Genomic DNA, 92289 nt, shown 5'->3' on the forward strand with positions numbered 1-92289 from the left:
CAGTCATGTCGGAATAAGACCGACCGTCCACTGCGTCCTCGCTGTGTAATTGCCTGCAAGCATCACGGCAGAACCGCGACCTCACAGGTCTTTTTCAAAGGAACCTCATCCACCGAAATGGACGGGGTATCAACTTTTTGGCGTTGATTTTTGGCACGCTGTTGAGTTCTCAAGGAACGGACGCTTCCTTTGTTCCTGTTTCCAGGCCCTCCGGGCGCTTCCTTCGTTTCCAACTCTACCAGATCATTTCCGTTGTCGTTTCCGACTCTGGATTTGAATTCGGTGACCGTTGGGGGTCTTTGCCTTTCGGCGCTCCACCACATTAGCGCTTATCCCGTGCGGCTCATAATCGGCCGTTCGGAATCGAATTCGGACATGCCGAATAAGACCCCGCCAGGGGTAAGTCGTAGGTGGTTGGTTGGCCGCTCTGGGGGTCTGCTGATAGCAGTGCCCCGTTCAAGCGGCTCGGGCTACGTTAGGCGTCCGCCGGCGCCGAGTCAAGTTGGGCGGCGGCGTGGCGCGTGGGGCCGGTACGGGCTCACCGTCGGGTCGTGGGTGATCCAGTAGCGGTATGGGTGGGCCGCGCCGGCGCCGCCCACCCCGGTGCGCGGGCCGCTGCTCCGCTGGTCCGGCGACACGGGAGCGCCGGTCAGCAGGGACAAGGGGGACCCCGGGTCGGCGCAGAGGTCCGTGCCGTCCAGGGAGCGGTCCACGGCCAGGGCGGTGGCCAGGCGGGCCGGGCCTTTGGCTAGTTCCCGGTCGTTTCTGGCTGAAATCCGGCGTTTGCGGGCTTGGTCGGCGCCCACGGTGATCTCTCCGGCCCGGAGCAGGACTCCGCTCGCGTGGCCCGGCGGGCCGCAGACCAGGTTGAGGCTGAACCACATGCCGTAGATGAAGTAGACGTACGCGTGTCCGGGTGGACCGAACATCGACTCGTTGCGCGCCGTCCGGCCGCGGTAGGCGTGGGAGCCCGGGTCGGCTTCCCCCTCGTACGCCTCCACCTCCGTGATGCGCAGTTCCATGGGGCCGTCCGGGGTGCGGCGGACCAGGGTGCGGCCGAGGAGGTCCGGGGCCACGGTGAGGACCGGGCGGTCGAAGAAGGACCGGGGCAGGGGCGTACGGTCGGGGCGCGCGCTCATCCAGTCGAGCGTAGTGGACTGCGTACTCCTGCAACCGGGGCCTAAGGTTCCGCGTTTGTAGAGGTAGGTAGAGGTGGTACCGCGCGCCGTGGCGCGCGTCTTGCCGCGCAGGATTCTTTCGAGCACGTCGTAGTCGTAGTCGTATAGGGGAGTCAGAGCATGGGGTTCAGGAAGCTGTTCGCGAGCCTGGGTGCCGGTGGTGCTTCGGTCGACACCGTCATCACCGAGCCGAACGTCGTCCCGGGCGGGATCGTCCAGGGCGAGGTGCGGATCCAGGGCGGGTCCGTGGAGCAGCAGATCGAGGGGCTGTCCGTCGGGCTCCAGGCGCGGGTGGAGGTGGAGGGCAACGACCAGGAGTACAAGCAGGACGTGGTCTTCACCAAGCAGCGCCTCGGTGGTGCCTTCCAGGTGCAGGCGGGCGCCCTGCACGTGGTGCCGTTCGGTCTGGAGATCCCCTGGGAGACGCCGATCACCCACTTCGGGGGGCGTCAGCTGCACGGGATGAACATCGGGGTCAGCACGGAGCTGGAGATCGCGCGCGCGGTGGACGCCGGCGACCTCGACGCGATCAACGTGCACCCGGTGCCGGCGCAGCAGGCGATCCTCGACGCCTTCGCGCAGCTGGGCTTCACCTTCCGCAGCGCGGACATGGAGCGCGGGCACATCCGGGGGACGCGGCAGACGCTGCCGTTCTACCAGGAGATCGAGTTCCTGCCGCCGTCGCAGTACCGGGGGCTGAACCAGGTCGAGCTGACCTTCGTCTCCGACGGGCGCGAGATGGACGTCGTCCTGGAGATGGACAAGAAGCCGGGTCTGTTCAGCGAGGGCAGCGACACCTTCCGCTGCTTCCAGGTGGGGCTGCAGTCCTACCAGGGCACCGACTGGGCGGCCTACCTGAACCAGTGGATCTCCTCGGTGGGTTCGCAGCGCAACTGGCTCTGAGGGGCGAGCCAGCCCCTAGGCTCGGTGCCGGTACAGGTACCGGTCAGCGTCGACTCGATCCAGTAGGAGGTTCCGCAGTGGCCGAGCAGAACAGGGCGCCGCTCCCCCACGATTTCCATCCGGCGGTGCACGCGTTCACCGTGACCAGTGCGGACCTGGAGCCCGGGGCCGATCTGGGGTCCGACCAGGTGCTGTCCGGTGGGAACGTGTCTCCGCACCTGCGGTGGGAGGGGTTCCCCGAGGGGACGAAGAGCTTCGCCGTGACCTGCTTCGACCCGGATGCCCCGACGGGCAGCGGGTTCTGGCACTGGGTGCTCTTCGATCTGCCGGTCTCGGTCACCGAGCTGCCGGCCGGGGCGGGCAGCGGGAAGTTCGAGGGGCTGCCCGCCGGGGCCGTGCACGTGCGCAACGACTACGGCACCCAGGACTTCGGCGGGGCGGCTCCCCCGGCCGGGGAGCGGCACCGTTACGTGTTCACCGTGTACGCGGTGGACCAGGAGAAGCTCGGTCCCGGTGCGGACGTCTCGCCGGCCGTCGTCGGGTTCAATCTGCGGTTCCACACCTTGGGGCGCGCGCAGCTCGTCGGTGAGTACGAGGCTCCCGCGAGCTGAGCATTCCTGACTCCGTTCTCCGGGTGTTTGCCCGGTCCTGGTCTAAAGACGGCCGGGACCGGGCATTTTTATTGCGTTGTCCCGCGTGGCGCGCGCGACCAGAGTGGTTGCGGGCCTTGCCGCCAGGGTGGTCGCGGGCCTGCACACGGGAGGTGGGCGAGATGCGGGACACGCTGGTGCTGAACGCGAGCTTCGAGCCGCTGTCGACGGTGACGATGAACCGGGCTGTGGTGCTGGTGCTCCAGGACAAGGCCGTGGTCGAACAGGCGCATCCCGAGTTCCGTGTGCGCGCGGCCACGATGGAGCTGCCGCTGCCACGGGTGATCAGACTCTGCAGGTACGTCCGGGTGCCCTTCCGGAGACATGCTCCCTGGTCACGGAGGGGGGTGCTGATCCGGGACCAACACCGGTGCGCCTACTGCGGGAAGCGTGCGACGACCGTGGACCACGTGCTTCCGCGGGCGCAGGGCGGTGGGGACACCTGGCTGAACACGGTGGCCTCCTGCTCCGAGGACAACCACCGCAAGGCGGCCCGGACTCCGGAGGAGGCGGGGATGCCGCTCCTCCGGAAGCCCTTCGTACCCTCGCCGGCCGACGCGATGCTGCTCGCGCTGGGGGTGGGCGGGCGGGACGCGCTGCCGGAGTGGCTCGAGCGTTCCGCGTAGGGCGGTCGGTGATCGCGTAGGGCGGGATCGTCCCGCCGGATAGACGGCTGCGCTGGGCGGCGTACGTTTTCTACGTCGCTCAGCGGAGCAGCAGCTGGACGATCGCGATGATCCCTACGGTCACGATGACCGCGCGCAGCACGGTCGGCGGCAGGCGGCGGCCCACCTTGGCGCCGAGCTGGCCGCCGATGGTGGAACCGACGGCGATGAGCAGGACGGCCGTCCAGTCGAACTCGGCGACGAAGAGGAAGAAGACGGCCGCGATGCCGTTCACCATCGCCGCGACGACGTTCTTCACCGCGTTGATCCGCTGGAGGTCCTCGCGGAGCAGCAGGCCCATCAGGCCGAGGTAGAGCACGCCCTGGGCGGCGCCGAAGTAGCCCCCGTACGCGCTGGAGAGCAGCATGCCCGACAGCAGCAGCGGGCCGCCGTCGGGATGGCTCGTGTCGCCTCCGGCCGCCTCCTGGCGCCTGCGCAGGGCGGCGGCGAGCCGGGGCTGGAAGACGACGAGCACGAGGGCCAGGCCGATCAGGACGGGCACGATCGTGTCGAAGGAGTCCGAGGGCAGGGTGAGGAGCAGGATCGCGCCGGCGAGTCCGCCGACGAGGGAGACGGCGCCGAGCCGGATGATGCGGGCGCGCTGGCCCTGGAGCTCCTTGCGGTAGCCGATGGCTCCGCTGATGGAACCCGGTACGAGACCCAGGGTGTTGGACACGTTGGCCGTGACGGGCGGCAGGCCGGTGGCCAGGAGCACCGGGAAGGTGATCAGGGTGCCGGAACCGACGATGGTGTTGATGGTGCCGGCGCCGATGCCGGCCGCGAAGACCGCGAGTGATTCCCAGATGGACATGGGAGGGGTCGTCCCCTTTGCATGAGTGAGTCGCCTCCCCGCCGTGAAGGTCGGGGGGCCTCACTGATCATGCCGGAGGGGACGCCCCGTTCAGTCGATGGGGGGCTGCTCGCGGCGTTCCGCGGCGTCCTTGTCGCGGGCGGCGGGGATCCCGCCGCTGCCGCCGCCGTCCTTCGCACCGTCCCTGCCCGCGGGCTGCGGGTTGAAGCCGGAGGCCGCGCCCATCGGGCCGAAGTTGCCCATCGCTCCGGAGAGGCCCTTGAGGGCGTCGCCGATCTCGCTCGGGACGATCCAGAGCTTGTTGGCATCGCCCTCGGCGAGCTTCGGGAGCATCTGGAGGTACTGGTAGGCGAGCAGCTTCTGGTCGGCGTCGCCGGCGTGGATGGACTCGAAGACCGTACGGATGGCCTGGGCCTCGCCCTCGGCGCGCAGGGCCGCGGCCTTGGCGTCACCCTCGGCGCGCAGGATGGAGGACTGCTTCTCGCCCTCGGCGCGCAGGATCTCGGACTGCCGGACACCTTCGGCCTGCAGGATCGCGGCGCGCTTGTCGCGGTCGGCGCGCATCTGCTTCTCCATCGAGTCCTGGATGGAGGTCGGCGGCTCGATGGCCTTCAGCTCGACGCGGTTGACGCGGATGCCCCACTTGCCGGTGGCCTCGTCGAGGACTCCGCGCAGGGCCGCGTTGATCTCCTCGCGGGAGGTCAGGGTCCGCTCCAGGTCCATGCCGCCGATGATGTTGCGCAGCGTGGTGACGGTGAGCTGCTCGATGGCCTGGATGTAGCTGGCCACTTCGTACGTCGCGGCGCGGGCGTCGGTCACCTGGTAGTAGATGACGGTGTCGATGTTGACGACCAGGTTGTCCTGGGTGATGACGGGCTGCGGCGGGAAGGGGACGACCTGCTCGCGGAGGTCGATCCGGTTGCGGATCGAGTCGATGAACGGGACGACGATGTTGAGGCCCGCGTTGAGGGTGCGGGTGTAGCGCCCGAACCGTTCGACGATGGCGGCGCTGGCCTGCGGGATCACCTGGATCGTCTTGACCAGTGCGATGAAGACCAGAACCACCAGAATGATCAGAACGATGATGATCGGTTGCATGCGGTTCCCCGTGCCCTTCCGGCTGTCTGTGCTGCCCCGTTCAGCGGAGTCTCGCAGACCCCGGGGCCGCGGGTCGGCTGCTTGCCCACATGTGGCCTGCACACAAGGGAGTTGCTCACGTGCTGGTCCGTCACATGACCCGTCCCATGATCCCTCACATGACGACGGCGGTCGCCCCGTCGATCTCCACGACGTCGACGGACTGGCCCGGTTCGAAGGTGATGTCGGCGTCCAGGGAGCGCGCCGACCAGATCTCGCCGGCGAGCTTGATCCTGCCCCCGCCGCCCGCGTCCACGCGTTCCAGGACGAGGGCGCTGCGGCCCTTCAACGCGTCGATTCCGCTGCGGTGTTGGGGTTTTTGGCTGCGATGTCGGGCGGCGATCGGGCGGACGACCGCGAGGAGTGCGACCGACACGGCCACGAAGACCAGGATCTGGACGACCAGTCCCCCTCCGAGGGCCGCCGTGACGGCGGCCGCCACCGCTCCCGCCGCGAACATGCCGAATTCGGGCATCGCGGTCAGGACGAGGGGTATGCCCAGTCCGACCGCGCCGATGAGCCACCACACCCACGCGTCGATGTCCACATGGTCATGGTAGGTCGGGTGGGCGCGGTCCGGACAGGGTGCGGGAGGCCCGGCCGGCGTGCGGGACCCCGCTGACGACGGGGCCCCGTACGCCAACTACCGCAGGGGCAGGCCCTGGGCGGTCCAGCGGTCGCTGTCGTTGCGCTCGACGACGAGCGGCAGGCCGAAGCAGAGCGAGAGGTTGCGGGAGGTCAGTTCGAGGTCGACGGGTCCGGCCGCGACCACCTTGCCCTGACGGATCATCAGGACGTGGGTGAAGCCGGGGGCGATCTCCTCGACATGGTGCGTGACCATGATCATCGACGGGGCGAGCGGATCGCGGGCGAGCCGGCCGAGGCGCCGTACGAGGTCCTCGCGGCCGCCGAGGTCGAGCCCGGCGGCGGGCTCGTCGAGCAGCAGCAGCTCGGGGTCGGTCATCAGCGCGCGGGCGATCAGGGTGCGCTTGCGCTCGCCCTCGGAGAGGGTGCCGAACTTCCGGTCGAGGTAGGGCGTCATGCCGAGGCGGTCGAGGAAGGCGCGGGCGCGCTGCTCGTCGATCTCCTCGTACTCCTCCTGCCAGGTGGCCGTCATGCCGTACGCGGCGGTGAGGACGGTCTCCAGGACGGTCTGGCGCCTGGGCAGCTTGTCCGCCATCGCGATGCCGGCCATGCCGATGCGCGGGCGCAGCTCGAAGACGTCGACCTTGCCGAGGGTGCTGCCGAGGATGGTGGCGGAACCCTTGGTGGGGAAGAGGTAGCTGGAGGCGAGGTTCAGCAGCGTGGTCTTGCCGGCGCCGTTGGGGCCGAGGATCACCCAGCGCTCCCCCTCCTTGACCGACCAGGAGACCTGGTCCACCAGAGCCCGGCCCTCGCGGACCACGGATACGTCCACCAGCTCCAGAACATCGCTCATGAGCGTGTTGTCTCCCCTTGCAGTCTCGGTACGTCTGTGCGCCGCCCCGTCCGTGGGCGCAGCCCCAGGGGAAAACCTACGCCACTCGGGGAGGGGTCCGGGCGCGGGCCCGGGTCCAGGGGGCCGTCCGTAAAGTGGGGGGATGCTTTTCGAACCGCGTTCAGGGCGGCTGGCCGCCTGGGGGAACGCTCTGCTGGCCGGTCTCGTCTCGCCCGACGAGGCCGTGTTGTCGATCGTGGGCGAGGACTCGGTGCACCGGGTGGAGGGGCTGCCCGGGGAATCCGGCCCGGTGGGTCTGACCCTGGCGCTGGGCCGGCTGCGGGTGCTGGGGGTGACCGGGCTGCGGATCGCGCTCCCGGCGCCCGGGCATCCGCTGGGGCTGAGCGGGCCGCCGGAGTTCAACGCGAGGGCGCTGGACGCGGAGGAGGCGGTCGTCGCGGTGGGGGCGGCGCTCGGGCTGGTGCCGGAGGTGCGCGAGGTCGGGCCCGCGGGTGATGTGCACGTGTCGGTGACCTGGCACTGCCTGCCGGTACGGGAGGCCCCGCCGGCGGACGTGCCGTCGCTCGGTGAGGCGGAACGGGAGCTGGCGGAGGCGCTGCGCGAGGCCACGGTGGTGCTGACCCGGCTGGACGTGGCGGGATCCGGGCCGGTCGCGGATGCGGCGCTGTCCGCGTACCGGGCGCGGACGGAAGCCGGACGGGACGCGCTGGCGCCGGGGTATCCGGCGCGGGCGGTACGGGTCCTGTCGCTGGCCCAGCGGGTGGACCTGATGGTCTCGCTGGCGACCGAGCGGGGGCACGGCGCGGCGGTGGCCGCCTCGGAGATGGCGGCTCGGGCGGAGGCGCTGCGGCCGGTGGAGCGGGTCGCCCGGCGGGCGCTGGTCGCGGCGTACAACTCGGCCGTCGAGGAGCGGCTGCGCTAGGCCGCCTCTTTCGGATCTTGCCGCTGTGGAGGCAGGGGATCCGGTGCGGCACCGCCGCGTGAGCGTCCCCGGCTGCGCCGGCCTCCGGCCGTGGGCTCAGCCCTGGGCGGCACCGCTGCGCGGGAAGGCGTGCTTGGCTCACGTGCCGCGTCGGGGAATGGCTCGGCCCCGCTTCCCAGGGAGAGGGGGGAAGCGGGGCCGGGGCGCAGGGCCGCTGCGCGGGGGCCCGGCTGCCCCGCCGGACGGAGTCCGGCGCAGCGGTGCGAAGCCTGCGGAGCAGTGCGAGTACCGCGGTGAAGAAGGGTGCGGGCTAGTTGTTCACGCCCGTGTTGCCGAAGGCGCCGTTCAGCAGGCCGATCACGTTGACCGAGTTGCCCACGACGTTCGCGGGGATGTGCACGGGGGCCTGGACCTGGTTCCCCGCGGCCACGCCGGGCGAGTTCAGGGCCTCGCCCTGCGCCGACGCACCGCCGTGCGCCGACGAGACACCGGCGCCGGCGGCCAGGAGGCCGCCCGCGATCATGGTGACGGCGGTGGCCTTCTTGAAGTTCTTCACGTTCTCGTCCTCCAGTACGTCTGCCGCGGCCAGCCGCCGCGGCACGTCATGAAGAACGCTCATCAGACGAACGGGATGCGCCATGTGGGCTACGTACACCCGACCGTATGAATCACGGCGCGATGCCGTGTCTGACCGCCCACAGCGCCGCCTGCGTACGGTCCGCGAGGTCCAGCTTCATCAGGATGTTCGATACGTGCGTCTTGACCGTCTTCTCCGACAGGACCAGCGCGCGGGCGATCTCCCGGTTCGAGCGCCCGTCCGCTATGTGCTGCAGCACCTCGCGCTCGCGGTCCGTCAGGTTGCCGCCGCGGCCGGCTGACGGGCCGGAGCCCTCCTCGGCGAGCAGGGCTCCGGCGACCTCCGGCTGGAGGAGGACGTGGCCCGCGTACACCGAGCGGATGGCCGCGGCCAAGGCGTCGGGGTCGATGTCCTTGTACACGTAACCGGCCGCGCCCGCGCGCAGGGCCGGGACCACCGTGCGCTGCTCGGTGAAGCTGGTGACGATCAGCACGCGCGCCGGGTTCGCCAGCGTGCGCAGCCTGCGCAGGGCCTCGATGCCGTCGGTGCCCGGCATCTTGATGTCCATCAGGATGACGTCGGGGCGCAGTTCCTCGGCGCGGTCGATGCCCTCGTCGCCGTCGGCGGCCTCGCCGACGACCTCGATGTCGTCCTGGACCTCCAGGAAGGTGCGCAGGCCCCGACGGACCACCTGGTGGTCGTCGACCAGCAGTACTTTGATGCGGCTGCCGCCGCGACCGTCTCGGCCGTTGCGGCCCGGCGTCTCAGCCACCGGGTACCTCCAGTTCGATCGTGGTGCCGGTGCCGGGCTCGGACCGTACGGTGAGCCGGCCGCCGACTCCGGCGGCCCGGTCCCGCATGGAGACCAGGCCGAGGTGCCGGCCCGCCCGGCGGACGGTGGGAGGGGAGAAGCCGGAACCGTCGTCGGTCACCCGGAGCAGAGCCCCTCCGGTCTCGCGGCGGGTCAGGGTGACCTCGATCCGCTCGCCCGCCGAGTGGCGCAGGGCGTTGTGCAGGGCCTCCTGGGCCACGCGCAGGACCGCCTCCTCCTGGGCCGCGGGCAGGGCCCGCACGCCGTCGCAGGTGAAGGAGACGTGCGCGGTGTGGGCCCGGTCCAGGACCCGGACCTGGTTGCGGAGGGTCGCGATCAGGCCGTCCTCGTCCAGGGCGGCGGGGCGGAGCTCGGTGACGGCCTCGCGCAGTTCGTCGGCGGCCTCGGCCGCGAGGACGGCGACCTGCTGGAGCTCGTCCTTGGCGCGGGCCGGGTCGCGGTCCACCAGGGCGGCGGCGGCCTGCGCGGTGAGACGGAGGGAGAAGAGCTTCTGGCTGACCGCGTCGTGCAGCTCGTGGGCCAGGCGGGAGCGCTCCTCGGCGATGGTCAGCTCGCGGCTGCGCTCGTAGAGGCGGGCGTTGGTGAGGGCGATCGCCGCGTGCTGGGCAAGCAGGGAGAGGAGCTCCTCGTCCTCGTCGGTGAAGCCGCTTCCGCCGCCCGGGACGCTTCGCTTGTTCGCGAGGAAGAGCGCGCCGAGGGTCTCCTCGCCGTCCCGGATGGGCATGCCCAGGAAGTCGGACATGTCGGGGTGGGCGGAGGGCCAGCCCTCGAAGCGCGGGTCCTCGCGTACGTCGGCCAGCCGCTCGGGGCCGTCCTCGTGGAGCATCGCGGCGAGGATGCCGTGCTGGCGGGGCAGCGGGCCGATCGCGCGCCACTGTTCCTCGCTGATGCCGTCCACGACGAACTGGGCGAAGCCGCCGTGGTCGTCCGGGACGCCCAGCGCCGCGTACTCGGCGTCGAGCAGTTCGCGGGCCGAGGCGACGATCGTGCGCAGCACGTCGCGGACTTCCAGCCGGCGGCTCATGGCGAGCAGTGCGGTGCTCACGGCGGCCAGGCCGCCCCCGCGGGGGCCTCGGGGTCCGCAGTGCATGGCCTCGCGCGAGTTCATGGCCTCACCGTACTCGCGGCGCCGGCCGGGCGGATCGGGCCCTGGGCGTAGGCCTCGGCAGGGGCTTGGCGTAGGGCTCGGCCTAGGCCGAAGGGACCTGCAGGGGTACCGCCCGCGGCCGAGGCGGCGGGGGTGGCCGGGTTCCTACGTTGGGGGCATCTGCCGGGCGGTTCGGAAGGCGAGGGTGCGGTCATGTCTGTGGCGATGGTGACGGGGGCGTCGAGGGGACTGGGGCGGGCGGTGGCCGGGGAGCTGGCGGCCCGGGGCTGGGACCTGGTGCTGAGCGCACGGGGCGCGGGCCCCCTCGAGGAGGCCGGGGAGGCCCTGCGGGCCGCGGGGGCGCGGGTCTCGGTGGTGGCCGGGGACGTGTCCTCGGCGGCGCACCGGGCGGAGCTGGTGGCGGCGGCGCGGGCGCTGGGCGGGCTGGACCTGCTGGTGAACAACGCGGGCGTGCTGGGCGCGGAGCCGCTGGTGGCGCTGGCGGTGCACCCGCTCGAGGGGCTGCGCGAGGCGTTCGAGGTGAACGTGGTGGCCCCGCTGGGGCTGGTCCAGGAGTCGCTGCCGCTGCTGCGGGCGTCGGCCGCCGGGGCGGTGCTGAACATCAGCTCGGACGCGGCGGTGGTGCCGTACCGGACCTGGGGCGGCTACGGGGCGACCAAGGCGGCGGGGGACCTGATGTCGGCGGTCCTGGCGGTGGAGGAGCCGGGGCTGCGCGTGTGGTGGGCGGATCCGGGCTCGATGCGGACGCGGATGATGGCGGCGGCCGAGCCCGGGGAGGACCTGGCGGGGCTGCCGACTCCGCGGGAGGTGGCTCCGGTGCTGCTGACCCTGCTGACGGCGCCCGCGCCCAGCGGGCGGTACACGGCCGAGGAGCTCGCCGGGGCGCGGGAGCGGCACGAAGACGTGGAGGGCCACGCCGGGGCGGAAGGCCACGCCGGGGCGGAAGGCCATTCCGGGGCGGAAGACGCCCTCGGGGCGGACGGCGCCTCCGCGGTGGATGGGGTGCAGCGGTGAGCGCGGAGCAGGGGCTACGGGAAAAGGGACTGTATATAAGGGACATTCCGCCGGGTCTTGCGGCCCGGGTTCCCGCCGAGCAGCGGGGGCCGGGCCGGGGGCGGGACTCGGTGCGGCTGCTGGTCTCGCAGGGCGCCTCCGAGGTGTCCCTGCGCGCCTTCCGGGAACTGCCGGGGCTGCTGCGCGCCGGGGACGTGCTGGTGGTGAACACCTCGGTGACGCTGGCGGCCGCCGTGGACGGGCGGCTCGGCGGCGAGGAGCTCGTCGTGCACTTCTCCACGCACGGGGACGACGGCCGCTGGGCGGTGGAGCTGCGCGGCCGGGACCGGTTCGCACGGGGGACGACCGGGCCCCGGGCCGGCGGGCCCGCCGAGGGTGTCGTGGAGCTGCCGGGCGGGTGGCGCCTCGTACTGGAGGAGCCGCTGGTTCCGGGGGCGGACAGGCTGTGGTGGGCGCGGCCGGCGCCGCCCGGGGGGCGTCCGGAGGAGGTGCCGGCGCTGCTGGGCTCGTACGGGCGGCCGATCCGGTACGCCTATACGGAGCGGGACCAGCCGCTGTCGGCGTACCAGACGGTCTTCGCGGTGCCCCGGGCCGACGGGGCGGGTTCGGCGGAGATGCCGAGCGCGGGCCGGCCCTTCACGGCGGAGCTGGTGGCGGAGCTGGTGCGCCGGGGGGTGCTGTTCGCCCCGCTGACCCTGCACACGGGGGTGGCCTCCCAGGAGGCGCACGAGCCGCCCTACCCGGAGCGGTACGAGGTGCCCGCGGTCACGGCCCGGCTGGTGAACGCGGCGAAGGCGGCGGGCGGGCGGGTGATCGGGGTGGGGACCACGGCGGTGCGGGCGCTGGAGTCGGCCGTCGGCGGGGACGGGGCGGTGCGGGCCGCCGGGGGCTGGACCGGCCTGGTCGTGACGCCGGAGCGCGGGGTGCGGGTGGTGGACGGGCTGCTGACCGGGCTGCACGAGCCCGAGGCCTCGCACCTGCTGATGCTGGAGGCGGTGGCCGGACGGGAGGCCGTACTGCGCGGGTACGCCTCAGCCGTAGCGAACCTGTGCCTTTGGCATGAGTTCGGGGACGTTCATCTGCTACTCAAGGATGACAACGGTCACTGAGTGGATTGCTGACGCAACGGTTGGTGAGATTGATACGTGCCCGATGTGAGCCCGCACATAGGACGCACATCACTTACGAAGCTCCCTAGTGGACACGTAAGGACACTGTTAGCGCTGGTCTCGCATGTACCGGGCCCCGAATTCGGAGCCCGGTCGGGGGCCCTGATCCACTAAGCGGGATCGTACGTCACACCTTTGCCACAGGATTTTGCCACCGCTAAGAATTGCTCTCGCCGCACAGCGCCGCGGATCTCGGATCCGGCAGGCGCTTTCCTGCGGCCCCCGCTATTCGAAGAGGTTGCTACTCATGACCGAGACCACCACTCCCGGCCACAGTCGTCGTCTGACGAAGGCCCACAAGCTTTCCGTCGCCGGTGTAGCCACCCTGGGCGCCGCGGCCCTGGCCTTCTCCCTCGTGCCGGCCAACGCCGCCGAGACGCAGACGGTCGTCGCCGCTGCCCCGGTCGCCTGGTCCAAGGTGGTCGACGGCGCGCAGACGCAGGCCGTGCAGCAGCACCTCACCGTTCAGCAGGTCGTCGCGGACCAGCAGGCCAAGGTCGCGAAGGACGCCAAGGCCGCCCAGGCCGCCAAGGACGCGGCCGCGAAGGCCAAGGCCGAGGCGGACGCGAAGAAGGACCGCGAGCAGAAGGCGGCCGCCAGCCGTTCCGCGACCCGCACGCCGGTCTTCGCGAACAACCTGGACGGCTGGATCAAGGAAGCCCTCTTCATCATGAAGCGGGAGGGCATTCCGGGCACCTACGCCGGGATCCACAAGAACATCATGCGCGAGTCCAGCGGTAACCCGATGGCGATCAACAACTGGGACATCAACGCCCAGAACGGCATCCCCAGCAAGGGTCTGCTCCAGGTCATCGCCCCGACCTTCAAGGCGTACCACGTCAAGGGCACCAAGTTCGACCTGTACGACCCGGTCGCCAACATCGTCGCGGCCTGCAACTACGCGGCCGACCGCTACGGCTCCATGGACAACGTCAACAGCGCCTACTAGGCCGCTGGCGTCCTCCCAGCCCCCCATGCGCCTCAGGGCGGCCCCGGTGTTCCGGAGCCGCCCTGAGGCGTTCGTGCGTGTTCGATCGCGCGCCAGCCCGTCGGCTTACTTGCCCGCGCGCATGACCTCGGGCTCGTGGCGGCGCAGCAGACGCTGGACGGCGAAGCCGCACGCGACGCCGAGGAGCAGCAGGATCGTGATGTTCAGGCCCCACTGGCCGGCCGTGGCGTCCCAGAGCGGGTCGGTGTTGGTCGGGTTCTCCGCGTCCCACGGCGGCATGAGCACGCCGAGGTTCAGCGTGGTGCCGGCGGCGGCGATCGCCCAGCGCGACGGCATCAGCCAGGCGAACTGCTCCAGGCCCGGAGAGTCGTAGACCTGGAAGAGGATGCCGGTGAACACGACCTGGACGATCGCGAACATGACGAGCAGCGGCATGGTCTTCTCGGCGGTCTTCACCAGCGAGGAGATCACCAGGCCGAACATCATGGACGTGAAGCCGAGCGCGATGACCGAGAGGCAGATCTCCACGGCCGGCGGCATCAGCAGACCCTCGGCGGGCAGGTCGCGCGGGTAGAAGCCGATCGCGCAGATGATCACGCCCTGGATGGCCGTGATGAACCCGAGGACGATCACCTTCGAGGCGAGGTACGCCGACCGGGACAGACCGGTCGCGCGCTCGCGCTCGTAGATCACACGTTCCTTGATCAGCTCGCGGACCGAGTTCGCGGCGCCCGAGAAGCACATGCCGACCGCGAGGATCAGCATGATCGTGCCGGCGTCGCCGTTGAAGCGGGACGGGGCCACGGGCGGCGCGAGTCCGAACTTCGCGGGGATGACGACGGAGACCACGCCGAGGACCGCCGGGAGGATCAGCATCAGCCCGATGAAGCCCTTGTCGGACGCGATGACCGACATGTAGCGGCGCATCAGCGTCCAGAGCTGGGAGCCCCAGCCCTGCGGCTTCGGCGGCCGGGTCTGCTGCACGGCGGGCTGCACCGACTGCGGGGCGACCGCGTCGATGTCGGCGGCGTAGAGCTGGTAGTGCTGCGAGCCCTTCCAGCGGCCGGCCCAGTCGTAGTCGCGGTAGCTCTCGAAGGCGGAGAACACATCGGCCCAGGTGGAATAGCCGAAGAAGTTCAGTGCCTCGTCCGGCGGGCCGAAGTACGCGACCGAACCGCCCGGGGCCATGACCAGCAGCTTGTCGCAGATGGCCAGCTCGGCGACCGAGTGCGTGACGACGAGGACCGTGCGGCCGTCGTCGGCGAGGCCGCGCAGCAGCTGCATGACGTCGCGGTCCATGCCCGGGTCGAGGCCCGAGGTGGGCTCGTCCAGGAAGATCAGCGAGGGCTTGGTGAGCAGCTCCAGCGCCACGGACACGCGCTTGCGCTGACCACCCGAGAGCGCGGTGATCTTCTTGTCCTTGTGGATGTCGAGCTTGAGCTCGCGCAGCACCTCGTCGATGCGGGCCGCGCGCTCGGACTCGGTGGTGTCCGCCGGGAAGCGCAGCTTGGCCGCGTACTTCAGAGCGGTGCGGACCCGCAGCTCCTTGTGCAGGATGTCGTCCTGCGGGACCAGGCCGATGCGCTGGCGGAGCTCCGCGAACTGCTTGTACAGGTTGCGGTTGTCGTACAGGACGTCGCCCTGGTTGGCCGGACGGTAGCCGGTCAGTGCCTTGAGCAGCGTCGACTTGCCGGAGCCGGAGGGGCCGATGACGCCGATCAGCGACTTCTCCGGGACGCCGAAGGTGACGTCCTTGAGGATCTGCTTGCCGCCGTCGACCGTGACCGTGAGGTGGCGGGCCGAGAAGGAGACGTCACCGGTGTCGACGAACTCCTCGAGGCGGTCGCCGACGATCCGGAAGGTCGAGTGGCCGACGCCGACGATGTCGTTCGGGCCGAGCAGTGCGGTGCCCGACTTCGCCAGCGGCTGGCCGTTGACGTAGGTGCCGTTGTGGCTGCCGAGGTCGCGGATCTCGAAGCGGCCGCCCGGCATCGAGTGGAACTCGGCGTGGTGGCGGGAGACCTGGAGGTCGGAGACCACCAGCTCGTTCTCCAGCGCACGGCCGATGCGCATGACGTGGCCCAGCGCGAGCTGGTGGAACGTCGTCGGGCTGCGGTGGTCGCCGTAGCCCGGGGTACCGCCGCCACCCTGCTGCTGGGGCGGCTGGTGCGGCTGGGCCTGCTGCTGCGGGAACGGCTGGGCCTGGTGCGGCTGCTGGGCCTGCTGCTGCGGGAACGGCGGAGCCTGCTGCGCCTGCTGTTCCCAGGCCCGCGGCTGCGCCTGCGGCGCCTGCGGCTGCTGCGCGTACGCCTGGGCGGCCGCCGGCTGCGGCGCCGGGGCGGCCGCGCCCGCGACGGGGTTCAGCCTCGGCCCGTCGGTGGCGTTGCCCAGGTGCACCGGCGTGCCGGGTACGAGTTCGGCCTGCTGGACCCGCGCCCCGCGCACGTACGTGCCGTTGGTGCTGCCGTGGTCCTCGATTCCCCAACCTCGCCCGTTCCAGGCGATGGTGGCGTGCCGCCACGACACCCGGGCGTCATCGATCACCACATCTCCCTGGGGATCGCGCCCCAGCGAGTACGACCTGGACGGATCGAGCGTCCAGGTCCTTCCATTCAATTCCAGTACGAGTTCCGGCACTCCAGCCCCACTTAAGTCCCCCGAGAATCCCCCATGACGTCAGGGAGTCTAGGGATGGCGAACATCCGGGGGAACTATTTCAGGCGCACGGCCACAAGGGGAATCCGGCCCCGCCGGGGGTCTCCGAAAGGACGGACGGAGGGGGCCGAAAGACACCCGGAGAGTGCGATAAGGGACTTCTCACCCGCGTGCGGGCCGGGCCGCGCCCCCGGATCAGGACAGGTCCGCCCGGCAGGACGTCCCTGACAGCCGCAACGGCCGGTTTCGGCGTACGCTCGCCGGTCCCGACAGAATGGTTATCGGACAATGGACGTCCGCTCCCCCACGCCCCCGCTCCACCCCCCAGGACTGCAATGACGCGTACAGACCACGCCGCGCGGACCGAGACCGAGCGACCCCCGCCGCTCGGCCCCCGGAGCTCCGCCCTCAGGGCCCGCCGGGCGCTGCGGCAGGGCCCGGGTGCCGCGCTGGTCTGGCTGCTGCCCGCGCTGGCCACCCTCGGCGCCGGCCTGTACCGGATCAGCACCCCGGTGCTGTGGCACGACGAGCTGGCCACCCTCACGGTGGTCCGCCGTCCCGTGGGCGCGCTGCTGGCCATGCTGCAGAACGTGGACGCCGTGCACGGCGCCTACTACCTGCTGCTGCACTACTGGATCGGTCTCTTCGGCGACTCCCCCGCGATGCTCCGGCTCCCCACCGTGCTGGCGATGGCCGCCGCGGCGGCCTGCGCGGCGCTCGCCGGCAAGCGGATGTTCGGTGCGCGCGCCGGACTGACCGGCGGCCTCCTCTTCGCGCTGATCCCGTCCGTCACCCGGTACGCGCAGGAGGCCCGGTCGTACGCCTTCGTGGTGCTGGTCGCGGCAGCGGCGCTGCTCCTGCTGCTGCGCGCCCTGGAGCGGCCCGGCCCGCTGCGCTGGCTCTGCTACGGGGCCTCGGTGGCGGCCGCCGGCTACTTCCACCTGGTGTCGCTGGTCTTCCTCGGCGCCCACGCGGTCGGCGTCGCCCTGCACTGGTGGAAGGAGCGGAGCCAGTGGCGGATCCCCGTCGGCTTCGTCCTGGCCGCCGGACTGGGCGTGGCCTGCACCTACCCCCTGATCGCCCTGGGCGAGGGGCAGGCCGGCCGGCAGATCGGGTGGATAGCCAAGCCGCGGCTGAGCGACCTGGCGGGGGTCTGGCCGCAGATCTTCTCCAGCACCGCGATGGCGGCCGTGCTGTTCCTGGCCGCCGCGCTCGCCTGGGGCAGCGACCGCAGGCGGTCGGTGCTCTTCGGCACGGTCTCGGCGCTGCTGCCGGTCCTCGCGCTGTGGGCGATCTCGCAGCGGGCCGGCGTCTCCTACTTCATGCCGAAGTACCTGTTCTTCGTACTGCCCGCGTGGGCGGTGCTGGCCGGCGCCGGCCTCGCGCTGGTCCGGGTGCGCGGGATGGTGGCGGCGCTGCTGGCGGTGGTGGTGATGGTCACCCCGGACCACGTGGCCGTGCACGGGCCGCTCTCGCACGGCGCGTACACCTACCCCGAGCCGGTGACCTGGTTCACGCCGCTGGACTACCGGGCGGCGGCGGAGATCGTCGCCGCGGGCTACGAGCCGGGCGACGCGGCGGCGTACGGGCAGCAGCAGTTCTCCCCGTGGTGGGGCGTGGACACCGGTGTCGCGTACTACCTGCCGTCGCACATCCACCTGCGGGACGTGCTCACGGGCCAGAGCGGCCAACAGCTCAACGACCTGTGGCCGACCCTGTCCACCGACCCCGCCGCGACGCTGGACGCCGTCGCGCCCCCACGGATCTGGCTGGTCTCCAAGGACGACGGCGGAGACCCCTTCTCGACCCTGCCGCCCCCCTACGCCAAGGTCCTCCAGGACCGGTACGTGCAGAAGAGCTACCGGCAGGTCCCGGGCATTTCCGTCGCCCTGCTCGTGCACCGGTGACATCCGGTCCCGGAGGGTGGGACGGGGGTCCTGAGCCGGGGGCGGGGAAGATACGGTGAGGGCACCATGAGCGCTTCGCAGACCTCCGACGTCCCCACCCTCCTCGTCAAGATCTTCGGCAAGGACCGTCCCGGGATCACCGCCGGGCTGTTCGACACCCTCGCCGCCTACTCCGTCGACGTCGTCGACATCGAGCAGGTCGTCACCCGGGGCCGCATCGTCCTGTGCGCCCTCGTCACCCACCCGACGGCCGGCACGGAGGGCGAGCTGCGGGCCACCGTCCACAGCTGGGCCGAGTCCCTCAAACTGCAGGCCGAGATCCTCTCCGGCACCGGTGACAACCGGCCGCGCGGAAGTGGCCGTTCGCACGTCACCGTGCTCGGGCATCCGCTCACCGCCGAGTCCACGGCCGCCATCGCCGCGCGGATCACCTCGACCGGCGGCAACATCGACCGCATCTTCCGGCTCGCGAAGTATCCGGTGACGGCCGTGGAGTTCGCCGTCTCCGGCACCCCGACCGAGCCGCTGCGCACGGCGCTGGCCACCGCCGCCGCGCAGATCGGCGTCGACGTGGCCGTGGTCTCGGCCGGGCTGCACCGGCGGGCCCAGCGCCTCGTCGTCATGGACGTGGACTCGACCCTGATCCAGGACGAGGTCATCGAGCTCTTCGCCGCGCACGCCGGCTGTGAGGCCGAGGTCGCCGAGGTGACCGAGCGGGCCATGCGCGGGGAGCTGGACTTCGAGCAGTCCCTGCACGCCCGGGTCGCGCTGCTGGCGGGGCTGGACGCCTCCGTGGTGGACAAGGTCCGCTCCGAGGTGCGCCTCACTCCGGGTGCCCGGACCCTGATCCGTACGCTCAAGCGCCTCGGGTACCAGGTGGGTGTCGTGTCCGGCGGGTTCACGCAGGTGACGGACGATCTGCGGGAGCGGCTCGGGCTGGACTTCGCCTCCGCCAACACCCTGGAGATCGTCGACGGAAAGCTGACGGGCAAGGTCACCGGAGAGATCGTGGACCGGGCCGGCAAGGCCCGGCTGCTGCGCCGCTTCGCCGCGGAGGCCGGCGTACCGCTGGCCCAGACGGTGGCCATCGGCGACGGTGCCAACGACCTGGACATGCTGAACGCCGCCGGGCTGGGCGTGGCCTTCTGTGCCAAGCCGGTGGTCCGTCAGGCCGCGCACACCGCGGTGAACGTGCCCTTCCTGGACGCGGTGCTCTACCTGCTCGGGATCACCCGCGAAGAGGTTGAGGCCGCCGACCTGGCGTGACGACGACGTCCGGCTTCCTACGAGGCGGCGGGCCCCGGCACTTCCACAGTGCCGGGGCCCGCCGCGTCGGCGTGGCCGGTGTGGGTCGGTGCGGTCGGCGGGGTGAGCGTGTCAGCCGTGCGGGGTCCAGAAGTCCAGCAGGGTGCCCACTCCGTGTTCCACGGACTTCCACGAGCCGGTGAAGGAGACGACGGCGATCCCCGAGGTCGGGAAGCCGCTGCGGTTCATCCGGGCGAGCACATCGCCCTGCGCGCTCCCGGCGAGGGCGTCGGCCAGGGCGTGCATGCCGGGGTTGTGGCCGATGACGAGGAGGTTCTTGACCTCGTCGGAGGTCTCGTTGACCAGGGCGATGAGCTCGCCCAGCGAGGCCTCGTAGAGCCGTTCCTCGTACGTGGTCTTCGGCCGGTGCGGCAGCTCTTGGACGGCCAGCTTCCAGGTCTCCCTGGTCCGGGCCGCACTGGAGCAGAGGGCCAGGTCGAAGGTGATGCCGGTCTGGGCCAGCTTCTGGCCCGCGGCCGGGGCGTCGTGACGGCCGCGCTCCGCCAGGGGGCGGTCGTGGTCCGTGCCGTCCGACCATTCGGCCTTGGCGTGCCGGAGGAGGACGATCCTGCGGGGTGTGTCGGCGCTCATGGCTCCCAGCTTCGCATGAATCGAGCCACGGGGCGCAGGGTGTTGAGAGGGTCCCCCCGCAGGTGTGGCGGGTGTGGGGCGCACCCCGGCGCGCGGCCGCGCGGGCGGGCTCCCCATGGCTGGCGCCTCGTCAGCCGACGGCGCTCAGCAGCCGTTCGGTGACGTGGACGAGCACGGAGCCTTCGCCGGAGGCCGCGTGTGCCTGGCCGGATCCGGCGAGGAGTATGAGCAGGAGGCCGAAGCCGAGGGCGGGCAGTGCGAGCCCCCACCAGGGCAGCCGGGCCTCGGCCCCGGCGGCACGGGGAGGGGACGGGTGGCGGGGGGCCGGGCCCGTGGGGGCCAGGTGCGTGGGGGCCGACATGGCCGCCTCCGTGGGTGCGTCGGACGGGCTCGCTCTTGCTCTTCGAATCTAAGGATTCGAGCAGGCGGTTCCCATCCGGGACGCACCCCAGATGTCCCTGAGCCTGACCCCCTAGGGGTTGGGGGGTTAACCCCACCCCCACGGCGCTCCTACGGGGAGGCGAGGGTCGCGATGACGGCGATGACCACGGTCACCAGGAGCATCGCGCCCAGCACGAGGCCGAGCTTGCGGTGGCCGTTCTGGGGGTTCGGTTCAAGTACGGGCGACATGCCGATCAGTCTCGCATGCCGCATTCGTCCTCGATCGTGCGGTCCCGGCCCGCGAGGATCCCGAGCACGATCTGCGGGACGAGCAGACCGGCCATCAGGGCGAGGGGCAGGTCCCAGCCGCCGCTGTGCTGGTAGAGGACGCCGACGACGAGCGGTCCGGGGATGGAGATGAGGTACCCGGTGCTCTGGGCGAAGGCGGAGAGCTTGACCACGCCGGCCGGGGACTTGGCGCGCAGCCCGATCATCGTGATGACCAGCGGGAAGGCGCAGTTGGAGACGCCGAGCATCAGGACCCAGGCCCAAGCCCCGGCGGCGGGGGCGAAGTAGAGCCCGAGGTAGCCGGCGAGGCCGAAGAGGCCGAGGACGACCGCGATGGGCCCCTGGTTCTTCATCCGGCCCGCCAGGCCGGGGATGATGAAGGCCAGCGGGACGCCCATGACCATGGTGACGGCGAGCAGGATGCCCGCGGTGGAGGCGGAGACCCCGGCGTCGCGGAAGATCTGCGGGAGCCAGCCCATGGTGATGTACGCGCCCGTGGCCTGGAGTCCGAAGTAGCAGGCGAGGGCCCACGCGGTGCGGCTGCGCACGACGCCGGGTCCGGCGTCGGGGCGGGCGGCCGGTACGCCGGCGGCCGCGGCCTTCTCCTTGCGGGCCGCCGCGGCGATGGCCAGCCAGGGCACGACGGCGGCCAGGGCGAGGAAGGCCCAGATCAGCAGGCCGGTGCGCCAGCTGCCGCCGAGGGCCCGGGTCATCGGGACGGTCGCGGCGGCTGCGAGCGAGGTGCCGGCGGCCAGGGCCATGGAGTAGAGCCCCGTCATGGTGCCGACCCGGTCGGGGAACCAGCGCTTGACGATGACCGGCAGCAGCACGTTGGTCAGCGCTATGCCCGCCAGGGTCAGGGCGCTGGCCGCGAGGAATCCGGCGGCGTTGGTCGCGAAGGGCCGGATCAGCAGGCCCGCGGCGACGGCGGCCATGCCCGCGCAGACGACGGCGGCCGGGCCGAAGCGGCGGGAGAGCCGGGGCGCGGTGACGCCGAAGACGGCGAAGCAGAGGGCGGGGACGGAGGTGATGAGTCCGGCGACGGTCCCGCTCATGCCGAGGCCCTCGCGGGTCTCCTCGAACAGGGCGCCGAGGCTGGTGATGGCGGGCCGCAGGTTGAGGGCGGCCAGCACGATGCCGACGAGGAGCACGGGTCCGAGCCACGCCGGCTGCGGGGCGGCGGGGGCGGGAAGGGGCTGCGGGGATGCCGTGCGCGCGGCCGGGAGCCGGTTCAGGGTCTGGACTTCTTCGTCGGACATCCAACCATCATAGAATCATGGGATGATTGGTTGTCCACCCCGCGGCCGTATCGTGACCCCCGCCACCATCGCGCCCGCCCCGAGAGGAACCCCGACCGCATGCCGCTGACCTCGCCCCGGCGATCCGCCCTCGTCGACCAGGTGATCGCCCAGCTCAGGAACCAGATCACCACCGGCGAATGGCCCGTGGGCTCCCGCATCCCGACCGAGCCGGAGCTCGTGGAGCTGATGGGAGTCGCCCGCAACACGGTCCGGGAGGCCGTCCGGGCCCTCGCGCACAACGGCCTCCTCGACATCCGTCAGGGCTCGGGGACGTACGTCATCGCCACCAGCGAGCTGGCCGGGGTCATGCACCGCCGCTTCGCCGGCGCCGATCCCCGGCACATCGCGGAGCTGCGCTCGACGCTGGAGTCCTCGGCGGCCCGTCTCGCGGCGGAGCGGCGGACCGCGCGGGACCTCGTACAGCTGGACGCGCTGCTGGCGCGCCGCGAGGAAGCGTGGCGGGGCGGGGACGCGGAGCCGTTCATCGCGGCGGACGTGGCCCTGCACATGGCGGTGGTGGCGGCCTCGCACAACGAGGTGCTGATCGAGCTGTACGCGGACCTCGGCGACCTGGTGGCCGACTGGCTGCGCACCGACGTGGGGACGGAGCTCGATCCCGCCTCGCACCTGGACCACGAGCGGCTGATCGAGGCGATCCGGCGGGGCGACGGGGACGCCGCGGCCTCGGAGGCGGCCGGCTACCCGTTCGTCTGCCTGGCCAAGGAGGGGCGGCGGCCCACGGGGGTCACTGCCGCTGGTGGCTGACCCAGGCGGAGCGGACTTCCTTCCAGCAGCGGCCGGAGAGCTCCACCCGGCCGGCCGGTCCGACGGCCACGGCGGCGCCGTCCCCGTCCACGTCCCACCAGCGGTCGCACTCCACGTGCAGGCGGACCAGGTCGGTCTGGGGGTAGCCGTTGTGGCAGAACGCCACCACCTGGGAGCCGTTGATCTCGGTGTCGCAGTCGGCCCCGAAGAGCTCCTTGGCGGGCTTCGCGGGCTGCACGGGCGGTTCGGCGGGGATCTGGGCCGGATCGACCACGGCCGGAGCCTGTACGTCCGTACCGGGCCCGGGAGCCTGGAGGTCGGTACCGGGCATCGGGGCCGGCCCCTCGTCTCCCGCGACGGCTCCCGGGAGCAGGAATCCGGTCAGGACCACCGAGGTGACCAGCAGGGATACCGCTCGGCTCCGCCTCGCGCGCACTCCCGTACCTCCTCCCCGCAGGAGCCGGGAAGATCCCGACGGGCCCAGTTTGCAGGGAAATGTCCTGATATTCGACTCGGGAAGATCCGGTCCGGGGGCGGACATCTGATCGAGTCACCCCGTACGGTCCCCACCCCGCACACCGAAACGGCGGCGGCCGCGCCTCCCGGAAGGGAAGACGCGGCCGCCGCCGTACGGATGGAACGGGCCGCCCGGATCGGGATCGGGCGGAACGCGGAGCGCGCGAAGGTCAGGCACCCACGGCGTGCAGACCGCCGTCGACGTGGATGATCTCGCCGGTGGTCTTGGGGAACCAGTCCGACAGCAGGGCGACGACGCCCTTGGCGGCCGGCTCCGGGTCCGCCATGTCCCAGTCCATCGGGGAGCGCTGGTCCCAGATGTCCGCCAGGCCGGAGAAGCCCGGGATGGACTTCGCGGCCATCGAGCCGATCGGGCCCGCCGAGATCAGGTTGCAGCGGATCTTCTCCTTGCCCAGGTCACGGGCGAGGTAGCGGCTGGTGGCCTCCAGGGCGGCCTTGGCCGGGCCCATCCAGTCGTACTGCGGCCACGCGTACTGCGCGTCGAAGGTGAGGCCGACGACCGCGGCGCCCTCGTTCTCCGGGAAGAGCGGCTTGCAGGCCATGGTCAGCGACTTCAGCGAGAACGCCGAGACGTGCATGGCGGTGGCGACCGACTCGAACGGGGTGTTCAGGAAGTTGCCGCCCAGCGCGTCCTGCGGCGCGAAGCCGATGGAGTGGACGACGCCGTCGAGGCCGCCGAGCTCCGCGCGGACGAGCTCCTCCACGCGGGCCAGGTGCTCGTCGTTGGTGACGTCGAGCTCGATCACCTTCGCGGGCTTGGGCAGCTTCTTGGCGATGCGCTCGGTCAGCGTCGGGCGCGGGAACGCCGTGAGGATGACCTCGGCGCCCTGCTCCTGAGCCAGCTTGGCGACGTGGAAGGCGATGGACGACTCCATCAGCACCCCGGAGACGAGGATGCGCTTGCCGTCGAGAATTCCGCTCATGGTGATCAGTGACCCATGCCCAATCCGCCGTCAACGGGAATGACGGCACCAGTGATGTACGCGGCGTTGTCGGACGCCAGGAAGCTGACCGCGGCCGCGATCTCCTCGGGCTGCGCGTAGCGGCCCAGGGGCACCTGGCCGACGATGCCGGCCCGCTGCTCGTCCGTGAGCACCTTCGTCATGTCGGTGTCCACGAAGCCGGGCGCGACGACGTTGAAGGTGATGTTGCGGGAGCCCAGCTCGCGGGCGAGGGAACGGGCGAAGCCGACCAGCGCCGCCTTGGAGGCGGCGTAGTTGGCCTGACCGGCCGAGCCGAGGAGGCCGACGACCGAGGAGATCAGGACGACGCGGCCCTTCTTGGCACGGAGCATGCCGCGGTTCGCGCGCTTGACCACCCGGAAGGTGCCGGTGAGGTTGGTGTCGACCACCGAGGCGAAATCGTCCTCGGACATACGCATCAGCAGCGTGTCCTTGGTGATGCCGGCGTTGGCCACCAGGACCTCGACCGCGCCGTGCGCGTCCTCGACCTGCTTGTAGGCCTGGTCGACCTGGTCGGAGTCCGTGATGTCGCAGCGGACCGCCAGCACGCCCAGGGCCGTGAGCTCCGCGGGGGGCTCGCCCGACCGGTACGTGATCGCGACCTTGTCCCCCGCTTCCGCGAAGGCTCGGGCGATGGCGAGGCCGATGCCCCGGTTACCTCCGGTGACGAGAACCGAGCGGCTCAACGGATCACCCTTTCGACTAGCGGTCTGAATACCAAAAACCTATAGGTCAAGTACCCCTTCCGGAGAATCCGGCTCCGACAGGGCCTCGGTACGCGCTCTGTCGAGTCCCTACAGAAAGATGTAGGCACCGCGAGCCCCGGCGCGACATGATCGTGCCAGCTGCCCCAACCCCCCGGGAGGACCTCCGTGCCCCATTCCATCGACGCGGCCTTCACCGCGCTGCCCTTGCGGGCGCTCGCCGACGCGGCGCTCGCGCGGGCGCGCGCGCTGGGCGCCGATCACGCCGATTTCAGGCTGGAACGCATCCGCAGTGCCTCCTGGCGGCTGCGCGACGCCAAGCCCTCCGGCGGTTCCGACACCACGGACCTCGGCTACGCGGTCCGCGTGGTGCACGGAGGCAGCTGGGGGTTCGCCTCCGGTGTGGACCTGACCATGGACGCCGCCGCCAAGGTGGCCTCGCAGGCCGTGGCCATGGCGAAGCTCTCCGCCCAGATCATCAAGGCGGCCGGATCGGACGAGCGGGTCGAGCTCGCCGCCGAGCCGGTGCACGCCGACAAGACCTGGATCTCCGCCTACGACGTGAACCCCTTCGAGGTGCCGGACACGGAGAAGGCCGCGCTGCTCGCCGACTTCAGCGCGCGTCTCCTGGCGGCCGACGGGGTGGCCCACGTGGACGCCTCGCTGCTCGCGGTCCACGAGAACAAGTTCTACGCCGACACCGCGGGCACCTCCACCACCCAGCAGCGGGTCCGCATCCACCCGCAGCTCACCGCCGTCGCCGTGAACGCCTCCACGGGCGAGTTCGACTCGATGCGCACCATCGCCCCGCCGGCCGGGCGCGGCTGGGAGTACCTGACGGGCACCGGCTGGGACTGGAACTCCGAACTGGAGGCGATCCCCGGGCTGCTCGCCGAGAAGATGCGGGCGCCGAGCGTCGAGGCCGGTCGCTACGACCTGGTCGTGGACCCCTCGAACCTGTGGCTCACCATCCACGAGTCCATCGGCCACGCCACCGAGTTGGACCGGGCGCTGGGCTACGAGGCCGCGTACGCCGGGACCTCCTTCGCCACCTTCGACCAGCTGGGCAAGCTCGCCTACGGCTCCCCGATCATGAACGTGACGGGCGACCGGACCGCCGAGCACGGGCTGGCGACCATCGGGTACGACGACGAGGGCGTCGAGGCCCAGAGCTGGGACCTGGTCAAGGACGGCACCCTGGCCGGCTACCAGACGGACCGGCGGATCGCGAAGCTGACCGGCCTGGGCCGCTCCAACGGCTGCGCCTACGCCGACTCCCCCGGGCACGTGCCCGTCCAGCGCATGGCGAACGTCTCGCTCCAGCCGGATCCGGGCGGACTCTCCACCGAGGACCTGATCGGCGGGGTGGAACGCGGGATCTACGTGGTCGGCGACCGCTCCTGGTCCATCGACATGCAGCGCTACAACTTCCAGTTCACCGGGCAGCGCTTCTTCCGCATCGAGAACGGGAAGCTCGCCGGGCAGCTGCGCGACGTCGCGTACCAGGCCACGACCACGGAGTTCTGGGGCTCGATGGAGAAGGTCGGCGGTCCGCAGACCTACGTCCTGGGCGGCGCCTTCAACTGCGGCAAGGCCCAGCCGGGCCAGGTCGCGGCGGTCTCGCACGGCTGCCCGTCCGCCCTGTTCCGCGACGTGAACATCCTGAACACCACGCAGGAGGCCGGGCGATGAGCTCGTCGATTCGTACCACCAAGCCCCACGAGATCGTCGAGCGCGCGCTGGAGCTGTCCACCGCGGACGGCTGCGTCGTCATCGCCGACGAGGAGTCCAGCGCGAACCTGCGCTGGGCGGGCAACGCCCTGACCACCAACGGGGTCACCCGCGGCCGGACCCTCACGGTCATCGCGACCGTCGACGGCAAGGAGGGCACGGCCTCGGGGGTCGTCTCGCGCTCCGCCGTCACGGCCGCGGAACTGGAGCCGCTGGTCCGGGCCGCCGAGGCGGCCGCCCGCGGCGCCGGACCGGCGGAGGACGCCCGGCCGCTGGTCACCGGCACCCCGTCCTCGCCGGACTTCGCCGACGCCCCCGCCGAGACCTCCTCGGCGGTGTTCGCGGACTTCGCCCCGGCCCTCGGCGAGGCCTTCGCCCGGGCCCGCGCGGGCGGCCGCGAGCTGTACGGGTTCGCCAACCACGAGCTGGTCTCCACCTACGTGGGCACCTCTACGGGGCTGCGCCTGCGGCACGACCAGCCCAACGGCACCCTGGAGCTCAACGCGAAGTCCCCGGACCGCCAGCGCTCCGCCTGGGCCGGCCGGGCGACGCGGGACTTCAAGGACGTGGACCCGACCGCGCTGGACGCGGAGCTGGCCGTCCGGCTCGGCTGGGCGGAGCGGAAGATCGACCTGCCGGCCGGACGGTACGAGACGCTGCTGCCGCCCACGGCCGTGGCCGACCTGGTGATCTACCAGATGTGGTCGGCGGCGGCCCGGGACGCGGTGGAGGGCCGGACGGTCTTCTCCAAGCCCGGCGGCGGCACCCGGCTCGGCGAGCGGCTCTCCCCGCTGCCGCTGAACCTGCGCAGCGACCCGAACGCGCCGGGCCTGGAGTCCGCGCCGTTCGTGATCGCGCACAGCTCAGGGGACGACGCCTCCGTCTTCGACAACGGCCTGCCGGTCCCGGCGACCGAGTGGATCAAGGACGGCGAGCTGGCCCGGCTGACCACGACCCGGCACACGGCGGAACTGACCGGGCTGCCGGTCGCCCCGTCGTTCGGGAACCTGATCCTGGACGCCGGCGGGGAGAAGTCGCTGGAGGAGATGGTCGCCGCCACCGAGCGCGGGTTGCTGCTGACCTGCCTCTGGTACATCCGCGAGGTGGACCCGGCGACGCTGCTGCTCACCGGGCTGACCCGGGACGGCGTCTACCTGGTGGAGGACGGCCAGGTCGTCGGCGAGGTCAACAACTTCCGGTTCAACGAGTCCCCCGTGGACCTGCTGTCGCGGGCCTCGGAGGCCGGCCGGACCGAGAAGACCCTGCCGCGCGAATGGAACGACTGGTTCACCAGGACGGCGATGCCGGCGCTGCGCATCCCGGACTTCAACATGAGCTCGGTCAGCAAGGGAGTCTGATCAACGGCGTCCGACCAACGGGATGGATCAACAAAGCGTGAGAGGTGCGGGCCTTCCCCGCCTAGACTGGCGGGGAAACCCTCAGCTTTCCGTTTCACCTCGTTTCACCTCGTTGCATCTCGTTCAAGGAGACCCAGAACCGTGACGGACATCGTCGACGAACTGAAGTGGCGCGGGCTGTTCGCCCAGTCCACCGATGAAGAAGCGCTGCGCAAGGCCTTCGCGGACGGTCCCGTCACGTTCTATTGCGGCTTCGACCCGACGGCGGCCTCGCTGCACGTGGGTCACCTGGTGCAGGTCCTCACCGTGCGCCGGCTCCAGCAGGCGGGCCACCGTCCGCTGGCGCTGGTCGGCGGGGCCACCGGGCAGATCGGCGACCCGCGCCCGACCGCCGAGCGCACCCTGAACGACCCGGAGACCGTCGCGAACTGGGTGACGCGCCTGCGCACCCAGATCGAGCCGTTCCTGTCCTTCGAGGGCGAGAACGCGGCGCTCATGGTCAACAACCTGGACTGGACGGCGGGCCTGTCCGCCATCGAGTTCCTCCGGGACATCGGCAAGCACTTCCGCGTGAACAAGATGCTGACGAAGGACTCGGTCGCCAAGCGGCTGGAGTCCGACCAGGGCATCAGCTACACGGAGTTCAGCTACCAGCTGCTCCAGGGCATGGACTTCCTGGAGCTGTACCGCCGCCACGGCTGCGTGCTCCAGCAGGGCGGGTCCGACCAGTGGGGCAACCTGACGGCCGGTCTCGACCTGATCCACCGGGTGGAGCCGGACGCGCACGTCCACGCCATCGCGACCCCGCTGATGGTCAAGGCGGACGGCACCAAGTTCGGCAAGTCCGAGAGCGGCGCCGTCTGGCTCGACCCGGAGATGACCACCCCGTACGCGTTCTACCAGTTCTGGCTGAACGTGGACGACCGTGACGTCTCCACCTACATGCGCATCCTGTCCTTCCAGACCCGGGAAGAGCTGGAGGCGCTGGAGGCGCAGACCGCCGAGCGGCCGCAGGCGCGTGCCGCCCAGCGGGCGCTGGCGGAGGAGCTGACCACGCTGGTGCACGGCGCCGATCAGTGCGCCGCCGTGATCGCGGCGTCCAAGGCGCTGTTCGGCCAGGGCGAGCTGGCGGACCTGGACGAGGCCACGCTGGCCGCGGCCCTGTCCGAGCTGCCGCACGCGAAGGTGGCGGAGCCGGGCCTGGTCGTCGATCTGCTGGCGGAGACCGGACTGGTCGCGAGCAAGTCGGCCGCCCGCCGGACCGTCAAGGAGGGCGGCGCCTACGTGAACAACGTGAAGGTCGCCTCCGAGGACGCGGTCCCCGCCAAGGAGGACCTGCTGCACGGGCGCTGGCTGGTGCTGCGCCGCGGCAAGAAGAACCTGGCGGCCGTCGAGGTAACCGGCTAGTCGCCGGCTCGACGGTACGACGCAGGGGCCGGTCCGGACGTATCGTCCGGGCCAGCCCCTGCGTCGTGCTCCGCCACGAAGTGGGCGGGAGCCCTCAGGTCATCTGCCTCTTGTTGCCGCGCAGCGAGCTGTAGATCAGATCGCCGAGCCCGACCACCACGACGGCGCCGGCGAGCTGCAGCAGGTGCCGGATCCAGTCGACGCCGCGCGTTTCGTTGACGCCGATCCACGTGGCCACGGCGTTGCCGAGGACGGCGCCGATGATGCCGAAGATGGTGGTCAGCCAAAGGGGCTGGTGCTGCTTGCCCGGCAGGATCGCCCGGGCAATCAGTCCCAGTACAAAGCCGACGATGATCGCCCACAACCAACCCATGTCGAGCCTCCTCCTGGCGCGTTGTGCGCATGTGGGCCCAGTCTCGACCCGTCCGGCCTACTGCGCATTTCGGGCACCTCCATTCGGGGGACACCCCCTCTGCCCGTCGGCGGGCACGCGGCGTACCGTGGAGGCGTCCGGGCCGGGGAGTGCCCGGCGATCGATCGGGTGGTGGGTTGTGGAGCGGACGAAGCGGAACGGGTCCGAGGTCTTCCGGATCACGGGCGCGCGGATGAGCCTCGCCGAGGACGTAAGGGGCCGCCAGCGCCGGTACGTGATCTCGATGCTGATCCGCACCCTGTCGGTCATCGCGACCATCGTGTTGTGGAACGTGCAGCGGCCCGTGGCCGTCGTGACGCTCGTCGCGGGGGCGCTGCTGCCGTACATCGCGGTGGTCATCGCCAACGCGGGGCGCGAATCGACGCCCTCCCTGCCGTCCCACTTCGTTCCGGCACCCGTACACCCCGCGTTGGGTGACGGAAACCTCAAGAAAAGCTCAGATCAATCATGAAGTTCCAGTGCACCGCACCGGGTCCTGCGTGACATACTGCCTACGCGCTCCGCATCCCCCGTCGGAGCGACGGACCGACGCCGGGCAGCTCCCCCCGTGGCTGCTCGGCGTCGCCATTCCGTCTTAGGGTTGAGCCGTGACTCCCCTAGACGCACTCATGAACGACTCTTCCGCCGCGGACGCGCCCACCTGTTCCGCCAAGGCCTGCCGCGAGGCGGCCGTCTGGGTCCTGGCGTGGAACAACCCGAAGCTGCACACCCCCGAGCGCCGCAAGACCTGGCTGGCGTGCGAGGAGCACCGCGAGCACCTGTCCCAGTTCCTGGGGGTCCGCGGTTTCCTCAAGGACGTCGTGAAGCTCGACGCGTGGGAAGCGCCCGAGGGCTCGCAGCGGCCGTAGCCACCGCGAGCCCTCGGGTTCGCTCGAGACCGCCGGGGCGGTGCGGGGATCAGCCGCCGATCGCCGACATCGGGCGGTCGGGCTGCAGGAAGGTCGGGTCGTCGAGGCCGGACCCGGCCTTCTTGCCCCACATCGCCACCTTCCACAGGCGGCCGATCTCCTCGTCCGGGGCGCCCGAGCGCAGGGCGGCGCGCAGGTCGGACTCCTCGGTGGCGAAGAGGCACGTACGGATCTGGCCGTCGGCCGTGAGGCGCGTACGGTCGCAGGCTCCGCAGAAGGGGCGGGTGACCGAGGCGATGACGCCGACGGTGGCCGGGCCGCCGTCGACGACCCAGCGCTCGGCCGGGGCGGAGCCGCGCTCCTCGGAACCCTCCTCGGTGAGGGTGAAGCGGGTGCGCAGGGATTCCAGGATGTCGCCGGCGGTGATCATGCCGTCGCGCTTCCAGCCGTGCTGGGCGTCGAGCGGCATCTGCTCGATGAAGCGGAGCTCGTACTCGTTCTCGACGGCCCAGGCCAGCAGGTCGGGGGCCTCGTCGTCGTTGAGTCCGGGCATCAGCACGGCGTTGACCTTGACGGGGGTGAGGCCGGCGTCGCGGGCGGCCGCCATGCCCTCGATGACGTCCTTGTGGCGGTCGCGCCGGGTCAGGGTCTTGAAGACCTCGGGCCGCAGGGTGTCCAGGGAAACGTTCACCCGGTCCAGGCCGGCGGCCTTGAGGGCCTGTGCGGTGCGCTTGAGGCCGATGCCGTTGGTGGTCAGCGACATCTTGGGGCGGGGCTCCAGGGCCGCGCACTGCTCGACGATCCCGACGAGGCCGGGGCGGAGCAGCGGTTCGCCGCCGGTGAAGCGGACTTCCTTGATGCCGAGCTGGGTGACCGCGATGCGGATCAGGCGGACGATCTCGTCGTCACTGAGCAGATCCGATTTGCCGAGCCACTGCAGACCCTCCTCGGGCATGCAGTAGGTGCAGCGCAGATTGCACCGGTCGGTGAGTGAGACGCGCAGGTCAGTGGCTACGCGGCCGTAGGTGTCGAGAAGCACTGTAAGCCCCCTCCCCTGTCCGGTTTATAGAGGTTTGCGCCGTGATGGATGAGAGTACGAGCGCTATCAACGAGCCTACGCGACACGCATGACTTGTAGGGGTGCCCGAATGAACGAGACGGGACGTGGCCGTGTCGTAGGGAAATACGACACGGCCACGCTGGGTGTTCGTACTGATTCACTGAGGCGCAGCGTGTCAGTGCGCGCCGGTTCCGGTCAGTGAGCGGACTTCGAGCTCGGCGAACTTCTGCGGGTCGGCCTTCTCCTTGGACAGGACGGTCCCCAGCCAGCCCAGCAGGAAGCCGAGCGGGATGGAGATGATGCCGGGGTTCTCCAGGGGGAACCAGTAGAAGTCGGCGCCCTTGAACATCGAGGTGGGCTTGCCGGAGACGACCGGCGAGAAGAGCACCAGGACGACCGAGGAGATCAGGCCTCCGTAGATCGACCACAGCGCGCCCTGGGTGGTGAAGCGCTTCCAGAAGAGGCTGTAGAGGATCGTCGGCAGGTTGGCGGAGGCGGCGACCGCGAAGGCGAGGGCGACGAGGCCGGCCACGTTGAGGTCGCGGGCCAGGGCGCCGAGACCGATGGCGACCGCTCCGATGACCACGGTGGACCAGCGGGCCGCCCGTACCTCTTCCTTCTCCGTGGCCTTGCCCTTGCGGATCACGTTCACGTAGATGTCGTGCGCGAAGGACGAGGAGGAGGCCAGCGTCAGGCCCGCGACGACCGCGAGGATCGTGGCGAAGGCCACCGCCGAGATCACGGCGAGCAGGACGGCTCCGCCGGTGGATCCCGAGCCGCCGCCGATCTCCTGGGCGAGCAGCGGGGCCGCGGTGGTGCCGGCCTTGTTGGAGGCGATGATGTCGGCCCGCTTGAGCAGGGCCGCGGCGCCGAAGCCGAGGACGATCGTCATCAGGTAGAAGGAGCCGATGATGCCGATGGCCCAGTTCACGGACTTACGGGCGGCCTTGGCCGTGGGGACCGTGTAGAAGCGGATCAGGATGTGCGGCAGGCCGGCGGTGCCCAGGACCAGGGCGAGGCCCAGCGAGAGGAAGTCCAGCTTCGAGAGCGAGTCCTTGCCGTACTTCAGGCCCGGCTCCAGGAACTTCACGCCCTGGCCGCTGTTGTCGGCGGCCTTGCCCAGCAGGTCGGAGATGTTGAAGTTGAACTTCCACAGCACCAGGAAGGTGATCAGCAGGGTGCCCGCGATGAGCAGCACGGCCTTGATCATCTGGACCCAGGTGGTGCCCTTCATCCCGCCGATGGTGACGTAGAGGATCATCAGGACGCCGACCAGCGAGACGATCACGACCTTGCCGAAGTCGCTGGTGATGCCGAGGAGCAGCGAGACGAGCACGCCGGCGCCGGCCATCTGGGCGAGCAGGTAGAAGATCGAGACCACGATGGTGGAGGTGCCGGCGGCGGTGCGCACGGGGCGCTGGCGCATCCGGTACGCGAGCACGTCGCCCATCGTGTAGCGGCCGGAGTTGCGCAGCGGCTCGGCGACCAGGAGCAGGGCCACCAGCCAGGCGACGAGGAAGCCGATCGAGTAGAGGAAGCCGTCGTAGCCGAAGAGCGCGATGGCTCCGGCGATGCCGAGGAAGGACGCGGCGGACATGTAGTCGCCGGAGATGGCCAGGCCGTTCTGGAATCCGGTGAACTGGCGGCCGCCCGCGTAGAAGTCGGCGGCGTCCTTGGTCTGGCGTCCGGCCCAGATGGTGATGGCCAGGGTGGCGATGACGAACGCCCCGAACAGGGTGATGATCAGCGGTCGGTGCTCGGAGGCGCCGGCGGCGGTGGTCGTACCCGCCGTGGCCGCGCCGGCGACCGCCACGTAGAGCGGGGCGCTCATTCGCCGGCCTCCATCCTTGCCTTGATGGCCGAGGCCTTGGGGTCGAGCTGGGTCGCCGCGTGGCGCGAGTACAGCCAGGCGATGAGGAAGGTCGTCGCGAACTGGCCGAGGCCCAGCACGAGGGCGACGTTGATGTTGCCGAAGAGCTTCGTCCCCATGAAGTCGCCCGCGTAGTTGGAGAGCAGGACGTAGAGCAGGTACCAGGCGATGAACGCCACGGTGAGCGGGAAGGCGAAGGAGCGGTGGGCGCGGCGCAGTTCGGCGAACTCCGCGCTCTGCTGGACGCGTACGAACTCTTCGGCCGTGGGGGCCGCGGGGCTCGCCGGCGGCGTTCCCGCGCTGCCCGGGGGCGGCGCTGCTTCGGTGGTCACGGGGGACTCTCCTTGTGACGCGGGGGCGGTGGGGACAGCGGGGACGGCGGACAAAACAACCTCCGTGTGGGGACGGTGGTGCCGATCCCCCTGTCAACGGCACGGCCGGCGCGTCGGGGCGGTTCAACACCTGTTTGTTTCTTTGGGAACTGATTCCTCGAACTGATTCCTCGAACTAATGGCGCGAAGTCGAACGTCGGCACTAGGTTCACGTGACATGAACCCGTCGGGCGCGACCGCGCCCGCACGGCTTTTTCACGATGATGTGGAGAACCCATGGCTCATCTGGGAACCGGTAACCGGCGGCGCGCTCTCGCCGTTCCGGTCGGCCTGGCGCTCACGGCCTCGCTCGCCTTCCTGCCCTCGGTCGCGGCCTCCGCCGCTCCGCTCGGCATCACGGCTGACGCCTCGGCCACCGCCACGCCCGACACCTCCGGCCCCAAGCTGTCCTACGTGGCCAACTTGACCTCGTACGGAAGCGTGAAGCAGGCGAAGAAGTCGATCGAACGTGCCGGTGGCACCGTGGTGATCGCATATGAGCAGATCGGAGTGGTCGTAGCCCACTCGCAGAACCCGGACTTCGCCAAGCAGCTGCGCGGCCAGCGGAGCCTGTTCGCCTCGGTCGGCGCCACCCGCGTCGCCCCCCTGTCGGTCGTGCAGACCGACGAGGAGGGGTCGACGCAGCGCCTCAGCGACGCGGACGCCGCCAAGGCCTCCGCGCAGGCCGAGCCCGGACAGGAGCCCCTGGAGTCCAACCAGTGGGACCTGCGCGCGATCAAGGCCGACCAGGCTCACAAGATCAACGATGGCAGCCGGAACGTGACGGTGGGCGTCATCGACACGGGTGTCGACGACACTCACCCGGATCTCGCCCCGAACTTCTCCAAGGGCCAGTCCGCCAACTGTGTCGGCGGCGTCGCCGACACCACCGAGGGCGCCTGGCGCCCGTACGCCGACGGCAGCGACCACGGCACCCACGTGGCGGGCACCATCGCGGCCCCGCGCAACGGGGTCGGCATCAGCGGTGTCGCGCCCGGCGTGCAGGTGGCCGCGATCAAGGTGAGCGAGCCGGCGACCAGCCTCTTCTACACCGAGGCCGTCGTCTGCGCCTTCATGTTCGCCGCCGAGAAGGGGATCGAGGTGACCAACAACAGCTACTACGTCGACCCCTGGCTCTACAACTGCAAGTCGGACGACGACCAGAAGGCGCTGGTGGAGGCCCTCAGCCGGGCGACGCAGTACTCCGAGCGCAAGGGCGTCCTCAGCGTGGCCTCGGCGGGCAACTCGAACCACGACCTGGCGTCCGACGCCATCGTGGACGACACCAGCCCCGACGACGCCACCCCGGTGCCCCGCACGATCGACCCGCACGTCTGCCTGGACATGCCCACCCAGCTCCCGGGCGTGGTCACGGTCGCCGCGACCGGTGACAAGGGCTTCAAGTCGTACTACTCCAGCTACGGCCTGGGCGTCGTCGACGTCACGGCCCCCGGCGGCGACAAGTGGCAGATACCCGCCACCCCGGACGCCAACGGCCGCGTGCTGTCCACCCTCCCGGGCGGCGGCTACGGCTACAAGCAGGGCACCTCGATGGCCGGCCCGCACGTCGCCGGTGTCGCGGCCCTGCTCAAGAGCCGCCACCCGTGGGCGACCCCGGCGCAGCTCCAGCTGCTCCTCAAGGTCCAGGCCACGAAGACGGCCTGCCCCGAGAAGGTCTACGACGCCACGGGCGTGCTGATCGACGCCACCACCTGCAACAGCAAGTGGGGCCAGAACGGCTACGACGGCTACGGCGTGGTCGACGCGCTGAAGGCCGTCAAGTAAGCCGGCCGAATCCGCTGAAACGCGGAAGGGCCGGGCGGGGAACATCCCGCCCGGCCCTTCCTCGCGTTGCCGCGTTGCCGCTCTCCTACGCCGTCAGGGCTTGATCATGACCTTGAGCGCGCTGCGGTCGTCCATCGCCCGGTAGCCCTCCGGGACCTCGTCCAGGGTGACGGCCCGGTCGAAGACCGGCGACGGGTCGATCGCACCGCTGAGCACGTCCGCGAGCAGCTCGGGGATGTACGCGCGGACGGGCGCGACCCCGCCCCGCAGGGTGAGGTTGCGGTCGAACATGACACCGAGGTCGAGGCCGGTGCCGCTGCCGTGCGGCACGCCGACGTAGCCGATGGCCCCGCCGTCGCGGGCGATGTTCACCGCGGTGCGCATGGACTGCTCGGTGCCGACCGCCTCGATGACGGAGTGGGCGCCCTGGCCGCCGGTGAGCTCGCGCACGGCCGCCTCGGCCGCCTCGCCGCGCTCGGCGACCACGTCGGTGGCCCCGAAGAGCTTGGCGATGTCCGTACGGGCGGTGTGCCGGCCCAGGGCGATGATCCGGTCGGCGCCCAGGCGCTTGGCCGCCAGGACCCCGCACAGGCCGACCGCGCCGTCGCCGACGACGGCGACCGTGGAGCCCTCGCGGACCCCCGCGCCGAGCGCGGCGTGGTGGCCGGTGCCCATGACGTCGGACAGCGCGAGCAGCGCGGTCAGCAGGTGGTCGTCGGAGACGGCGTCGGCGGGCAGCTTCACGAGCGTGCCGTCGGCGTGCGGGACGCGGACGGCCTCGCCCTGGCCGCCGTCGTGGCCGACCGAGCCCCAGAAGCCGCCGTGCTCGCAGGAGGTGTAGAGACCCTCGACGCAGTAGGCACAGGTGCCGTCGGACCACATGAAGGGGGCGACGACGAGGTCTCCGGCGCTCAGGCCCGAGACGGCGGAGCCGGTCTCCTCGACGACGCCGAGGAACTCGTGCCCGATCCGCTGGCCCGGCTGGCGCTTGGCCACACCCTGGTAGGCCCAGAGGTCGCTGCCGCAGATGCAGGCGCGCAGGACGCGGACGACGGCGTCCTCGGGGCGCTGGATCGCAGCGTCGGGCACCTCCTCCACGCGGATGTCGTGCGGGGCGTGGATGACGGTGGCGCGCATGGTGGTGCAGTCCTCCGGCTAGGAAATGGTTGAGCCCTGTAGGGCCTCCCTACCGTACGCCCGCTCCGGCGCGAGTGCTCCCGTGGCCAGCAGGTACTGGGCCGCCACATAGGTGGCCATGACCCAGAAGTCGGCGCGGGGCAGCTGGGGCCACTCGGCGACCCCGGTGGCGATGAGCGTGTCGGAGAGCAGGAACAGCGCCCCGCCGAGCCCGGCCCGGAGCCCCAGGGCGCTGGAGCGGTAGGCCATGGCGGTGAGCAGCAGGCTGTACCCGGCGACCGGGATCCGCAGGTCCGCGGGCAGGTCGCCCCAGAGCAGCGTGACGGTGGACAGGAGCGCGGCGGCGTACGCGGCCCCGAGCAGGGGGCCCGTACGGCGGCGGCCGAAGAGCACGAGGTAGCAGACGTGCCCGGCGGCGAAGGAGCCCATGCCGATCAGGAAGGCGGGATCGGCGTCGAAGAGCAGGGCCAGGTCGCCGCCCCAGCCGAACAGCAGGGCCGCGATCAGCAGACGGGGGGCGCGTCGGGTGATGACGTAGGCGACGAGCAGCGGCATCAGCAGCGGCTTGGCGATGAGGTGCCCGGGGTGCCAGTCCGCCAGCAGGGATCCGAGGTCCAGGGCGGTGGCGACGGCGAAGGCCGCGAGCAGCGCCCGGCCGGCGGAGCCGGAGCCCGGGAGGACGGCGGGGCGCGCCCAGGAGGGCGTACGGGACTGCGCGCGCTCGGCGGGTCCGGCGGCGCTCACGCGGCGTGCTCCGGGGCGGGCGCGGGCGAGGTCGTGGCCGTCTCGGCCTGCGCGGGCTGCTCGGCCTGCGCGGGCTGCCAGCCCGGGCCGCGGAACACGCGTCCGGCGCGCTCGCGCCAGGTGGCGGCTCCGCGTACGTCCCGGGCGATGGAGGCGTACTCGTGGGTGGCGACGCGCAGCGGGTTGTAGGTGCCGATGTTCTTGGTGAGGCCGAAGACGGGCTTGTCGGTCTCCCCCACCCAGGAGCCGAACATCCGGTCCCAGACGATCAGGATGCCGCCGAAGTTCCGGTCCAGGTAGCCGCCCTGGGAGGCGTGGTGGACGCGGTGGTGGGAGGGGGAGTTGAAGACGTACTCGATCGGCCGGGGCAGCTTGTCGATGCGCTCGGTGTGGATCCAGAACTGGTAGACGAGGTTGACCGAGTAGCAGAACGCGATGGCCGCCGGGTGCACGCCCAGCGCGATCATCGGGAGGTAGAACGGCCAGGAGGTGGCGCTGGTCCAGGGCTGGCGCAATGCGGTGGTGAGGTTGAACTTGCGGCTGCTGTGGTGGACGACGTGGCAGGCCCACAGGATCCGGATGACGTGGTGGCCGCGGTGCTGCCAGTAGTAGAGGAAGTCCTGGGCGAGCAGCATCAGCGGAACGGTCCACCACAGGACGGGGACGCGCAGCGGGGTGAGCTCGTAGACCGCGGTGTAGATCGCGACGATCGGGATCTTCCAGAGGAAGTCGAAGCCGAGGCTGCCGATCCCCATGCCGAGGCTGGTGACGGCGTCCTTGGTCTCGTACCCGGCGGAGTCCTCGTCGGGATGGATGCGGTAGCTCACGAGCTCTATCACGGTGAGCAGGACGAAGGCGGGTATGGACCACAGCACGACATCGGGCAGGTTCGGCATGTCCGCACCATAGAGGCGGGTTCGGGGGCTCGGCTAGGGGTTGTTACCGATCGGTATCCATCGGTGTTACCGACGGTTCACGAGATGCTTCCGGGTGAGGGTGTCCGGGCCAAGGGGAGGGCGTGGGAGATGGGGCACGAAGCGGTTTTCGAAGAGATCCTCTTAGAGGCGGCGGACGCGGTGGCGCGGACGGTGATGCGGGCCCGGCCGCCGGGGATACCCAGGTTCAGGCCAGTGCGGGAGGACGGCCGCGAACGGCTGCGCCGCGCGCACAGGCTGGTCGGCCTGCTGAAGGAAGCGAGCGCGGGACTCGACGGAGCCGACCGGGCGGGCGCGGTGGACGCGGTCCGCAGGGCGTTCGCCGCGCTCAGCCCGAAGGAGACCGGGGCCCTCCTCCTGGCCGCCGCCGGCCCCTCGGCCGTGCCCGTGCCCCCGCCGCCCGCGGAGCTGGGCCCCGCGGCGGAGGCCGCTTACCGGGAACTGTTCGTCCTGTGCCTCGAGGGCCGCGCGGCGGCGGAGCGGGGCTCCTCCCCGCAGGACGGCCCATCGGCCGCGGCGGAGGCGGCGGCCGCCTTCGACGAGGGGGACCCTTCCGGTCCGCCGGCCGCGGAGGCCGCCGGGGCCGCCCGGCCCACCGGGGCCGCCGAGCCCGACCGGCCCGCCGGGGCCGCGGGGATCACCGAGCCCGCGGAAGAGGTCACCGAGGCGGCCGAGGCCTTCTCGGTCTTCGAGGAGCGGTACGCCCAGTACGTCGCCGGGGCCCAGGGGCGGGTCCAGCTGTACGGGCTGACGCTCAGCCAGGACCGCCAGGACTGGTCCCTGGACCGCGCCTACATCAGCCTCGCCGTCAGCGGCGGGGAGTTCCTCGAGGAACCCGGCCTGCAGAGCTCGGTGAAGGCCGAGGTGGCGCTGAACGCGACGGAGCGGGTCCTGCTGCGCGGCCCGGCCGGCTCGGGCAAGAGCACCCTGGTGAAATGGCTGGCCCTCAACGCGGCCCGCAGCAGCTTCACGGCCCAGCTGCCGGACTGGAACGGCCTGGTCCCCTTCGTCCTGCCGCTGCGCTCCTTCAACTCCCCCGCCGGGCTGCCCCGGCCGCAGGACTGGCTCGGCGCGACGGGCGTCCCGCTGCTGCCTCCGGACGGCTGGATCACCGGGCTCTTGGCCGCCGGGCGGGCGCTGGTGCTGATCGACGGAGTGGACGAGATGCCTCCGCGGCTGCGCGACCGGACCGAGTCCTGGCTGCGGGACCTGCTCACCGCGTACCCGGCGGCCCGCTTCGTGGTCACCACCCGGCACTCGGCCGTGCCCGAGGACTGGCTGACCGCCCAGGGCTTCACCTCCCTGGCCCTGCTGCCGATGGACCGCGACGACGTCGGCGCCTTCATCACGCACTGGCACGCCTCCGCCCGGGGCGAGGCGGACGGCGAGGACGAGGGGCCGGAGCGGGAACTGCTCGACCGGTACGAGACGGCGCTCCTGGAGGCCGTGGGATCGCGCCGGGACCTGGGCAGGCTGGCGACGAACCCGCTCATGTGCGCCCTGCTGTGCGCGCTGAACCGGGACCGCCGGATGCATCTGCCCCGGGCCCGCAAGGAGCTCTACGACACGGCTCTGGACATGCTGCTGATCCGCCGCGACAGCGAACGGGACATCTCCGGGGTCGAGGGGGTCTACCTCAGCCGGGACGAGCAGACCCTGCTGCTCCAGCGCCTCGCGTACTGGCTGATCCGCAACGGGCAGGTGGAGGCCTCCGCCGAGGAGGCGATCGGGATGATCACCGAATCGCTCGACTCCATGCCCCAGGTCAAGGCCCAGGCCGACGCGCAGACGGTATTCCAGCACCTGCTGATCCGCAGCGGGCTGCTCCGGGAACCGGTACCGGGCTCGGTCCTGTTCGTCCACCAGACCTTCCAGGACTACCTCGGCGCCAAGGCGGCCGTGGAGGCGCGGGACTTCGGCGTCCTGGTGAGCCATGCGCACGAGTACACCTGGGACAACGTGGTCCGGATGGCCGTGGGACACGCCCGGCCCGATGAACGCTCCTATCTGCTGCGGCAGTTGCTGGAGCGGGCCGACCGGTCGGAACCCGACCGCAGCCGGCTCGTGCTGCTCGCGGCCGCCTGTCTGGAACACGCGCCGGAGCTGGATCCGGAGGTCCGGCGCGAGGTGACGGCCCGGACCGCGCTCCTGCTGCCCCCGCGCTCCCCGGGCCAGGCCGAGGAACTGGCCAAGGCGGGGGAGCTCGTACTGGAACTGCTGCCGGAGCCGGCCGGGCTCGTCGAGGCCGAGGCGGCCGCGACGATCCGTACGGCGGCGCTCGTCGGCGGCGACCGGGCGCTCCAGGTGATCGCGGGCTTCCGGACGGACGACCGCTACGAGGCCGCCCGCGAACTCTCCGACGCCTGGGGGCGGTTCCCCGTGGAGGCGTACGCGGACGCGGTGCTCGCGGGCGCCCCCATGACCACGGCCCACCTGCACGTGCGGACGCCCGGACAGTTGCGGGCCCTGGAACGGCTCCGGCACGTCCGCCGGCTCCACGTCACCTGGGACGGCCCCGTTCCGCCGGAGATCGCGGGGCGGCGGGACCTGGAGTCGCTGACCTTGCACCGCAATCCGGGGCTGGCCGATCTGTCGCCGCTGGCCGGGCAGTCCTCGCTGCGGCACCTGGGCGTCCTGGACTGCCCGCAGGTCACCGGGATCGAGGTGGTGTCCGAACTGCGGGCGGACAGCCTCGCCTTCGGCTACCTCCGGGACGACCTCTCGCTCGCTCCCCTGGCGGGGGCGGCGGACCTGCGCTCGCTGGTCATCGGTTTCGAGCCGGAGCAGCGGCGGATCGGGGACGTGCCCGCCGCGGACTCGCTGACCGCGCTGCACCTGTGGCAGGGGGCCCGCCGGATGACGCTCGACGGGATCGAGCGGTGGCCGCGGGTGGAGAAACTGACGGTCGCCGGCAGCGGCCAGTACCGGCAGCTGGTGCGTTCGCTGCCGCTCAGGGGGCTGACCGCCCTGCAGATCCGGCACGCGGCGCCCGTATCGGCCGGGGCGCTCCTGCCGTACGAACGTCTCGGCCGGCTCGTGCTGATCCGGTGCGCGCTGGAGGGGTCGCTGGAGGCGCTGCGCGAGTTCCCGGAGCTGCGCCGGCTCGTGCTGAGCGAATGCCTGGGGACCGTGGACCTGTCTCCGCTCGCGCCCGTGGAGCGGCTGGTGATCGAGCTGCGCCGGGGCACGCACGTGAGGGGTACGGAGCTGATCCCGCCGGAGCGGCTCGTCCGCAGGGACTGAGCCGCTCCGGGCGGGCGCCCCGGGCCGGTGACGCGGGGCCCGGGCTCGGGGCGCGGGCGCTACCAGACCCGGACCGAGCCCCCTCGGGCGAAGGCCGGGCTGGTGGCGGCGGCCGGGACCTCCGTCAGGGGCTGCGCGACCTCCGAGACGAGGGGGCCGTGCTTGGCGGCCACCGCGTCGAGGAGGGCGAGGTCGAAGCCGTACACCCGGGCGGCGTTGCCGCCGACCATGGCCGCGACCTCCTCGCGGGGCAGGCCCGCGTAGGCGATGCGCAGGCCCTCGCGGGAGTAGGGCGTGGTGCCCTCGTCGTGCGGGTAGTCGCTGCCCCACATGATCTTGTCGAGGCCGATCCGGTCCCGCAGCGGGACCTCGTGGGGGCGCATGAAACTGGCTCCCACGAAGCAGTTGTCCCGCCAGACCTGGCTCGGCCCCTTGCCCATGGACTCGGCCAGCCCGGCGCCGAACTTGGCCTCGGCGGTGGCCGAGGCCGCGACCAGGCGGCCGTGGTAGTAGTCCAGCATCTCGATCACGCCGGGGATCCAGCCGGAGCCCTGCTCCGTCAGGACCAGTTTCAGCCCGGGGTTGCGGCGGAAGGCCCCGCCGAAGATGAGGTGCCACAGGGCCCGGTGGGAGAACCAGGTGGTCTCCACCATGAAGACGGCCCGCGCCGCCGGCTCGTCGCCCAGGGGTGGCGAGGCGGAGCCGCCGTGGTGGTTGACCGGCACGTCCAGCTCGTCGCAGACGGCCCAGATCGGGTCGTAGACCTCCGAGTAGAGCTCGGGAACGGTGGAGCCGGGCGGGACGCCGGGCAGCAGGATGCCGCCGGTCAGGCCCGCGTTGCGGGTGCGGCGGATCTCCTCGACCGCCGCGTCCACGTCGTTCAGCAGGATCTGGACCACGCCCGCCCGGCGGCCCGGCGCGTCCGCGCAGAAGTCCGCCAGCCACCGGTTGTGCGCCTGGAGCCCGGCCCAGCGCATCTCGTACTCGGCCGCCGTCGGGGGCTGGGCCATCAGCGAGGCCTTGGGGAAGAACGGCGGGATGGTGTTCGGGAAGAGCACCTCCGCGACGATCCCGTCGGCTTCGAGCTCGGTCAGGCGCCGCTGGGAGTTCCAGTTGCGGTCGGCCGTGTCCGCGAGGAGGTCCTCGTACGGGTTGACGTAGGTCGCGGCCCAGGCGTCGAACTCCGCGTGGTGGCGCTTCTCCAGGTACGGCTTGTAGTCCAGCAGGTCGGCGCCCGCGTGGCAGTCGGCGGAGATGACCGTGTAGCGGTCCTCCCCGGTGGCCGGGTTCTCGGAACTCACGGGTTCACCCCCAGCACCGGGAAGTCGTTGTCCGTCAGCCAGTGCCGGCCCACGTCGCGCGAGCGCGCCCAGGAGGCTTCGACGGCCGCCTGGTCCGCGCTCTGCCCGAGCTCGGCGGGGGTGGGGCCGATGCGGCGGGCGATCGGCGCCAGCTTGTCGGTGTCGAAGCCGAAGACCTCGGCGGCGGCCAGGCCCAGCATCCGGCGGGTCTCCTCGACGGGGATGTCGTGGAAGGTGTTCTTCAGCCAGGTGCGGGTGTTGGGCCAGGTCCCTTCGGGGTGCGGGAAGTCCGAGCCCCACAGGATGTTGTCCACGCCGATCTCGTAGCGCTGGGCCAGCTCGCGCCGCTTGGTGTTGGTCGCGCAGACGAACACCTGCCGGTCCAGGTACTCGCTCGGCGGCCGCTTCAGCTCCTCGAACGGCGACAGCTTCTTGCCGCCGTGCGCGCCGAGGTAGAGCCGGTCCATGAACCAGAGCTGGTTGGGCAGCCACCAGCAGCCCGACTCGGCGACGCCGAACTTCAGGCCCGGGTGCCGCTCGAACACCCCGGACCAGAGCAGGAACCACAGCGGGCGGGCCGGCCACCAGGTGACCTCGGAGACGAAGATGCCCAGGTGGTCCCCGTACTCGTGGCGCGGCGAGGAGCCGGAGTGCGTGACGATCGGCATCTGCGTCTCGGCCGCCGCCGCCCACACCGGGTCGTAACGGCGGTCGTGGTACGGGGCCTTGTCCACCCACATGGCCGGGATCATCAGGGCGCCCAGCCCGGATGCCTTGGCCCGGTAGATCTCGGCGACGACCTTGTCCGGGTCGCCGGTGATGGGCAGCAGGGCGACCCCGCAGTGCCGCTCGGGATGTTCCGAGACGAACTCGGCGAGCCAGCGGTTGTGCGCCTGGGCGCCGGCCATGCCGAGCTCGGGGTCCTGGTCGCCGGAGAGGCCGAGGCCCACCCCGAAGGGGGCGGCGGTCTGGCTGTCCACGGCGTCGGCGTCGGGGAAGACGACTTCGGCGGCCACGCCGTCGCCGTCGAGCTCCTTCAGCCGCTGTGTGACGTCCCAGCCGCCCTTGAGGCCCTCCTCGTGGTCGTGGAACCACTTCTCGGCGAAGGCCTCGTTGCGCACGCCCAGCTTGGTGGCCTCGGCGCGGCGGGCGTCGCGCTGGCCGAGGAACTCGTCGAACTGCGGGTGGAAGGCGCTGTCCAGGTAGGGGCGGTACTGCTCGGTGGGCAGTCCCGCGTGGCAGTCGGAGGAGATGATCAGGTACGGGTCTTCGTACGCACTCACGATTGAGGCTCCTCAGTCGAGGATGAAGCTTTCCAGGTAGGCGGGGTTGGCGCGGTCGAGCATCGACTGCGACCGGGCGCGGATCTGCCGGTCGCTGTGCTCGCTGTCGGGCAGCATCCAGAAGCGGTCGGCGCGGATGCCGTCCACGACGTGGTCCGCGACGTCCTCGACCGGGGTGAAGTTGACCTCGTGGCCTGCGTTCTTCATGGCCGCCTCGTACTGGTCGAGGCTGCGGTACGGGGACTTGCGCGGGCGTTCCTTGGCGTACCGGTCGGGCCGGTTGCGGTGCGACTCCCACAGGCCGGTGCGCAGCATGTGCGGTCCGGGGAAGAGCACGGAGGCGCCGATGGCCGCGCCCTCCGCCTTGAGGTGGGCGTAGAGCGACTCGGTCATGGTGACCACGGCCGCCTTGGTGACGGCGTAGACCGAGGCGGTGGGCAGCGGGGCGATGCCGCCGTCGCCGGAGGAGGTGTTGACGATGTGGCCGGGGCCGCCGGCTGCGATCATGCGGGGGACGAAGGCCTGGATGCCGTGGAAGACGCCCCAGACGTTGACGGAGAAGGCCCATTTCCAGTCGTTGGGCTCGTGCTCCCACATGCGGCCCTCGGCTCCGGAGCCGACGCCCGCGTTGTTGCACAGGACGTGCACGGCGCCGAAGGCCTCGTACGCCGCGTCGGCCAGCGAGATCACGGAGTCCCGGTCGCTGACGTCGACGATCTTGGCGAGCACCTCGGCGCCGTCGGCGGCGAGTTCGTCGGCGGCCTTGCGCAGGGCGCCCTCCTCCACGTCGGCGAGGACCACTTTCAGCCCCTCGGCGGCGAAGCGGCGGGCCATCGCGAGGCCGATGCCACTGGCGGCTCCGGTGACGACCGCCACCTGTCCGGGTTCGAGTCGCACGTCACACACTCCCCTCGGGCGGTCCGTCGAGGATCTGCATCGGGTCGTCGTAGCGCTGGTGGATGTACGGGAGCAGGGCCTGGGCGCTGACCCGCTCGACGACCTTGCCCCGCTGGTCGGTGGTCTTCTCGCCGATGGTGAGCTCGACGAGGCGGCGTACGGGGAGGTCGGCGACGGGGTCGAACATCGACTCGCGGAGCACCACATCGCCGGTGATGTGCTCCAGCTTGCGGACCTTCTCGTTGCGGGTGCAGTGCACCAGCACCGGATCGGCGTCGAAGCCCGAACCGTCCACCGCGGGGAGGAACTTGAAGTAGAAGTCGGTCTTCACGGTGGGTTCGGGCAGGGGCAGCTCGCGGTCCACCGCCCCGCGCACCTCCACGAAGGCGATCCCGTGCCGGGCGAGGGAGGCCTTGACCACCAAGCCGTCGCGCTCGACGGTGATCTCGCCGAGCTTCTTCGGCTCGCCGAAGACCTCGCGGCCTCCGATCAGGGCTCGCTCCATGCTCATCGGCATGACCAGCGGGTACCAGCCCTCGACCCCGTCGTGCTGGGCGGCGACGGCCACCGAACCGGCGCCGAGCGGATAGCCGGTCAGGTCCACCTTGCTGATGTTGGCCCGCACCAGGGGCCGTTCCGTGGGCTTCAGCGGCGGCGGGAGGACCGCCGCCACCACGTCCGGATCGGTCTCCCAGACGGCCACCACACCGGTGGACCAGATGTCGGGGAGCTTCGAACTCTTCTCGCGCGCGGCGGCGATCTCCGCCTCGGTGCGCGCTCCGTACCGTACGCGTGCCATCTCTCGCACCATCCTTCGTCCAGGACTCGGTCGGTTCTGACGCAGCTGGTTCTGTAACACAGTTACACCGCGACCGATGAAGGGTAAAGACCCGTGCACGTAACCGATCTGACGGATCGACAGAAAGTTGGGACGGACAGATGACCAGAACCACGCTGACCCGCGCGGAGGTACTGGACGCCGCCGCGTCCCTGGTCAAACAGCACGGCCCGGCCGCCCTCACCATGCGCAAGCTCGCCGCCGAGCTGGGCACCGCGGTGACCTCCATCTACTGGCACGTCGGCAACCGCGAATCGCTGCTGGACGCCCTCGTGGAGCGGACCGTGGAGGAGGTGGGCGCCATCCGGCCGGTCGGCCGCACCCCCGGCGACCGCATCCTCTCGGTCGCCCGGATCCTGCGCCGCGAGCTGCGCGAGCGCCCGCACCTGATCGCCATGGTCCACGAGCGCGGCCTCACCGACCGGATGTTCATGCCCGCCCAGCAGGCGCTGGTCCACGAGGTGCACGCGGCGGGCCTGCGCGGAGCCCGGGCCGCGGACGCGGTGCGGGCGATCCAGTTCCAGATCATCGGCTTCGTCCTGGTCGAGCGCAATCGCGAACGCTCCCCCGCCCAGTCCCCCGCCGAGAGCGAGCTCTGGGACCCGGCCGACGCCCCGCACGACCCGCCGCTGGCCCGCGCGCTGGCCCGGCCGGTGGATCCGGAGCGGCTGTTCCTGCTGACCCTGAGGGCCCTGGTACGGGCCCTGCTGGCGCCGCCGGCCGGGTAACCGGCTGCCGCCGCGCGGCCGCCCGGCAGGTAATCGGTTTGCCGCCTCACGACCCCCCGTGATGGGATCGGACGTACGGGGGCGGCTCCCCGGCGTGCATCCTTCTCACTCCTTTTGCAAAGAACCCGCGCGCCCACTCTCCGCCCCCGTTTTCGTTTTGCGGAGGGAACCCCACGACCGTGCCTGCCATCCGACCCGTCGACTCGCTCATGCTGCGCCGGCTCCAGACCGTCTACGTCGACCAGCCGCCGGCCGCCGCATCGCCCGGCACCGAAGGGGTCCGCCCGCTGGAGGGCGAGCTGCTGGAGCGCGGCCACGCCATGAGCCGGGAGCTCTACGCCGCCCTGGCCGTCCTCGCGCCGACCGATCTCGCCGTCGAACGCTCGCGCCTGCTGGCACTCGTGGACGAGCTCATGGGATCCGACCGGGTACACAAGCCGCTCTTCCGCCGCTTCCCCTTCTCCATCCCGCGCGACACCGAGCGCTGGTACGTGGACCGCGTCTTCTCCCTGCTGCTCCAGGAGCCCGGCCAGCCGTGCGTGCTCTGCGCCGAGACCGGCTCCGTGCACCCGGTCTCGCCGTGCGCCCATCTGATCTGCCGCTCCTGCTGGGACGGCGCCGACTACACCGGCTGCCCGCTCTGCCACCGCCCCGTCGACCCGGCCGACCCCTTCCTGCGCGCGGAGGACCACGCGCCCGGGAAGGCCGGCAAGGCCAAGGCCGGGAACCCGCCCGGGCCGCTGCGGCTGCTCCGGCTCGGCACCGACCCGGCGGCGGACTCGGCCCGGTTGCTGGCGTCACTGCTCGCCCGGCCGACCCCCCTCTCCCCGGAGGACCGCGAAGACGTGCACCTGCTGGCCCGCCTGGCCCCGGCCGGATGGGACTGGCTCCCCCAGGAGATCCCCGTACGGGAGACCAAGGCGCTGGTCCTGGCCGCCCTGCTCACCGGCCCCGCCACGCACGAGGCCGTACGGCCACAGCTCGCCGGGCGGCTGACCACCGCCACCGACGTGCTGCGGCTCCTCGGCGCGCTGTCCGGCGGGGACGCGGAGCTGCCGCCGACATCGCGCTTCCGGTCCCTGTCCCGGCCCCTGCGCCGCGAACTGCTCAGCGTGCTCGACGCGTTGCCCACGGCGTACCTCGTCGAGGACCTGCTGCGGCATCCGACCGCCTGGAAGCGAGCCGCCGAGACCCTGCACCCCTTCGAGGGGCACGCCCGCCACCCGCGGGCCGCTCTGGCCTTCGCCGCGCTGCGGGGCACCGACCTGTCCGGCTCCCTGGGCTCGGCCCTGCGGGAGACCGCCGCCGCGCATCCGGACGCCGTACGCGTGGACGGCGACCGGATCCTGCCCGTGACCTGGGCCGGGCGCATGGAACGGGCTCTGGCCGAGGGGGACCCGGCGGCTGCCGCCGCGACCGCCGCCGAGCGCCCGGGTGAACTCGTGCGCCGTCTCGACCACCTGCTGCGACTGCACGCCGGCGACGTCCTGGTGCCGGAGCTGGCGAAGGCGCTGGCACACGGGCTTCCCGCCGTCGGCGCGGGCCCGCTGCTGTCGGCGCTCGGAGCCCTGCGGGTGCGCTCCACGGACCGGACCGGCTCCCGGCGCGTGTTCTTCCCGAAGGGGCGGGTCACCCGGGCCCAGTCCGTGGCGGAGGACCGCCCGGCGCTGCCCGCGCCGCTCGCCCGGGCGGCCGTGGCCATGCTGGAGGCGGAGGTCCAGCGCCGCTTCGCCCGGGCCGAGGGGGACCCGTACGAGCTGGCCGTCCTGGACTCCGGGCTCGCGGAGCTGCCCGTGCCCTTCGGGGAGCGCTCCTCCGCGAAGGCGCTGGTCGCGGTCCCCCGGGGCAGCGTCCTGGCGCTGCCCGGAGGCGAGGTGCTGCGGCTGTTCCTGCACTGGACCGAGCCCGCCGACCAGGTGACCGACCTGGACCTGTCGGTGGCCTTCTTCGACGCCGACTGGAAGTTCACGGGCCTGTGCGACTACACCCGTCTGCTGTACGGGGCGGGGAGGGCCGCCGTGCATTCGGGCGACCTCACCTCGGCGCCGGCTCCGGAGGGGGCCACCGAGTACGTGGACCTGGACCTGGCGAAGCTCGCCCGTCAGGGGGACGCGTACGCGGTCCCGCTGGTGTTCAGCTTCAACAACGTGCCGTTCGAGGAGTTGGACGACGCCTTCGCCGGGTTCATGACCTTGCCGGCGGACGGCCCGCGCGACTCCTCGTACGACCCGCGCACGGTCCGCCAGCGGTTCGACCTGAGCGGCGCTTCCCGGGCCTGCATGCCGATGGTCGTGGACCTGGCCGCACGGCGGGCGCTGTGGGCGGACGTCCACCTGCCCCCTTCGGGGGGCTTCCAGAGCGTCGCCTCGCACGGCGACCGGCTCGCGGCCGTGGCCTCGGACGTATGGGCGCACTTCACCTCCGGCACCCGCACCACCCTGTGGGACCTCACCGTGTGGCGGGCCGCGGCCCGCACCCGCGAGGTGGCGGTGATCCGGCGGGCGCCTGAGAGTTCGGCCACCGACGAGGTGTGGCTCTACCGGGCCGCCGTCGGCGAGGAACCGGCCGGCTTCGCCGCGCGGATCGCCGCCCTGGAGCCGCCCGAGGAGCGCCGGGCCCCCGCGGACGCGGACGCGGAGGCCGCCGAACTGGCCTCCGGGAAGCGCGCGTTCCTGGCACTGACCTGCGCGAGCGTGGCGCCGGAGGGCGGTTCGGGGACGGTCTACCGGCTCTTCCCCGGCCCCGCCGAAGTACCCGGGTCCTTCGCCCGGGTGACGGCCGGGGAGCTCGTGGCGGAGCTGAGCCGGGCCGGGGCCGGGCCGAGCTGAAAGGCCGTAGGGCTTCGAGTGTCGGCGCGGGCCGATATCCTCTGTGACCATGCTCGCCGACCGTACGACCGCAGAGACGATGTGGCCGACCGCGTACCCACAGGGGTACGCGGTCGTCGACGTGGAGACCACCGGGCTCGCTCGCGACGACCGGATAATCTCCGCCGCCGTCTACCGGCTCGACGCTCAAGGCAATGTCGAGGACCACTGGTACACGCTGGTCAACCCGCTCCGGGACCCCGGCCCCGTGTGGATCCACGGTCTGACCAGCGACATGCTCCAGGACGCGCCGCTCTTCAAGGACATCGCCGAGGAGTTCGCGGGCCGGCTCGCCGACCGGGTGCTGGTCGCGCACAACGCGATCTTCGACTGGCAGATGATCGCCCGCGAGTACGCGCGGGCCGAGGCCACCGCTCCGGTGCGTCAGCGGCTGTGCACCATCGCCCTGTCGAAGGAACTGAACCTCCCACTGCCCAACCACAAGCTGGAGTCGCTCGCCGCGCACTTCGGCGTGGTCCAGCAGCGCGCCCACCACGCGCTCGACGACGCACGGGTCCTCGCGGAGGCGTTCCGTCCGTCCCTGCACGCGGCCGCGCGGGACAACGTACGGCTGCCCCTGCTGGAATGCCGGCCGCTGACGGAGTGGTCGGACACCCCGGCCGCCCCGCGCGTCGGGTACCAGGCCTCGTACGGAGCGAGCTCGAGCTGGCGGCCCTCGCGCAAGCGGCCGGCTTGCCCGTACCCGAACCCGGGGCGGTGGGCGGACGGCACCCCGCTCAAGCAGGGCATGCGGATCGCGTTCTCCGGCGACACCTCCGTGGACCGGGAGCTGCTGGAGGACCGCGCCGTCGAGGCCGGTCTGCACGTCGCGACGAGCCTGTCCCGGCTCACGAGCCTGCTCGTGACCAACGACCCGGACTCCTCGACCTCCAAGACGGTGAAGGCGAAGTCCTTCGGGACCCCCGTCGTCGACGAGGCGGCCTTCACCCAGCTGCTGCGGGACGTGGCTCCGGCGCAGGACTGAGCACGGGGGGAGGTTCGGGGCCTCCCGTTCGTGGCCCCCGTCGCCCCGCCCGTCGCCCCGCCCGTGGCCCCGCTCGTTGGGCCGGCCGGGTGCACGCTCGGCGACTCACCCCGGTGGATCTTGTTCCGGCGGTCCGGCCTGCGCAGCATGCCGCGCATGGCACGTTGCGAAGTCTGCGGGAACGATTACGGCATGTCCTTCGAAGTCCACGCACAGGGTGCTGTGCACGTCTTCGACTGCTTCTCCTGCGCCATTCACCGCATGGCGCCCATCTGCGAGCACTGCCGGGTCCAGATCATCGGGCAGGGCGTCGAGGTCGAGGGGCAGTGGTTCTGCGGAGGGCACTGCGCCCGCGCGGAGGGGAAGGTGGGCATCACCGACCGCGTCTGACTCCCGTACCGTCCCCCGACGCCTTCCTCCCCTCCTTCCTCCCCTCCTTCCTCCCTTCCCTCCCCCTCCGCCACGACCCCGGACGGCCACCCGGCCGCCGGGGTCCTCGCCGCTGGGGGTACCGTCGTGGGCGTGTACCGCTTTGTGCTGACCCGGCAGTGGGTGTGCCTCACCCTCATCGGCCTCGCCCTGATCCCCGCGATGATCAAGCTGGGGTTCTGGCAGTTCCACCGTCATGAGCACCGTGTCGCGCAGAACCAGCTGATCGACACGAACCTGCGGGCGAAGCCGGTCCGCATGACCGAGATCACCTCCCCCGGACACGTGGTCCCGCGCGCCGACTACTGGCGTGCCGTGACCGCCACCGGTACGTACGACTCCGCGCACGAGGTCGTCGTGCGCATGCGCACCGACAACGACGACAAGGTCGGTTTCCACGTCCTCACCCCGCTGGTCCTGGCCGACGGCCGGGTCGTGCTCGTCAACCGCGGCTGGGTCGCGGGCGGCGACGACCCCCGCGCCTACCCGCCGGTGCCCGCCGCGCCCACCGGCGAGGTGACGGTCACCGGCCGGCTGAAGGCCGACGAGACCAGCGGCGGCAGCGGCATCAAGGACCGCAAGGGCCTGCCGGACCGCCAGGTGATGCTGATCAACAGCAAGCAGCAGGCCGCGTACCTGGGCAAGCCCGTCCTCGGTGGCTACCTCGAACTCACCGCCCCGGTCCCGGCCGACGGCAAGCCCGAGGTGGTCGCCGAGCCCGACCACGACTCGATCGGGCCGCACATGGCCTACGCCATCCAGTGGTGGCTGTTCACCTTCGCGGTGCCGGTGGGCTGGATCGTGCTCGTACGGCGCGAGAAGCGCGACCGGGATGCGGCGGCCGCGGCTTCCGCCGCCGCTTCCGAGCGGGAGCCCGTGACGACCGCGTAGCGTGTCGGCATGGATCTTGGACTGAAGGACCGTGTCTACGTCGTCACCGGCGCCACCAGGGGCCTCGGCTACGCTTCCGCCCGCGAACTGACCGCCGACGGCGCCAAGGTGGTGCTGACCGGCCGGGACGCGGGGCGCGCCGAGGCCGCGGCCAAGGCGCTGGGCCCGAACGCGGTCGGTGTGGCCGCCGACAACTCCGACCCCGGAGCCGCCGCCCGGCTCGTCGCCGCCGCCCGGGAGCACTTCGGCCGCCTCGACGGCATCCTCATCAGCGTCGGCGGCCCGGCGCCCGGTTCGGCGGCCGACAACACCGACGAGCAGTGGGCGGCGGCCTTCGAGTCGGTCTTCCTCGGCGCGGTCCGCCTCGCTCGGGCGGCGGCCGCCGAGCTCTCCGACGGCGGGGTCATCGGCTTCGTCCTGTCGGGCTCCGTGCACGAGCCGATCCCCGGCCTCACCATCTCCAACGGTCTGCGCCCCGGCCTGGCCGGCTTCGCGAAGTCCCTCTCCGTGGAGCTGGGCCCGCGCGGCATCCGGGTGGTCGGACTGCTGCCCGCCCGGATCGACACCGACCGGGTCCGCGAGCTCGACTCCCTGTCCGGGGACGCGGACGCCGCCCGTACCCGCAACGAGGCGGGCATCCCGCTGCGCCGGTACGGCACCCCGGAGGAGTTCGGCCGCTCGGCGGCGTTCCTGCTGTCCCCGGCGGCCTCCTACCTGACCGGCGTCATGCTCCCGGTGGACGGCGGCTCCCGGCACGGCTTCTGACGCGCCGCCCGCCCCGGCTCCGCCTCACGTCACCCGCCGCGCCCGGCGGGGGGTGACGTGGAGGCGGGCCTCCGCCGGGAGGGCCGGGAGCGCCGCCGAGGCGCGGGCCCGGCCCAGCACCGGGCCGGCGAGGGCCGCCAGTACGTCGGCCGGCACCGCGTGCGGCTCCAGCTCCAGGGCGACCCGCAGGGCCGGGGCCCCGCGCCGCCCGCGCAGAGCGACCCGGCACCGCGCCACGCCCTCCACGGCCTCCTGGACATCGGCCTCGACGGCCTCCTCCAGCGCCCGCCCGCGCAGTACGGCGAACGCCCCGTCCCCGGTGTCCACGAGCACCGCCGCGAGCCGGGCCCGGCGCAGCTGGGACAGCAGCCACCACAGGGCGAGCAGCACGCACGCCCCGAGCGCGGCGAGCACCACCCACCAGGGCGCGGGCCGGCCCGGCCCGTGCGGCGCCAGCAGCGGTTCGTGGCGGCCCTCGAACGGCCCGGTCGCGGCCAGCAGCGACGTCCCCGCCGCCAGCAGGACCAGCCCGAGCAGCGCGAGCAGGACCCGGTTCACCGTCCCGAGGGTCACCGGCGGTTCACCCGTACCCTCGGCCGCGGCGCGTGGGCCAGCCCCAGCTCCTCGATTCCGACGGCCAGCACCGCGTCCAGATCGGCCCGTACGTCGTCCAGTTCGCGGAAGTGGGACACGGCCCGGACCCCGATGGCGGCCCGGCCCACCCTGACCCGCGCCGACCGCACCCCGGACACCTCCATGACCCGGTCCCTCAGCACCTGGGCGGCGGCCTTGCGTTCCAGCCCGCCCCGCACCTCCGGGTTCCCGGAGGCCATCGGGAGGATCCCGCGCAGGCCCGGGGTCAGGGCGTACAGCAGCAGCGCGGCCCCGGCGACGGCCAAGGCCGCGCCGCCGATCAGCACGCCGGGGTCGGCCGGGGTGTGTTGTTCCAGGGCCCGGGAGAGCTCGTCGCGCCAGCGCATGCCCGGGCGGTGGGCCCGTACCGCCGCCAGGTCGTACAGGAACAGCCCCGCCACCCCGAGGACGGCGCACGCCGCCACGGCGGCCGGGAACCTCCGGGGTGACCGGAAGCGGGCGCTCACCGGACCCGCCGGTCGGGCCCGGCGACGGGCCGGCCCCGCGCGGGGCGCAGGTGCTCGATGTCGACGTCCACCTCGGGTACGGCCATCTGCGCGCACTCCTCGACGCGCAGGGCGACCTGGCGGCGCACGGCCGCGCACTGGGCGGCGAGGTCGGAGGGATAGGCCAGCTCCAGGGCCACCCGTACGCGGGCGATGTCGTGGTGCACGGTGACGGTGGCGTGCGGCGGGGCGGCGTCCGGAGCGGGCCGGGTCAGTGCCTCCCGGGCGGCCCGGGCCGCGATCTTCGCGACGACGCGGTCGGCGATCCGGGTGGCTCCCCGCTCGGCGGCGGGCACCCGGGGCGGGGTGGGCCGGGGGGTGCTCACCGGTCGCGGTCCCGGTCGCGGTCCCGATCCCGGTCGCGGTCCCCGGGGCGGCCCCGGGGGCGGAAGAAGTCGCCGGGTTCCAGGTCGCCGTCGAGGAACCGGCCCACGACGAAGCCGATGGCGCCGAGCGCGGCCACCAGCAGGAAGGCCCCGAAGCCGCCGAAGTACCCGGCGAACCCCAGTGCCATGCCGGCCACGAGGCCGACGACCGACATGCTCATGCGGGCTCCTCTACTGCAGTCGGGACTCCGGCTCCTCGTCGTCCTCGTCCGGCAGTTTGACGTCGCTGACCGCGATGTTGACCTCGACGACCTCCAGGCCGGTCATCCGCTCCACCGCCGAGACGACGTTCTCACGGACGGCCCGGGCCACGTCCCGGATCGACACGCCGTAATCCACGACGATCTCCAGGTCGAGGGCGGTCTGCACCTCGCCGACCTCCGCCTTCACGCCCCGGCTGACGGTGGATTTGGCCCCGCCGGGGACGCGGTCGCGGACGGCGCCGAAGGTACGGGAGAGGCCGCTGCCGCTGCCCATGGCGTGGACGCCGACCACCTCGCGGGCCGCCAGGCCGGCGATCTTCTCGACGACGCCGTCGGCGATGCTCGTGCGGCCGCGGTCGGCGGGAGGCTTCGCGATGCCGCCTGTGGCGGCGGATTCGGTCATCTCGTATCCCTTCGCACGGTGGGCCCCCGACCACGTTAAGCCGCGGTCCGGGCCGGCGCGCGGACTGGGCCGCGTTTCGCGCCCTCCGCGGCGCGGCCCTGCGGGGCTGTCCCCTACCCGCCCTTCCACCGTTCCCCGGGCTCCGCCCGGACCCCGAAAGGCCCTGGGGCTCCGCCCCAGGCCCCGCTCCTCAAACGCCGGAGGGGCTGGATTTTCGCCGGCGTCAGCCAAATCCAGCCCCTCCGGCGTTTGAGGAGCGGGGGTCCGGGGGCCGGCCCCCGTGCCACTGCGGCGCGGCTAGTCGGAGAGGCCGGCCAGGTCGCGGAGGCGGCGGGCCTGCGCGGCACGCTCGGCCGCACGCTGGTCGTCGTACGCCCGGGTCGTCGCACCGCGCAAGAGCGCCTTCGTCTCGGTCACCGCGTCCCGCGGCGGAGCCAGCAGCGCGGTGGTGAGGTCCTGGACCGCCGCGTCGAGCTCGCCCGCGGGGACGACCAGGTTCGCGAGGCCGATCCGTTCCGCCTCCTCGGCGTGGACGAAGCGGCCCGTCGCGCAGATTTCGAGCGCGCGGGCATAGCCGACGGCCGAGGTCAGCGGCTGGGTGCCGCCGAGGTCGGGCACCAGGCCCAGCCCGGTCTCGCGCATGGCGAACTGCACGTCGTCCGCGACGACGCGCAGATCGCACGCGAGGGCAAGCTGAAAACCGGCACCGATCGCGTGCCCCTGAACGGCGGCCACGGAGATGATGTCGTTGCGCCGCCACCAGGTGAACGCTTCCTGGTACTCGGCGATGGTGGAGTCGAGCAGTTCCTCCGAACCGCGCGCCAGGTCAAGGAACGACGGCTCGCCCTCGAAGCCTTCGGGGGTGAATGCCTGCCGGTCGAGCCCTGCGGAGAAGGACTGCCCTTCGCCGCGCAGCACGACGACCCGGACGGTGCCCGGCAATGACCTTCCAGCCTCCGTCAACGCCCGCCAGAGCGCGGGGGATTGAGCGTTCCGTTTGGCCGGATTGGTCAGTGTCACCGTGGCGACCGTGTCGTCGACGGTGAGCCGTACGCCGTCCTTGTCGAGCAGAGCCATCTGTGTGCCTCCGGTGGTCGTGCCGTCGCTGGGCCGCATTCTCGGCCTAAGTGACTGCACAGTAACCACCCGGCCGGCCATGGAACCGACCGGGGGGTCACCGAAGGACGGTGGAACTGGAACCGTGAAGCTGATTACGGAAAACCGTTGGAACCAAAGGGAACCAAATGGTCAGGCCGTAGCCGCCTTCTTGCCGCGCGTCGCGCCACCGCGACCACGCAGCGTGACTCCGGACTCGCTGAGCATCCGATGGACGAATCCGTAGGACCGGCCGGTCGATTCGGCCAGCGCCCGGATACTCGCACCGGAGTCGTACTGCTTCTTCAGGTCTGCCGCGAGCTTGTCGCGCGCGACGCCGGTTACCCGGCTGCCCTTCTTCAGAGTTTCGGCCACCCGTGCCTCCTCATGGGAAGTGCGCTCTGACTTCTCATGATCACCCCTCCCCGGCTTCCTGGCCACCCATTCAGCAAGGTGGTAGGGCGGCATTTCTTCAGCCGTGGACACACGAGCAGAACGGAATCTTCTCTTCCGCTGCATGACCTCCGTCACATTTCCGCTCGGCCGGTAGGAATCGCCAGGTCAGGGGCCGGAGCGCGCAAACGGAAGGCCCCGGCCGCACATCCTGGGAGATGCGGCCGGGGCCTTCGTCGCGCACGGATCGGTATGAGACCGTCTCACTCAGATGATGGATCACGTCTGAGCCGAATGATCCATAAGCAAAGGATCACGGAAGCGGAAGCGCGTCAGGCGAGCGCCACGAGGTCCCGGTAGTCCGGACCCCACAGGTCCTCGACGCCGTCCGGGAGCAGAATGATCCGCTCCGGCTCCAGCGCCTCGACCGCGCCCTCGTCGTGGGTGACGAGGATGACGGCGCCCTTGTAGGTGCGCAGGGCGCCCAGGATCTCCTCGCGGCTGGCCGGGTCGAGGTTGTTCGTGGGCTCGTCGAGCAGCAGCACGTTGGCCGAGGAGACGACCAGCGTCGCCAGGGCGAGGCGGGTCTTCTCACCACCGGACAGGACGCCCGCGGGCTTGTCCACGTCGTCGCCGGAGAAGAGGAACGAGCCCAGCGTCTTGCGTACGGCGACCAGGTCCAGGTCCGGCGCCGAGGAGCGCATGTTCTCCAGGACCGAGCGCTCCGGGTCCAGGGTCTCGTGCTCCTGGGCGTAGTAGCCGAGCTTGAGCCCGTGGCCGGGGACGACCGAGCCGGTGTCGGGCTTCTCGGTGCCCGACAGGAGGCGCAGCAGCGTGGTCTTGCCGGCGCCGTTGAGGCCGAGGATGACCACGCGGGAGCCCTTGTCGATGGCCAGGTCGACGTCGGTGAAGATCTCCAGCGAGCCGTAGGACTTCGACAGGCCCTCGGCGGTCAGCGGGGTCTTGCCGCAGGGCGCCGGGTCCGGGAAGCGCAGCTTGGCGACCTTGTCGGAGACGCGGACGGCGTCCAGGCCCGCCAGCAGCCGGTCGGCGCGCTTGGCCATGTTCTGGGCGGCCACGGTCTTGGTGGCCTTGGCGCGCATCTTGTCGGCCTGCGAGTTCAGCGCCGCGGCCTTCTTCTCGGCGTTCTGACGCTCGCGCTTGCGGCGCTTCTCGTCGGCCTCGCGCTGCTGCTGGTAAAGCTTCCAGCCCATGTTGTAGACGTCGATCTGGGCGCGGTTGGCGTCCAGGTAGAACACCTTGTTGACGACCGTCTCGACCAGGTCCACGTCGTGGGAGATCACGATGAAGCCGCCGCGGTACGTCTTCAGGTAGTCGCGCAGCCACACGATCGAGTCGGCGTCGAGGTGGTTGGTCGGCTCGTCGAGGAGCAGGGTGTCGGCGTCCGAGAAGAGGATCCGGGCGAGCTCGACGCGGCGGCGCTGACCGCCGGAGAGGGTGTGCAGCGGCTGGCCGAGCACCCGGTCGGGCAGGCCGAGGGCGGCGGAGATGGTCGCGGCCTCGGACTCGGCGGCGTACCCGCCCTTGGTGAGGAACTCGGTCTCCTGGCGCTCGTACTGGCGCATCGCCTTCTCGCGGGTGGCGCCGGAGCCCGACGAGATCCGCTCCTCGTTCATCCGCATCTTCTTGAGCAGGACGTCGAGTCCGCGCGCGGACAGGATCCGGTCGCTGGCCAGCACGTCGAGGTCGCCGGTGCGCGGGTCCTGCGGGAGGTAGCCGACCTCGCCGGAGCGGGCGATGCTGCCGCCGGCCGGCGTTCCCTCACCCGCGAGGCACTTGGTGAGGGTGGTCTTGCCGGCTCCGTTGCGGCCGACGAGGCCGATGCGGTCGCCCTTGGCGACGCGGAAGGAGGCGTTCTCGATGAGGATGCGGGCGCCGGCGCGCAGCTCGATGCCGGTGGCGGTGATCACGGAAATACTCCAGGGCGGGTCGGGACGGCGGAAGGGGGGCAGGACGCGATGCTTCTACGCCGCTAATCCGCGAGGAGATTTGCCATGGAAGTCATTCTACCGGTGGCCCGCAACTACTTTCGGGCCCGGCCGCCCCGCGCGGGACCGGCCCCGGCCCGTGCCCCGCGTCCCCCGTTCGGCCCAGGGAACACGCCTGTGGGCCGAGGGGCGTATGAGGATGAACGGGTTGATACTCGCCGCAGGGGCTGACACGTACCCCCGGTCAGGAATGGAGGGCGGTGCGGGATGCAGTTCGACGACAACGCCAATCTGGACACTTCCGAGGTCAAGGACGTACGCGGCAGCCGCATCCCGGGCGGGAAGGCCACGATCGGCGGCGGCATCATCGGTTTCATCGCGCTGATCATGGGTCTGCTGTTCGGGGTGGGCCCGGACCAGCTGGGCCTGTCCGACGGAAGCCCGGAGCCCGCGTCGACCTCCTCCTCCGCAGCCCAGGTGCAGCAGAGCTGCAAGACCGGCGCGGACGCGAACACCAAGGAGGACTGCCGGCTGGTGGCGGTGATCAACAGCACCCAGGACTTCTGGAAGCAGGAGTTCGCCAAGCGCGGCGCCCGCTACACCCCCGCCCAGACGGTGTTCTTCACCGGCAAGGTGGGCACCGCCTGCGGGGCGGCCACCTCGGCCGTCGGCCCGTTCTACTGCCCCGGCGACCGGCAGGTCTATCTGGACCTGGGCTTCTTCAACGAGCTCCGCACCAAGTTCGGCGCGAGCGGCGGCCCCTTCGCCCAGGCGTACGTGGTGGCCCACGAGTACGGCCACCACATCCAGAACCTGACCGGCACCCTGCAGAAGGCCCAGGACGGCCGGCAGGGCGCGAACAGCAACGCGGTGCGGGTCGAGCTGCAGGCCGACTGCTACGCCGGGGTCTGGGCCCACAACGCGACGAAGACCCCGGACGAGTCCACGGGCAAGCCGCTGATCACGAGCCTCACCGACCAGGACATCAGGGACGGCCTGGACGCGGCGGCGGCGGTCGGCGACGACCGGATCCAGGAGAAGTTCCAGGGCCGGGTCTCCCCCGAGTCCTGGACGCACGGCTCGGCCGAACAGCGCCAGCAGTGGTTCTACCAGGGCTACCGCACGGGCGACATGGCCCAGTGCAACACCTTCCGCTGACTTCCCGCGGCGCCTGCCATGCTGTGACCCGGCTCACCGTCCACCCGAGGACCGGCCACCCGCGGCACGAGAGGGAGTGATCGTCATGGCAGGCGTTCCGTCCATCTGTCCGACCTTGCTGTACACCGACGCCAAGGCCGCCATCCAGCTGCTCACCGAGGCCTTCGGCTTCACCCAGGTCGCGGCGTACGAGGGCGAGGACGGCACGGTGGCGCACGCCGAGCTGTCCTACGGGAACGGCATGGTGATGCTCGGCAGCAGGGGTACCGGCGGCCTCTTCGACAAGGCGATGGAGACGGCCGGCCCGGCCGGGGTCTACGTGCTCGTCGACGACGTGGACGCCCACCACCGCCGGGCCGTGGAGCACGGCGTGGAGATCGTGATGGAGCCGACCGACCAGGACTACGGCTCCCGGGACTACATGGCCCGCGACGCCGAGGGCAACGTCTGGAGCTTCGGGACCTACGCGCCGCAGGTCTGAGGGACCGGCGGCGCGCACACGGTTCCCGTACGGGCGCTACGCGCCGCCGGTGTGCACCTGGAAGGCGGCCCGGCGCACCGCCTTGGCCAGGGCGGGATCGGGGTGCGCGGCGGCCAGGGCCACCAGCACCTGCACGGTGCGGGGGTGCCCGACCGCGCGGACCTCGTCCAGCAGCCTCGGAACGGTGGTCCGCACCGCCGAGTCGAGGTGGCGTGCGAGCAGCTCGGCCTCGCCGTGGTCGGCGATGGCGGCCGCGGTGTCGACCCAGAGCCAGGTCTGCTCCTCGGCGGTGAGCACGTCCTGCGCCTCGTCTGGGTCGACCCCGTCGTGCTCGGCCAGCCAGAGCAGGGCGTACGGGCGCAGCGCGGCCTCGCGGGAGGCCTTGCGCACCTCGGGCTCGGCGGGGGCTCCGACGACGCGCAGGGCTTCGAAGGCGAGCCCGCGCAGCAGGGCGTCCTCGCCGCGGGCCGCGTGGAGCAGCTCGGAGACCGCGTGGCCGACGGGGCGGGCGGCCAGCCAGGCCAGGTATTCGGCGCGGGCCGGGCCGGGGGTGAGCCGCGCGCAGCCGTGGAGCATGGCGGCGGCGGACTGCTCGATGTTCCCCGCCGGGCTCTGCGCCGCGACGCAGATCTGCTCGAGCTTGACCCAGACGGCCCAGCTGCCGAGCGGGGTGAGGGCGGCCCGGGCGGGGCCGAGGGTGACGGCGTCGACGGCGGCGAGCCCGCCGAGCGCCCAGCGCAGCAGCCGGGCGAGCGGGACGGGGGGCGCGGCCGCCTCGGAACCGGACGGCGCGGCACCGGACGGCTCCGGACCGGACGGCTCCGGACCGGACGGCACGGCACCGGACGGCACGGAGGCCGCGGACGGAGTCCCGGGCTGCGCCGTGGACTCGTAGGGGACCTCGCACCGTTCGTCGCGCAGTTCCTCGACGCGCTGCCGGAGCAGGTCCAGCAGATCGGGGACGGTCACGGGGCCGGCGGAGAGCTGGAGCAGGGAGAGCAGCTGGGGCATGGCCTCGACCACCTCGGCGACGGCCGCGGGGGCGATGTCGGCGGGGGCCGGGTGGACCAGCGACCAGGCGTCGAAGAGGGCGACCCAGCCGCGCAGGACGGCGGTGTCGTCCCGGTCCCAGGCGCGCAGGCGCCAGCCCGGCCGGGCGTGCCCCCCGTGCATCTCGATCAGTCCGGCGAGCCGGGCGCGGTCCCAGCCGACCCGGATCTGGCCCGGCGTCAGGCTCAGCCGGTCGGCGGCGCGTTCGGCCTCGGCGACGGGCAGCGCGCCCGCCGGGGCGGGCCCGGAGCCGTCGGCCGTGCCGAGGTGGAGCTCGGCCCAGCGGGCGAGCCGTACCGCGTCGGCCAGGGAGGCGCGTGCCCTGTTCGCGAGGTCGGCCGTGGCGGGCGTGCCCGCCGGAGGCCGCTGGGCGGTCCGGGTGCGCCGGTCGGTCACCGCCTTGCGTGCCGTGGCCACGGACCGCGGGGCGACGAGTCGGAGTCTGGAGTCGCGAGCCAACTGCTCATCAGGCTTTCGGGACGTCACGTGAGCAGTCTCGCCCGTCACTGGCCGAAAGCCCAAACGGAACCGGCCATTGCCACAAGGGCCCGAGGGTACAGAAGGGGACAACTCGCCCTCCTCGCCCCGCCCGCCCCACAGTCTTCGGACAACCCGTCCGACGGTCCGTCACCCGGTCCGTCACCGAGCCGCCGCCCGGCCCCTCACATAAGAGGGGTCAGGAAGCGGCGCAGCGCCTCTTCGTAGGCGGCCGGATCGGCGTTCCACATCGCCCCGTGCGTGGCGCCGTAAACGGGGTGCAGGGTGGCGAGGTCGGGCCGGGCCGCCGCCAGCCGCCGCGCGGGCTCCCAGGAGGCGAGGGTGTCGTCGGGGCCGTGGAAGATCAGCGCGGGAACCTTCAGCGCGGCCGGATCCGACCCCGGGGCCCGCCGGTCGGCGCGCAGGCCCGCACGCCCCTCGGCGGCCTTGACGGCGAACGGGAGCAGGGGGGCCGGGGTGCGGCGCGCGGCGGCGAGGGCGCGCAGGGTGGCGTGCCAGTCCAGGACGGGCGAGTCGAGGACGAGCCCGGAGATCCGGTCGGCCAGCGCCGAGCGCTCGGCGGCGTGCAGGGCCATGGTGGCGCCGGTCGACCAGCCGTGCAGGACCACGCGGCGGGCGCCGTAGCGCAGGGCGTAGCGGATGGCGGCGTCGAGATCGCGCCATTCGGACTCGCCGAGGTGGCCGAGGCCGTCCGGCGACTCGGGGGCGCCGAGGTCGCCCCGGTACCCGAGGTCCAGGACGGGGAACTTGTTGCGGTGGAGGAAGGGCATGACCACCATCGGGTGCTCGCGGGTGGCCCCGAGCCCGTGGACGGTGATCACCCAGGTGTCGCGGGCGCCGGGCACGAACCAGGCGGGCAGCGCGCCGAGCTCCCCGGGGACGTCCACGTCGGCGTGGTCCAGCCCGAGGGCGGCGCCCGGGTTCCCCAGGTGGACCTGGGGGGTGAGGGTGACGCGGGTTCCGGGGTCGAGGCTGCCGTGGGTGACGGCGAGGAGCCGGCGCACGACGGTGTCGGGGCCGTGCGGGGCGTCGGGGAGGACGGGCCCGACCACGGCGTGCACCCCGGGGGCGGTGAGCCCGTAGGTGCCGGGCCTCAGGGAGGCGATCGAGCGCGTCAGCTCGACCCGGCCGGCCGCGGTGGAGTGGACGGTGAGCCGGGGGCTGCCGGGGAGCGGGCGGCCGGGCTCGGACCGCAGGGCCGCGTCGGCGGCGTACCGGCCGGCGAGCGCGGCGGCGGTGACGGCGGTGACGGCGGCCGCGCCGGCGCCGAGCAAGGTCGTGGTGACGGCCGCTGCCGTCGCTGTAGCGGTACGCACCGCTCCAGTGTCGAGGCGGACCGGTCGGCGGGCCACCGGAGGGCTTCGTTCCGGCCGGCACCCCGAAGGGGTGGCGCGGGAGGTGATCTAGATCTCTTCGGGGCCCCGGGCGCACCGGAGCACCTACCGGAAGTCCCGCCTCCGAAACATCCGGACACCCTGCCGTGACATGCGTTAATCGACATATCAACGTGCTTCCCGGGACGAAGGTCCCGATCGGGTGCCGTATCGATACACCGCATGAACCCTGGCAGTTCACCTTCCGTTCATCCAGGTTGCCTACGGTCCACGAACCACTGACGTCAAACAGAAGCCTGGGTAAATGGAGCACATAACGCTTCTCCTCGGGATCGTGATCATCACCGCTCTCGTGTTCGATTTCACGAACGGTTTTCACGACACGGCCAACGCGATGGCCACCACCATCTCGACCGGCGCCCTCAAGCCCAAGACCGCGGTGGCCATGTCCGCCGTGCTCAACCTCGTCGGCGCCTTCATGTCCGTGGAGGTCGCCAAGACGATCTCCAAGGGACTGGTCAACGAGGAAGGCATCCAGCCGGAGGTCATCTTCGCCGCCTTGGTCGGCGCGATCCTCTGGAACCTCGTCACCTGGCTGGTGGGCCTGCCCTCGAGCTCCTCGCACGCCCTGATGGGCGGCCTGATCGGTGCGGCCGTGGCCTCCGCCGGCATGGGCGCCGTCAACGGCAGCGTCGTCGTCACCAAGGTGCTGATCCCCGCGATCGCGGCGCCGCTGGTCGCCGGTTTCGCCGCGTACCTGGCCACGAAGGTCACGTACAAGGTCGGCAACGGCATGGGCAAGAAGACCTCGGCCAAGGGCTACCGCGCGGGCCAGATCGCTTCCGCGAGCCTCGTCTCGCTGGCGCACGGCACCAACGACGCGCAGAAGACGATGGGCATCATCACCCTGGCGCTCGTCGCCGGCGGCGCCATCGCCCCCGGCTCCAACCCGCCGGTCTGGGTCATCGTCTCCGCCGGCCTGGCCATCGCGATGGGCACCTACCTGGGCGGCTGGCGCATCATCCGCACCATGGGCAGCGGCCTGACCGACCTGCAGCCGCAGCAGGGCTTCGCCGCCCAGACCTCGGCCGCCAGCGTCATCCTGGCCTCCTCCTCCCTCGGCTTCTCCCTCTCCACCACCCACGCGTGCTCCGGCGCCGTCATGGGTTCGGGTCTGGGACGCAAGGGCGGCGTGGTCCGCTGGTCCACCGCCTCCCGCATGTTCATCGCCTGGGGCCTGACCCTCCCGGCCGCGGCCCTGGTCGCCGCCGGCGCCGAGCTGGTCATGCGCGTCGGGGACGTCGGCGTCGCCGCCGTCACGGTCTTCCTGGTCGGCTCCTGCGTCGCCATCTGGGTGATCTCCCGCCGTCAGGTCGTCGACCACACCAACGTCAACGAGGTCGCCTCGCTCGACGCCGAGGAGCCGGCCGGTGCCGTCACCACGGCCATGGCGGCCGTCGCCGTTCCGCCGACCGCCGCCGCGGGCAGCACCGCCGCGGTGACGGACGACGAGCTCAGGGCCACCATCCCGGCCTCCGCGACGGCGACCCCCGCGGCCCCGGCCGCAGCGGTCTGACCCCGAGAACGACAGAGGATTCAGCGGTATGAAGATCGACTGGGAAGCACTCGGCTCCGTCTTCGGGGTCAGCCTCTCCGCCACCGTCGTCCTGGTGACCCTGTTCACCCTGGGGCTGATGGGACTCTCCAAGCACGAGGCCGCCACCGAACAGGGCGGCGCCGCCACCCTGGCCCGCAGCGGTGCGTACGCCTGCTTCGCGCTCTGCGCGGCGGCCGTGGCCTACGGGATCTACCTGATCGTCGCCTGAGGCGCGGGACGGCACGTACGAAGGCTCCCTCCGGGTTCGTCCCGGAGGGAGCTTTCGCGTGCCCGGGGGCGCATTCACCGCCACCCCGCCGCAGGTCAACCGCGAGTTGACGGGCCTTCGCGCTGCGTGGTGGACTGCCCGAGCCATTACGGCGGCATGGAGAGGAAGTCCGGTGCGAATCCGGCGCGGTCCCGCCACTGTCACCGGCGCACGCGGACCCCGCGTGCGGCCGGGAGCCAGGAACTCTCGCCGCCGGACACGTCGAACCAGGGCGCGGACCCTGAGTGAGGACATACCTGCCACCATGCGTGCCGATCGCGTCTTCGCGTACGGCGTCACGGCGGGCCTGATCGGCGACCGGATCCTCGGGGATCCGCGCCGAGGGCACCCCGTGGCCGCCTTCGGACGAGCCGCCGCCGCCGTCGAACGCGCCCTGTGGCGCGACGACCGCGCGCGGGGCGTCCTGCACACCCTGCTGTGCGCCGGAGGCGCCGCCGCCGTCGGCGCGCTGGGCGCCCGCGCCGTGCGCTCCCGGCCCGCGGCCGCCCGCATCGCCCTCACCGCCGCCGCCACCTGGGCCGTCGTGGGCGGCACCTCGCTGGGCCGGGAGGCCCGCGCCATCGGCGGCGCCCTCGCCGCCGGGGACGCCGAGGTGGCCCGCGAACGGCTGCCCCACCTGTGCGGGCGCGACCCGCAGGCGCTGGACGAGCAGCAGATGGCCCGCGCGGTCGTCGAATCGGTCGCCGAGAACACCTCCGACGCCGTGGTCGGCGCCCTCGTGTGGGGCGCTGTCGCGGGGGTCCCCGGGCTGCTGGCCTTCCGCGCCGTGAACACCCTGGACGCGATGGTCGGCCACAAGTCCCCCCGCCACCTGCGCTACGGCTGGGCCTCGGCCCGGCTCGACGACGTCGCCGGCTGGCCGGGCGCCCGGCTGACGGCCCTGGCCGCCGTACTGGCCGGGCCCGACCGGCGGGGGGCCGTACGGGCCTGGCGCGCGGACGCCGCCAAGCACCCGAGCCCCAACGCGGGGCCCGTGGAGTCCTCCTTCGCCGGGGCGCTCGGCGTACGGCTGGGCGGGACCCTGGCGTACGCGGGCCGGGTCGAACACCGGGCCGTGCTCAACGGAGCGGCCGGGCGGCCCGTGGAGGTCGCCGACATCGAACGGGCGGTGCGGCTGTCGCGCCAGGTGACCTGGGTGGCGCTGGGGGCCTGCGTGGCCGCCCGGACGCTGGTCTCCCGGGCACTGGTCTCCCGTACGCCGGTCTCCCGTACTACGAAGAAGGGGCGGCGCGCATGAGCGGCGGCGCGAAGCGCGGCGGGGGGCTCCTCGTCGCCGGTACGACCTCGGACGCGGGCAAGAGCGTGGTCACGGCGGGCATCTGCCGCTGGCTGGCCCGGCAGGGCGTGAAGGTGGCCCCGTTCAAGGCGCAGAACATGTCGCTGAACTCCTTCGTGACCCGGGAGGGCGCCGAGATCGGCCGTGCCCAGGCCATGCAGGCCCAGGCGGCCCGCGTGGAGCCCACCGCGCTGATGAACCCGGTGCTGCTCAAGCCCGGCAGCGACCGCAGCAGCCAGGTGGTGCTGCTGGGAAAGCCCGTGGGCGAGATGAGCGCGCGCGGCTACCACGGGGGGCGGCAGGAGCAGTTGCTCGGCATCGTCACGGACTGCCTGGAGCAGTTGCGGGGCACGTATGACGCCGTGATCTGCGAGGGGGCGGGCAGCCCGGCCGAGATCAACCTGCGCCGGACCGACATCGTGAACATGGGCATCGCGCGGGCCGCGCGCTTCCCGGTGGTCGTCGTCGGCGACATCGACCGGGGCGGGGTCTTCGCGTCCTTCTTCGGAACGACGGCGCTGCTCTCGCCCGAGGACCAGTCGCTGATCGCGGGCTACCTGGTGAACAAGTTCCGCGGCGACGTCACCCTGCTGGAGCCGGGCATGGAGATGCTGCGCGGCCTGACCGGGCGGGCGACGTACGGGGTGCTCCCCTTCCAGCACGGGCTGGGCATCGACGAGGAGGACGGCCTGCGGGTCTCCCTGCGGGGCGCGGTACGCGAATCCGTGGTCGCCCCGCCCGTCGGCGAGGACGTGCTGCGGGTCGCGGTCTGCGCGGTGCCGCTGATGTCCAACTTCACGGACGTCGACGCGCTGGCGGCGGAGCCGGGCGTGGTCGTGCGGTTCGTGGACCGGGCCGAGGAACTGGCCGACGCGGACCTGGTCGTGGTCCCCGGCACCCGCGGCACGGTCAAGGCCCTGGCCTGGCTGCGCGAGCGGGGGCTGGCGGACGCCCTGGCCCGGCGGGCCGCCGAGGGCCGGCCGGTCCTGGGCATCTGCGGCGGGTTCCAGCTCCTGGGCGAACACATCGAGGACGAGGTCGAGTCGAAGGCCGGCTCCGTGCCGGGGCTCGGGCTGCTTCCCGTACGGGTCCGCTTCGAGCGGGAGAAGACCCTGGCGCGACCCGTGGGTTCGGCGCTGGGCGAGCCGGTGAAGGGGTACGAGATCCACCACGGCGTGGCCGAGGTCCTGGGCGGGACCCCCTTCCTGGACGGGTGCCGGGTCGGGGCGGTGTGGGGCACGCACTGGCACGGCTCGCTGGAGTCGGACGGCTTCCGCCGGGCCTTCCTCCGCGAGGTCGCCTCGGCGGCGGGCCGCCGCTTCGTGCCGGCCCCGGACACCTCGTTCGCCTCCCTGCGGGAGGAACAGCTCGACCTCCTGGGCGACCTGATCGAGGAACACGCCGACACGGACGCCCTGCTCCGCCTGATCGAGACCGGAGCCCCCGTGGGCCTCCCCTTCCTCCCGCCCGGCGCACCGTGACCGGCGCGGCCCCGCGCAACCGCCCGCGTACCCGTACCCACATACAAGAAGGGGCCACCGCATGAGCACGCCCTACCCGTTCACCGCACTGGTCGGCCAGACAGACCTGCGCCTCGCGCTGCTGCTCAACGCCGTGAGCCCCGCGGTCGGCGGTGTTCTCGTGCGCGGTGAGAAGGGGACCGCCAAGTCCACCGCCGTCCGCGCCCTGTCCACCCTGCTGCCGCAGGTGGACGTGGTCCCCGGCTGCCGGTTCAGCTGCGCGCCCACCGCCCCGGACCCCGCCTGCCCCGACGGCCCCCACGAGGCGGGACCGGCCGCCGCGCGGCCCGCCCGCATGGTGGAACTGCCCGTCGGGGCCTCCGAGGACCGGCTCGTCGGCGCCCTCGACATCGAACGCGCCCTCTCCGAGGGCGTGAAGGCCTTCGAGCCCGGCCTGCTGGCCGACGCGCACCGCGGGATCCTGTACGTCGACGAGGTCAACCTGCTCCACGACCACCTCATCGACCTGCTCCTCGACGCCGCCGCGATGGGCGCCTCGTACGTGGAGCGCGAGGGCGTCTCCGTACGGCACGCCGCCCGCTTCCTCCTCGTCGGCACGATGAACCCCGAGGAGGGCGAGCTCCGCCCGCAGCTGCTCGACCGGTTCGGGCTGACCGTCGAGGTCGCCGCCTCCCGGGAGCCGCTCCAGCGGGTGGAGGTGGTCCGGCGCCGGCTCGCCTACGAGGACGACCCCGCGGGGTTCGCGGGCCGCTGGTCCGGGGACGAGGCGGAGGTCCGCGCCCGGGTGGTGGCCGCGCGGGCACTGCTCCCGCAGGTGCGCCTCGGTGACACCTCGCTGCTTCAGATCGCCGCCACCTGCGCCGGTTTCGAGGTCGACGGCATGCGCGCCGACATCGTGATGGCCCGTACCGCGACCGCGCTCGCCGCCTGGGCCGGGCGGACCGAGGTGCGCAAGGAGGACGTGCGGCAGGCCGCCCTGCTGGCGCTCCCCCACCGCCGCCGCCGCAACCCCTTCGACGCGCCCGGCCTCGACGAGGAGAAGCTGGACCGGATCCTGGACGGATTCCCTGACGACGAGCCGGACCCCGAGCCCGAGCCGGAGCCCGAGCCGGAGGGGCCTGGCGAGGGTCCGCAGGACGGCGGCCCGGACGGCGGCGGCTCCGACGGCCCCGACGGCGGGGGCGGCGTACCCCCGCAGGGCTCCGGACCGGACGACGCGCCCGAGGCGGAGCCGGAGGCGCAGGCCCCGGCCGAGCCCGAGACGCAGCCCTCCGCCCCCGAGAACGAGCCGGCTTCCGGTCCCGCCGAGCAGGCGGCCGTACGGGCCGCCGAGCCCTTCCGCACCAAGATGCTCAGCGTGCCGGGCCTCGGCGAGGGTGCGTCGGGCCGGCGTTCGCGCGCCCGCACCGCACACGGCCGCACCACCGGCGCCCAGCGCCCCCGGGGCCAGCTGACCAAACTGCACCTGTCGGCGACCGTCCACGCCGCCGCCCCGCACCAGAAGGCGCGCGGGCGCACCGGGCGCGGCCTGATCGTCCGCAAGGACGACCTGCGGCAGGCGACCCGCGAGGGGCGCGAGGGCAACCTCGTGCTGTTCCTCGTCGACGCCTCCGGCTCCATGGCGGCCCGGCAGCGCATGAGCGCCGTCAAGGGAGCGGTGCTGTCGCTGCTGCTCGACGCCTACCAGCGCCGGGACAAGGTCGGCCTGATCACCTTCCGGGGCTCCTCGGCCGAACTCGCCCTGCCTCCCACCTCTTCCGTCGACGCCGCCGCGGCCCGGCTGGAGAAGCTGCCGACCGGCGGGCGCACCCCGCTCGGCGCCGGGCTGCTCAAGGCCCACGAGGTGCTGCGGATCGAACGGCTGCGGGACCCGAGCCGGCGCCCGCTGCTCGTCGTCGTCACCGACGGGCGGGCCACCTCGGCCGGCGCCGTGGGCGGCGACCCCCGCGAACTCTCGGCGCGCAGCGCCCGGCTGCTGGCGGCCGGCGGGGTCGCCTCCGTGGTCGTGGACTGCGAGTCGGGTCCGGTCCGGCTGGGGCTGGCCGGCGTACTGGCCGCCGATCTGGGCGGCCCGGCCGTCACCCTCGACGGGCTGCGGGCCGATTCGCTGGCCGGGCTCGTGAAGAACGTCCGTACCCCATCCCCGACCCTCAGGAGGGCCGCGTAATGCCGCAGGGACAGCCGTCCGTCGTTCCGGACGACGGACTCACGACGCGTCAGCGCCGCAACCGCCCGCTCGTCTTCGTCCACACCGGGCCGGGCAAGGGCAAGTCGACGGCCGCCTTCGGTCTGGCGCTGCGCGCATGGAACCAGGGCTGGCCGATCGGGGTGTTCCAGTTCGTCAAGTCGGCGAAGTGGAAGGTCGGCGAGGAGAACGCGCTGAAGGTGCTCGGTGCCTCCGGCGAGGGCGGCTCCGTCGTCTGGCACAAGATGGGCGAGGGCTGGTCCTGGGTCCAGCGCGACGCGCAGCTCGACAACGAGCAGGCGGCCAAGGAGGGCTGGGAGCAGGTCAAGCGCGATCTGGCCGCCGAGACGCACAAGCTGTACGTGCTGGACGAGTTCGCGTACCCGATGCACTGGGGCTGGATCGACGTCGACGAGGTCATCGAGGTGCTGCGGACCCGTCCCGGCACCCAGCACGTGGTGATCACCGGGCGCAACGCACCGGAGAAGCTGGTGGAGTACGCGGACCTCGTCACCGAGATGACCAAGGTCAAGCACCCGATGGACGCCGGCCAGAAGGGCCAGAAGGGCATCGAGTGGTGACCTCGTTCAACGTACCGAGACTGGTCATCGCCGCACCTTCCTCCGGCAGCGGCAAGACCACCGTCGCGACGGGCCTGATGGCGGCCTTCTCGGAGCGCGGCCTCGCCGTGTCCCCGCACAAGGCCGGGCCCGACTACATCGACCCGGGCTACCACGCGCTGGCCACGGGCCGTCCGGGACGGAACCTCGACGCCTTCATGTGCGGGCCGGAGCTGGTGGCCCCGCTGTTCGCGCACGGGGCGGCCGGATGCGATCTGGCCGTCATCGAGGGCGTGATGGGGCTCTACGACGGGGCCGCGGGGCGGGGCGAACTGGCGTCGACGGCGCAGGTCGCGAAGCTGCTCCGGGCCCCGGTGGTACTGGTCGTCGACGCGTCCTCGCAGTCGCGGTCGGTGGCGGCCCTGGTGCACGGTTTCGCCTCCTTCGACCCGCAGGTGCGGCTCGGCGGCGTGATCCTGAACAAGGTCGGCTCCGACCGGCACGAGGTGATGCTGCGGGAGGCGCTGGAGGAGGCGGGGATGCCCGTGCTCGGCGTCCTGCGGCGGGCTCCGCAGGTCTCCGCGCCCTCGCGGCACCTGGGGCTGGTACCGGTCGCCGAGCGGCGGCGGGACGCCCTCGACTCCGTGACGGCCCTGGCCGAGCAGGTCCGCCAGGGCTGCGATCTGGAGGCCCTGATGGCCCTGGCCCGCACGGCCCCGCCGCTGGACTGCGAAGCCTGGTCTCCGCAACGGGCCCTGCTCCCCCACGGGCAGGATTCCGCCCCGCCGGCACGTGAGGCGCGGGGTCCGGGGCTGAGCTCCGGCGACGGCGCCGCACCGGTCATCGCCGTCGCGGGCGGGGCCGCGTTCACGTTCTCGTACGCCGAGCACTCGGAGCTGCTGCGAGCCGCCGGCGCGGAGGTGGTCACCTTCGACCCCCTCAGGGACGAGGCGCTGCCCACCGGCACCACCGGCCTGGTGATCGGCGGCGGGTTCCCCGAGGTGTACGCCCCGGAGCTGTCCGCCAACGAGCCGCTCCGCGAGGCCGTCGCCGCGTTCGCCGCCGCCGGTGGCCCGGTGGCCGCGGAGTGCGCCGGGCTGCTGTACCTGGCCCGCTCGCTGGACGGCAAGCCCATGTGCGGGGTGCTCGACGCCGACGCGCGGATGTCGGAGCGGCTCACGCTCGGCTACCGCGAGGCGGTGGCCGTCTCCGACAGTGTGCTCGCACCGGCCGGGACCCGGCTGCGCGGGCACGAGTTCCACCGGACGGTGATCGAGCCGGGCGCCGGCGCCGCACCGGCCTGGGGGTTCACGCATCCGGAACGCCGGGTCGAGGGCTTCGTGGCCGACGGGGTGCACGCCAGCTACCTGCACACGCACTGGGCGGCGGAGCCTTCCGTGGCCCTGCGGTTCGCCGAGGCCGCGGCAGCGCGTCGGTGAGCCCGAGACGCCCGGGGGCGGCCGCCGCGTCACTCCGCCAGGCCCACGACCAGCCAGATCCCCGCCACCCCGCCCACGGTGCACATCAGGGTGGAGAGCGCGGGGTGCTTGTGGTGGGCCTCGGGCAGGATCTCGGCGGCGGCCAGGTACAGCAGGACGCCGCCGAAGAAGCCGAGGTAGGCCCCGAGCGGTTCCTCCGGAAGGGTGAACAGCAGAGTGGACGCGGCGCCCACGACGGGGGCCGCCGCGTCCGCGAAGAGCATGAGCAGGGCCTTGCGGCGGGCGTTCCCGTACAGCCGGGTGAGCGTGTAGGTGTTGAACCCGTCGGCGAAGTCGTGGGTGATGACAGCCAGCGCCACGGCCACGCCCATGCCCCCGCCGACCTGGAACGCGGCGCCGAGGGCCACCCCGTCGGCGAGGCTGTGGCCGACCATGGCGGCGGCCGCCGTCAGGCCGACCTGGGGGACCCGCTGCCCGTGCTCGGGGTGCCCGTCGCCGTTCGTGGCCCCGTGGGAGGCCTGGCGGACGGCCAGGAGGCGTTCCACGCAGTGCGCGGCGAGGAACCCGCCGACGAAGAGCAGCAGGGCGAGCGGGACCCCGAAGAGTTCGTCGCCGGCGGCGTGCATGGCCTCCGGGAGCAGGTCGAGGCCCACGACGCCGAGCATCAGCCCGCCGGCCAGACCCAGCACGAGGTGGCGGCGGTCGGTGACGCGTTGCGCCGTCCATCCGCCTGCCAGGGTCATCAGGAACGCACCCAACGCCACGATCACGGCCATGTGCCCCTGCATACCGACTCCGCGCCGCGCGCGCACTTCCGCGCACGGGTGGCGGACCACGGAGGGTTGACGCGGCCGCCGTGCGCGAGGTCGGCGAACGGCACGGCGAACGGCACGGCGAACGGCACCATGAGCAGCACCACGCACACCACGACGGAGAACGGGTGAACCTGTTGGGCGAGTACGCGACGCAACTGGTCGTCGGGGTCGGAGGCCGCGCGGGCGTGTCCGTGGCGGAGGTGTGCGCGCTGGTGGAGGAGACCCTGCGCGGCGCCGGGCTGGCCTCGGGTTCGGTGACGGCCCTGGCCACCGTGGAGGGCAAGGTCCTGGAGGCGGGGATCGCGGGTGCGGCGGAACGTTTCGGCGTGCCCCTGCTGAGCTATCCCGCCGAGCGCTTGGCCACGATCCCGGTGCCGCACCCCTCGGACGCCGCCCGCGAAGCCGCCGGCACCGCGTCGGTGGCCGAGGCCGCCGCGCTCGCCGGGGGCGGGGAACTCCTCGTACCCAAAAGGCGGTCGGTGGCGGCGACCTGCGCCGTCGCCACGGCCCACACGCACGATCTGCGCCACCACGGGGACGCGGAGGTCGCGGACGGGGGCGCGGAGCTGGTCGATCTCGCGGTGAACGTACGGTCCCACACGCCGCCGCGGTGGCTGAAGGAGAAGATCGCGGCTTCGCTCGACCTCCTGTCCGCGTACCCCGACGGCCGCGCCGCCCGGGCGGCCGTGGCCCTGCGCCACGGACTGCCGGTCGAGCGGGTGCTGCTGACCGCGGGCGCCGCGGAGGCGTTCGTACTGATCGCGCGGGCGCTGGGCGCCGTACGGCCCGTGGTGGTGCATCCGCAGTTCACCGAGCCGGAGGCGGCCCTGCGCGACGCGGGCCACCAGGTGGAGCGGGTGGTGCTGCGGGCCGCGGACGGTTTCCGGCTGGACCCGGCGGCGGTGCCGGAGGAGGCCGACCTGGTGGTGGTCGGGAACCCGACCAACCCGACCTCGGTGCTGCACCCGGCGGCGACCCTGGCCGCGCTGGCCCGGCCCGGGCGGATCCTGGTGGTCGACGAGGCCTTCATGGACGCGGTCCCGGGCGAACGCGAGGCGCTGGCCGGGCGGACGGACATACCGGGCCTGGTGGTGCTGCGGAGCCTGACCAAGACCTGGGGGCTGGCGGGGCTGCGCATCGGCTACGTACTGGCCGAGCCCGGGGTGATCGCGAAGCTGGCGGCGGCCCAGCCGCTGTGGCCGGTCTCCACGCCCGCGCTGGTGGCGGCCGAGGCCTGCGTGGCCCCCGCGGCGCTGGCCGAGGCGGAGGCCGCGGCCCGGCAGATCGAGGTGGACCGGGAGCATCTGCTCGCGGGGCTCGCGGAGTTCGAGGAGATCTCGGTGGCGGGTACGGCGGCGGGGTCGTTCGTGCTGATCCGGGTCGAGGGCGCGATGGAGGTCCGCGCCCGGCTGCGCGCGCTGGGCTTCGCCGTGCGCCGCGGCGACACCTTCCCCGGCCTGGACCGCTCCTGGCTCCGGCTGGCGGTCCGCGACCGTGCGACGACGGGCCGCCTCCTCCAAGCCCTCGACGTGGCCCTCGCGGCGCGCTGACCCACGGGGTGGGGCCCGGCGGGCGCCCGGCGTGCGCGCGGACCTCACCCCAATGGCGCGTTTGCGCCGACCGTGCGTGGCACGGCCCGCACGGGTGCGCGACCATCTCCGTAAGCAGTGATCATGCGACACGGGGGTACGGGGATGAAGACCGTCGGCAGGATGGGTGCGGCCGTGGCCGGGCTGGCCGTTGTGGGGGGCGCCGTCTACGGCGTGACACAGCTGACCGGCGAGGACGGCGGCGCGGCGGCGAAGCAGCGGCTGGGGGCGAAGCCGGGGGCGAGCGCGAGTCCCGACCGGGGCGCCGCGTCCGGAGCCACGGCCCCGGCCCCGCCCGCCGGGAAGGCGTTCACCCTCGTCGGCACCGGCGACATCATCCCGTACCCGTCGATCATCCAGCGGGCCGCCGACGACTCCGCGGCGAAGGGCGGCCACGACTTCCGGAAGATACTCGCCGGGGTCAAGCCCGTCGTCTCCGCCGCCGACCTGGCGATATGCCACCACGAGATACCGTACGGCCGGCCCGGCGGCCCCTACGCCGGATACCCCCTCTTCAAGGCACCGCACCAACTGGCCGACGCCCTCAAGGACACCGGCTACGACAGCTGCTCGACCGCCTCGAACCACACCCTGGACGACGGGTACGAAGGCCTCGTCCGCGTCCTGGACCACCTCGACCGCGTCGGCATCCGCCACGTCGGCTCGGCCCGCGGCCCCGAGGAGGCCAAGGCCCCGGCCCTGCTCGAGGCCGGCGGCGCCAAGGTCGCGCAACTGGACTACACGTACGGGACGAACGGCATCCCGCTCCCCGCGGACAAGCCCTGGGCCGTGAACCTGATCGACCCGGCGCGGATCATCGCCGACGCCCGCGCCGCGCGCGCGGCCGGCGCGAACGTCGTCGTCCTCAGCGTCCACTGGGGCTCCGAGTGGCAGACGGCTCCGGACCGGCAGCAGCTGGAGCTGGCCCGGACGCTGACCGCCTCGCGCGCGGCGGACGGCCTCCCCGACATCGACCTGATCCTCGGCACCCACAACCACGTGCCGCAGCCGTACGAGAAGGTCAACGGCACCTGGGTGGTGTACGGCATGGGCGACCAGGTGGCGAGCTTCTACGAGGCCGACAAGGCCCGCGGCAACATGTCCTCGGTCCCCCGTTTCACCTTCGCCCCGGCGGCCGGCCGGCCGGGCCGCTGGGAGGTGGTGAAGGCCGAGTACCTCACGCAGTTCTCGGACATGCGGCCGCCGTTCCGCGTCGTCTGCACCTCCTGCGAGGCCGCCACCACCTCCGCCGACAGCGCGTACGCCGCGGCCGACCGCGAGGTGACGAAGGCCGTCATGTCACGGGGCGCCGCGGCGCAGGGGCTGACGCGCGCGACGAAGTAGGGCGGATCCCTTCGAGGCCCGGCCCTACGAGGCCCCGGCCCCGGCCCCACGAAGCATCGCCCCCACGAAGCGTCGCCCCTACGAGGCCCTGCCGCGCCGGGTCACGACCAGTGCGGCGGCGCCGAAGCCGAGCAGGAGCAGCGCACCACCGGTCACGTACGGGGTGAGCGAGCCGCCTCCGGTCTCGGCGAGGTCGGCCTGGGTCCCGGTGCCGCCCGTGGTGGCCGTCTGGGGCTTGACGTCGGGCAGCTTCGACGGAGCGGGGCTGGGGGCTGCCGGGGACTCGCAGCGGGCCTCGGCGAGCACGATCTCGCCCTCGACCTCGGCGACGTTCAGTTTGAGCGGGTTCACCGACACCTTGAGCCGCAGCGCGGTCGCGGCGGCCGTGGTGGAGGTGGTCCGGGCGGTGGAGAGCTCCAGGGCCACCAGGCCGACGCCGGGGACCTCCACCTTGGTGGGGCCGCCCGCCGAGAGGGTGACCTTCTTGCCGAGGACGGTCACGGCGCCCAGCACGTTGGAGTGCGCGACCGGCTTCTCCCCCGCCGCGCAGACGGCCTTGGAGGTGACCTTCTCCACCTCGATCACGGACAGCAGGGGCAGACCCGGTACGTGGATCCGGGCCTTGGCGAGGTTCGCCTCCGCCGCGGCGCGGCCGGCGTCGACGGTGGCCTTGGAGGTGGCGACGTCGGCGCGCAGGACGCTGACCGGCGCTCCGCCGTCGACCCCGTCGAGGGTGACGGTCAGCGCCGTCTTCGCGGCGTCCGCCGGGGCGCTGACCTCGTTGAGGGTCGCGTTCAGCGGGACGTGCACGGTCTTGTTGAGCAGGCCCACGTCCAGCGTGGTGCGCAGGACGACGGCACTGGCCTTGCCCCCGGCCGGGTGGGATCCGGTGGAGGGGGCGGAGCCGGTGGCGAAGGCGGGCGGTGCGGCGAGCAGGGCAACCGCTCCCGTGGCGACGAGCGCGGCCACGGGCATGCGGAAGGTGTTGCTGTTCAAGGTGGTGGAACCCCCAGGGAGATGGGAGCCGTCGCGGCGCCAATGGGGGACATTGCGCGGCCGACGGCCTCGACCCCGGAATCTTTACGCACTGAGAGTGAACGGGGGTGAACCCGGCGTGAGTTCACCCCAAAGGGTGGTTTCCAGGCATAGGTTCGATTACATGTGCCTCACCCGGAACGGGAGTTCCCTCCCATCCCGGGAATCCCGGCCGCCCGGGCCCGCTCCGGACCCGTGTCGGGCGTACACAACGACCACACGGCCACGGACGTCACGCCCCGTCAACTCCCGTACGCCCGCGACCTCAGGCCACCACCGTCCCGTTCACCACCACCCGCAGCGGCTGCGCCAGTGCCCGTACGTCGGCCCGCGGATCGGTCTCGTAGACCACGAGGTCGGCCGGTGCACCCTCGGTCAGGCCGGGCCTGCCGAGCCACTCGCGCGCCCCCCAGGCCGTCGCCGAGAGGGCCCGCAGCGGCGGGATACCGGCCTTGACGAGCTCGCCCACCTCGGCCGCGACCAGGCCGTGCGGGAGGGAACCCCCCGCGTCCGTGCCGACGTAGACCCCGATGCCCGCGTCGTAGGCGGCGCGGACGGTGTCGTAGCGCCGCTCGTGCAGCCTGCGCATGTGCGCGGACCACCGCGGGAACTTGGCCTCGCCGCCCGCCGCCATCTTCGGGAAGGTCGCGATGTTCACAAGGGTCGGGACGATGGCCACCCCACGCTCCGCGAACAGCGGGATGGTGTCCTCGGTGAGCCCCGTGGCGTGCTCGACGCAGTCGATGCCCGCCTCGACCAGGTCCCGCAGGGAGTCCTCGGCGAAGCAGTGCGCGGTGACCCGCGCCCCGAGGCGGTGGGCCTCGGCGATGGCCGCCTCCACCTCGGCGCGCGGCCAGCAGGCGGTCAGGTCCCCGGCCTCGCGGTCGATCCAGTCCCCGACCAGCTTGACCCAGCCGTCGCCGCGCCGCGCCTCGCGGCCCACGTACTCGACGAGGTCGGCGGGCTCGATCTCGTGGGCGAAGTTGCGGATGTAGCGGCGGGTGCGGGCGATGTGCCGGCCCGCCCGGATGATCTTCGGCAGGTCCTCGCGGCCGTCGATCCAACGGGTGTCGGACGGGGACCCGGCATCACGGATGAGGAGGGTGCCCGCGTCCCGGTCGGTCAGGGCCTGCCGTTCGGCCGTGTCGGCGTCCACCGGCCCGTGGGCGTCGAGCCCCACGTGGCAGTGCGCGTCCACCAGACCGGGCAGCACCCACCCGGTGACCTCGGTGACCTCCCGGGCGCCGCGCGGGCGCTCATAGGAGATCCGGCCGCCGACGACCCAGAGCTCGTCGCGGACCTCCTCGGGCCCGACCAGCACCCGCCCCTTCACGTGCAGCGGACCCGACCGTGCGCTGTCTGCGTTGACCTCGTCGCTCATGGCGGCACTCTATGTGGGGGCTCGGTAGGCTCTCCAGACCGGCCAGACCGGTCCGGACTTGTCCGGATGAACCACCCCGACCCGAGAGAACGAAGAGAGCGGCACCGTGACCCACCCCCTCCTGGACCTTCCGCCCCTGACCGCCGCGCGCTTCGCGTCGATCGAGCGGGGGGTCGCGGAGCTGCTCGGGACCCGGGCCGACGTGGTGATCACCCAGGGCGAGGCGCTGCTGCCGCTGGAGGGGTGCATCCGGTCGGGCGCCCGGCCCGGCTCGACCGCGCTGAACGTGGTGACCGGCCCCTACGGAACCACCTTCGGCAACTGGCTGCGCGACTGCGGGGCGCGCGTCGTGGACCTGGAGGTCCCCTTCGACACCGCGGTGTCCGCCGCCCAGGTCGACCGGGCCCTGTCGGAGCACCCGGAGATCGACTTCGTCTCCCTGGTCCACGCGGAGGCGGCCACCGGCAACACCAACCCGGTGGCGGAGATCGGCGAGGCCGTACGGGCCCACGGGGCCCTGTTCATGCTGGACGCGGTGGCCTCGGTGGGCGCGGAGCCGCTGCTGCCGGACGCCTGGGGCGTGGACCTGTGCGTGATCGGCGCGCAGAAGGCGATGGGCGGACCGGCCGGCGTCTCGGCGGTGTCGGTCTCCGAGCGGGCGTGGGCCCGCTTCGCGGAGAACGCCTCGGCGCCGCGCCGCTCGTACCTCTCCCTGCTGGACTGGAAGGAGCGCTGGATCGACGGCGGGCGCACGGCGCTGCCGCACGCGCCGGCGCAGCTGGAGATGCTGGCGCTGGAGGCCTGCCTCGACCGGATCGCGGCCGAGGGCCTGGCGTCGGTGACGGCCCGCCACGCGGCCGCGGCGGCGGCGACCCGCGCGGGCGCCGTGGCACTGGGCCTCGCCCCGTACGTCGGCCGGGACGAGGCGGCGGCCCCGGTGGCCACCACCCTCCGTGTCCCGGAGGCCTCGCTGGTGGTGGCGAAGGCCCTCGCGGTGGATCCGGCGGCTCCCCTCGCGGCGGGCGGCGGCGCGCTGGCCCGGGAGATGGTCCGGGTCAACCACTACGGCACGGCGGCCTCCCTGGACACCGTCGGGGCCTGCCTGACGGCACTGGCCGGGGCCCTGTCGGTGGATCCGGCCGGGGCCCTCGCGGCGGCGGGCTCGGCTTGGTCGGCGGCCCTGCCCTCCGCGTGAGCGGGCCGGCCGGACGGGGGGCCGGCCGGGATCGGTCCCCCTGAATCAGCCCTCCCGGATCAGCCCTCCAGGAGGTTCAGCAGCCGGTCCACGTCCGCCTCGGTGTTGTAGAGGTGGAAGGAAGCCCGCAGGGTTCCCGCGCGGGCGGACGTGGAGATGCCCGCGGCGAGCAGGGCGCCCTGACGGTCGGCCAGACCCGGCACCGAGACGATCGGGGACCGGCCCGGGACGGGCTCGTGGCCCAGGCGGGCGAGGCCGGACCGGTAGCGGGCGGCCAGGGCGGTGTCGTGGGCGTGGACGGCGTCGATCCCGATCCGCTCCAGCAGGGCCAGCGAGGGCTCGGCGGCGTGGTAGGCCAGGAAGGCCGGGGACTCGTCGAAGCGCCGGGCTCCGTGGGCCAGTTCCCGCAGCGGGCCGTAGATGGCGTCCCACATGCCGGCGAGCGCCACCCAGCCCGCGTGCATCGGGGTCACGGCGTCCTGGGCCTCCCGCGAGACCGTGAGGTAGGAGACCCCGCGCGAGGCGAGCAGCCACTTGTACCCGGCGGTGACCGTGTAGTCGTAGGGGCTCGCGTCGAAGGGCAGCCAGCCCGCCGCCTGTGAGGCGTCGACCAGCATCCGCGCCCCGTGCGCGGTGGTCGCCGCGCGGACGGCCGCGAGGTCCGCGATGCGCCCGTCGGCGGACTGTACGGCGCTCAGCGCGACCAGTGCGGTGTCCGGGCCGACGGCTTCGGCGAGGGACTCCAGCGGGGCGAAGCGGACCTTGAGGTCGTCGCGCACCACGAAGGGGTTGATGACGGAGGCGAACTCGCCCTCCGGGCACAGGACTTCGGATCCGGACGGGACGGAGGCGGAGACCAGGCCGACGTGGGTGGAGACGGCCGAGCCGACGGCCACGCGGTCCGCGGGGACCCCGACGATGCGGGCGAACGCCTCCCGGACCCGTTCCACGCGACCGAAGTCCCCGAAGCCCTCCGGGAGTCCGGCCCCCGCCGCCTCCGCGAGCCGCCGCACCTCGGCGACGGCGGCCCGCGGGAGGGTCCCGTAGTTGGCGGTGTTCAGATAGGTGAGGGAGTGCGCGAACTCGTCGCGGACGGTCCCGGGCGCAAAGAGGTCCATGACTTTCACTCTGCGCCAGGACCAACCCAAAGTCCATTGCCGGGTTTCCCGCACCACACCAAAGGACTACTTATGGTGGGGCCTTACGGGCGCGGCACCGCGCACGCTCCGTCGGGCTCGCACACCTCGCCCTCGGGGGCGGCGGTCACGAGGACCTCACGGCCGGCCCAGGCCTGCTCCAGCGCCCGCGTGAACACCTCGGCGGGCTGCCCCCCGGAGATCCCGAAGCGACGGTCGAGCACGAAGAACGGCACGGCGTTGGCGCCCAGTTCGGCCGCCTCGCGCTCGTCGGCCCGCACCTCGGCGGCGTACGCGGACTCGTCGGCCAGCACCGCGCGGGCCTCGGCCCCGTCCAGTCCGGCCTCGACGGCGAGCGCGACCAGCACCTCGGGATCGAAGACGGAGCGCTCCTCGCCGAAGTTGGCGCGGTAGGCGAGGTCGAGCAGTTCCTCCTGGCGGCCGCGGGCGGCGGCCAGGTGCAGCAGGCGGTGGATGTCGAAGGTGTTGCCGTGGTCACGGCCCTCGGTGCGGTACGTCAGCCCCTCGGCGCGGGCGCTCGCGGCGACGTGCTCCTCCATGCCGCGGGCCTCCTCCAGGGTGCGGCCGTACTTCTTGGCCAGCATCTCCAGGACGGGAGCCACCTCGCCCTTGGGGCCGTTCGGGTCGAGCTCGAAGGAGCGGTAGACCACCTCGACCTCCTCGCGGTGTGCGAAGCCGGCCAGCCCCTCGGCGAACCGGGCCTTGCCGATGTAGCACCACGGGCAGGCGATGTCGCTCCAGATCTCGACGCGCATGTTCCTTCTTCCCTCCACGGAATCAACTGTTCCGTGTTCAACCATCCGGCCCCGCGTCTCATTCCCCGGACGGCTCGGCCACCGCGAGCCGGTCCCGCACCGTGAGCCACAGGATGCGGTGGGAGCCCGCGACGCGGGCTCCGGCGGGATCGGGATCCGGGAGCCAGCCGTGGGCGGCGTAGAAGGCCTGGGCGCGGAGGTTGTGCTCGAAGACCTCCAGGCGGACCCGGCGCACGCCGGCCCGGAGCCAGGCGTCGATGCAGGCGGCGTGCAGGGCGGCCCCGGTGCCGCGGCGCCAGTGGACGGGGTCCACGTGGAGCTGCGTGAGGGTGGTCTCGCCGTCGGCGGTGCGGAAGGCCGCCACTCCGGTGAGTTCGCCGCCGCTCTCGGCGCAGAGCACCCCGCCGTCGGCGGCGGCCCGGGCCACCGCCCGGGACCAGCCCTCCCGGGTGCGCGCCAGTTCGGCGGCGCCGCCGTAGGCCTCCTCGGGTATCCGGCCCCGGTAGTAGGTGGCGCGGGCCCTGGTGTGGAGGGCGGCTATGGCGTCGAGGTCTTCGGGCTGCGCGGTCCGGATCATGGGAGGGACAACGCGCCGGGAACCCGGCCGGTTCCCGGCGCGCGCTCCTACTTCAGCCAGGCCTTCATCATCTTCTGCGCCACCGGGGCGGCCAGCTTGCCGCCGGCGATCTCGGAGCGGTCGGTGTCCGACCCGACGATCACCACGGCGACGGCGATCTGCTTGCCACCGGCCTTGCCGTACGTGGTGTACCAGGCGAGCGGCGGCAGGTTGTTGTCCACGCCGCGCTGGGCGGTGCCGGTCTTGGCGCCCGACTCCACGCCCGGGATCTGGACGTTCTTGCCGCCGCCTTCGGTGGCGACCGTCCTCATGGCGTCCTGGAGCATCGAGGCGGTCTTCCCGCGCATCACCTGCGTGGACTTCGGGTCCTTGAAGCTCTCCAGCACGTTGCCGTTGGAGTCGGTGACCTCGGAGACCTCGTGCGGAGCGACGAGCTTGCCGCCGTTCTCGATCGCGGCACTCACCATCGCCATCTGGAGCGGAGTGGCCTGGACGTCGAACTGGCCGATGCCGGTCTGCGCGACCTGGTCGACCGACATCTTCTTCGTCGGGTACTTGCTCGCGGGGTCGGTCCAGACGGGGAGCTTCAGCACCACGTTGAAGCCCAGCTTCTCGGCCATCGCCCGCATCTTGTCCTGGCCCAGCTTGTGCGCGAAGTCGGCGAAGACGTTGTTGCAGGAAAGCTTGAGCGCGGTGCGGGGACTGACGTTGTTGCACTGCGCGTCGGTCACCTCGCTCTTGAGCTTGCGCGCGGTGCCGGGGATCGTGTAGTCGCCGGGGACGGAGGTCGGCGTGTCGATGTTGGTGACCAGGCCGTTCTCGATGGCCGCCGCGAGGGTGACCAGCTTGAAGGTGGAGCCGGGTGCCTGCGGATTGCGGAGCGCCGTGTTCACCATGGCCTTGCCACTGTCGACGTTGAGCGCGTCCCACGCCTTCTGCTCCGCGCTGCCCGCGCCGGTGATGGTCCCCGGGTCGAAGGACGGGTTGTTCACGACGGCCAGGATCTCTCCCGTCGCCGGGTCGAGCGCCACGGCCGAACCCTGCTTGCCCTGGAGCGCGTCCCAGCCCGCCTTCTGGACGTCCTTGTCGATCGTGGTGATCACGTTGCCGGGGGCGGCCCGCTTGTCGGTGAGCGTGTCCATGATCGTCTTGAGCCGGTTGTCGGTGCCGTTGAGGATGTCCTTGTAGACGCCCTCGAGCATGCTCCACCCGAAGGCCTGGGAGCTGTAACCGGTGATCGGCGCGTACAGCGGCCCGTCGGTGTAGGTCCGCTTGTACCGGAAGTCCTTGCCGCCCGTGTCCTTGGAGCCGGTGATCGCCTCCCCGCCCACGATGATGTTCCCCAACGGGTTCTCGTACTTCCCGATGAGGTTGCGCCGGTTGTTCTTGTCGTCTGCGAGGGCCTGGCCTTGATATGCCTGCACCCAGGTGACCCGCACCAAAAGGGCCAGCACCAGAAGCAGACAGAAGACCGACGCACGCCTGATCGTCTTGTTCATCCCCCAGAAGGACGCCCCAGCCGTCCCAGGCGTTCCGCTCTGCCCCGATTGTGGCGGAGTTCTCAGCCTTTCTTCATGAGGAAGCCTCCCTCGTACGCCGCGATGACCGCCTGGGTCCGGTCCCGGGAGCCGGTCTTGGCCAGCACCGCGGCCACGTGCGTCTTGACCGTCTGCGGGCCGACTCCGAGCCGCTCGCTCACCTCGTGGTTGGAGAGCCCGGCGGCCATCAGGCGCAGTACGTCGGCCTCCCGGTCCGTGAGCCGGGCGACCCAGGGCGCGGTGGCCGGGCCGGCCCCCGGCGGGGTGTGGGAGGCGGCCAGGGAACGGAGGGCGGCGGGGAAGAGCAGCGAGTCCCCCCGCGCCACGAGCCGGACCGCGGCGGTCAGCTCGTCGGGGTCGGCCCGCTTGAGGAGGAACCCGGAGGCCCCCGCGCGCAGCGCGTCGTACACGTAGGCGTCGTTCTCGAAGGTGGTGACCACCACGATCCGGGGCGGCTCGGCCATGGTGGCGAGGATCCGCTCGGTGGCCCGGATCCCGTCGATCTCCGGCATCCGCACGTCCATCAGCACCACGTCCGGGGCGAGCGCCCGCACCACGGCCACGGCCTCGGCCCCGGTGGCCGCCTCCCCGACGACCTCCAGATCGGGCTCGGCATCGAGGATGACCCGCAGAGCGGTACGAACCATCCGCTCGTCATCGGCCACCACCACCCGCAACACCGCCCGAGCCGGGGCCGCAGCCCGGACCGGAGCTGGGGGCGGAGCCGGAGCCACGGGCAGAGGTGCGGCCGAGGCCGGAGCTGGGGGCGGAGCCACGGGCGGTGGGGGGTCCAAGGTCGGAGGTGAGGCCGGAGCTGGGGCCACGGGCGGGACCCCCGCCGGGACCGGGGCCTCAGCCCAAACCGGGGCCGAGGCTCGGGCCACGGGCAGAGCCGGAGCCGCGGCCGTGGGCGGAGTCGCCTCCCGGGTCCCGGGCACGACCACCTCCGCACTCGCCGTCGGCGGCTCAGCCGGCGGCGGGACCGCAGCCGGGACCGGGGCCTCAGCCGAAACCGGAACCGAGACTGGGGCCACGGGCCGAGCCGGAGCCGCGGGCGGAGTCGCCTCCCGGGTCCCGGGCGCGGCCACCTCCGCACTCGCCGTCGGTGGCTCAGCCGCCGACGGGTTCGTGGGCGGTGTCTGCGGCTCGGGCGGCCTCATCGGGGGCCCTCGGCGAGCGGGAGGACGGCCCGCAGCCGCCACCGGCCCTCGTGTAGCCCGGCCTCGACCCTCCCGCCGAGCAGCGCCGCCCGCTCGGCCGCGCCGTGCAGCCCCCGGCCCCCGGTGGTGCGGGCCCGCGGGGCCCCGGCCGCCACCGCCGGATCGTTCGTCATCGTGATCTCCAGTTCCTCGTATCCACCGCGTTCCCCGCGCCGACCCTGCTCCCTGTGCGGACCGGGCTCCCCGCGCCCATCCGGCTCCCCCTGCCCACAGCGCTCCCCGTGCCGACCCGGTTCCCCGCGCCCACCGGGCTCCCCGCGCCCATCCGGCTCCCCCTGCCCACAGCGCTCCCTGTGCCGACCCGGTTCCCCGTGCCCACCGCGCTCCCCCTGTCCACCCGGTCCGCCCGGGCCGTCCTGGTCGCCCGGTCCGTCTTCCTCGCCCCTCACCCGTACGAGGATCCGCAGGTCGACCGGGCCCGTCCCGTGCCGCAGTGCGTTGCTCAGGCCCTCCTGCACGATCCGGTACGCCTCCCGGGAGGCGATCGCCGGAAGGCGCCCCCAGTCCCCGGAGGGTCCCGGGTCCTGGAGGGCGGTGATCGGGGTCCCGGAGGCCCTGCTGCGGGCCAGCAGCCCGTCGAGGTCGGCGGCGAGCGTCGGGGCGGCCGGCAGCGCGCCGCCCCCGGCGCCCGCTGCGTCGCCCTCGCGCAGCAGGCCGAGGACCGCGTCCAGCTCTCCCACCGTGCGCCGGGTGGTGTCCTCGATCGCGGCCAGCGCCTCCCGGACGAAGCCGGGGTCGCTGTCGAGCACCCGCCGGGCGGCGCTCGCCTGGAGGGTGACCGCGCTCAGGGCGTGTCCGACGGCGTCGTGCAGCTCCCGGGCCAGCCGGTTGCGGACCGCCAGGTCGGCGGCGCGCTCCTCGGCCGCCGCCAGCCGGTCCCCCGCCGTCGGCCCGAGCAGCACCGGCGCCAGCCGGGCCAGCAGCGCCCCCGCCCCGGCGGCGCACAGGACGAGCCCGGCCAGCAGCCCGATCCCGAGCAAGGGGGCCACGTACGGCTGGGCCCGCGCGTCGAACCAGCCGAGCCTGACCGGGAATTCCCGCAGCGCGCTCACGAACGGCAGGGCGAGCAGAACCACCGCCATGGGCGGTACCGCCAGGCTCACTCCGCTGACCAGGGCTCCGACCCCCAGGTGCAGGGTCCACCAGGCCGCGGCCCGCACCCGGGCCGCCCAGCTGCGGGCCCGCCCCTCGGCGAACCGCTCCCCCGGTACCCCGCACAGGGCGCGCGCGGCGGCCACCGACATCGGCCGGACCAGTCCGGACAGCCCGGTCGCGGCGACGAGCGGCAGGGCGGCGGCGTAGGCGGCAAGGCTGAGCGGGAGGGACTCGCGTGCGTTGCTCCCGCCCGCGAGGACACCGACCACCACCTCGGTGAGGAGAAAGTACGGCATCAGCAGGGCCCCGCCGAGGATCAGATGGAGCCAGCGCAGGGGCCACCACCTCGGCCGGCGCTCCACTCCTGCCCCCTCCCTCAGCCCGTGCGGCGGCCGGCGAGGAACCGACCCAGGACCGCGGTCGCGAGGACGGCTGTGAGCATCTGACCACCGTAGATCAAATAGCTTGCGGTGGTGGTCCGTTCGCCGGGGCCGGGGTCGCCGCTCGTGAACGCCGCCAGCATCCACATCCCCCAGCACAGGGTCGCCGCCGACCCGGTCCACGCCACGGCCAGCGGCCATCCCGCCCGCCGGGTCCCGCCCCTGGCCAGCAGGAGCGCCCCCGCCGCCGCGGTCAGCGCGCATATCCCGTGGACCGCGGAGCCCACGGCGGAGTCCGAGGAGTACTGCGCGATCTGCGAGGCGTTCTGCCCGGCCGTGCCGCCCAGTGCCCAGTAGAAGTGCGTCGCCGCGACCACCGCGGCCAGTGCCGCCGCGGCTCCCGCCACCACCCCCGTGGGTGACGGGAGCCGCGCACCGAGGGGACCCTGCCAGCGCCGGCCCCAGCGCTCGCGGGCGTAGGGCACGAACAGGCCTGCCAGGGCCATCGCCTGGACGATGAAGCCCGTGTAGACGACGTGGAAGACCCAGTCGTCGAGGAAGGGCTTCGCCGCCGTCGGCGCGGCCTCGTCCGGACCCAGCCCCATGCTCCTCAGGAGGAGCTGGCCGGGAAACCCGAGCACGATGGGCGTGAGCAGACCGGTGGCGACGAAGCCCGGGACCACCAGCAGCCAGGACGGAACCCGCCTGCCCCAGGGCCTGATGAGCACCAGCACGAGCAGGATCACGGCCGCGTCCATGAGCACGGTGACGGCATTCGCCACGGTGAGGACCAGCCCCGGCTCCAGCAGCACGCTGCCCGCCGGTATCCCGACGTGGCTCCCGGCCAGCCAGGCGGCCTTCAGGGTCAGGTACGGAACGGTGGCGGCGATGGCCACCGCGGCCAGGACCCTCCGCCGCCCGGCCCCCGGCGGGGCGGCGGAGGGCTGCTCTGCGTCGTGGGCCGGTCGTGGTGGTCGCGGCAGGTGCGCGGCTCGTGTGGTCATGACCCAACGTTCCCGCGTCCGTTGCCCCACCACCTCCCCCTTGAAGGGGAACCGCCTCCCCCACCCGGGGGAGGAACCGGGCCCCTCCGCCGCCCACCCGCGACCGTCAACCCGCCGCTACATCCGCCGCGTCACCACCGACAGCTGGTCGCGGGCCGCGAACAGCGCCGCCTTGATGCCCCGTTCGTGCCCCGGAGTCAGCCGCGCCACCGGTACCGAACAGCTCACCGCGTCCCGCGCCGGCGTCCGGTAGGGCACCGCCACCCCGAAGCAGCGCAGTCCGAGCGTGTTCTCCTCCCGGTCCACCGCGTAACCCTGCTCCCGTACCAGGGCCAGGTCCTCGATGAGCCGCTCCCGGTCGGTGATGGTGTGCTCGGTGACGGCTTCGAGCCGGCGCGGCAGCAGTGCGCGTACCTCCTCGTCCGTGTGCGTGGCCAGCAGCGCCTTGCCCAGCGCCGTCGAGTGGACCGGCAGCCGCCGCCCGACACGGGTGAAGGGGCGCAGGTAGTGCTGGGACTGCCGGGTGGCCAGGTAGACCACGCTCGTGCCGTCAAGGCGGGCGAGGTGGATCGTCTCGGTCGTGTCGTCGGAGAGCCGGTCCAGCGTGGGCCGGGCCGCCGCCACCACCTCGTCCCCGTCGATGTACGAGCTGCCGACGAGCAGGGCCCGTACGCCGATGCCGTACCGCGTGCCCGTCGCGTCTGTCTCCACCCAGCCCAGGTTCACCAGGGTGCGCAGCAGCATGTAAAGGCTGGATTTGGGCAGGGAGAGGTCGTTCTGGATGTCTGCGAGGCTGTGCAGCCCCGGCCGGGAGGCGAAGTGCTCCAGCAACAGGACCGTGCGTACCGCCGATTTGACGGCCGCCGACGCTCCCGAGCCCCCCGACTCAGCTGTGGTGGTCATCCGCCTTCGCGCCCCTCTGTCTCTTGCTGTCTCTTGTCAACCCGGAAGACACGGAAATAGAGTCCACGGTGGATGTGATCATTCATCCAACGGAACAGCGTTCACCATACTGAACGCATCCGCGCGGGTCAGCGTAGATCCAGGAGGCAGTTTCGCCATGGCAGCAACACCAGTCTGGAGTGTGGACCCCCGCACCGGGAAGCACCGCGAGCAGGTTGCGGTGGAGGCCACACCCCGGGAGCTGGACGAAGCCGTGCGCGCGGCCCACGCCGCCCGCGGCTCGCTGGCCGACGCGGGGAGGCGCGCCGCCTTCCTGCGCGCCGCCGCCGATCTGCTCGACGAGGCAGCCTCCCACGTCATCGAGGCCGCCGACGCCGAGACGGCGCTCGGCCCCGGCCGGCTCACCGGAGAGCTGGCCCGCACCACGGGCCAGTTCCGCGCCTTCGCCGACGCCGTGGACGAGGGCTCCTACCTCGACGTCCGCATCGACCGCGCCGATCCCACCACCGCCCCGCCCCGCCCGGAACTGCGCCGCTACAAGGTGCCGCTGGGCGTGGTCGCGGTCTACGCCGCCTCCAACTTCCCCCTCGCCTTCTCCGTGCCCGGCGGCGACACCGCCAGCGCGCTGGCCGCGGGCTGCCCGGTCGTGGTCAAGGCGCACCCCGACCACCCGGCCACCTCCGAGCTGTGCGCCTCGCTGCTGCGCCGGGCCGCCGTCTCCGCGGGGCTGCCGGCCGAGGTCGTCGCCGTGGTCCACGGGTTCGACGCGGGCCTGGAGCTGATCCGTCACCCGCTGGTCACCGCCGCCGGGTTCACCGGTTCCATCCGGGGCGGGCGGGCCCTGTTCGACGCCGCCGCCGCGCGGCCCGTGCCGATCCCCTTCCACGGGGAGCTCGGCTCCCTGAACCCCGTCGTGGTCACCCCGGCGGCCGCCGCCGAGCGCGCCGAGGAGATCGGCGGCGGTCTGGCCGGCTCGGTCACGCTCGGCGTCGGCCAGTTCTGCGTCAAGCCGGGCCTGGTCCTCGTACCCGAGGGCGCGGACGGGGACCGGCTCGCCGGGGCGCTGACCAAGGCGCTCGGCGAGACGGAGCCCGGGGTCCTCCTCGACCACCGGATGCGGGAGAACTTCGTCGCCGGAGTCCGCGAACGAGCCGCCCTGCCCGGGGTCGACGCGCCCGTCACCCCCGGCGCGGGCGGCGAGCACACCGTCGGCGCGGGCTACCTGAGCGTGCCGGCGCGGACCCTCCTGGAGGGCGGGCCGTACGAGGCGCTCCTGGAGGAGTGCTTCGGCCCCGTCACGGTGCTGGTGCGGTACGCCGACCAGGACGAGGCCACCGCCGTGCTCGGGCGGCTGCCCGGGAACCTCACCGCGACCCTCCAGCTGTCGGCCGCCGAGGCGGACGGCGGCCCGGGTCCGGCGGCGGAGCTGATCTCCCAGGTCACGACGCTGGCGGGCCGGGTCGTGGTCAACGGCTGGCCGACCGGTGTCACGGTGGCCCCGGCCCAGCACCACGGAGGCCCCTACCCGGCGGCGACCTCGCACTCCACCTCGGTCGGCGGCACGGCGATCGAGCGCTGGCTGCGCCCGGTGGCCTACCAGTCGGTGCCGGACGCCCTGCTCCCGGCGGAACTCCGCGAGGCCAACCCGCTGAACCTCCCGCGACGGGTCACGGGAGGCTAGGGGGACCGCCGCCAAGGCACGGCGGGGTCAGGCGCTCAAGCGCTCAAGCGCTCAAACCCTCAGGCGCTCAGGCGCTCAGGCGCTCAGAACCCTGGCCTTCTCCGCCGCGAACTCCTCGTCGGTGAGCAGGCCCTGGGCCTTCAGGTCGGCCAGCGCTGTGAGCTGGCCGACCCTGTCGAGCGCGGGAGCCGGCGCCGCGGTCGGCGGCGCCTGCTGCGCCTGCCAGGCCTGCTGCTGCGCGGCCGCCTGGGCCGCCGCCTGGTCGACCAGGGCCTGCTGCTCGGCCTCCGCCGAGACCTGCTGCTGTGCGGCGCGCTCGGCCTGGCTGCGCTGCACCCGGCCGGAGACCGCGGTGGCCGTACCCGCCACGACCGCGGTGCGTGCCATCGCGCCCAGCAGACCCGGGCGCCCGAAACGTCGAGGCATGACCGTCCTCCCCTACTTCTCGTCCAGTGCGGCGACGGCGCGTTCCACGCTGTCGCGCGGAATGCGTTCCATGAAGAGCACCTGCCCGTTGGACGCCCGCACCGCCGAGGCCAGGCGGGTGGCCCAGGCGTTCTCCCACACCACCACGAGCGCGGAGGACTCCGGAGCGAGGCCCTGCGCCACGGTCTCCAGGTCCTCGTCACTGAGCAGGTCGTACTCCTCGCCGAGCACCCGCTCGAACTGATCGGCCACCTCGGAGTCGGCGAGCTCCACCACGGAGACCGCGCCGTCCCGCTCCTTGCGGACGAACGTGAGGTCGAGGATGCGCACCACTCCGCTCTCTTGGAGCTCGCGCAGGGCCGGGGCGACATCGCCGTTGAACCGGTTGCCGTCGAAGGCGACCACGGCGACGTCCACCGGTCCGATCGATTCGGCCGTAAGAGCTGCACCAGCAGGCATGGGCAAAACCTCTTCCGTAGCGCAAGAAATCACCGCAAAAGGGATCTTACTCGGCAGGGCTGACACCGCATCACGAGGCCGCTCGGGGTCGGACCGGAGCCCGACCGGGTCAAATTGCGTTGCGGCCCCCCGACCGTGAACGGCACCCTCGGCCCATGCCCAGACCTCACGGATTCTCGTACGAACAGCGGGGCGACCAGAGCGTCGCCATCACCCACCAGGGCCGGTCCGCGGCCACCCTCCGGGGCGGGCGGGCCGCCGCCTTCCTGGCCGAGGTCGAAGCCGGCGACGCCCAGCTCGTGATGGCGCGCTGGACCGGCTCGTACAAGTTCGGCAACGAGCGGACGGCCAGGAACCACCCCCGCAACCAGGGCCGCGCCTGAGGCGCGAGTGAAGAACCGGGAAACCGGGTGAAAGTAAGGGAACGGCAAAGCCACCTCGGTCGTTCTCCCGGCATGACCGCTATGACCCCTGGTTCCAACCTGCCGCTCAATGCCGTCCGCGTGACGGTGGACGTGGCTGCCCCGGTGCGGCTCGACGTGTCCGCGCTGCTCCTCGCCGCCGACGGCAAGGTGCGTTCCGACGCCGATTTCATCTTCTTCAACCAGCCGTCCGGCCCCGGCGTCACCTACCGCTCGGGCGGCGGCACGGCACCGGACTCGATCACCGTGGACACCGGTTCGGTCCCGCCCGGCATCGAGCGGATCGTCATCACCGCCAGCCCGGACGCCGCGGGCCAGACCTTCCAGGGCATCGAGCCCACCGCCACCGTGCGGGACGCCGGCGGCGGAGCGGTGATCTCCTCCTTCACCCCGCCGCAGCTCGGCACGGAGACCGCCCTGGTGGTCGTCGAGGTCTACCAGCGCGGCGGCGTGTGGAAGGTCCGCGCGGTCGGCCAGGGGTACGCGAACGGCCTCGCCGGCATCGCGACCGACTTCGGGGTCTCGGTGGAGGACGAGCCGGCTCCGGCGGCCGCCGCCCCCGCACCCGCCGCCCCGGCCCCCGTCGCCCCGCCCGTGCCCCCGGCTCCCCCGGCGCCGCCCACGTACGCGGCCTCCCCCTGGCTCACCAGCGGCGCGCCCGGCGCCACCCCGGCACCCGCCCCGGCCGCCCCGGCACCGGTCGCGGCTCCCGCCGCCTCCCCCGCACCCGGCGCCGGGAAGATCAACCTCGACAAGGGCCGGGTCAGCCTCCAGAAGAACCAGACCGTCTCCCTGGTCAAGGGCGGCCGCCCGCTGCTCTCCCAGGTCAAGATGGGCCTCGGCTGGGAGCCCGCGTTCCGCGGCCGGGACATCGACCTGGACGCCTCGGTCATCGCCTACGGCCCGCAGCGCAACCACATCGACAGCTGCTACTTCGGCAAGCTCTCCATCCTGGGCGGCTCCGTCAAGCACTCCGGCGACAACCTGACCGGCGAGGGCGCCGGCGACGACGAGGTGATCGTCGTGGACCTCGGCCGGCTGCCCGCGGAAGCGACGGGCCTCGTCTTCACGGTCAACTCCTTCTCCGGCCAGAAGTTCACCGAGGTGGCGAAGGCCTACTGCCGCCTCATCGACGCCGCGACCAACGAGGAGCTGGTCCGCTTCGACCTCACCAGCGCCGAACCTCAGACGGGCGTGATGATGGCCAAGCTGATCAAGCAGTTCTCGGGCGAATGGGAGATGACGGCCATGGGCGAGTTTGTGAAGTCGCGCACAGTGCGGGGCATGGTCAAACCGGCCGCACAGGCACTCTGAGCAGGTGGGCGGGCACATGGAGCGACGGAGGCCCTTCCTAGGTGATCTGTTCCACCTCTAATACGTAGGTGGCTGTCAGTGCCCGCCCGTAGCCTTGGAACCATGCACCAGACACTCCAGCCCGCGGGCCCCGCGCGCCCGTCCGCCGCCGAGGCGAACGAGGCGATCCGGCAGCTCGTCGAGAGCCGGGTGGACGGCGAGTGGCCCTCCGAGGCGTACGAGTTCCTTCTCGAAGAGTGGGCCGCGGCCAGCCGCGCCGAAGCTCAGTAACCGGACAGACGAACAGACGAAGATGTGAGACGACGAGAAGAGCCGCCCGGCCCCAGGGCCCCGCGGCGCGTCTCAAGTCACCCCACCCCGATCAGCCCCAGCGCCCCCCCCGGCCCCGGACCGCCCCCCAAAATCCCCGGGGCGGGCTGTTGTACAAC

General features: G+C 72.5%; 89 protein-coding genes and 1 riboswitch. Of the genes, 39 read left to right on the plus strand and 50 right to left on the minus strand.

From position 1 onward, the window contains the following. Positions 1-497 precede the first annotated feature (497 nt). The gene (locus tag ACFYYB_RS06115; protein WP_389433475.1) at positions 498-1139 is read right to left on the minus strand and encodes a DNA-3-methyladenine glycosylase; all 642 of its coding nucleotides are present in this window, start codon (positions 1137-1139) and stop codon (positions 498-500) included. A gap of 159 nt (positions 1140-1298) precedes the next feature. On the opposite strand from ACFYYB_RS06115, the gene ACFYYB_RS06120 reads away from it, so the two are divergent. The 3 genes from ACFYYB_RS06120 to ACFYYB_RS06130 all read left to right on the plus strand — a co-directional run bounded on the left by ACFYYB_RS06120 (position 1299) and on the right by ACFYYB_RS06130 (position 3357). Next, positions 1299-2081: a sporulation protein gene (locus ACFYYB_RS06120; protein WP_327307448.1), complete on the plus strand. Its 783-nt coding sequence runs from the start codon at positions 1299-1301 to the stop codon at positions 2079-2081. 77 nt (positions 2082-2158) lie between these two features. After that, positions 2159-2692 (plus strand): YbhB/YbcL family Raf kinase inhibitor-like protein, encoded by a 534-nt coding sequence (locus tag ACFYYB_RS06125; RefSeq protein ID WP_389433476.1) that lies wholly within the window; start codon positions 2159-2161, stop codon positions 2690-2692. Positions 2693-2853: 161 nt separating this feature from the next. Next, on the plus strand, positions 2854-3357 hold the full coding sequence (locus ACFYYB_RS06130) for an HNH endonuclease (RefSeq protein WP_250742212.1): 504 nt from the start codon (positions 2854-2856) through the stop codon (positions 3355-3357). A 79-nt stretch (positions 3358-3436) separates the two neighbouring features. On the opposite strand, the gene ACFYYB_RS06135 is transcribed toward ACFYYB_RS06130, so the two are convergent. From ACFYYB_RS06135 to ACFYYB_RS06150, 4 genes are all read right to left on the minus strand, one after another. Then, entirely contained in the window at positions 3437-4207 is a 771-nt protein-coding gene (locus tag ACFYYB_RS06135; RefSeq protein WP_389433477.1) for a sulfite exporter TauE/SafE family protein, read from the minus strand. A 90-nt stretch (positions 4208-4297) separates the two neighbouring features. Then, a complete protein-coding gene (locus ACFYYB_RS06140; protein ID WP_389433478.1) occupies positions 4298-5305 on the minus strand; it encodes an SPFH domain-containing protein in 1008 nt (335 codons plus the stop codon). A gap of 154 nt (positions 5306-5459) precedes the next feature. Continuing rightward, on the minus strand, positions 5460-5891 hold the full coding sequence (locus tag ACFYYB_RS06145) for an NfeD family protein (protein WP_389433479.1): 432 nt from the start codon (positions 5889-5891) through the stop codon (positions 5460-5462). Between the two features lie 96 nt (positions 5892-5987). Then, entirely contained in the window at positions 5988-6782 is a 795-nt protein-coding gene (locus ACFYYB_RS06150; RefSeq protein ID WP_389433480.1) for an ABC transporter ATP-binding protein, read from the minus strand. Positions 6783-6924: 142 nt separating this feature from the next. Here ACFYYB_RS06150 and ACFYYB_RS06155 point away from each other — a divergent pair, with 142 nt between their 5' ends. After that, the gene (locus ACFYYB_RS06155; RefSeq protein WP_389433481.1) at positions 6925-7704 is read left to right on the plus strand and encodes a hypothetical protein; all 780 of its coding nucleotides are present in this window, start codon (positions 6925-6927) and stop codon (positions 7702-7704) included. Positions 7705-8014: 310 nt separating this feature from the next. Here the strand turns inward: ACFYYB_RS06155 and ACFYYB_RS06160 are convergent, their stop codons facing one another. The 3 genes from ACFYYB_RS06160 to ACFYYB_RS06170 all read right to left on the minus strand — a co-directional run bounded on the left by ACFYYB_RS06160 (position 8015) and on the right by ACFYYB_RS06170 (position 10203). Further along, positions 8015-8260, minus strand: a complete 246-nt coding sequence (locus ACFYYB_RS06160) for a chaplin (RefSeq protein WP_389434921.1) — start codon at positions 8258-8260, stop codon at positions 8015-8017. A gap of 112 nt (positions 8261-8372) precedes the next feature. Then, positions 8373-9053: a response regulator gene (locus ACFYYB_RS06165; RefSeq protein WP_389433482.1), complete on the minus strand. Its 681-nt coding sequence runs from the start codon at positions 9051-9053 to the stop codon at positions 8373-8375. Then, positions 9046-10203 carry a GAF domain-containing sensor histidine kinase gene (locus tag ACFYYB_RS06170; protein WP_389434922.1) on the minus strand — a complete coding sequence of 386 codons (1158 nt, stop codon included), beginning with the start codon at positions 10201-10203 and terminating at the stop codon, positions 9046-9048. Before ACFYYB_RS06170 ends, ACFYYB_RS06165 begins: the two co-directional genes overlap by 8 nt. A gap of 210 nt (positions 10204-10413) precedes the next feature. Here ACFYYB_RS06170 and ACFYYB_RS06175 point away from each other — a divergent pair, with 210 nt between their 5' ends. The 3 genes from ACFYYB_RS06175 (at position 10414) to ACFYYB_RS06185 (ending at position 13353) form a co-directional block, all read left to right on the plus strand. After that, positions 10414-11235, plus strand: coding sequence for an SDR family NAD(P)-dependent oxidoreductase (locus tag ACFYYB_RS06175; protein WP_389433483.1), 822 nt, complete (start codon positions 10414-10416; stop codon positions 11233-11235). Continuing rightward, entirely contained in the window at positions 11232-12344 is a 1113-nt protein-coding gene (locus tag ACFYYB_RS06180) for an S-adenosylmethionine:tRNA ribosyltransferase-isomerase (protein WP_389433484.1), read from the plus strand. Before ACFYYB_RS06175 ends, ACFYYB_RS06180 begins: the two co-directional genes overlap by 4 nt. A gap of 307 nt (positions 12345-12651) precedes the next feature. After that, on the plus strand, positions 12652-13353 hold the full coding sequence (locus tag ACFYYB_RS06185; RefSeq protein ID WP_389433485.1) for a transglycosylase SLT domain-containing protein: 702 nt from the start codon (positions 12652-12654) through the stop codon (positions 13351-13353). Positions 13354-13458: 105 nt separating this feature from the next. On the opposite strand, the gene ACFYYB_RS06190 is transcribed toward ACFYYB_RS06185, so the two are convergent. Continuing rightward, positions 13459-15990: an FHA domain-containing protein gene (locus ACFYYB_RS06190; protein ID WP_389433486.1), complete on the minus strand. Its 2532-nt coding sequence runs from the start codon at positions 15988-15990 to the stop codon at positions 13459-13461. Between the two features lie 353 nt (positions 15991-16343). Between ACFYYB_RS06190 and ACFYYB_RS06195 the strand changes: the two genes are divergently transcribed. Next, positions 16344-17915 (plus strand): glycosyltransferase family 39 protein, encoded by a 1572-nt coding sequence (locus ACFYYB_RS06195; RefSeq protein ID WP_389433487.1) that lies wholly within the window; start codon positions 16344-16346, stop codon positions 17913-17915. Between the two features lie 66 nt (positions 17916-17981). Continuing rightward, the gene (gene serB / locus ACFYYB_RS06200; protein ID WP_389433488.1) at positions 17982-19181 is read left to right on the plus strand and encodes a phosphoserine phosphatase SerB; all 1200 of its coding nucleotides are present in this window, start codon (positions 17982-17984) and stop codon (positions 19179-19181) included. 111 nt (positions 19182-19292) lie between these two features. Here serB and ACFYYB_RS06205 read toward each other — a convergent pair whose 3' ends face one another. The 4 genes from ACFYYB_RS06205 to ACFYYB_RS06220 form a co-directional block, all read right to left on the minus strand. Continuing rightward, entirely contained in the window at positions 19293-19811 is a 519-nt protein-coding gene (locus ACFYYB_RS06205) for a SixA phosphatase family protein (protein ID WP_389433489.1), read from the minus strand. Between the two features lie 130 nt (positions 19812-19941). Next, positions 19942-20172: a hypothetical protein gene (locus tag ACFYYB_RS06210; protein WP_389433490.1), complete on the minus strand. Its 231-nt coding sequence runs from the start codon at positions 20170-20172 to the stop codon at positions 19942-19944. Positions 20173-20321: 149 nt separating this feature from the next. Then, positions 20322-20441: an SGM_5486 family transporter-associated protein gene (locus tag ACFYYB_RS06215; RefSeq protein WP_327307432.1), complete on the minus strand. Its 120-nt coding sequence runs from the start codon at positions 20439-20441 to the stop codon at positions 20322-20324. Positions 20442-20446: 5 nt separating this feature from the next. After that, entirely contained in the window at positions 20447-21739 is a 1293-nt protein-coding gene (locus tag ACFYYB_RS06220; protein WP_389433491.1) for a CynX/NimT family MFS transporter, read from the minus strand. A 99-nt stretch (positions 21740-21838) separates the two neighbouring features. On the opposite strand from ACFYYB_RS06220, the gene ACFYYB_RS06225 reads away from it, so the two are divergent. Continuing rightward, complete coding sequence (locus tag ACFYYB_RS06225; RefSeq protein WP_389433492.1) at positions 21839-22546, plus strand: FadR/GntR family transcriptional regulator; 708 nt, start codon at positions 21839-21841, stop codon at positions 22544-22546. Here the strand turns inward: ACFYYB_RS06225 and ACFYYB_RS06230 are convergent. The 3 genes from ACFYYB_RS06230 to fabG form a co-directional block, all read right to left on the minus strand. After that, on the minus strand, positions 22527-22982 hold the full coding sequence (locus ACFYYB_RS06230; RefSeq protein ID WP_389433493.1) for a hypothetical protein: 456 nt from the start codon (positions 22980-22982) through the stop codon (positions 22527-22529). The two genes, ACFYYB_RS06225 and ACFYYB_RS06230, sit on opposite strands and share 20 nt — an antisense overlap. 250 nt (positions 22983-23232) lie before the next feature. After that, a complete protein-coding gene (gene fabI, locus ACFYYB_RS06235; RefSeq protein ID WP_389433494.1) occupies positions 23233-24006 on the minus strand; it encodes an enoyl-ACP reductase FabI in 774 nt (257 codons plus the stop codon). A gap of 5 nt (positions 24007-24011) precedes the next feature. Next, a complete protein-coding gene (gene fabG / locus ACFYYB_RS06240; RefSeq protein WP_250742229.1) occupies positions 24012-24731 on the minus strand; it encodes a 3-oxoacyl-[acyl-carrier-protein] reductase in 720 nt (239 codons plus the stop codon). Positions 24732-24917: 186 nt separating this feature from the next. Here fabG and ACFYYB_RS06245 point away from each other — a divergent pair, with 186 nt between their 5' ends. The 3 genes from ACFYYB_RS06245 to tyrS all read left to right on the plus strand — a co-directional run bounded on the left by ACFYYB_RS06245 (position 24918) and on the right by tyrS (position 29245). Then, on the plus strand, positions 24918-26441 hold the full coding sequence (locus tag ACFYYB_RS06245; protein WP_389433495.1) for a TldD/PmbA family protein: 1524 nt from the start codon (positions 24918-24920) through the stop codon (positions 26439-26441). After that, a complete protein-coding gene (locus ACFYYB_RS06250) occupies positions 26438-27838 on the plus strand; it encodes a metallopeptidase TldD-related protein (protein WP_389433496.1) in 1401 nt (466 codons plus the stop codon). Before ACFYYB_RS06245 ends, ACFYYB_RS06250 begins: the two co-directional genes overlap by 4 nt. Positions 27839-27979: 141 nt before the next feature. Next, on the plus strand, positions 27980-29245 hold the full coding sequence (gene tyrS, locus ACFYYB_RS06255) for a tyrosine--tRNA ligase (protein WP_389433497.1): 1266 nt from the start codon (positions 27980-27982) through the stop codon (positions 29243-29245). Between the two features lie 94 nt (positions 29246-29339). On the opposite strand, the gene ACFYYB_RS06260 is transcribed toward tyrS, so the two are convergent. Continuing rightward, positions 29340-29618 (minus strand): GlsB/YeaQ/YmgE family stress response membrane protein, encoded by a 279-nt coding sequence (locus tag ACFYYB_RS06260; RefSeq protein WP_389433498.1) that lies wholly within the window; start codon positions 29616-29618, stop codon positions 29340-29342. Positions 29619-29850: 232 nt separating this feature from the next. On the opposite strand from ACFYYB_RS06260, the gene ACFYYB_RS06265 reads away from it, so the two are divergent. Together ACFYYB_RS06265 and ACFYYB_RS06270 are read left to right on the plus strand one after the other, a co-directional pair. Then, on the plus strand, positions 29851-30129 hold the full coding sequence (locus ACFYYB_RS06265; protein WP_389433499.1) for a DUF3099 domain-containing protein: 279 nt from the start codon (positions 29851-29853) through the stop codon (positions 30127-30129). Between the two features lie 157 nt (positions 30130-30286). Then, positions 30287-30526 (plus strand): hypothetical protein, encoded by a 240-nt coding sequence (locus ACFYYB_RS06270; RefSeq protein WP_389433500.1) that lies wholly within the window; start codon positions 30287-30289, stop codon positions 30524-30526. Positions 30527-30575: 49 nt separating this feature from the next. Here ACFYYB_RS06270 and moaA read toward each other — a convergent pair whose 3' ends face one another. The 3 genes from moaA to ACFYYB_RS06285 all read right to left on the minus strand — a co-directional run bounded on the left by moaA (position 30576) and on the right by ACFYYB_RS06285 (position 33788). Beyond that, positions 30576-31565, minus strand: a complete 990-nt coding sequence (gene moaA / locus ACFYYB_RS06275) for a GTP 3',8-cyclase MoaA (RefSeq protein WP_327307420.1) — start codon at positions 31563-31565, stop codon at positions 30576-30578. Between the two features lie 196 nt (positions 31566-31761). Then, positions 31762-33417, minus strand: coding sequence for a cation acetate symporter (locus ACFYYB_RS06280; RefSeq protein ID WP_389433501.1), 1656 nt, complete (start codon positions 33415-33417; stop codon positions 31762-31764). After that, positions 33414-33788, minus strand: coding sequence for a DUF485 domain-containing protein (locus ACFYYB_RS06285; protein WP_389433502.1), 375 nt, complete (start codon positions 33786-33788; stop codon positions 33414-33416). Before ACFYYB_RS06285 ends, ACFYYB_RS06280 begins: the two co-directional genes overlap by 4 nt. Before the next feature lie 276 nt (positions 33789-34064). On the opposite strand from ACFYYB_RS06285, the gene ACFYYB_RS06290 reads away from it, so the two are divergent. Next, entirely contained in the window at positions 34065-35612 is a 1548-nt protein-coding gene (locus tag ACFYYB_RS06290) for a S8 family serine peptidase (RefSeq protein WP_389433503.1), read from the plus strand. A gap of 93 nt (positions 35613-35705) precedes the next feature. On the opposite strand, the gene ACFYYB_RS06295 is transcribed toward ACFYYB_RS06290, so the two are convergent. The 3 genes from ACFYYB_RS06295 to ACFYYB_RS06305 are packed head-to-tail and all read right to left on the minus strand — an operon-like array spanning position 35706 to position 38389. Next, positions 35706-36749 carry a zinc-dependent alcohol dehydrogenase family protein gene (locus tag ACFYYB_RS06295; protein WP_389433504.1) on the minus strand — a complete coding sequence of 348 codons (1044 nt, stop codon included), beginning with the start codon at positions 36747-36749 and terminating at the stop codon, positions 35706-35708. Between the two features lie 18 nt (positions 36750-36767). Beyond that, positions 36768-37493 carry a lysoplasmalogenase gene (locus ACFYYB_RS06300; RefSeq protein ID WP_389433505.1) on the minus strand — a complete coding sequence of 242 codons (726 nt, stop codon included), beginning with the start codon at positions 37491-37493 and terminating at the stop codon, positions 36768-36770. Then, positions 37490-38389, minus strand: coding sequence for a sterol desaturase family protein (locus ACFYYB_RS06305; protein WP_389433506.1), 900 nt, complete (start codon positions 38387-38389; stop codon positions 37490-37492). The genes ACFYYB_RS06300 and ACFYYB_RS06305 overlap by 4 nt, the downstream gene beginning before the upstream one ends. 129 nt (positions 38390-38518) lie before the next feature. Here ACFYYB_RS06305 and ACFYYB_RS06310 point away from each other — a divergent pair, with 129 nt between their 5' ends. Further along, positions 38519-41671, plus strand: coding sequence for an NACHT domain-containing protein (locus ACFYYB_RS06310; RefSeq protein WP_389433508.1), 3153 nt, complete (start codon positions 38519-38521; stop codon positions 41669-41671). Positions 41672-41730: 59 nt separating this feature from the next. Here ACFYYB_RS06310 and ACFYYB_RS06315 read toward each other — a convergent pair whose 3' ends face one another. Genes ACFYYB_RS06315 through ACFYYB_RS06330 form a run of 4 tightly spaced genes read right to left on the minus strand, consistent with a single transcriptional unit; the run spans position 41731 to position 45951 of the window. Then, positions 41731-42972 carry an amidohydrolase family protein gene (locus ACFYYB_RS06315; protein ID WP_389433509.1) on the minus strand — a complete coding sequence of 414 codons (1242 nt, stop codon included), beginning with the start codon at positions 42970-42972 and terminating at the stop codon, positions 41731-41733. After that, complete coding sequence (locus ACFYYB_RS06320; protein ID WP_389433510.1) at positions 42969-44255, minus strand: amidohydrolase family protein; 1287 nt, start codon at positions 44253-44255, stop codon at positions 42969-42971. The genes ACFYYB_RS06315 and ACFYYB_RS06320 overlap by 4 nt, the downstream gene beginning before the upstream one ends. A 12-nt stretch (positions 44256-44267) precedes the next feature. Further along, the gene (locus ACFYYB_RS06325; protein ID WP_389433511.1) at positions 44268-45152 is read right to left on the minus strand and encodes an SDR family NAD(P)-dependent oxidoreductase; all 885 of its coding nucleotides are present in this window, start codon (positions 45150-45152) and stop codon (positions 44268-44270) included. A 1-nt stretch (position 45153) separates the two neighbouring features. After that, positions 45154-45951 carry an acetoacetate decarboxylase family protein gene (locus ACFYYB_RS06330; protein WP_389433513.1) on the minus strand — a complete coding sequence of 266 codons (798 nt, stop codon included), beginning with the start codon at positions 45949-45951 and terminating at the stop codon, positions 45154-45156. 140 nt (positions 45952-46091) lie between these two features. Here ACFYYB_RS06330 and ACFYYB_RS06335 point away from each other — a divergent pair, with 140 nt between their 5' ends. The 6 genes from ACFYYB_RS06335 to ACFYYB_RS06360 all read left to right on the plus strand — a co-directional run bounded on the left by ACFYYB_RS06335 (position 46092) and on the right by ACFYYB_RS06360 (position 52655). Beyond that, positions 46092-46718 (plus strand): TetR/AcrR family transcriptional regulator, encoded by a 627-nt coding sequence (locus tag ACFYYB_RS06335; RefSeq protein ID WP_389433514.1) that lies wholly within the window; start codon positions 46092-46094, stop codon positions 46716-46718. Positions 46719-46927: 209 nt separating this feature from the next. After that, positions 46928-49546 carry an MXAN_6230/SCO0854 family RING domain-containing protein gene (locus ACFYYB_RS06340; protein WP_389434923.1) on the plus strand — a complete coding sequence of 873 codons (2619 nt, stop codon included), beginning with the start codon at positions 46928-46930 and terminating at the stop codon, positions 49544-49546. A gap of 49 nt (positions 49547-49595) precedes the next feature. Then, entirely contained in the window at positions 49596-50570 is a 975-nt protein-coding gene (locus tag ACFYYB_RS06345; RefSeq protein WP_327307407.1) for a DEDDh family exonuclease, read from the plus strand. Between the two features lie 156 nt (positions 50571-50726). Next, positions 50727-50960: a hypothetical protein gene (locus ACFYYB_RS06350; protein ID WP_112453882.1), complete on the plus strand. Its 234-nt coding sequence runs from the start codon at positions 50727-50729 to the stop codon at positions 50958-50960. Between the two features lie 132 nt (positions 50961-51092). After that, a complete protein-coding gene (locus ACFYYB_RS06355) occupies positions 51093-51890 on the plus strand; it encodes an SURF1 family protein (protein WP_389433515.1) in 798 nt (265 codons plus the stop codon). Between the two features lie 9 nt (positions 51891-51899). After that, positions 51900-52655: an SDR family oxidoreductase gene (locus tag ACFYYB_RS06360; RefSeq protein WP_389433516.1), complete on the plus strand. Its 756-nt coding sequence runs from the start codon at positions 51900-51902 to the stop codon at positions 52653-52655. A 24-nt stretch (positions 52656-52679) separates the two neighbouring features. Here the strand turns inward: ACFYYB_RS06360 and ACFYYB_RS06365 are convergent, their stop codons facing one another. The 8 genes from ACFYYB_RS06365 to ACFYYB_RS06400 all read right to left on the minus strand — a co-directional run bounded on the left by ACFYYB_RS06365 (position 52680) and on the right by ACFYYB_RS06400 (position 58205). Next, positions 52680-53228, minus strand: a complete 549-nt coding sequence (locus ACFYYB_RS06365) for an alkaline shock response membrane anchor protein AmaP (protein ID WP_389433517.1) — start codon at positions 53226-53228, stop codon at positions 52680-52682. Then, on the minus strand, positions 53225-53713 hold the full coding sequence (locus ACFYYB_RS06370) for a DUF6286 domain-containing protein (protein WP_389433518.1): 489 nt from the start codon (positions 53711-53713) through the stop codon (positions 53225-53227). Before ACFYYB_RS06370 ends, ACFYYB_RS06365 begins: the two co-directional genes overlap by 4 nt. Positions 53714-53751: 38 nt before the next feature. Then, the gene (locus ACFYYB_RS06375) at positions 53752-54120 is read right to left on the minus strand and encodes a hypothetical protein (protein WP_327307402.1); all 369 of its coding nucleotides are present in this window, start codon (positions 54118-54120) and stop codon (positions 53752-53754) included. Continuing rightward, a complete protein-coding gene (locus ACFYYB_RS06380) occupies positions 54117-54341 on the minus strand; it encodes a hypothetical protein (RefSeq protein WP_389433519.1) in 225 nt (74 codons plus the stop codon). The genes ACFYYB_RS06375 and ACFYYB_RS06380 overlap by 4 nt, the downstream gene beginning before the upstream one ends. A 10-nt stretch (positions 54342-54351) precedes the next feature. Next, a complete protein-coding gene (locus ACFYYB_RS06385; protein ID WP_389433521.1) occupies positions 54352-54786 on the minus strand; it encodes an Asp23/Gls24 family envelope stress response protein in 435 nt (144 codons plus the stop codon). A gap of 297 nt (positions 54787-55083) precedes the next feature. Beyond that, positions 55084-55863, minus strand: a complete 780-nt coding sequence (locus ACFYYB_RS06390; RefSeq protein ID WP_389433522.1) for an enoyl-CoA hydratase/isomerase family protein — start codon at positions 55861-55863, stop codon at positions 55084-55086. 171 nt (positions 55864-56034) lie between these two features. Further along, on the minus strand, positions 56035-56256 hold the full coding sequence (locus ACFYYB_RS06395; protein ID WP_327307398.1) for a helix-turn-helix domain-containing protein: 222 nt from the start codon (positions 56254-56256) through the stop codon (positions 56035-56037). Positions 56257-56606: 350 nt separating this feature from the next. Beyond that, on the minus strand, positions 56607-58205 hold the full coding sequence (locus tag ACFYYB_RS06400) for an ABC-F family ATP-binding cassette domain-containing protein (protein WP_389433523.1): 1599 nt from the start codon (positions 58203-58205) through the stop codon (positions 56607-56609). Between the two features lie 285 nt (positions 58206-58490). Between ACFYYB_RS06400 and ACFYYB_RS06405 the strand changes: the two genes are divergently transcribed. Continuing rightward, on the plus strand, positions 58491-59381 hold the full coding sequence (locus ACFYYB_RS06405; RefSeq protein ID WP_389433525.1) for a neutral zinc metallopeptidase: 891 nt from the start codon (positions 58491-58493) through the stop codon (positions 59379-59381). Between the two features lie 85 nt (positions 59382-59466). Continuing rightward, positions 59467-59862, plus strand: a complete 396-nt coding sequence (locus ACFYYB_RS06410) for a VOC family protein (RefSeq protein WP_389433526.1) — start codon at positions 59467-59469, stop codon at positions 59860-59862. Between the two features lie 36 nt (positions 59863-59898). Here the strand turns inward: ACFYYB_RS06410 and ACFYYB_RS06415 are convergent, their stop codons facing one another. Together ACFYYB_RS06415 and ACFYYB_RS06420 are read right to left on the minus strand one after the other, a co-directional pair. Further along, complete coding sequence (locus ACFYYB_RS06415) at positions 59899-61398, minus strand: hypothetical protein (protein WP_389433527.1); 1500 nt, start codon at positions 61396-61398, stop codon at positions 59899-59901. Between the two features lie 176 nt (positions 61399-61574). Further along, positions 61575-62726 (minus strand): alpha/beta hydrolase family protein, encoded by a 1152-nt coding sequence (locus ACFYYB_RS06420; RefSeq protein WP_389433528.1) that lies wholly within the window; start codon positions 62724-62726, stop codon positions 61575-61577. Between the two features lie 322 nt (positions 62727-63048). Between ACFYYB_RS06420 and ACFYYB_RS06425 the strand changes: the two genes are divergently transcribed. The 7 genes from ACFYYB_RS06425 (at position 63049) to ACFYYB_RS06455 (ending at position 71571) form a co-directional block, all read left to right on the plus strand. Next, positions 63049-64320 (plus strand): anion permease, encoded by a 1272-nt coding sequence (locus ACFYYB_RS06425; RefSeq protein WP_389433529.1) that lies wholly within the window; start codon positions 63049-63051, stop codon positions 64318-64320. A 28-nt stretch (positions 64321-64348) separates the two neighbouring features. Then, complete coding sequence (locus ACFYYB_RS06430; protein WP_243338472.1) at positions 64349-64570, plus strand: hypothetical protein; 222 nt, start codon at positions 64349-64351, stop codon at positions 64568-64570. A gap of 160 nt (positions 64571-64730) precedes the next feature. Beyond that, a riboswitch (cobalamin riboswitch) is annotated at positions 64731-64816 on the plus strand. Positions 64817-64874: 58 nt separating this feature from the next. After that, a complete protein-coding gene (locus tag ACFYYB_RS06435; RefSeq protein ID WP_389433530.1) occupies positions 64875-65867 on the plus strand; it encodes a cobalamin biosynthesis protein in 993 nt (330 codons plus the stop codon). Beyond that, positions 65864-67387, plus strand: coding sequence for a cobyric acid synthase (locus ACFYYB_RS06440; RefSeq protein ID WP_389433531.1), 1524 nt, complete (start codon positions 65864-65866; stop codon positions 67385-67387). Before ACFYYB_RS06435 ends, ACFYYB_RS06440 begins: the two co-directional genes overlap by 4 nt. A gap of 61 nt (positions 67388-67448) precedes the next feature. Next, positions 67449-69554, plus strand: coding sequence for a putative cobaltochelatase (locus tag ACFYYB_RS06445; protein ID WP_389433533.1), 2106 nt, complete (start codon positions 67449-67451; stop codon positions 69552-69554). Beyond that, positions 69554-70153: a cob(I)yrinic acid a,c-diamide adenosyltransferase gene (gene cobO, locus ACFYYB_RS06450; protein WP_327307389.1), complete on the plus strand. Its 600-nt coding sequence runs from the start codon at positions 69554-69556 to the stop codon at positions 70151-70153. The genes ACFYYB_RS06445 and cobO overlap by 1 nt, the downstream gene beginning before the upstream one ends. Further along, positions 70147-71571: a cobyrinate a,c-diamide synthase gene (locus ACFYYB_RS06455; RefSeq protein ID WP_389433534.1), complete on the plus strand. Its 1425-nt coding sequence runs from the start codon at positions 70147-70149 to the stop codon at positions 71569-71571. The genes cobO and ACFYYB_RS06455 overlap by 7 nt, the downstream gene beginning before the upstream one ends. Before the next feature lie 29 nt (positions 71572-71600). On the opposite strand, the gene ACFYYB_RS06460 is transcribed toward ACFYYB_RS06455, so the two are convergent. After that, positions 71601-72347 carry a ZIP family metal transporter gene (locus ACFYYB_RS06460; RefSeq protein WP_389433535.1) on the minus strand — a complete coding sequence of 249 codons (747 nt, stop codon included), beginning with the start codon at positions 72345-72347 and terminating at the stop codon, positions 71601-71603. Positions 72348-72511: 164 nt separating this feature from the next. On the opposite strand from ACFYYB_RS06460, the gene cobC reads away from it, so the two are divergent. Together cobC and ACFYYB_RS06470 are read left to right on the plus strand one after the other, a co-directional pair. After that, positions 72512-73936, plus strand: a complete 1425-nt coding sequence (gene cobC / locus ACFYYB_RS06465; protein WP_389433536.1) for an Rv2231c family pyridoxal phosphate-dependent protein CobC — start codon at positions 72512-72514, stop codon at positions 73934-73936. A gap of 123 nt (positions 73937-74059) precedes the next feature. Further along, on the plus strand, positions 74060-75319 hold the full coding sequence (locus ACFYYB_RS06470) for a CapA family protein (RefSeq protein WP_389433537.1): 1260 nt from the start codon (positions 74060-74062) through the stop codon (positions 75317-75319). A gap of 78 nt (positions 75320-75397) precedes the next feature. Here ACFYYB_RS06470 and ACFYYB_RS06475 read toward each other — a convergent pair whose 3' ends face one another. Beyond that, positions 75398-76315 carry an SCO1860 family LAETG-anchored protein gene (locus ACFYYB_RS06475; protein ID WP_389433538.1) on the minus strand — a complete coding sequence of 306 codons (918 nt, stop codon included), beginning with the start codon at positions 76313-76315 and terminating at the stop codon, positions 75398-75400. A gap of 304 nt (positions 76316-76619) precedes the next feature. Continuing rightward, the gene (locus tag ACFYYB_RS06480) at positions 76620-77735 is read right to left on the minus strand and encodes an amidohydrolase family protein (RefSeq protein ID WP_389433539.1); all 1116 of its coding nucleotides are present in this window, start codon (positions 77733-77735) and stop codon (positions 76620-76622) included. A gap of 106 nt (positions 77736-77841) precedes the next feature. On the opposite strand from ACFYYB_RS06480, the gene ACFYYB_RS06485 reads away from it, so the two are divergent. Next, a complete protein-coding gene (locus ACFYYB_RS06485) occupies positions 77842-78930 on the plus strand; it encodes a pyridoxal-phosphate-dependent aminotransferase family protein (protein WP_389433541.1) in 1089 nt (362 codons plus the stop codon). A gap of 59 nt (positions 78931-78989) precedes the next feature. Here the strand turns inward: ACFYYB_RS06485 and ACFYYB_RS06490 are convergent, their stop codons facing one another. The 8 genes from ACFYYB_RS06490 to ACFYYB_RS06525 form a co-directional block, all read right to left on the minus strand. After that, complete coding sequence (locus ACFYYB_RS06490; RefSeq protein WP_389433542.1) at positions 78990-80048, minus strand: aminotransferase class V-fold PLP-dependent enzyme; 1059 nt, start codon at positions 80046-80048, stop codon at positions 78990-78992. Between the two features lie 83 nt (positions 80049-80131). Further along, entirely contained in the window at positions 80132-80842 is a 711-nt protein-coding gene (locus tag ACFYYB_RS06495) for a DsbA family oxidoreductase (RefSeq protein ID WP_389433543.1), read from the minus strand. A gap of 58 nt (positions 80843-80900) precedes the next feature. Continuing rightward, the gene (locus ACFYYB_RS06500; RefSeq protein WP_389433545.1) at positions 80901-81419 is read right to left on the minus strand and encodes a GNAT family N-acetyltransferase; all 519 of its coding nucleotides are present in this window, start codon (positions 81417-81419) and stop codon (positions 80901-80903) included. A 47-nt stretch (positions 81420-81466) separates the two neighbouring features. Beyond that, complete coding sequence (locus tag ACFYYB_RS06505; protein WP_389433547.1) at positions 81467-82918, minus strand: penicillin-binding transpeptidase domain-containing protein; 1452 nt, start codon at positions 82916-82918, stop codon at positions 81467-81469. 62 nt (positions 82919-82980) lie between these two features. Then, the gene (locus ACFYYB_RS06510) at positions 82981-83634 is read right to left on the minus strand and encodes a response regulator (RefSeq protein ID WP_389434924.1); all 654 of its coding nucleotides are present in this window, start codon (positions 83632-83634) and stop codon (positions 82981-82983) included. A 479-nt stretch (positions 83635-84113) separates the two neighbouring features. Beyond that, the gene (locus tag ACFYYB_RS06515; protein ID WP_389433548.1) at positions 84114-85634 is read right to left on the minus strand and encodes a sensor histidine kinase; all 1521 of its coding nucleotides are present in this window, start codon (positions 85632-85634) and stop codon (positions 84114-84116) included. A 14-nt stretch (positions 85635-85648) separates the two neighbouring features. After that, the gene (locus ACFYYB_RS06520) at positions 85649-86656 is read right to left on the minus strand and encodes a hypothetical protein (RefSeq protein ID WP_389433550.1); all 1008 of its coding nucleotides are present in this window, start codon (positions 86654-86656) and stop codon (positions 85649-85651) included. Positions 86657-86773: 117 nt separating this feature from the next. Then, complete coding sequence (locus tag ACFYYB_RS06525) at positions 86774-87559, minus strand: IclR family transcriptional regulator (RefSeq protein WP_389433551.1); 786 nt, start codon at positions 87557-87559, stop codon at positions 86774-86776. 157 nt (positions 87560-87716) lie between these two features. On the opposite strand from ACFYYB_RS06525, the gene ACFYYB_RS06530 reads away from it, so the two are divergent. After that, complete coding sequence (locus tag ACFYYB_RS06530; protein ID WP_389433552.1) at positions 87717-89240, plus strand: aldehyde dehydrogenase (NADP(+)); 1524 nt, start codon at positions 87717-87719, stop codon at positions 89238-89240. A 75-nt stretch (positions 89241-89315) separates the two neighbouring features. On the opposite strand, the gene ACFYYB_RS06535 is transcribed toward ACFYYB_RS06530, so the two are convergent. Both ACFYYB_RS06535 and ACFYYB_RS06540 read right to left on the minus strand, forming a co-directional pair. After that, positions 89316-89666, minus strand: coding sequence for an SHOCT domain-containing protein (locus tag ACFYYB_RS06535; RefSeq protein WP_389433554.1), 351 nt, complete (start codon positions 89664-89666; stop codon positions 89316-89318). A 12-nt stretch (positions 89667-89678) separates the two neighbouring features. Further along, entirely contained in the window at positions 89679-90125 is a 447-nt protein-coding gene (locus ACFYYB_RS06540) for a DUF6325 family protein (RefSeq protein WP_389433555.1), read from the minus strand. A 155-nt stretch (positions 90126-90280) separates the two neighbouring features. On the opposite strand from ACFYYB_RS06540, the gene ACFYYB_RS06545 reads away from it, so the two are divergent. From ACFYYB_RS06545 to ACFYYB_RS06555, 3 genes are all read left to right on the plus strand, one after another. Beyond that, positions 90281-90508, plus strand: a complete 228-nt coding sequence (locus tag ACFYYB_RS06545) for a hypothetical protein (RefSeq protein WP_389433556.1) — start codon at positions 90281-90283, stop codon at positions 90506-90508. A gap of 81 nt (positions 90509-90589) precedes the next feature. After that, positions 90590-91861 (plus strand): TerD family protein, encoded by a 1272-nt coding sequence (locus ACFYYB_RS06550; RefSeq protein ID WP_389433557.1) that lies wholly within the window; start codon positions 90590-90592, stop codon positions 91859-91861. Between the two features lie 102 nt (positions 91862-91963). Next, positions 91964-92131: a hypothetical protein gene (locus tag ACFYYB_RS06555; protein ID WP_243338429.1), complete on the plus strand. Its 168-nt coding sequence runs from the start codon at positions 91964-91966 to the stop codon at positions 92129-92131. Positions 92132-92289 lie beyond the last annotated feature (158 nt).

It is taken from the genome of Streptomyces sp. NPDC002886 (assembly GCF_042888445.1).
Taxonomy (GTDB): Bacteria; Actinomycetota; Actinomycetes; order Streptomycetales; family Streptomycetaceae; genus Streptomyces.

Bases quoted from the DNA above. Each gene is read 5' to 3' on its own strand.
- ACFYYB_RS06360 (WP_389433516.1), top strand. From the start codon at position 51,900: ATGGATCTTGGACTGAAGGACCGTGTCTACGTCGTCACCGGCGCCACC.
- ACFYYB_RS06495 (WP_389433543.1), bottom strand. From the start codon at position 80,842: ATGCGCGTCGAGATCTGGAGCGACATCGCCTGCCCGTGGTGCTACATC.
- serB (WP_389433488.1), top strand. From the start codon at position 17,982: ATGAGCGCTTCGCAGACCTCCGACGTCCCCACCCTCCTCGTCAAGATC.
- ACFYYB_RS06345 (WP_327307407.1), top strand. From the start codon at position 49,596: ATGCTCGCCGACCGTACGACCGCAGAGACGATGTGGCCGACCGCGTAC.
- ACFYYB_RS06380 (WP_389433519.1), bottom strand. From the start codon at position 54,341: ATGAGCATGTCGGTCGTCGGCCTCGTGGCCGGCATGGCACTGGGGTTC.
- ACFYYB_RS06505 (WP_389433547.1), bottom strand. From the start codon at position 82,918: ATGAACAAGACGATCAGGCGTGCGTCGGTCTTCTGTCTGCTTCTGGTG.
- ACFYYB_RS06470 (WP_389433537.1), top strand. From the start codon at position 74,060: ATGCGACACGGGGGTACGGGGATGAAGACCGTCGGCAGGATGGGTGCG.
- ACFYYB_RS06550 (WP_389433557.1), top strand. From the start codon at position 90,590: ATGACCCCTGGTTCCAACCTGCCGCTCAATGCCGTCCGCGTGACGGTG.
- ACFYYB_RS06175 (WP_389433483.1), top strand. From the start codon at position 10,414: ATGTCTGTGGCGATGGTGACGGGGGCGTCGAGGGGACTGGGGCGGGCG.
- ACFYYB_RS06220 (WP_389433491.1), bottom strand. From the start codon at position 21,739: ATGTCCGACGAAGAAGTCCAGACCCTGAACCGGCTCCCGGCCGCGCGC.
- ACFYYB_RS06215 (WP_327307432.1), bottom strand. From the start codon at position 20,441: ATGTCGCCCGTACTTGAACCGAACCCCCAGAACGGCCACCGCAAGCTC.
- ACFYYB_RS06155 (WP_389433481.1), top strand. From the start codon at position 6,925: ATGCTTTTCGAACCGCGTTCAGGGCGGCTGGCCGCCTGGGGGAACGCT.
- ACFYYB_RS06500 (WP_389433545.1), bottom strand. From the start codon at position 81,419: ATGATCCGGACCGCGCAGCCCGAAGACCTCGACGCCATAGCCGCCCTC.
- ACFYYB_RS06540 (WP_389433555.1), bottom strand. From the start codon at position 90,125: ATGCCTGCTGGTGCAGCTCTTACGGCCGAATCGATCGGACCGGTGGAC.
- ACFYYB_RS06290 (WP_389433503.1), top strand. From the start codon at position 34,065: ATGGCTCATCTGGGAACCGGTAACCGGCGGCGCGCTCTCGCCGTTCCG.
- ACFYYB_RS06480 (WP_389433539.1), bottom strand. From the start codon at position 77,735: ATGAGCGACGAGGTCAACGCAGACAGCGCACGGTCGGGTCCGCTGCAC.
- ACFYYB_RS06525 (WP_389433551.1), bottom strand. From the start codon at position 87,559: ATGACCACCACAGCTGAGTCGGGGGGCTCGGGAGCGTCGGCGGCCGTC.
- ACFYYB_RS06150 (WP_389433480.1), bottom strand. From the start codon at position 6,782: ATGAGCGATGTTCTGGAGCTGGTGGACGTATCCGTGGTCCGCGAGGGC.
- ACFYYB_RS06195 (WP_389433487.1), top strand. From the start codon at position 16,344: ATGACGCGTACAGACCACGCCGCGCGGACCGAGACCGAGCGACCCCCG.
- ACFYYB_RS06225 (WP_389433492.1), top strand. From the start codon at position 21,839: ATGCCGCTGACCTCGCCCCGGCGATCCGCCCTCGTCGACCAGGTGATC.
- ACFYYB_RS06390 (WP_389433522.1), bottom strand. From the start codon at position 55,863: ATGGCTCTGCTCGACAAGGACGGCGTACGGCTCACCGTCGACGACACG.
- ACFYYB_RS06295 (WP_389433504.1), bottom strand. From the start codon at position 36,749: ATGCGCGCCACCGTCATCCACGCCCCGCACGACATCCGCGTGGAGGAG.
- fabI (WP_389433494.1), bottom strand. From the start codon at position 24,006: ATGAGCGGAATTCTCGACGGCAAGCGCATCCTCGTCTCCGGGGTGCTG.
- cobO (WP_327307389.1), top strand. From the start codon at position 69,554: ATGCCGCAGGGACAGCCGTCCGTCGTTCCGGACGACGGACTCACGACG.
- ACFYYB_RS06205 (WP_389433489.1), bottom strand. From the start codon at position 19,811: ATGAGCGCCGACACACCCCGCAGGATCGTCCTCCTCCGGCACGCCAAG.
- ACFYYB_RS06135 (WP_389433477.1), bottom strand. From the start codon at position 4,207: ATGTCCATCTGGGAATCACTCGCGGTCTTCGCGGCCGGCATCGGCGCC.
- ACFYYB_RS06405 (WP_389433525.1), top strand. From the start codon at position 58,491: ATGCAGTTCGACGACAACGCCAATCTGGACACTTCCGAGGTCAAGGAC.
- ACFYYB_RS06335 (WP_389433514.1), top strand. From the start codon at position 46,092: ATGACCAGAACCACGCTGACCCGCGCGGAGGTACTGGACGCCGCCGCG.
- ACFYYB_RS06520 (WP_389433550.1), bottom strand. From the start codon at position 86,656: ATGACCACACGAGCCGCGCACCTGCCGCGACCACCACGACCGGCCCAC.
- ACFYYB_RS06270 (WP_389433500.1), top strand. From the start codon at position 30,287: ATGAACGACTCTTCCGCCGCGGACGCGCCCACCTGTTCCGCCAAGGCC.
- ACFYYB_RS06490 (WP_389433542.1), bottom strand. From the start codon at position 80,048: ATGGACCTCTTTGCGCCCGGGACCGTCCGCGACGAGTTCGCGCACTCC.
- ACFYYB_RS06350 (WP_112453882.1), top strand. From the start codon at position 50,727: ATGGCACGTTGCGAAGTCTGCGGGAACGATTACGGCATGTCCTTCGAA.
- ACFYYB_RS06535 (WP_389433554.1), bottom strand. From the start codon at position 89,666: ATGCCTCGACGTTTCGGGCGCCCGGGTCTGCTGGGCGCGATGGCACGC.
- ACFYYB_RS06265 (WP_389433499.1), top strand. From the start codon at position 29,851: ATGAGCCTCGCCGAGGACGTAAGGGGCCGCCAGCGCCGGTACGTGATC.
- ACFYYB_RS06330 (WP_389433513.1), bottom strand. From the start codon at position 45,951: ATGGCACGCGTACGGTACGGAGCGCGCACCGAGGCGGAGATCGCCGCC.
- ACFYYB_RS06430 (WP_243338472.1), top strand. From the start codon at position 64,349: ATGAAGATCGACTGGGAAGCACTCGGCTCCGTCTTCGGGGTCAGCCTC.
- ACFYYB_RS06460 (WP_389433535.1), bottom strand. From the start codon at position 72,347: ATGGCCGTGATCGTGGCGTTGGGTGCGTTCCTGATGACCCTGGCAGGC.
- ACFYYB_RS06435 (WP_389433530.1), top strand. From the start codon at position 64,875: ATGCGTGCCGATCGCGTCTTCGCGTACGGCGTCACGGCGGGCCTGATC.
- ACFYYB_RS06410 (WP_389433526.1), top strand. From the start codon at position 59,467: ATGGCAGGCGTTCCGTCCATCTGTCCGACCTTGCTGTACACCGACGCC.
- ACFYYB_RS06440 (WP_389433531.1), top strand. From the start codon at position 65,864: ATGAGCGGCGGCGCGAAGCGCGGCGGGGGGCTCCTCGTCGCCGGTACG.
- ACFYYB_RS06305 (WP_389433506.1), bottom strand. From the start codon at position 38,389: ATGCCGAACCTGCCCGATGTCGTGCTGTGGTCCATACCCGCCTTCGTC.
- ACFYYB_RS06340 (WP_389434923.1), top strand. From the start codon at position 46,928: ATGCTGCGCCGGCTCCAGACCGTCTACGTCGACCAGCCGCCGGCCGCC.
- ACFYYB_RS06425 (WP_389433529.1), top strand. From the start codon at position 63,049: ATGGAGCACATAACGCTTCTCCTCGGGATCGTGATCATCACCGCTCTC.
- ACFYYB_RS06250 (WP_389433496.1), top strand. From the start codon at position 26,438: ATGAGCTCGTCGATTCGTACCACCAAGCCCCACGAGATCGTCGAGCGC.
- ACFYYB_RS06260 (WP_389433498.1), bottom strand. From the start codon at position 29,618: ATGGGTTGGTTGTGGGCGATCATCGTCGGCTTTGTACTGGGACTGATT.
- ACFYYB_RS06210 (WP_389433490.1), bottom strand. From the start codon at position 20,172: ATGTCGGCCCCCACGCACCTGGCCCCCACGGGCCCGGCCCCCCGCCAC.
- ACFYYB_RS06185 (WP_389433485.1), top strand. From the start codon at position 12,652: ATGACCGAGACCACCACTCCCGGCCACAGTCGTCGTCTGACGAAGGCC.
- ACFYYB_RS06120 (WP_327307448.1), top strand. From the start codon at position 1,299: ATGGGGTTCAGGAAGCTGTTCGCGAGCCTGGGTGCCGGTGGTGCTTCG.
- ACFYYB_RS06385 (WP_389433521.1), bottom strand. From the start codon at position 54,786: ATGACCGAATCCGCCGCCACAGGCGGCATCGCGAAGCCTCCCGCCGAC.
- ACFYYB_RS06555 (WP_243338429.1), top strand. From the start codon at position 91,964: ATGCACCAGACACTCCAGCCCGCGGGCCCCGCGCGCCCGTCCGCCGCC.
- ACFYYB_RS06115 (WP_389433475.1), bottom strand. From the start codon at position 1,139: ATGAGCGCGCGCCCCGACCGTACGCCCCTGCCCCGGTCCTTCTTCGAC.
- ACFYYB_RS06530 (WP_389433552.1), top strand. From the start codon at position 87,717: ATGGCAGCAACACCAGTCTGGAGTGTGGACCCCCGCACCGGGAAGCAC.
- ACFYYB_RS06545 (WP_389433556.1), top strand. From the start codon at position 90,281: ATGCCCAGACCTCACGGATTCTCGTACGAACAGCGGGGCGACCAGAGC.
- ACFYYB_RS06280 (WP_389433501.1), bottom strand. From the start codon at position 33,417: ATGAGCGCCCCGCTCTACGTGGCGGTCGCCGGCGCGGCCACGGCGGGT.
- ACFYYB_RS06445 (WP_389433533.1), top strand. From the start codon at position 67,449: ATGAGCACGCCCTACCCGTTCACCGCACTGGTCGGCCAGACAGACCTG.
- ACFYYB_RS06140 (WP_389433478.1), bottom strand. From the start codon at position 5,305: ATGCAACCGATCATCATCGTTCTGATCATTCTGGTGGTTCTGGTCTTC.
- ACFYYB_RS06310 (WP_389433508.1), top strand. From the start codon at position 38,519: ATGGGGCACGAAGCGGTTTTCGAAGAGATCCTCTTAGAGGCGGCGGAC.
- ACFYYB_RS06130 (WP_250742212.1), top strand. From the start codon at position 2,854: ATGCGGGACACGCTGGTGCTGAACGCGAGCTTCGAGCCGCTGTCGACG.
- ACFYYB_RS06170 (WP_389434922.1), bottom strand. From the start codon at position 10,203: ATGCACTGCGGACCCCGAGGCCCCCGCGGGGGCGGCCTGGCCGCCGTG.